The following is a 115,343-nucleotide window of genomic DNA, read 5'->3' as shown; positions in this document are numbered from 1 at the left end:
GCGATCTTGCCCGCGTGACCCTGACCCAGGTTTTCGAGAACCCGCACGGCGCGCCGATGCGGGCGGAATATCTCTTTCCACTGAACCGGCAGGCGGCGGTACATGCGATGGAGATGGAGCTCGGGGGCGAAACGATCCGGGCGCAGATCAAACGCAAGCAGGAGGCCGAAGCGGACTTCGCGGTGGCTGAGCAGGCGGGCAAGGCAGCGGCGCTTCTGACCCAGCACCGCCCCAACATGTTCACCCAGACCATCGCCAACCTTGTGCCCGGCCAGCCGGTCACCGTGCGGTTGAGCTATGTCCAGCCGGTGCCTCGCGTCGATGGCGCTTATGAATTGGTCGTGCCGCTGTTGGTCGTGCCGCGATACGAAGGTCCGCAAGGCGGAAGCACGGCGGTCACGGAGGCGGATGGCTGGGAGCTGAAGAAACTGCCAGTGGCGCAGGTTTTCGGGCTGGATCTGCCGGGTGAAATCGCGCCGGAGAGGGTCGGCCTGGATCTGTCGTTGCGCTCCGCGCTGCCGGTAATTTCGCTGACCTCCCTAACCCATCCGCTTGAGATCACGGAGACAGACGGAACCCACGAGGTCCGTTTCGCCGATGGCCGGGTGCTCGACAATCGCGACATGGTGATCCGCTACGTGCTTGGCGGCGAGGTCCCGACCGCGGGTGTGCTCGCTCATCGTGACGAGGCGGGCGGCTATCTCTCGCTGAGTGTCGAGCCGCCCCGCGCGCCCGAGACCATGCCGCCCACCGCACGCGAGATCGTTTTCGTGCTCGACAGTTCCGGCTCCATGGGCGGCGCACCGATGTCCGCCTCCAAGCGTTTCATGGCCGCCGCGCTGGACGGTCTGCGGCCGCATGACTATTTCCGCATCCTCTCCTTTTCCACCGAGATCGACCAGTTCGCGACCCGCGCTCTGCCCGCCAACCCTGCCAACCTGAAGGCCGGGCACCGGTTCCTGGGCGGGCTGGAGACCGGTGGCGGGACGGATATCTTCAGCGCTGTCCGGACCGCGCTGAGCGTGGATCAGCCGGAGAACACGCTGCGCATCGTTGTTTTCCTGACCGATGGCTATATCGGCGACGAAGCCAGCGTGCTGCGCGAGGTCCGCGGCCGGATCGGGGAGGCGCGGATCTACGCTTTCGGCGTCGGGTCCTCGGTCAATCGTTACTTGCTGGAGGGCATGGCCGAGGAGGGCCGGGGCTATGCGCGCTATGTCGACCCGACCGAGAGCAGCGCAGAGGCCGCCGAACAGTTTGCCGCCGACCTGCGCACGCCGCTCCTGACCGATATATCGGTCGACTGGGGCGGGTTGGACGTCTCCGAGGCCACGCCGGCCCGGCTGCCGGATCTCTTCGACGGCAATTCGCTCCGGCTGATGGCGCGGTTCGAGGGGGCGTTGCCGGAGGAGATCCGGGTCAATGGGCGCGTGGCGGGACAGTCCGCATCGTTGCCTGTCAGCCTGCGGGAGATCGCCGAAGAGAGCGCGGAAGTCGGGGCGGCCCTGCCGTTGAGCTGGGCGCGCAGCCGGATCGCTGATCACGAGCGCGGCCTTGCGGTGCGGGACGGAGACGCCACGGAGCGGGAGGTCGCGATCACCCGGCTGGGGCTCGATTTCGGACTTCAGAGCCGCTTCACCTCCTTCGTCGCGATCTCCGAGAGCGTGGTCAATCCGGAGGGCGGCGCGCGCCCGGCGTCGGTCCCGCTGCCGCAGGGGGGCGGTGTGCCGGTGACGGCCTATCCCGGCTTTGGCGGCGCTTCGACGCCCGAGCCGCAGGCGCTGTTCGGCCTTCTCTTGCTGGCCGCTTTCGGCGCGCTGCGGCTTCACCGTGGCACGCGGGACTGCTAAGGCGAAGGCAATGGAGGAAACGAGATGCAGGCCGCGTCGAACCAGATCCTGATCATCGATGACGACCCCGGAATCCGCGAAGTGATCGCCATCGCGCTGGAAGATGGTGGCTTGCGCTGCCGGCAGGCCAGCAACGGGCAGGCCGGGCTGGTGGAGCTTCGGCGCAGCCCCCCCGATCTCGTCATTCTCGATATCGGCATGCCGGAGATGGACGGTTTCGAGACCTGCCGGGCGATCCGCCGTCACTCCGCCGTGCCGATCCTCTTCCTCACGGCGCGGGACGAGGAGATAAACCGCATCCTCGGCTTCGAGCTTGGGGGCGATGACTACGTCACCAAACCTTTCAGCCCGCGCGAGCTGGTGCTGCGGGTCAAGGCGATCCTGGCGCGGGCCAATGGCGCGCTGCAACGGGAGGAGCGGCTGCGCCATGGGGTTCTCGAAATGGTGCCCGAGCGGCATCATTGCACGCTGGACGGCCAGTCGGTCGAGCTGACCGCGACCGAGTTCCAGCTCCTTGCCGCTCTTCTGCGGGCCGGCGAGCGGGTGCTGACCCGTGACCAGCTCATCCAGTCGGTCTATGGCGTCTCCGCACAGCATTCCGACCGGACCGTCGACAGCCATATCCGCAACCTGCGCCGCAAGGCGGCCGCGCTGGGGGTGCCGGATCTCGTGGCGACTGTGCATGGCGTCGGGCTGAAGCTGGGCACATGCCGGAGGTGAGCGTTCGGCGGAAATGGCGACCGCCGCTCTGGCTGCTGATCGCCGCGCTGGTGGCGCTGCTGACGGCGCTGCCACTGGTCGGGCTGGTGATGGCGCGGCTGGCCGATGACCAGTTCCTGCGTGAAACCGAGCGCAGCCTGATCGACCAGGCGGCCATTCTTGCCGCGTTGCATGCGGACGCGCTGGCCCGGGCCAAGGCGGAGGATCTCCCCGGTAACCCGCTTTCCGACGCTGCCCGGACGCGCCTGGCCGAGGATTTTCACCCGGTCGAGCCGCGCCTGTCGCTTGCGGACGCGGAGATCGACCCGCCGGCAGAGGCGGCTGAGGGTCCGGGGGGCGCGCTGCATCCCGATCATGAACGGCTCGCTGCCCCGTTGTCGGAGCTGGCGCAGAGTGTCCAGAAGACCACGCTGGTCGGCTACCGCTTCACCGATTCCGAGGGCCGGGTGATCGCGTCGAGCGGCGAGGGGATCGGGCGCTCGTTGGCGCATCTGCCCGAGGTCTCGGCGGCGCTTGCGGGCGAGGTCGCGACACGTCTGCGCTATCGCAAACCGCTGGAGACGCGTGATCGGATCGGTTCAATCAGTCGTGACACGCTGTTCCGGGTCCATGTCGCGCATCCGGTGATCCTCGGGGACCGGGTCGTCGGCGCGGTCCAACTCTCTCGCACGCCGGACGGGTTGATGGATTTCCTCTATCGCGAGCGCGCGCCGCTGACGGGTATGCTGGCCGGGATGGCCGTGGTGGCGCTGCTGGTCGGTTTTGTCTTCTGGCGCACGATCTCGGCGCCGATTCATGCCCTGCGCGACCAGAGCCAGGAGGTCGCGCGCGGTGCCCGCCCGGCGCCCGAGCCCTTGCGCCATTACGGCATGCGTGAGCTGGCCGAGCTGGGGGAGGGCCTGCTCTCCATGGCCGCCAGCCTGTCGGAGCGGTCCGAGGCGATTGGCACTTACACGCAACATGTCACCCACGAGCTGAAATCCCCTGTTACGACCATTGTCGGCGCCGCGGAGCTGCTGCAGATGGCGGGCGAGCGGCTCGAGCCGGAGCAACGGTCGCGCCTGCTGGCGCAGATCCATGCCGAGGGGCTGCGAATGGATGCGCTGCTGTCGCGGCTGCGCGAACTGGCGCGGGTGCGGAGCTTCTCTGGTGCAGAGAGCTGCGACCTGCAGGCGGGGGTGAAACGGATGCGGTCGGCTTTCCCGGAGCTGGAGCTGTCCGTGTCGGCCCCTGACGGGTGGCGTGTCGCGTTGTCGGAGGACGAGTTGGAGATCGTTCTGACCCAGCTTCTCCGCAATGCTGCGGAACATGGCGCCGGGAAGGTCGCGCTGGACGTCCGTCCCGAGGCACAAAGCCTGATCCTGCGCGACAACGGAGCCGGGATCTCGCCTGCCAATGCGGCGCGTCTCTTCGATCCCTTCTTCACCACCCGCCGTGAGGCGGGCGGCACGGGGATGGGGCTGGCCATCGTTGTCGCGATCCTGGAACGGCGGGGCGGGCGCATTTCGCTGGAGGACACCGCGCAAGGGGCGGCCTTCCGGCTTTATCTGCCGACAGAGCTGCGCGGCGCCTGATCCGGCGACCTTGTCTCTGCTTCCTGAGTGCCGTCGACGCGATCTCCGCGCGGCTCCGGCGGCGGTGTGAGCCACCAGCCATCAAGCGCAATGGAGCGCGGTACACCGCGCAGGACAAGCTCTCGTTTCATCGGGATCTCCTGTGACTGCCTGTCCCGGAAGGTGACCACGGGTTGCGCAATTGCCTTGCAGTGGTCGTGCAGGATTTGCGCAGATCACGCGGCATCGAGATTCTGGCGATGAAGATCGAGTTGCTTTTCGGCACGGTGTGGAAGGCTGGGCGCGGCGCGCCCAGATCCCCGATGCCGTTCACGGTTCAGTGCTATGGGCCACGAAGCCGCGCCATTGCGCAGAGATGGCCAGAGAGGGCACCCGTCGGCGTCAGACCGCGCAGGTCATGTCCTTGCCGCAGCACATCGGAGATTTGATCTTGCCCTCGCATTTCGGGCAGCGCGAGATTTGGACCTCGCTGCCATCGTCGAGTTTCAGCGTGTCGTTGACGAGCGGTTCGTTGCAATCGGCACATGTGGCGTTGACGCCCATGCCGCAGACAGCGCAGCGATAAGTTGCCATGTCTTTCCTCCAGTTGTCAGATCGCGAAGGTGCGGGAAACGCGCGCCAGCGTCAATCGTCTTGCCGGCTGGTCGCGAGGGCTGCTTTCCTGCGGCTCGAACCCTTGGAGCAAGGCGGGGGAGCCGGGTCAGGTCTCGTCCTGCCAGCGCCACCCCGGCACAAAACCCTCCAGGCAAGCGGCAACATCCCGTTCCGGCAAACCCTCCTCGCGCGTGAGAACAGCGACCATCCCGCGCCGGCTGTCCTCGACCACCTCGACAACATGCGACGCCAACCCGGCCTCGGACAGGGCCGCGTCGAAGACCCGCGCGATGGCTCGTTTGCGCAGCTCCGGCTTGAAGATCTTGCCGACCATGGTCAGCGGCATCGCTTCGACGATCTCGATATATTTCGGTGTGGCGGCGCGTTCCCAGATGTGCTCGCGCGCGAAGTCCTGCAGCTCTGTTGCCGAGATCGTGGCCCCGTCGACCAGTTCGACATAGGCGCAGGGCAACTCGCCCGAATGGATGTCCGGCTGGCCGATGGCGGCGACGAGCGCCACGCCGTGATGTGCGATCAACGCCTCTTCGATCTCGGCTGGGTCGATATTGTGCCCGCCCCGGATGATCAGGTCCTTGGCCCGTCCGGTGATCCAGAGATAGCCATCCGCGTCGAGCCGACCGAGATCGCCCGTGCGCAGCCAGGTCTCGTCGGCATAGAGGCCGGCATTGCGCGCGGCCTCGATATAGGTGCGTCCGGGCAGCACCCCGGGCGAGGAGACGCAGATCTCCCCGATCTCGTCGATCCGACACTCGGCGCGGGTCTCGTCATCGGCGCCGATATCGAGTACCCGCACCTTGCAGAACGGTACCGGAAGGCCGACCGAGCCGATCTTGCTTTCGTCGCCACCGGGGGTGATCGAGACCATGCAGGTATTCTCCGTCATCCCGTAGCCTTCGAGAATCGACAACCCCGTTGCGTCCTCGAACCGCCGGAACAGTTCCATCGGCATCGGCGCCGAGCCGGATACGGCGAACCGCAGGGTGGAGACGTCCGCATCCACGGGGCGCTGCATCAGCGCGGCGACGGCTGTCGGCACGACGACCGCAATGCTGGCCCGGTAGCGTTCGACCAGCTTCCAGTAATTGTCGAAAACGCCGTCGCCGCGATACCCCTGAGGGGTTGGCAGCACGATCTGCGCCCCGCTCTGCAACGCCAGCCCGAGCGCCACATGCCCGGCCATGACATGGAAGAGCGGCAGTGGACAGAGCAGGACATCCTCTGGCCCGCAGACCGCATCCGCGAACATCCAGCCCTGGTAGAGCACGCCCGAGACCATGTGCTGGGCCACTTTGGGAGCGCCGGTCGTTCCGCCGGTATGAAAGAGGGCCGCCATGCGGTCGTCCGGGCCGTCCTCGAAGGTCAGCCGATCCGACGGGTGTTTGGCCAGTTCGCGGGAGAACCGAAAAATCCGTGCGTGGTGCTTGTTGGGATTGCGCGGGCGGATGACATTGACGATGCCGGCCTTGAGCGGCGGCAGGTAGCCGGCGAGATCGACCTCCAGCAACGTCGTGACGTTGGGCGCGAAGGCGACGGCCTGCGCGGCCTTCTGGGCGATGTCAGTCTTGGGGATCGCGCGCAGGGTGACCACCACCTTCGCGTTCGTCTCCCGCAGGATCGCCGAGATCTGTTCGGCCTCCAGCAGCGGATTGATCGGGTTGACGATCCCGGCCGTCATCGCGCCGAGCATGGCGACGACCGTCTCGCAGCAATTCGGCATGACGAGCGCGACAACATCCCCCGGCCCGACCCCATGCGCACGGAAGAGATTGGCGCATTGGGTGACCTGTGCCAGCAGTTCGGAATAGCTCAACGTGCGGCCGGGATCCTGCGGGCTCGAGGTGAGCTGGAAGCTCAGCACCGGGCGGTTGCCGTGAGCGGCGGCGCTGTGGCTGAGCATCTCGTGGATGGTCCGAAAGGGCCGATGCGCCTCCCAGTCTGTCGTCTTCGACAGATCGCGCCGTGCCGCGAGAACCTCCTGCATGGACATGGTTTCCTCCCCTTCGCCTCTGCCCGGTCGTTCCGGGCTGTCTATCATCGCGACCTGCCGCCGCGGGCCGCTCATTTCGCGGATGACGCAACGTTGCGCGCATCATAGCAGGTTTTGCGCCCCGGACCCGTCACGCATTGGCGCCACTCCCATGCGCGCCCTGCCCGGCGACAAATCGCCCGCTCCACGGGCATTTCGGCACTGTCTTGCCCCTGTCATCTGCACCTGCTCTTTCTGATGGCCGGCACCTGCCCGCCGGTGCTTGCATCGGGCGGAAAAACGGGAAAGCATGGCACATGGAAAGACCATCTCTGAAAAGCTGGGCTGAAGCGGCCCCCCGCCTTGTCGCCGTGGCCGCCGGCCGCGATACCGCCGACCTCGTGATCCGGCAGGGGATCTGGGTCAATGTCCAGAGCCGTGAGCTGCTGCCCGGCCATGACATCGCCATTGCCGAAGGGCGGATCGCCTATGTCGGTCCGGACGCAAGCCATTGTATCGGCGACAAAACGAAGGTGATCGAAGCCGAGGGGCGTTACATGCTCCCGGGTCTCTGCGACGGCCATATGCATGTGGAATCCGGGATGCTCACCCCGGCTGAATTCGCCCGCGCCGTGATCCCGCATGGCACCACGAGCATGTTCACGGACCCCCACGAGATCGCCAATGTGCTCGGGCTGGAGGGCGTCCGCCTGATGCATGACGAGGCGTTGTTGCAACCTGTCAATATCTTCACCCAGATGCCCTCCTGCGCGCCCTCTGCGCCGGGGCTGGAGACCACCGGTTTCGAGATCACGCCCGAGGACGTGTCGCAAGCGATGCAATGGCCCGGGATCATCGGGCTGGGCGAGATGATGAATTTCCCCGGCGTGATTGGTGCGGACCCGAAGATGCTGGCTGAGATCGCCGCTACGCAGAACGCGGGCAAGACCGTGGGCGGTCACTACGCCTCCCCGGATCTCGGCCCCGCTTTCCACGCCTATGCCGCCGGGGGCCCGGCGGATGATCACGAGGGCACGCAGGAGGCCGACGCCATCGCCCGTGTCCGGCAAGGGATGCGTGCCATGCTCCGGCTCGGCTCGGCCTGGTATGATGTCGAGAGCCAGATCACGGCCGTGACCGAGAAAGGGCTCGACCCGCGCAATTTCATAATCTGCACCGATGACTGCCATTCCGGCACGCTGGTCAACGAGGGCCACATGAACCGCGCCTATCGTCATGCGGTCGCCTGTGGCTGTGATCCGCTGGTGGCGCTGCAGATGATGACCATCAACACCGCCGCCCATTTCGGCCTTGAACGCGAGCTGGGGTCAATTGCGCCGGGGCGGCGGGCCGATATCATCCTTTCTTCCGATTTCCATGCGCTTTCCGTCGAGACGGTGATCGCGCGCGGTCAGGTCGTGGCCGAGAACGGGACGATCACAGTCGATTGCCCGCATCTCGACTGGCCGGACCATGCCCGCTCCACGGTCCATCTCGGCAAGACGCTCGGCGCGGCGGATTTCGAGATTCCCGCACCGGCGGGCGCGAACGGCGTCCGAGTCCGGGTGATCGGTGTGGTCGAGAACCAGGCGCCGACGCGGGCGCTATCCGCCGATTTGCCGGTGGTGGAGGGTCTCATCGAGGCCGAGGGTGCGGTTTGCCAGATCGCGTTGGTCGAGCGGCACCGGGCAACCGGCGCGGTGACCAACGCTTTTGTCGAGGGGTTCGGTTACGAGGGCCGCATGGCCATGGCCTCCACGGTCGCCCATGACAGCCATCACATGATCGTCGTCGGCACCTCGCGGGCCGACATGGCGCTGGCAGCGAACCGGCTGGGCGAGGTGGGCGGCGGCGTGGTGTTCTTTGCCGACGGGGTCGAACAGGCGCTGGTCGAGCTTCCGATTGCTGGGCTGATGTCGGATGATAAAGCCGAGACGGTGGCCGCGAAGGCTGAAGCGCTTGGCGCGGCGATGGAGGCTGCGGGCTGCAAGCTCAACAATGCCTATATGCAACATTCCCTGCTGGCGCTTGTCGTGATCCCGGAGCTGCGGATCTCGGACAAGGGGCTGGTGGACGTGACGAAATTCGAGACGACCGAACTGGTCGAGAAAGTCCTGCAATGAACGACATGACGCCGGTTGTGACGCCGGAAATGCCCGAGCGGGCGCTCTATCGCGATCCGGAGGCGGCGGTCGACCGGCTGATCGATATCTACGAGAAATCTGTCGCGTTTCTGACGGAGAAATTCAGCGCCTGCCTGTCGGGCGAGAAGCCGCCGCATCGCTATCGCGCCTTTTATCCCGAGATCCGCCTTGTCTCGACGAGCTTCGTCGAGGCGGATTCGCGACTGGCTTTCGGTCATGTGACTGAGCCAGGAGTCTATGCGACCACTGTCACGCGGCCGGATCTCTTCCGCAACTACCTGATCCAGCAGATCGGGCTGGTGCTGAAGACGCATGGGCAGGCGGTGATGATCGGCGCCTCGGACACGCCGATCCCGGTGCATTTCGCGGTGCTGAATGATGCGCGCCTTTCCGTGCCGCAGGAAGGTGCGACGGATTTCCAGATGCGGGACGTGTTCGACGTGCCGGATCTCGCCACGACCAATGACGATATCGTCAATGGCTATGGCTTCACTTATGCCGATGGCGCCCGCCCGTTGGCGCAGTTCACCGCCCAACGTGTGGACTATTCGCTGGCGCGGCTGAGCCATTACACGGCCACCGGGCCGCATCATTTCCAGAACCACGTGCTCTTCACCAACTACCAGTTCTATGTCGAGGAGTTCGAGGCCTATGCCCGCTCGGCGCTGAACGATCCGGACAGTGGCTACACGTCTTTCGTTGCGCCGGGAAATATCGAGATCACGGATGGGGATACGCCCATTCCCGAGCCCTCCAAGATGCCGCAAATGCCGACCTACCATCTCAAGCGCAAGAATGGTGGCGGAATCACGCTGGTCAATATCGGCGTGGGGCCGTCCAACGCCAAGACAGCAACCGACCATATCGCCGTGCTGCGCCCGCATGCGTGGTTGATGGTGGGACATTGCGCGGGGCTGCGGAACAGCCAGGCGCTGGGCGATTTCGTCCTCGCCCATGCCTATCTGCGCGAGGATAAGGTGCTCGATGACGATCTGCCGGTCTGGGTGCCGATCCCGCCGCTGGCGGAGGTGCAAGTCGCGCTTGAGGACGCGGTCGAGCAGGTGACCGAGTTGGAAGGCTATGATCTCAAGCGGATCATGCGGACGGGCACCGTGGCCTCTGTCGACAACCGCAACTGGGAGTTGAGAGACCAGACCGGACCGGTGCAACGGCTGAGCCAGAGCCGGGCGATTGCACTGGACATGGAGAGCGCGACGATCGCGGCCAACGGGTTCCGTTTCCGGGTCCCCTACGGCACGCTTCTGTGCGTTTCGGACAAGCCCCTGCATGGCGAGTTGAAACTGCCGGGCATGGCGAGCGAGTTCTACAAGACGCAGGTTGCGCGCCACCTTTTGATCGGGATACGAGCGATGGAATTGCTCCGTGGGATGCCGCTGGAACGGTTGCATTCGCGGAAATTACGCAGTTTTGAGGAAACAGCCTTCCTCTGACCCTGCAAAAATTCGTAAAAACCCCTTGTTTTCCTAATCAAACAGCCACAAAACGTTGTGGGCTGAGCCAACATGGCGTAGAATCAGTCGAATAAGCCCCAATAGAATGGGCAACAAACGAGGAGACCATACATGGCCACCAAACCGATGACCAAGACGCAGCTTGTTGCCGCTATTGCGGAGGCAATGGAAGCCGACAAGAAAACCGCGACCGCAGCGCTCGATGCCGTGACCGGCATCATTACCAATGAAGTGTCCGGCGGCGGTGCCGTGACCCTGCCCGGGATTGGCAAGATCTATTGCCGCGAACGTCCTGCGCGTCAGGTCCGCAACCCGGCCACCGGCGACATGATCGACAAAGAAGCCGACAAGGTCGTGAAAATGACGATCGCCAAGGCGCTGAAGGATTCTGTCAACGCCTGAGGCAGATCGAGCTTTCACGCTTGAGTTGAGGGGGTCGCCTTGAGGCGGCCTCTTTTCTTTTGTGGCCGGGTCACATGCCAGGGAAATCCTGCATGCGCTGCCGAAGAAAGTCATTCGCAGCGTTGTGGAACCGAACGTTTCCGCCGCGGGCGGCGAAACTGGCCTGTATCGCTGCCAGATGCGCCTCGAATGGCGTCCAGGCCGGGTCCGACGTATCGCCCGGGGCGCGTTCATAGGCATCGAAGCTCGACTGTGCGCGCCGGATCGGGCTGACCATGTCATCAAGCCCGAGATGTCGCGCCCCGGCGATCATCCGGTCGAAATCGGCCGGCGTCCAATGTGCGAGCGCCCATTCGATCCCCTCGCTCTCGAAGGTTATGTCGATGAAGCCGGCCGCGTCGATCACGGTCTCGATCTGCTCAAGCTCCACGCTCCCGTCTTGGGGCCAGGCCAGCTTCAGATAGGCACCGACGCTCCCGTAGAAATCCTCCGCGTCGACCTGGTCCAGCATGGCCTTGCGGGCGGCATCGCATTTCCGCCGATGTTCCGCGCGGTCCCGCTGGCGGCTCCTGGCCACGCTCACCGTCGCATTAATGCGTGGACCGAAGGCCAGCACGGCGATAGCGCCCAGCATAAGGACCAGGATCCCCGGGTTGTCACGCAACACGTCGATCACGATATTTGCGCCGCGCATGGTCTGATCTCCATTCATTTCGCCAGGCAAAGGATGCCGTGGGTCATCGCGGGTCAAGACGGCGCGTGCAACTGGCGGCTTTCCATTCTCGACTGTGGCGCGTAGCCCTGCCGGGAGGCCGCGCGCAATAACAGGACGGAACATGGATATTCGGGCTTTGGCGATGGGGCTGGCTTTTGCCCTGATGTGGTCTTCCGCCTTCACCTCGGCACGGATCATCGTGGCACATGCCCCGCCCTTGGGGATTTCGGCCATCCGGTTCCTGATCGCCGGGCTGGTGGCGGTCGCGATTGCCCGGTTTCTGGGGCAATCCTGGCGGCTGACGACAAGCCAGGCGCGCGCGACGGTGATCTTCGGGATCTGCCAGAATGCGCTCTATCTCGGCCTGTTCTTCGTCGCCATGCAGACCATCGAGGCCTCGATGGCTGCGATCATCGCCTCGACCATGCCCTTGCTGGTTGCGCTGGCCGGGCTGGCGATCTTTGGTGAGCGGGTACGGCCGCTCGGCATTGTCGGGCTGGCTGTCGGTTTTGCCGGGGTTGCGCTCATCATGGGAAGCCGTTTGCAGGGCGGCGGGGTCGATCCCTGGGGGGTCGCCTATTGCGTGATCGGGGTTCTGGCGCTGACCTTCGCGACCCTTGCGGTGCGGGGGGCCTCCTCGGGCGGAAATGTCTTGATGATCGTCGGCTTGCAGATGCTCGTGGGGGCGGCGGTCCTGGCGCCAGCTTCGCTGCTGCTGGAGGAATGGCGGATCGACTGGTCGCCGGAGTTTGTCCTCGCCTTCGCCTATACGGTGATCGTGCCCGGGCTGGTGGCGACGCTGACATGGTTCCTGCTGGTGCAGCGGATCGGGGCTGTGAAAGCCGCGACCTTCCACTTCCTCAACCCGTTCTTTGGTGTCGCCATCGCAGCACTGCTGCTCGGGGAGCGGCTGGGGCCATGGGATGTCGTCGGTGTCGGGGTGATCATGCTGGGTATCCTCGCGGTGCAGCTCTCGCGGCAGCCTGTAACAGATCCCACGCGGAAGTGAGTCCGCGCCAGTACCTCGTGTAATGACAGCCGGGGCGGCTTCGGCCATCTCTCGGACATGGAGTATTTGCTTGGATATGGCGCGGGGCTACTGACCCTCATCAACCCCTGCGTATTGCCGATCTTGCCGATCGTTCTGGCGACCGCATTGCAGGCGAGCCGCTGGGGGCCGGTCGCACTGGCGGCGGGCATGTCGCTGTCTTTTGTTGTGCTGGGGCTCGGAGTTGCCACGTTCGGCTACGCGATCGGGTTGACCGAGGACGTGATCGGGCAAGCGGCGGCGGTGCTGATGATCGGTTTCGGTTTCGTGCTGCTGGTGCCGCGTTTTTCGGCGAGCTTCGCCACGGCGACGGCCGGGGTTGCCGGTTCGGCTGACGCGCAATTCGATTCCATCGACCGTTCCGGCCTTCCGGGGCAGTTTCTTGGCGGCATATTGCTGGGCGCGGTCTGGAGCCCCTGCGTTGGCCCGACCCTTGGCGCCGCGATCTCGCTGGCCAGTCAGGGCGAGAGCCTCGCGCGGGCCGGACTGATCATGCTCACCTTCGCCGCCGGCGTGTCCACGGTCATCCTGGCGCTCGGATATGGCGCGCGTTCGGTCATTCAGAAGCGGCAGGCCTGGATGCGCGCCGTCGCGACACGCGGCCGACCTATCCTTGGCGGTGTCTTCGTCGCGGTCGGTTTGGCGCTGCTGTTCAACGTTCACCACATGGTCGAGGCCTGGGCGCTGGAGCATATGCCCATCTGGCTGCAGGACCTGTCCGTTTCCATCTGACAAACAGGAGTTTTTTCATGGACCGTCGTTCCTTTCTCGCCCTTGCCGGGGCTCTTGCAACCCTTCCCCTCGCCGGGCGCGCCATGGCCAGCGGGATGGCCTACAAGCCGGGTCTGGTGACCGAAAAGCTCAAGGCGGGCGAGACTGTTTTCCTTGATTTCAAGGCCAGCTGGTGCACGACCTGCGCCGCGCAGGAGCGCGCGATCAAGGCGCTGAAAGCTGAGAACCCGGCCTATGAACGGGCGATCACCTTCATCGACGTCGATTGGGACCAGCACGGCAAGTCCGACCTCGCCAAGTCGCTCAAGATCCCGCGCCGCTCGACGCTGGTCGTGCTGAAAGGCGACAAGGAGTTGGGCCGGATCGTGGCCGATACGTCGAAAGGCTCGATCAAGGGGCTGATGGATACCGCGCTGTCTGCCGCCGGTGCCTGACGGTCGTCGCGGCAGGGAAACCTGTCGCGTACCCTGCCCGATGCTGTAGACCTCGGCGCGCCAGCCCTCTAGGTTGGCGCAGTCAGCGGAGCGAGGCGAAATGAGCGAGACGGGCGAGAGCGGCTACCAGGTCCTGGCGCGGAAATACCGCCCCAATACATTTGCGGACGTGGTGGGCCAGGACGCGATGGTGCGGACGCTGAAGAATGCCTTCGCCGCCGATCGCATCGCGCAGGCCTTCATCATGACCGGCATTCGCGGCACGGGGAAAACCTCGACCGCGCGGATCATTGCCAAGGGGATGAACTGTATCGGCGCGGACGGTACTGGCGGGCCGACCACGGAGCCCTGCGGAAAGTGCGAGCATTGCGTTGCCATCGCCGAAGGGCGCCATGTCGACGTGCTCGAGATGGACGCGGCCTCCAACACCGGCATCGACGATATCCGTAGCCAGGTGCTGGAATCCGTGGCCTACGCGCCCTCTTCGGCGCGGTTCAAGGTCTATATCATCGACGAGGTCCACATGCTCTCCAAGAGCGCGTTCAATGCGCTGTTGAAGACGTTGGAGGAGCCGCCGGCGCATGTAAAATTCATCTTCGCCACCACCGAGATCCGCAAGGTGCCGGTCACCGTGCTCTCCCGCTGTCAGCGTTTCGATCTGCGCCGGATCGAGCCGGAGGAGATGATCGCCATGCTGCGCCGGATCGCCGACGCCGAAGGCGGTGAGATCTCCGACGAGGCGTTGGCCCTGCTGGTGCGCGCCTCGGAGGGATCGGCGCGGGACGCGACCTCGCTCCTCGATCAGGCGATGAGCCAGGGTGTCGGCGAGACCACGGCGGAGAACGTGCGCGCCATGCTCGGGCTGGCGGATCGCGGCCGGGTGCTGGATCTCTTCGAGATGGTGCTGAAAGGCGACGCGGCCGCCGCGCTGACGGAGCTTTCCGCGCAATATGCCGATGGTGCCGACCCGATGGCCGTGCTGCGCGACCTCGCGGAGGTCTGCCACTGGGTCTCGGTGATCAAGATAACGCCCGAAGCCGCCGAGGATCCGACCGTGCCGCCCGATGAGCGCGACCGGGGGCGGGAGATGGCGGAAGCGCTGGTCATGCCGGTGCTGACCCGGATGTGGCAGATGCTGCTGAAGGCGTTGGACGAGGTCAGCCAGGCGCCCAATGCGATGATGGCCGCCGAGATGGCGATTATCCGCCTGACCCATGTCTCTGAACTGCCGACGCCGGGCGATCTTGTCCGCCAGATGAAGAACGCCCCGCCGCCTGCGCCGGTCACACCGTCCGGGCCGGGGGGCGGAGGTGCGCAGGCGCCCGGCACGTCGCCGATGGGGCATTCCGCACCACAGCCTTCCGCCCCGATGGGCTCATCCGGTGGCCCGATGGCTGCGCTACAGACATCGCCGGAGACGGCGCTTCAGCATTATGCAAGTTTCGACCACGTGATCGAACTGATCGTCGCCCATCGCGATATCGCGCTTCAGATCGAAGTTGAGCGCAATCTGCGGCTCGTGAAATACGCCCCGGGCCTGATCGAGTTCGAACCGACCCCTGACGCCCCGCCTGATTTTCCTCAACGTCTTGGTGCTGCCCTGCAGCGATGGACCGGGAACCGCTGGGCGGTGATCGTTGTAAACGAAGGCGGCGCGCCAACCATCGACGAGGCCCGCAACGCCACCGCGCAGGCTCTGGAGGCGGAAGCGATGACGCATCCTCTGGTGCAAGCCGTTCTGGAGAGCTTCCCGCAAGCCCGCATCGCCGAGATCCGGACCCAGGCCGAGATCGCGGCCGAGGCGGCGGTCGAGGCGCTGCCGGAGGTCGAGGACGAGTGGGATCCCTTCGAGGAGACGTGAGGCGAGAATGCGGATCGCCTTCGGGATCTTTGCCCATAACGAGGCGCAGGACCTGCCACGCCTGCTCGATGACATCCGCGCACAGGATATCCTGTCCGATCGGGAGATCTTTTTCGAGCTGCACCTTTTGGCCAATGGCTGCACGGATGACACCGTGGAGATCGCCCGCGAGCATCCGCTCGCGGCGCAGCTTGGCGCTTGTTTTTTCATCCATGACCTCGCGGAGGGCGGAAAGAGCCGGACCTGGAACCGGTTCGTCCATGATTTCGCGCCCGAGTGCGATATCCTCGGCTTCCTCGATGCTGATATCCGCCTGCCCGACCCTGATCACCTTTCTGGCCTGACCCACGCCCTCGCTGCCCGTCCGGAGCTTCTGGCCTTTGTCAGCCGCCCCGTCGCCGATGCAGCGGGAGCCACAACCCCGGTTGCCCGGGCGATCCTGCGCGGCGGTGGCGGTTCCGACGATTGGCGCCGCGCGATCTGCGGGCAATGCTACCTGCTGTGGGCCGAGGCGGCGCTTGAAATCCACCTCCCGATCGGGCTGCCGGTCGAGGATGGGTTCCTCCGCGCGATGCTGCTGACCAATTGCATGGAGCGTCGCGAGAATCCAACGAAGATCGACGGCGATCCCTCCTGCGCGCATCTCTTCGAGCCGGAGCGCAGCCTGTCTGGTTTCCTGAAGCACCAGGAACGGATTGTCGTTGGAAGTGCCGTGAACTCGGCGCTCTTTGCCGCCCTGCGCGATATGCCTGCGGGCGAAAGATGTCGGGCATTGTCCGCGGCAGCGGCCGAGCCAGGCTGGATCTCCGCGCGTCTGCGCGAGCGACTGCCGGACAGGCGGTGTGGCTGGGTCCCCTGGCACTTCCTGTTCAAGCGTTCGGTCCGGATGATTGGCGCGGCCCGCTCTCCGCGCGCTTTGCTGGGGTTGCTGAGGCTTCCGGCCTATTTCTTGCTCGACCTTATCGTTTTCTTAAGGGCCCAGATGCGATTAGCGAAAGGGATCGGCACGGATTTCTGGTGACCTGATCTGATCGACGTGGCGCAGAACGCGCCGGAATGCTTCGAAGGTGAGCACGTGGAGCTGTTCTACTGCAAACTGCCCAGGGGGAATTTCGGGGATGACCTGAATCTCTGGCTCTGGGACGCGATCTTGCCCGGATGGCACGGGATGGGGCAAGCAGGCGACACGCTCTTCGGCGCCGGAACCCTTCTGAGCGAGGGCAATCTGCGGCAATTCCCCAGACCCATCGTCCTTGGAAGTGGAACGGGATACGGTGCTTCGCCCATAGCGGATACGCTGTCTCGATGTGATATCCGCGCTGTGCGCGGCCCGCTCACGGCGCGGCGCCTCGGCTTGCCCGAGACGATGCCGATGCTGGATCCGGCTGTCCTCTGTCCCGATTTCCTGGACTTGCCCGACCTGCCCAGTGCCACAAATCGGGTCATTTTCGTGCCTCATCATACGACGGCTGCGCTGTCCCTGAGATGGGCCCGGCTCTGCGATGCAGCCGGGATCGAATACGTGAGCCCCGAGGGCGACTCGCAGCAGGTCATCGCGCGCATCGCACGTGCCGACCTGGTGATTGCAGAGTCGATGCATGCCGCGATTCTGGCCGATGCCTTTCGTGTTCCCTGGAGTCCGGTCCAGCTGAGTGACGCCTTCAACCCGTTCAAATGGAATGACTGGGCGCAATCGCTGGAGATGGAGGCCACCGCGCCCGACCTGTTGAGGACGTATCGCTGGATTTTCCCGCGCGGGAAGGAACCATCGGTCCGGCCAGAGCCCGAAGCACCTGCCTCGCTCGCGATGCCGGCTCGCACGGGCGCTCGGCAAAGACTCAAGCGGTTGCTGGAACGCTTGCGACCGCTGGTCGAGCGCCAGATCCGTGAGGCCTTGCGGCAAGCTAAATCGCATCCGACGCATCTGTCCGAGACGACAGTCCTTGCGGCTCGAAAAGCGCAGTTGCGGGCGGAAATCGAGCGGGTGGGCCATGACTACCTTTGAAGCGCTCCGCCGCCCGGTCTGGTTTTTCACCGAGGAAAACGGGCGTTTGCCGCGTGGCGCACCCCTCCTTCTGCTGGCGACGATTTCGGCGGGGTGGTTTATGTTCCCCGGCCTGCAAGCGCTCTTCCGCGCTTGGCAGTTGCCGGAATACAGCCATGGTCCGCTCATCCCGGTCATCTCCTGTGCGCTCTTCCTGCGGCACCTGAAGCTCTGCCCAAACGGACCGGTGGAATCGGTGCGCGCCTGGCCCGGGCTTGCCATTCTGACGTTTTCCGTTCTGCTTGGTCTCGCCGGGCGCTTGGCACGGATCGACGAGATCGTCGCTTATGCGTTGATCTTCTGGTTCGGCGGAGCGCTCCTGATTGTCTGTGGCTGGCAGCGCGGACGGCGGTTCTGGCCCTCCATTCTGCATCTTGTCTTCATGCTGCCCTTGCCGGGCCTGCTCTACTACAAGCTCTCTGCCGCCCTTCAGCTTCTCTCCTCGGAAATCGGGGTCGCGATGCTGCGCGCGGGCGGGATCTCGGTTTTTCTCGATGGCAATGTAATTGATCTGGGGCATCTTCAGCTCCATGTGGCCGAGGCCTGTTCCGGCCTGCGGTACCTGTTCCCGATCCTCAGCTTCTCCTATGTCTTTGCGCTTCTGCACCGCGGCCCGGGCTGGCAACGGGTGGTCCTGCTGCTGTCGGCCGCGCCGATCACCATCGCCCTGAACGCGCTGCGAATTGCGATTGCTGGCGCCTTTGTACAGATGCGCGGTGCCGTTCCGGCCGAAGGCTTTCTGCATTTCTTCGAAGGTTGGATCATTTTCCTGGCTTCCGTGGTGTTGCTGTTCCTGCTCTCCACATTGCTGTCTCGGGTCGCCGGACCGCCGGTGCCATTCGGTTTGAGTGGTCACGATGCGGTGTCGCAACTGGCCCGGCTGCGCGATATCCGGGCAACCCGGAGCCTCGTCCTCGCGGCCATTCTGCCATTCGTCGCGGGCCTGTCTCTTGCCAGCATGCCTCAGTCCGGAGCGCAGGAGGTCGATCGGGTTTCCTTTGCCCTGTTTCCGACCAAGATCGGTGCTTGGGAGGCTGGGACACCGGAACGGTTTCCCTCCGAGATCGAACGGACGCTTGGTGCGGATGACTACCACAAGGTGGTTCTGAACCGACCGGGCACGCGGGCGCCGGTGCGGTTCTTCAGTGCCTGGTACGCGGATCAGTCCGCCGGCGGGGTCCATTCGCCCGAGATCTGTCTGCCGGGGGCGGGCTGGGAAATCGCGGCGTTGCGGCGGATCGACATTTCGGCTCGGGTGGGATCGTCGAAACCGTTTCGGGTCAATCGGGCGGTGGTCCAGAAGGGGAGCCGGCGCCAATTGGTCTTCTACTGGTTCGATCAGAAGGGGCGAAAGCTTGCATGGGACTATGCGGCCAAGGCTTGGTTGCTTCTGGATGGCGTTCGAACTGGACGAACCGATGGCGCTCTGGTCGAGTTGACGACGCCGATCCTGCCTGGGGAGACCGAGGCGGTCGCGGAGGAACGGCTGCTCGGTGTCATCGCGGGGCTGGTCCCTGTTCTGCCGCGTTTTCTGTCGGCCGCGGAGTAGAAGCGCGTCAGCGGACGTGTGCTGAACTTGCGCGGGTTCTTATGTCGCCGAGGCCTGGCGGCACTGCTTCCGGGCCATCGATGTCAGGGCAAAAGCGTCAGAATGGCCTCTCGGTGCCATGCACAGATCGCTCCGGCGACGAGCAAGCCGAAAGTGGTCATCCCGAGATCCTGAAGTGGGTCCCAGGCCTTGTAGCGACGTGCATAGGCCACGCGAAGCGGCGCGGCGAGCAGGCAGGCGAGGCCCGGTGCGAGGATTGCGCCCGCGACACCGAAATGGCGGATGCCGAGGACGAGTAGCCCGGTCTGCAGGGCGGCTGTCAGTAATTGAGAGACCAGAACCCGCCGGGAGTCGCCCATGGCGAGCAACATCGGTCCGGCCGTGGTCAGTGTGATCAGGGGGATCAGCGAGAGTGAAAACAGGGTGATCATCGGGCCGGCGGACCTGTAGCGAGGATCGTATAGCAGATCCACCAGCCAGGGACCGAGCGCAGCGAGCATCAGGGCGGCCGCGATCATTGCGGCGGCGAGACGGCGACGGGCGTGGAAGATACGGGCGCGATTGGCAGCGCTCTCGTTGATGGGCTGGAGGCGATAGAGCGGGAAGATCACCTTTGTCTGCAAGGAGGAGGCGAAATTGCGTGGCATCATCGCCATGAAGAAGCCGATATTGTAGATCCCGAGTTCCGCCATCGGGATATGAAGCCCGAGGATGGCACGATCACTCTGGGAGACAACGAAGCCGGCAGCCGTGCTCAGGAAGATGTACTTTCCGAAATGGAAGAGGCTTGCGAGCGCTTCTGTCTCGATCCGGAAACGGTTCTGCGCTTCCGGCAGCAGTCGCCAATGCGCCACAAGTCCGGCAAGGGCACGCAGATTTGCGGCGATGACCAGCGCCCAGACCGATTGTAGTAACCACGCAAGCAGGCAGGCGGTGATTATTTGAAGGGTGAAGGTCCCGAGGTTGATCGCGGTCAGCCGACCGAGTTGCAGGTGCCGGCCCGCGGAATGGACGGCGGTCGGTGTGAAACCGTGAAGAAAGAGGCTCAGCCCCATCCAGGGCAGCATTTCGGCCAGCACCGGCGCTTGATACAGGAGCGCCACCGGGCCGGCGATGAGGAAGGTGACTGCCCAGAGAAGTGCTCCGCGCAGGATCTGGATGCTCCAGGCGGTGTCGAGAAAGGCCGGGTCGTCGCCGCGTTTGTTCTGGACAATGGCGCTCTGGATGCCGGCATCGGAGAACATCTGAAGACCGGTCAGGAAGACCTGGACGATGGCCATGAGGCCAAAGGCTTCGGGGAAAAGGAGCCGTGTCAGGAGCAGGTTGGAGGCGAGCCGCAGGATCTGGTTTCCGCCGAAGTCAAGGGCTGTCCAGAGCGAGCCGCGCCGGGTGCGGGCGGCGATATCGGAACCGATAAGTTTTCGTGTGAGCCACTTCACGTCTGGGACCTTCTGGCGACGGGCTTTCATCTGCATGCGTCACGGCGAGCGGGCTGGCAAGACGGTCGGGGTTGTGGGTGGGCAGTGTCGATCCCGGGCAACAGGCGGGATCTGGCGTGCACGCTCCGACCGATGGTAGACAGGCGATCGACCGGGGTGGTCAGCGGAAAGGCAGGCAGAGCGATGCATATCCCCGATTTCTTCATCGTCGGCGCGGCGAAAGCCGGGACGACTTCGTTGACATCACAGCTAAAGGCCTGCCCGTCGCTCTTCATGACGGTGCCGAAAGAGCCGGAATTCTTTGCCCGGGATGACCGTTTCGCGCTCGGGCCGGACTGGTATTCCGCGCTTTTTGCCGAGGCGCGGCCGAGCCAGATCACGGGCGAAAGCTCGACGATCCATTCGCTTGTGCCGCATTTCCCCAACGCGGCGCGCCGGATTGCGGAGGCCGCGCCGGATGCGCGGATTATCTACATGCTGCGCCATCCGGTGGCGCGTAGCTATTCCATGTATCAGGAGGTCCTGAAACACTATCAGAATGACAGCCGCCGGGGGCGGGTCAATCGCAGCTTCGAGGAGTGTCTGTTTCCGGAGGATTTCCCGGACAGGGCTCCACGCGACGCGGTCTTCGCGCGCTACGATGCACATTTGCCGGACACGGCCGGGCTGTTCCTGGATGGAAGCGATTATACCCTTCAAGCAACCGAATACCTCTCGCATTTCCCGCGCGAGGCGATTCGCTTTATCCTGTTCGAGGACTATGTGACGGCTCGCTCGCGATATCTGGAAGAGGTGCTGGCCTTCCTTGGTCTTGATCCGGCGGAGGCACAGCGAGGTCTCGGCCACGAAGCGCGTAACACGTCCCGGGATCATTTCGAGAAAACGGCAGAGGACCAGCAGGTTCTTGATTTCAAATCTCAATACGTGCCGCAGTGGCTGAACACTGTTGTGCCGAGCCCATTGCGGGCGAGACTCCGCCGGGGGCTCTTGTCGATCAATCGCGCCCGCGGTGTGACACCGGAGTTGCCGTCCCCGATGCTTCCGGAAACCCGTGACTGGCTGACCCGCCATTTCGCGCCGCGCTACGCGGAGATCGAGCGGCTGACGGGCCTCGACCTCTCTTCCTGGCGGGAGATCGATGCGGCGTGGTGGCACGATCGGGGCATTGCGCCCTAGAGGCCGAGCATGCGGGACGCATCTTCGGTCGCCTGGAGGAAGCCGGCTTCGAGCAGGCCTGTTGGGGTCGGATCGCTTTGCATATCCGCAACCGTCAGGCTCATCTGCGGGTTGCGGGCAAACGCTGCCAGACGCAGCTCGGTCTCGTTATGGGAGAGGCGCCGCTCCGCCTGCCGCCGGCGTTCGCGGGCAAGAAAACCGCCGGAGAACTTGTAGTGCTGAAGCAGGGCGGTGAAATCCGCCATGTGCAGGCCGGTCGTGACATGGGGGTTGGGCAGGGGGGTGACCTCCGGTCCATCCCGGAACAGGACATGTTTGCTGAGGCAGCAATCCTCCGAAAACAACGTGCGGCGCAGGCCCCCGTACAGGAAGCGAAGATCCGGATCGGAAAGGCCGTTCTGGTGCAGGAGCGGATGCAGCGGGATTTCGGGATCGTGGTAGCGATAGGCGCTGAGATTGCCGAGGCTGAAACGCCGAAATGTCCTCAGGGCGCTTTCGAAAGGGAGCGCGTCGACCGTTTCCAGGGGACCGTCGGGGACCATTTCGAGCATTTGCGCGAGGAGACCAGTCATGCCGCGCGTCTCGAGGCGGCGGCATAGCTCTCGCAGGTCGAGGCGTGCCTCTCCCGGATATCGAAGGATCTCGTCGGCGTCGATGGCGAGCCGCCAGCCGCCAACAGCATATTCGCGTGCCATATGCATCCGCATATGCCTTTGAAAATCACGAAAATTCAGTTTGTTATGAAGAGTGATCACATCGCCGTAGCGCTGCATGACCTCTATGGAACCATCATCGGAGCCGTTGTCCAGATAGACCAGATAGCGCATCCCGAGGGCACGATAATGCTCCATGAAGACCGGGATGTAATAGGCAATGTTGCGTCCCATCAGCAGGCCACAGATCTCGTCTGATGCGAGCTCGAATCGCTTCGGCCCGCTGACATGCTGCGTCCTGATTCGAGTAACGAACCGTTTCCGGCGACCGTCGAAATATCTGCCGAGGCGTGTGTCTTTCATCTCCGATTTCACGGGCGACCCATTCGCGCCACACTCTCCCAATTTGCTCTGTTTCGCAAACAGGAAGCTGCGTGGAATAAATGCGGCGCTTCGGCGCCGAGCCTGACAGGGAGGGCGCGCTGGCCTTGCAATGCGCTACTGGCAAGGTTCGCACCGGCGTAAAACTCCGCGTCTTACAGGTCATCCAGGGTGTCTTTCGGGTGACCGGGTCGACGCGACGCGGGAATGCAACGGAATGGTTGGGGGGGGGCGGTCTCATCGAAACGCTTCAGTCATGCGGTGATCCGGCCACAAGTGTATCGTATTTAGGGGCGTTGCGATCTTCGAAGACCTTGAGAGATGCGGAAGGCCCGCTCAAGAGAAGCCGGATCGTTGCGGCGGGCCGATAGAAGCGCGGCAAGGTTGGTCGCGACGTTTTCGTTGCGGGGAAATCGGCTGTAGAGCGCTTCGTATAGGGCGAGCGCGGCGTCGATATCGCCGGCGGCTTCGAGTGCGTTTGCCTCGGTATGTTGAAGTTGCACAGGGGAGCGAGCCGTGATGGTCACATCAGCGATGGTCGCCCTGCCCTGTTCTCTGCGAGACAGACGGGCGAGGGTTTCGCCGACCTGGATTGCACGGGGCAGGTCGGACAAGGCGATATAGGTCATAACGAGCTCGAACAGGAGCGGAATGTCTTCGGGACTGTGCTCGAGAGACGTTGTGAGGGTTTCCTCTGCAAGCCGGAGACGGTTTTCCGAGATCAAGACCCGTGCGAGTCGAAGCGACTCCTCGGGGCCTGCACCGGACGCCTCCACAGCTGCCGCAAGCATCTGGCGCCGCAGATCGGGCCTGTGTTCCCGATCATGCACGACCGCCATCAGTGTCAGCAATTGCGGGTCGCGGGGGGCCTCCCTCAAGGCGCTACGCAGGGTTGCAACAGCTTCATCGAGTTGATTGGCGTCGATCTGCATAGCGCCGCGCATCTTCAGGGCTGTGATATGTCCAGAATCCTCCGCGAGTACCGAATCGACCAGCGACATGGCGCCGTTCCGATCGTCCGTTCGATGTTTCATTCGCGCCAGATCAACACGAATGGCTTCTCTGGCAATCTCCTCTGTTGGCGTATCTGCGCGGCTCTGAAGCAGGTTTTCAAGTTCGGCAATTGCCTGCGCCTGCGAGCCGCTCCTGAAGAGCATGCTGGCCCGCATGGCGCGATAGGTCGTGTCATGCGGGCCGCTTTTCATGACCAATGCGCCGAGTTCGTCCAAGGCCGCCGCGACGCCTATTCGGGTTTGAAGAAAGGCTACGAGACGAAGCTGTGAAGACCGATCATCGGGCGCAGCCGCCGCTGCAGACCGCAAGAAGGTCTCGGCCGCATCAGGTCGGCCCTGATGCAGGTGCCATCCGACCAATAAATCTGGCAACGTGATCTGCTCGGGAAAGCGCGCGACCAGGTCTTCGAGCTGTCGCGTTATGGCTTGATCGCGCCCAAGCTTCTGCAAGACGAGCAACCGGACCTGACGGAATTCAAGACTGTCGGGAAACTGTACAAGAGCATGGTCGAGCCTGTCCATGGCGTCCAGCCAGGCTTGCTGGCGGATGGTCGAATCTATGGCCAAGCGGTGCAGCGCGATCTGTCGTGGCAATCGGTTGAGGAGTGTATTGGCGTCGGTGGCGATGGCAGTCCTGGTCTTGATGTCCGAGGCCTGCAGGGCTTCGCGATAGGCAAGCGCCAGTTGTACTGCCTGCGTCCGATCCGTTTCGCCCCGAAACGCGGTTGTCTTGCTGGCATAATTCCGAGCCGCGGCCCAATCGCCTTGCTCCAGGGCAATTTCTGCCAGGGCCAGGTTTCCTGTGCCGTTCTCGGGATGCGCCCCGACCAACGCCAAGTAGTCTCGTGTTGCAAGGGCAATCTCGCCATCCGCCCTGCGCGTTTCGGCCAGTATCTGGCGTGCTTGTTCGTGACTCGGCACCAGCTGCAACGCGTTGCGCAGTTCGAGACTGGCGCGTGCTGTCTTGCCTTCCTTGAGAAGAACCAGCGCCGTTTCGACGAACCGGTCGGCGCGCGCCTCGGGGCTCTTGCAGCCGGTCAGAAGCAGCATTGCACAAATGGCGACAAGGGCAGTCGAAAGACGGATCACGAAATTGTCTCGCCTGATATGCACCGGAACGATTCTCGCTCGGCGTTTTTCACGAACAGGTGTCGGATTGGCGCCCGCTACCTTCCGGAACAGCATAGGATTGGATCCGTTCGAAAAGAATTAATGCGGTTGTTAACCGAATTCTAACCACGCGGTCGCATTCATCTTCAGTGAACCGTCCGACTTTCAAAATGGAACGACAGGCGGAACGCCATGCGCAGAAGCGCAAATTCCCCTTCGCGAAGAATTACGGAGGGACGCTGGAGGCCGAAAATGTCGATGAACATGTACGAAGGGTATTTCGGACTGGAGAAACGTCCCTTCACCCTTGTTCCCGACCCGGATTTTCTCTTCTGGACACCGCAGCACCGGCGCGCATTCGCGGTGCTGGAATTCGGCGTGATGTCACAGGCGCCGATCACGTTGATCACCGGCGAAGTTGGTGCCGGCAAGACGACCCTTCTGCAGGCGCTGCTCGGGCGAATGACAGAAGAGCTGAAGGTTGGTGTGGTTTCCAATGCTCAGGGTGAGCGCGGCGAGTTGCTTCAATGGGCGCTGAATGCGCTTGGGTTGGAGCTGCATGATGGTGAAAGCCATGTGCAGAGCTTCCAACGCCTGCAGGATCAGCTTTTGGCGGATTATGCGGCCGGGCGGCGGGTCGTCCTGATATTTGACGAGGCTCAGAACCTGACAAAGCAGGCGCTCGAAGAACTGCGCATGCTGACCAATATCAATTCAAGCCAGGACATGCTCTTGCAGATCATCCTGGTTGGCCAGCCCGAGCTTCGCGACCTTGTTCGCGCGCCAGATATGAGTCAACTCGCGCAACGCGTGGCGGCCCATTATCATCTTCAGGGCCTCGACGCCGATCATACAGCCGGGTTCGTGGCGCACAGGCTCCGCCAAGCTGGTGGGACGGGCGACGAGATCACGCGTGACGCGGCCTCGCTTGTCCACCAGGCGACACAGGGGTTGCCCCGGCTGATCAATCAACTCTGCGATTTGACCATGCTTTACGCCTGGAGTGGAAATCAGACAGTGGTGACCGAAGGTACGGTCCGTGAAGTGCTGGACGATGGTGTCTTCTTCGGCGGCGGGCTCGGCGACGGCAAGGTACACTGAGATGTCCGAGCTTCGTTTCTACCTGTCGCGGTTCAGAAGGCGGTTCCACTGGTTCCTGCTGGTCGCGGCGACGATCTCTCTGGCCGCTATAGCGGTGACGCAGAGCCTGCCTTCCTCCTATCGGAGCGAGCTGCGGCTGATGATGGAATCGAAGCAGATCCCCGACGAGCTTGCCCGGTCTACTGTTGCCACATCCGCAGTGGAGCAGATGCAGATCATCGAGCAACGGCTGATGACCCGCGAGAACCTTCTGCGCATCGCGTCTTCCCATGATGCCGTTCGGGGCCAAATGGACATGAGCGCGGACGAGGTCGCGCAGGCGATGCGGGCTCAAACCCGGATCCGGCGGCATTCCGGCCGCAACCAGGCAACCATTCTGACGATCACTTTCGTTGCGCCGGAAGCGGCAGCGGCAGCGGGGGTGCTGAATGCCTACCTGTCGGTTATCCTCGAGCAGAATGCCGAGTTCCGTGCAGAGCGCGCCACGACGACCCAGGACTTCTTCGAGCAGCAGGTGAGCTGGCTGAAGCGGGATCTGGATGCGAAATCCGATGAGATCCTTGCCTACAAGATGGAGCACGCTGCTGCCTTGCCCGAGACGATGGCGTTCCGGATGTCCGAGCAATCCCGGATGCGAGAACAGTCGGCGCGGCTCGAAACCGACATCGTCAATCTGCGGAACCAGCGCGCGCAGCTCATTCGTCTCAACGCGGCATCGCGGCAGATCGGGGCCGATCCGAACAAGGCGAAGATCCAGCTCAGCCCGCGCCAATTGCGCCTGAGCCAGTTGCATCAGGACCTGTCGGAAGCGCGAACGGTCTATTCCGACCAGAGCTCCAAGGTGCGGCACCTGCAGGCGTTGATCGCGGGGCTGGAAGCGGATGAAACACAGCTGGCACCTGTCGCGGAAGGTGAAGCGCCGAAGGACATGTCAGACAGCTTGATGCTGGACATCCAGCTTGCAGATATCGACGCGCAGATTGCGGTATCGGAGACGCAGCGCGGTAACTTGGTTGCCCAGATTGGCGAGCTCGGCGACGGCATTTCCCAGACACCGGCGAATGCTATCGCGCTGGAGGCCCTGGAGCGGGATTACGCAAACATCCTGGCGCAGTACAATCAGGCCGTGGATAACCTTAGCCGCGCGGAGACCGGTGAACGAATCGAGTTCATGTCTCGCGGACAGCGCATCGCGGTGATCGAACCGCCCAGTGTTCCCAGTGAGCCAAGTGAGCCCAATCGGAGAAAACTCGTGACGGCGGGCGTCGGGCTTGGCCTGATGTCGGGGCTGGCACTGGTCTATCTACTTGAAATCATGTCCCGCAGCATGCGCCGCCCAGAAGACGTCATCGCCCGTTTCGACGTGATGCCCATCGCGACGATTCCCTACCAGCGAACCCATGGGCAGCTTCTGGCAGGACGGGTGTTTGCCGTGATGATCGGGCTGATCGTTGCCTCTGGCGTACTGGGTGCCAGCTGGGCGTTTCACGAATCCTACATGCCGTTGGACCTGGTCGCCGACAAGGCGATGAGTCGTCTGGGTATGTCCTGGTAAGGCAGAACGCAGGAGCGCCGCGAAATGGACAGGTTACAGATTGCCATCGAGAAGGCGCGAGCGCAGCGGGCCCTCGTACGCACTGCTGCGAATGAAACCGGCAGGCCGGTTCTTGTCGAGCCCGCGCCCATGCCGGTCGCTCCGACACCCGACAAGGACGACCTCTGGCGAAAGCTCGCACCGTTTGACCTTTCGGCGCGGTCTCTCCACGACACGCGCTTGATGGCGCGAGAGGGCGGTAGGGCGGCCGCACCATTCGATCTGTTGCGCACGAGGGTCTGGCACCAGGCACGTCAGAATGGTTGGCGCTACATCGGCATCGTCTCTCCGACACCCGACTGCGGCAAGACAACCGCCGCCGCCAATCTCGCCTTTTCCTTTTCGCGGCAGCCAGATCTACGGCTCATGCTGCTTGATCTCGATCTGAGACGCCCATCGCTTGCGCGGATGCTTGGGCAGCAGGTCGAGCAGGGCATGCAGGAGATCTTGCGCGGCGAGTTCGGTTTCGCCGACCATGCGCTCCGCCTCGGAGAGAATGTCGCGATTGGTCTTAACAATAAGCCGGCCGAGGCGCCGTCGGAACTTCTCCAGAGCGCCCGGACCGAAGAATGCATCGCCGGGCTCACGGAGCAATACGATCCGGATCTCGTCCTTTTCGACCTGCCGCCAATGCTGTGTACCGACGACAATTTCGGCTTTCTGAGCAAGGTCGACGCTGTCTTGCTGATGGTGGCGGCGGAAGAGACCACACATGCACAGACCGAGCTTTGCCTGCGCCAGCTGAAAGAGCTGACGACGGTCATGGGCCTTGTGCTCAACAAATGCCGCCATTCCGGCGGCCTGTACGGATATTCAAACGACCACGCGGCTGCCTGAAGTTCGGTCCGACAAGGAGGTTCCACAATGGTATTCGACTTTGGCTTCATGTCGACGCCCGGCGAAATCCGGATTCCGCTGCAAGGACAGGCAGGCACAGATGGCAAGGAACTGTCCATCCCGCTCACCCACAAGAGCTCGGTCAAGTTGCTGGACGACATAGCTCGCCGGTTGCGCCAAGGGCGTGGCTTCGCCGTCGCGACGATCAATCTTGATCACGTCGTGAAGCTCCGGGGCAGCGCCGTTTTCCGGGATGCCTATCTCCGCCACAGCCACATCGTTGCCGACGGCAACCCGATTGTCTGGCTCGCCAGGCTTGCCGGGCAGGACATCGACCTCGTTCCGGGTTCGGAACTTGTTGAACCGATTGCGCGCCAGGCCGCGCGCAACGATGTACCGGTCGGCCTTTTTGGGGCCTGCGAGGAAAGTCTCGCCGCAGCGGCCTCGGCGCTCAAGGCGCGCCATCCGGGACTGCGGATCGCGGATTGCATCTCGCCGCCGTCTTGTTTCGATCCGAGTGGCGAAATAGCGGAAGACTATATCGATGCCATAGCGCAGTCGGACGCAAGACTCTGGTTCCTGGCACTTGGCGCTCCGAAGCAGGAGCTCTTTGCCGCGCGCGCAAGCGAAAGGCTGGGCGATCGAGGCTTCTTGTCGATCGGAGCAGGGCTGGATTTCATTTCCGGTCAACAGATCCGCGCACCAAGAATCGTACGGAGGATGGCGTTGGAATGGGCCTGGCGTATGGCCGCGAACCCAATGCGCCTTGGCCCTCGCTATGCCCGCTGCTTTGCGGCATTGCCCGGGTTGTTTGGAGCAGCGCTCCGTCAGCGGCGGGAAAGCCGGCGCGCGTGACTCGGGCTTTGGACTTCCAACGCGGGGAGGTCGCGATGCCGAGAGTGATCGGCCATGCCTAATATCCTTGCCTATTTCGTGGTCCTGTCATGGCCGGTTGTTGCGTCAGTCGCCTTCCGGCGGCTGCCTCTCGCTGCTGGAATAACCGCTGCGATGCTGGGAGGCTTTCTTCTGTTGCCGACCCGCACGGCGGTAGACTTTCCCATGCTGCCGGGCTTTGACAAGAATGCGTCGGCCATTCTGGCTGCCCTGCTCCTGATCCTGCTATCACGCAACAAGCCCTCTCGTCGGCCCGGGACGGATGCGCTCAGGGGCTTGCTCCCGAGCTCATTCGGGGCGCGCCTGTGCCTCGTATCCGCCCTTGCCGGCGCTTTGGTAACCGCAGCCGCGAACCATGATCCGCTCGTGTATGGGCCGCGCACCCTGCCCGGCCTGTCCTACTATGACGGCCTCGCTGCGGACCTGTCGCTTGTGATGCTGTTTTTTCCCTACATCATTGCCCGAAAGTACCTCGCCTCGCCGCGAGCGCAGCGACAGTTCCTATTCGTTCTGGTTGCCGCAGTTGCGCTCTATACCATCCCGACTCTCTACGAAATCCGGATGTCGCCCCAACTCAATCGGACGGTCTACGGCTTCTTCCCGGCCTCCTTTTTTCAGCATATGCGCGGCGATGGCTTTCGACCGATCGTGTTTCTCAATCATGGACTCGTCCTGTCGCTTACCCTCGCCCTTGCCACCCTGGCGGCCGTGGCGGGCACGCGGTACAATCCGGAACGACGCCCGCTCTTCGTCATCCTCGCGGTGTTGCTCTTCGCGACGCTGTTCCTGAGCAAATCCCTTGGCGCATTTGCCATCACCGTTCTCTTTGCGCCGGCCATTCTCCTTGCACCCGCCAGGATGCAGCTCGTGTTTGCCGCCTTGATCTCCGCTCTTTTGCTGGCCTATCCCGCAATGCGTGCGCATGGCATTGTGCCCATCGACAGGATCGTGGAAATGGCCGAACACATTGATGCCGAGCGGGCAGGATCCCTGCAATTCCGTCTCGAACAGGAGGAAACCCTGCTCGCCAAGGCCGAAGAACGCCCATTCTTCGGTTGGGGGGGGTGGGGGCGTGCAAGACTCCATGATGAGCGCGGCAAGGACATCTCCGTGTCCGATGGTGCCTGGGTTATTCTGTTCGGCCAGGGTGGATGGGCTCTGTATCTCTCGGTTTTCGGCCTTCTCTGTCTGCCTGTCCTGCAGCTTGCGTGGCAAGCACGTCGATCGGAACCTGACGGTGTGTCCGTTGTGCTGGCCATCCTGCTCGCAGCGAATCTCATCGATCTTGTGCCAAACGCCTCGCTTACCCCGCTGACCTGGATCATCGCCGGAGCGCTGGCAGGCCGCCTTGAATGGCAGAGGCTTTCCATCGGCGAAACGAACCGGATCGAGTCCTCCGTCCAGGCCCCGCTCTTCGCACCTCTGATGCCAACTCCGGTCGTGGAAAGCCGCAGTTGCCGAACACCCTTCAGTCCCGTCCTGCGCGAGCCATCGCCCGGTCAACGGCAGCCCTGTTTCGCCCCGCAGGCCCGCGACGCATCGTCGAGGGAATAGGGGATGGAGCCGCACCCTCCAAGAGTTTCGGTCATTGTCGTGAACTATGGCACGGCCGGACTTGCACTTGAGGCTGTCGCCAGCGTGTTGGAAAGGACGGACGGCACCGTGACGCTGGACGTTCACATTCTCGATAACGGCTCGCCGACGGGGGACGCGAAGCAGCTGGCTGAGGCGATCGCCGAGCGCGGTTGGCTGGACCGGGTGCATTTGCATATTTCGTCAGACAATCTTGGGTTCGGGCGGGGCAACAATCTGGTTCTGCGCGCCTTGAGCGAACCGCATAGGAGGCCGGATTTCGTTTTCCTTCTCAATCCGGATGCACGATTGCGCGGACCGGCGCTGGATCACCTCGTCGGGTGCCTTCTGGAACATCCGAAGGCCGGCGTCGCCGGCGCCCGATTGCACGACATGGACGGCAATGCGAGCACCAGCGCCTTTCGCTTCCCGGGACTCGCCGGCGAGTTTGCCGAAGCGGCCAGCTTCGGTCCGATTACGCGGTGTCTCGGCCGGTGGAGGATCCCCCTCCCAGCGGAACTTCCGTCCGGACAGGTGGACTGGGTGACAGGCGCCGCCGCGCTGGTCCGCTTCGACGCGCTTCAGCAAGTTGATTTCTTCGAGCCCGGGTTTTTTCTCTATTATGAAGAGGTTGACCTGATGCGCCGTCTCGGGGAGGCGGGTTGGGAGTGTCGGCATGTCGCTGAAGCGGTTGTCGATCATGTTGAAGGCGCGGCAACCGGTCTGCGCGGCGTCGAGGTCGGACAGCGACGGCGCCCGGCCTATTGGTACCAGTCCCGGCGTCTCTACTTCTATCGCTCCCACGGGCGCGTTGGCGCGATCGCCTGCGCTCTGGCAGCGATCTCTGGCGCAGGGGTCAATCATGTTCACAGTCGACTGCGCGGGCGGCGGCCGTGGATCCCGGACCGGTTCATCCGCGACAGCTGGATCCACATGCTGCGTCCGCTGCTCACCGGGTGGACGCCGCCGCAGAGGCCGTAGCGGGGCTATTTATACTCGATCAGCGTGCGGCGCGCGCCCGAGAGACGTTGGCGCTGGTATTCCAGTACCCCCTGCATTTCCGCAAAACGTCCAAGGCTGAGGAAGGCCGCGCGTTCCCAGCCAACCCGTTTTGCGAGCCGTACAACCTGAAGCGGATAGAGGGCAAACCCAAGAAGCGCCCAAGGCGAGATGATGAGGGCGCCGGACAGGATGGCGATCGGGAGAAGTCCTGCCCAGACCAGAATACGCCGCATCTCGAGAGCAAAATGCCGCTCCGGCGGGCGGCCATGCAGTCGGTATCCCTCGGCAAAGGCGAAGCCTGCGCGGCGACTGCGGCGCCACCATTGCGAAAACCGGGTCATCTCGGCGTCATGCCAGCCCATCTCGTGGTCAATCCGCCAGATCTCCCCGCCGGCCGCACGCAGACGAACGCAAAGCTCCGGCTCTTCGCCGGCGATGAGGTCTTCGCGGAATCCACCGGCGTCCATGACAGAAGGAAAACGCATCAGGACGATACCGCCGCACGCCCTGGACCGCCCGGTTGGCGTGTTCCATTCCGCGTCGCACAGGCGGTTGTAGAGGCTGCGCTCCGGGTGACGTTCGCGCAGGCGACCGGAGACGGCCACCACGCTCGGGTTCTGTTGCAGAAACGTGCGTGCGGCCGTGAGCCAGCCGGACGCGAGCGTGCAGTCGCCGTCGAGGAACTGTACGAATGCCGGGGGGTCATTCCCGGCAAGCTCCGCCAGGCCGGCATTTCTTGCGCGAGCCGCCGTGAATGGCCGTGACATGTCCAGTTCCACGATATGTGCGCCTGCCTGACGTGCCGCGGCCACGGATCCGTCAGTCGAACCCGAGTCAACATAGATCAACCTGACCGGGCAGCCATCGAGCGAGGCGAGGCACGCGCGCAATCGCGCTCCTTCGTTGCGCCCGATCACGATGATGCCGATGTCGTCGGAGCCGCTCATATGTTCGTCACCTGTCTGTTCCGGGCAGTGCCGCATCCGAGGCGCGATCGTTGTCGAATGTCTCGAAAACATAGATCTCGGCCTTTCCCGGCGGAAGGGAGGAGATTTGAAGCTGTGGAAGACTCTCGTGGACCGCGCGTTGTTCCGAACGAAGCCGTACCGCGTCACCATCGAGGTCATGTCCGTTCCACGGGCCCTCAAGCCAGTAGCGTGTGACCTTTCGCGCCTCGGAAAAGGGCAACGCGACCGTGACCGAGGTCGTCCCGTCATCCTGCGGGTTGACCTGATCGGGAACGCGGCGCGAAATCAGGATCAGAGTCACCCGTCCCGGGGAACGGGTTGCGTAAGCTGCTAACAGTGGGGCGTCCGGAACGGCGATCCGGCCACGGTCGTGCGGCAGGCTGCGGCGCGGAACCGTACGGGTTTCAATGTCGAGCATTTTCCCAAGACCGACCCGGTTGAACAGGGTGAGCAACTCCCAGGAGGGCAGCGGGTCGCCGCCCTGTTGCCAGGGAAGATGCGACGCCCAATGGCTTCCCTGACCATAACTGAAATAGGTCTGCACCCCCTCTCCATGCCGTGCGCGCGCGAGGAAACTGTCGAGTGTCGCCGTTCCGGCGGCGATGCTCTTCATGGCGCGTTGCTGCAAGTCAGATTGCGCGTCGGTCATGTGCCGTCCGTTCAGCCCGTTCATCGCGTAGCCCGGGCCGGCCTCGTAGGTGCCATGCACGAGCGGAGTTCCGCGGGACCGCGCGATCCGTGTCGCCGCGTCGCGCTGGCGTTTCGCCTGCGGTATGCCGGCCTGCAGGACATGGGTGAGGACGCGGGAGAGCCCGGCCGGGTCGGGGCGAACCGGTCCTTCCCCGGATTCCCATCCGCCGATATATCCGGCATGCGTGAGTATCGCGGTCGAGGGCGAATGCTGCGCAGCGTCCTGCCCGTAGTTGAACCCGGCCCAGTCGCCAAGCCCGGCACGGCCGCCGATGACCGGCACAAGTTTGGGTGCGAGTTGCTCCCAGTTCGGGCTTTGGCGCAGAATCGAGAGCACATATTCCTGGTAGAGCCCGTAGGTCTCCCCCGGACTGTAGCGACGACCTGTTCCCGCGTCTCGCATCTTCGGAAAGGTCCAGGGGGCAAAGAGCGGGTTCCAGGTCTCGTTGCCGATCTCCAGCAGGATCTTTCCGAAAGCACCGGTTCGACGCGGTTCGGCCAGAAAATCGGCCAGACCAAGCCACTCGGCGGCGGAGAGATGTGGTTCGATCTGCAACCACGGGTCCATGCCGAGCCGGGCCATCTCGTTCAGAAGCTGCGGCAGGGTGTTCCCGCCGCCCGTTCCGTTGATGGCGCCACCCGGATTGGTGAGTTGTGTCAGATCGTAGCTTGCACGCCCGGTCTTGACGAGGGAATGGGTTCGCAGAAGGGACATTCCGGAGCCCGCGAGTCGCGCCGCATCCTCGGGTGGAAGTGAGAGATACGGCGCATCGTCAGCATAGACGCGGAAATTGTCGATATCGAACAGGCCAGGCCCGGTCAGCCGAAGCTGCATCCGCCCGGCTTCCTTGCCGGGGTGCGCGACCGGGACAGAGAAGGTACCGCTGAAGAGCTTCCAGTCTGGTGTAACGCGGAAGAGATAACGGCCGAGCGCGCCGCCTTTCAGCTTGGTGTGGAAGCCGGTCAGTTCGAATGTGACCGGCCGAAGCGCTTCGCCGCGCAGCCAGACTTCGAACCGGTACATCCGGCCCGGTTCCAGCACCGGATACCAACTCTGTGCAAGGCCGGAATGATTTCGTCGTCCTGTGCGGAACTCCTGGCCGAACCCAAGCTGCACCCGCAGATGGGTTTCGCCCGGATCGGGCAGCGGCGTGCCTCGGGGATGGCGAACGAGATGCCAGTTGCCGCCATCGGGGTCGTCGGACCAGCGTGACAAGAGCGGAGGCAGGAAGTCTCTTGCGGTTGCGCCGCCGCCCCAGACGCGATGGCTCAATAGCCGCGTCCGGTCCGCACGCAAACGGCGTGCGCGCAGAATCACAAGGTCCCCGGCGCGGATTGCCGGACCTGTCCCGGCGAGTTGCAGGAAATACCCGTCATGTTCGCTCGGCGGTCTGTCGGACCGATAGATTGCATAGCCTTGAGCGCCGGCGACGGGGGGCCAGTCGAGACGGATATTTCCATCCGAGTCCAGCCTTGCCGAGAGGGTATCGGGGGATGGCAGGAGTCCCTGTTCCGTGCCCAGCGTCTTCACATCTATCAGGTCGGCTGGCGTTACCTTGCGGTCCGGAGGTCCGGGCCATTGCACGGAAACGGCTTGAGCGGGGGCAGAGAAACCGCCGCGACTGTCCACGCTGCGGAGTGTGAAATAAACAGGCACGTCGCTTCGAAACCAGGCGGGCAGGGAGACCGTGATGCCGGACCGGTCTGGCGCCACCACCTTGTCGCCAAACATGCGCACCCAGCCGGAAGCGTGATGTCCGCCTTGCGCGACCCGGTCCAGTCGCACGGAGCGGAATGAGCCGTTCTCGATCCGCAGGATTTCGACCTCCGCGCCGTCCAGCATGCCGGGGCGCCAGCTGTCGTAATTCGTCAGCCGATGCGGCGGGGCGATGACGCGGTCGGGCGCGTCTTCGGTCGCCATGAACATGTCGCGCAGGATCATTGGCTCGAACCCGCCATTCGGCATGAGCGCCGCGCCATTGCCAATGGCGCCGATCGTCGTGGCAAAAGGCTGGAGCGGGGGTGTGACTGCGCGGTCATGGACGACGAAATGGGCTTCGACCGGTTCGGCTGCGGCAAGTGCCGGCAGAAGCCAGGCAAGGGCGAGGCCAGCGAGCCATCGCGATATCTGTCTTGTTCGAACCATTCTGGCTCCCTGTGGATCTTTCGACCCAGTGTGCATCGGCCCGCGCGACGCTTGCGCGTGACCCTGACGGCTGAAAGTTTACAGAGCGTTGAAATCGCGTCGCAACGCCGGGGAATCCGGCATTCGAGCCATGACAAAGCGTCCCGGCTGAGGCAAGAGTACAGGCAGAGTGCCGGCGCGATCAGTGCGGGTTTGTTCAGGAGGTTTCCGATGATTCATCCCGTCATCCTTTGCGGCGGATCCGGGACGAGGCTCTGGCCCTCGTCGCGCCAGGCCTATCCGAAGCAATTCGTCGGCCTGCTCGGCAAGGAAAGCCTCTACCAGAGCACGTTGCGGCGGCTGAGCGGCGGGTTGTTCACCCAGCCCCTTGTGATGACAAACGAGGAGTTCCGCTTCCTGGCCTCGGAACAGGCCGCGGCCATCGGGCTGTCGGATGCGCAGGTCGTGGTCGAGCCTTGCCTGCGCGACACCGGCCCGGCGATCCTGACCGCGGCGTTGTTGCTGGCGCGTGATGCCGGGGACGATGCGTTGATGCTGATTGCCCCTTCGGACCATGTCATTGCGGATATCCCGGCCTTTCTTGCCACGGTGGAACGTGGGGTTGAAGCGGCGCAGGCAGGGGCGCTGGTAACGTTCGGCGTCACCCCGGACCGGCCCGAGACGGGCTACGGATATCTGGAGCTGGCGGAAAAGCCGGACGGATCCGGTATTGCCGTGCCGCTGGCGAGCTTCCGCGAAAAGCCTGACGCCGAGACCGCGGCGGCCTTCCTTTCCGCCGGGACATATCTCTGGAATGGTGGAATTTTCCTGTTCCGGGCCGGCGATGTCGTGGCCGCCTTCGAGGCCCACGCGCCGCAGCTTCTCGTCCCTTGCCGGGCGGCGCTGGAGGCGGGCGCGCAGGATCTCAACCTGTTCCGGCTGGATGCCGACGCCTATGGCGAGGCCGAGTCAATTTCCTTCGACTACGCTGTGATGGAGAAGGCGGAGAAGGTCTCGGCCGTTCCGTTGGCCTGCACCTGGTCCGACCTCGGGTCCTGGGAAGCGCTTTGGCAGGAAGAGGGGCCCGATGAGCATGGCGTCGCGACCCATGGGCCCGTGACGGTTCTTGATTGCGCCAACACCTATCTGCGCTCGGAAGAGGAGAATATGCATCTCGTCGGGCTGGGGTTGAAGGATGTCGTGGTCGTTGCGATGCGCGATGCGGTGCTGGTGGCCGACAAGGGGCGCTCGCAGGAGGTCAAGACGATCGTCAAGACGCTCCGCGAGGCACAGGTGCCGCAGGCCGATGACTATCCACGCTTTCACCGGCCCTGGGGCTGGTACGAGACGCTCTGCATCGACAACCGATTTCAGGTGAAACGGATCATGGTCCATCCGGGCGGCGTGTTGAGCCTGCAGAGCCATCATCACCGCTCCGAACACTGGATCGTCGTCTCCGGAACGGCGGAGGTGACGGTGGACGGGGAGATCAGGCTCGTGACCGAGAACCAGTCGGTTTATATCCCGCTTGGCGCGGTGCACCGGATGGCAAATCCCGGAAAGCTGCCGATGTATCTCATCGAAGTGCAGACCGGCGCCTATCTCGGCGAGGATGACATCCTGCGCTACGAGGATGTTTACGGGCGCGGCTGAGGCACGAGACGGAAGGCTGCTATGGCCGATTTCGATGCGGTTGTGATTGGCGCGGGGGCTGTCGGGTTGGCCTGTGCGGCGCGGTTGGCCCGCGGCGGGCGCGCGGTTCTGGTCCTCGAAGCCGCCATGCGTCCCGGCGAGGGGATCTCCTCACGCAACAGCGAAGTGATTCATGCGGGTCTCTATTATCAGACCGGGAGCCTGAAACACCGGCTCTGTGTCACGGGGCGGCGATTGCTCTACGACTACCTGTCCGAACGCGGGATCGCGCATCGGCGCTGCGGCAAGATCGTCGTGGCAACCAGCGCAGAGGAACTGGCCGGGATCGAGGCGCTCAAGGCGCGGGGGGAGGCCAATGGTGTGGAGGGGCTGCGGTGGCTTACGGCCGGGCAGATCGCAGAGATGGAGCCGGAAATCGCCTGTCAGGGCGGGCTGCTCTCGCCCGAGACCGGGATTTTCGACAGCCACCAATATCTGCTCGCTTTGAGCGCCGAGATCGAGAGCGCCGCTGGGCATGTCGCGCTCGGCAGCCCATTTCTGGCCGCCGAGCCGGTGGGCAACGGATTCGAGATCCAGACCGGTGGTGAAGAGCCAACCCGGTTTTGGGCGCCGTGTCTGGTCAATTCGGCCGGGCTGTCAGCTCCCCGTGTCGCCGGGGCGATTGCCGGGCTGGCTGACAATGACATCCCGCGCTACCGGCTGGCCAAGGGGAATTACTTCCGTTTCACCGGCCGGTCTTCGTTTTCACGGCTGGTCTATCCGGCGCCGGTGGATGGCGGATTGGGAGTCCATGCGACGCTGGACATGGCCGGTAATCTCCGCTTCGGGCCGGATGTTGAGTGGCAGTCGCCCGGTCTCGAAGCGGATTCCATCGATTACGGCGTCGACCCGACACGTGCGCCCGGGTTCGCGACGGCGATCCGGCGATATTGGCCGGGCCTGCCCGAGCGTGCGTTGGTCCCGGATTATGCGGGGCTTCGCCCGAAGCTCTCCGGGCCGGGAGACCCTCCGGCGGATTTCGACATTCGCGGCGGGGAACTGTCAGGTCTGGTCAATCTTTACGGAATCGAGAGCCCGGGGCTGACGGCCTCGCTTGCAATCGCCGACCATGTCGTTCGGCTGCTTGAGATCTAGAACAGGGCGGCGGCGAAGGCGAAGCAGAGGATGACGACGAAGCAGGTCCGGCTCGTTCCGTCGCGGACGGCGAAGATGACCGGATCGTCATGCATCTGTCCGCGATGGGCAATCATCACCGTGCGGCTGATCCAGTACAGCAGGATGAAGCAGATCCCCCAAAGCATGGCCGGGGCGGAATAGAGTTCGGCCATGTTCACCGAGTTGACGTAGAGTGCCATGACCAGCACGGCGACATAGCCCGAACTGATCGCCATCATTGCGATGATGGGGAGATCCTCGACCGAATAGCCGCGCCCGGAGACATCGAGCTTGCCCCGTTTGACATTGTCGACCAGTTCGGCCTGTCGCTTCACGGCGGCGAGCGACAGGAAGAAGAAGATCGAGAAAGCGAGCAGCCAGACCGAGAGCGGAATGGCCGTGGCGGCGCCGCCGGCAACGATGCGCAGCGTGTAGAGCAGGGCCAGGGTGCAGATATCAACCACGGCGCGGCGTTTCAGGACAAGCGAATAGGCCAGGGTGGTGATGTAGTAGACGGCCATCACCATCAGGAAGGCGGGGCCGAGGAAGGCGGCAATGAACGCGCCGCCGCCCAGTAACCCGGCGGCGAGGCTGGTCCCCTGCGCGATAGGGATATCGCCGGCAGCGAAGGGGCGCTTGCATTTGCGCGGGTGGGCGCGGTCGACCGAGAGGTCGAGCAGGTCGTTGAGCACGTAGACCGAGGAGGCGACGAGGGAGAAGGCGATGAAAGCCATCAGGCTCTGCAGCAGGGTCAGGGCGGTGAATTGCTGCGCTGCGAGCGCGGGCAGGAAGACCAGCAGGTTCTTCATCCACTGATGCGGGCGCAGCGCCTTGATATAGGCTCTGTGATTGCTGTCGGGGGTGCCGATATGCTCGACCTCCGGTTCCAGTCGCGAGGCCGCGTCGCGCAGCTTCGGCGGCGCATTGACGGTGATCGCCTTGGCGGAGGCTTCCCAGACCGGCAGGTCGGCCTCGGAATCGCCCATATAGGTGAACGCCCGTTCGCCGAAATGTTCGGTCAGGAAGCGGGCCTTCTCTGCGCCCTTGAGATTGGTGTGGCCATCGGAGCCATGAACCTCGTCGAAAATGCCGAGATGGGCGGCGATGCGATCGGCGAGCGCCTGGTCGGTGGCGGTGACCAGCGCGGTTCGGCCGCCAGAGGCCCGCCAGGCCTTCACCCGTTCGATGACCTCTTCGTTGTAGGGCAACAGGGTGATGTCGACATCGGAAGCGGCGACGAGCTGGCTCTTGAGTTTTGCCCGACCGCCGGACAGCGTTGTGATGGTGGCGAGGCCCGATTTCCAGTCACGCCCCAGGGCAGACCAGAAGCTCTCGAAGAGCATGTCGGAGCGCAGCAGCGTTCCGTCCAGATCCACCGCGAGGGTGTCGGGTGTAACATCTTGCTGCATCTGTGGGTTTTTCCTCTACTCGTACCTCGGGGCGGAGCCTAGCAAAGCCCGCGCCGAAACTCGAACCGAAAAGGCGGGTCGAGGAGGGGAGTTGCGGTCGACCTGTTGCAGGGAGGGCAGCCCTCGCGACGAAGGGGCCTGCCGCCGAACGGGGTTCGAGCGGCGATGGCGCCGCTGGCGCGGCGTGGACCTGCGGCGCGGTGGAGCGTTGCCATCTGCGTGCATCGCCCGTTAGCTGTCTCGGGACATGCCGGCGGGTGGTGCGGGCGGGCAGGATGAGCCGATGACGCTAGCCTATCTGATGAATACCTATCCGATGACGAGTTCGACCTTTGTGCGCGAAGAGATCCGGGCACATGAGGCGGCGGGGCTGACGCCTGTGGATCGCTATGCGATTCGGCCCTGGGATGCGGACCTGGTCGAGCCGCGCGACATCGATGAGCGAGATTGGACGGAGTACTTGCTGGCAGCCGGTCTGCCGACGCTGCTTGGAGGGGCGCTCGCCGAAATGCTCACCAACCCTAGGGGGTTTGCGTGCGCGGTCGCAGACACGGCCCGGCTCTCGCGCGCGGCGGGCGGGCGGCTGGTGTATCACGCCGCCTATCTGCTGGAGGCGGTGCGATTCAAGCGGCGGGCGGTGGCCGCGGGGCATTCCCATGTCCATGTTCATTTTTCGACCAATTCCGCGGCGGTGGCGATGTTGGCGCAGCGAATGGGCGGTCCGGCCTACAGTTTTACCGTGCACGGGCCGGACGAGCTGGTGGATCCGGGCGCCAATGCGCTGGCGCTGAAGGCGCGACACGCAAGCGCGGTGATCGCGATCACGGAGTATTGCCGAGGTGTCATCCTCGACAATTGCGGCGATTGGGTTGCGCCAAAGTTGCATATTGTTGGGTGCGGGATCGACCCGGAGGCGTTGGAGCTACGCGGGGCACCGGTAACCGCGCCCCGACTCGTTTGCGTCGGCCGGCTCTGCGCGGCCAAGCAGCAGGTCGTGCTGCCGGAGCTGGCGCGACGGCTCTGCGGCGATTTTCCTGCGCTGAAGATCGTGCTGATCGGCGACGGTGAGGACCGGGAGGAGATCGAGCGGCGGATCGCAGAGCTCGGCGTGGAGGCGCATGTCGAGCTGGCGGGCTGGGGCAGTAAGGAAGCGGTGCGCGCGGCGGTCTCCGGGGCGCGGGCGATGCTGCTGCCGAGCCTTGCCGAGGGGTTGCCGGTGGTGATCATGGAGGCGCTGGCGCTGGGCTGTCCGGTGATCTCGACCCGGATTGCCGGAATCCCGGAACTGTTGGATTCGGGCTGCGGCTGGATCGTAGCACCGGGGGAGGCCGATGCGTTGGAGGCGGCCGCGCGGGACTGCCTTGAGGCAACACCCGAACGCCTGGCCGCGATGGGGCAGGAGGGTCGAGACCGAGTTGTGGAGCGCCACGATCAGGCGCGGAACGCGGCGCGGCTTCGGGAGGTCCTCGGCGTGGAAGCCGCGCATTAACGGCCGCGGGCCCAACCGACACGGTCCCGCGCGCCAAGACGGCTCGCCAGGGCGACTGCGCTGTAGACTGCGTAGCTCGCCGGCTGGCCAAGCATGAGACGCAGGTGGTCGCGTGGCGTCATCGGCACTTTCGCCTCATTGGCGGTCAGTTCGGGGAAACGCTCTCGCAATTGCCGGTTCCCCATGTCCCAGCGTCGGCGCACACGGACCAGCGCGGCGAAACCCTCCGCGAGTACCCAGGAGAACTCCGCTTCGGCGCGGAAACGCTCCTCGGGTGTGAAGCTGTGCCGGGCGTAGAGGTCATCTGCGATGACATCGGGAAAGATGTCCCAACGTGCCCGCCCGGACGGGTTCATCGCGAAGAGCCCGCAGCCCGGGACGCCGCTCGTCATGAAGGGCAGCTTGAGCCAGAGGCGGGCATAGAGCCGGCTGACCCGGCTTGCGGGCGGTGCGATGGTGAAGATGCCGGAGGCATAGCGCGGTTCTGGGCTGTCAAGGATCTCGGCAAGCTTGCCCAGAAGTGTCGGCGAACAGATGACATCCGCGTCGAGATAGGCGCGCGGGCCGGGCGCGGTCTCGGCATCGGCGAGGTTCAGTGCGGCGGGTTTGTTGCCAATGGGCGTTTCGATCACCCGCAACTCCCAGCCGCGCGCTGTGAAACGTTCGATGAATCCACGGGCCGTTTTGGCGGTTGCGTCGCGGCAGCCATTGGCAACGACGATCGCGCGCAGCCCGGACGGAGCGCAGTCATCTTGCGCCAACAGCCCGGAGAGGGTGGGGCCGATATAAGCTTGCTCGTTATGGGCCGGGACGATGATGTTGAACATGAGGGCCTTTAGGTGTCTCGCCGGCAAAGCGTAGGGCCTTGGCCGAACGCGCGAAAGCGGGAATGGAATGAACCTGTGACATCAGTCGTCCAGTGTGCGCGCAATGGCGTCGAGCAGCGCGGCGCGGCCAACCGGCTTCATCAGCCGGAGATCCGTGGGACGAATCCCGTGCTCCGGAATGCTGGCCTCGTTGGTATAGCCCGACATGAAAATGACCGGCAGCTGCGGTTGATGCGCCCGCAGCGCCAAGGCAAGCGATGTTCCCTGCAATTTACCGGGCATCACGATATCGGTCAGGAGCAGGTCGAACGGTGGGTGGGGGGCTGCCTCGTACAGCGCCAGCGCGGCGTCACCTGTCGGCGCCTCGGTGACCCGGTAGCCGGCGCGCCGCAGCATCGTCATGAGGACGGCGCGGACATCGTTTTCGTCCTCTGCCAGCAGGACATGCCGTCCGGATGGTCGGGCCGAGTCTGGATTGATGTCTTCAGCCGTATCGCGCGGGGCGGGGCGCGTAAGCTTCGTGGCACGGAAATAGAGTGTGACATGCGTCCCATTGCCGGGCTCCGATCGGACAAGAACCGTCCCGCCTGACTGTTGCATGAAGCCCAGCACCATCGACAAGCCGAGGCCCGACCCCGCGCTGGGTGGCTTGGTCGAGAAGAAGGGCTCGAAGACCCTGGACAGGTTTTCGGTCGGGATTCCGTGTCCGGTGTCGGAGACCGTGAGTGTCACGTATCGGCCCGGCGAAAGATCGACCTCCTGCCGGTCTAGAAAGTCCTGATCTATCATGGCATTCGCTGTCTCGATGGTCAGGGTGCCGCCGTTCGGCATGGCGTCGCGGGCATTGACGATCAGGTTGAGCAGCGCCGCTTCGGTAGAGGTCTCATCGGCCTCGATTGTCCAGAGACCGGCATGGTTGGTGGTCTCAATGACGATCGTTTTCGGAAGGGTGCGTCCGGCCCAGTTCTGCGTGTTGCGCACAAGTCCGTCGAGATCGAGCTGGCGCGGTTGCAGGCGCGCCTTGCGGGCAAAGGCCAGCATGCTCCGCGTCAACTCGGCCCCGCGCCGGGTCGCACCGATGCTCGCATCGATCATCTCGACCTGTTCGGGCACCTCTATCTCGTCGCGCAGCAGCTCCAGGTTGCCCATGATGACGGCCAGTAGATTGTTGAAGTCATGGGCGACGCCGCCCGTGAGCTGGCCGATGCTTTCGTTTTTCTGTGCCTTGAGAGCCAGTTCCCGCTGTTCCTCCAGTTCCCGGTCGCGGTCGATCTGTTCGGTCGCGTCAACGAAGAGACAGACCCATTGTACGGAGCCGTCCTCCAGCCGGGTCGGGTGACCCCGGCCGTCGATCATCTTGCGCTGGCCCGCCGGCGTTCGAATTGCCCAGATGGCATGCCAGGGTCGCATCTGCCGCGCGGACTCGCGGAATTCTCCGGCCAGCCGTTCGACCTCCTCCGGGTCTGCCAGCAGCGCCCAGAATGGCGCGGCATTGGCTTCGGGCAAGGATGTCTCAATACCGCAGATTTCGAGATTGGTCGTGGGATTGAAGAACAGCAGCCTGTCGTCCGGACCGGGCGTATCCTGCCCGGGCGACATTGTGTAGGTGAAGGCTGCGCCGGGCAGGTTGACCAGCAGGCCGCCGAGGCGGGTTTCGGCGAAGCTGCGGGCCTGTTGCGCCTCGTGCCGCTTTCGGGAGAGCGTGTTGGCTAGATAGGTCAGGCCGACGATCAGCAAGCTGATCCCGAGGATGCCGGACCACAACCCCAGTGAAGAGGCGGTCAGGGCGTTCCAGCCGGCTTTGGGCACGGCGAGGAGGGTGAACCCACCGCCGGGAAGAGCGATCTGCGCAAAGACCGGGGCTTCGGAGGAGATTTCCGCGCGCCCGAAGACGATCTCTTCGAGGCCTCCGCTCCCGCCGCCGGTCGAAATCGCGATCTCGATATGCGATTGCGGCATCGTCGCGCCGGAACGGTCGAGGATCTTGCCCAGAGGGACACCGACCGAGAGGATGCCGAGCAGTTCCTCGCTGTAGCCACGTCGCGTCTCGACCGGAAAGTAGAAGATGAGGTCGGCCTTGTTGTCGCTGGTCTGGCGAGGGCCCTCGGTTACCCCCCCTCGGCGGAGGGTAATCGCGGCAAGCCGCGTGTCGTGTATCGACTGTCTCGCAGCGTCCTGACCGATGAGGCGCGGGCAGTTTTCCGAAGGATAGGCCGCGGTGAAGGTCACGCCCGGTGCCCATCCGACGCAGAAGGGAGCGTCTTCCGGTGCGAAAATCTCCCGGGCAAGCGCTTCGAAGGCTGCTTCATCGACCTCTCCACGAACAGCCATGCTCCTGGAGAGGTCCATACCCGTCTCGCGCGCCCGATTTATCTGGCGTTCAAAATGACCTCGAACGGTGTCGAGTTCGAAGCTCACAAGGTCGCGCTGCCGTTGGTAGCGCAATTGTCGGCTCACCCGGTCGAAGGCAAATGCCGCACTGGCGACAAGCAGCGCGACAAGAAGCGTTGGCCAGTATTGGCGCAGAAGCTGTTTCACCATGTTTTGGGGGGCGGGTCAGGGACGCGCAGGATCAGGGCCGGGATGCAAGACACGGAGCCATTCGTTCCTTTCACGCTGGAATTTGGAAATGTCCGCCCAAACCCTGCGGAAGAACTTGTCACGATTTACATTTTCCTCGACCACTTCTCCCCAGACTGTCCTGAAAGCGTCCAGCATCTCCGGCGACCAGCTCCGAAACCGGGCCTCCTTGCTGTCCACGACCGACCGATAGGCCAACTGGTTTTCCAGCGCGCCATGGGAAAGCGCCTCAAGGATGTTTGCAAAACAGGCCGTTTCAATGGATTGCTGCACAGGTTGTTCAAGCCCGTCCCAGACATGCCTGTTCACCAGAAGCTCCATCAGCGTCGACGGTTGGTGCCAGCCCGGGAAATAGGCGAAATCCGTATGTTCCTGCAGGCCGAGATAGACATCGGCCGCGATCACGGAAAACTCAGCTGCATCCAACGCGTCATTCCGGAGGGCAAATGCGATGCCGTCTGCGAAAAGGAGTTCCGTCTCGACGCCGAGCCGGGCAAAGACCTCTCCTGCGAATCCGAAGGTCCGCATGCGGAGCCCGTCGAGATCTTCGGGACGGTTGATCTCCTTCTTGAACCAGCCAGAGGTTTCGGCGGAGAGCATACCACAAGGAACGACCTTCACCTCGTAGCCGCCGCGGTCATACATCTCCTGGTAGAGCGCCAGCCCATTGCTTTCATAGGTCCAGGCGATCCGTTCCAGCGGGCCAAAACCAAAGGGAAAGGCCGAGAACAGCGCGGCGGACGGAAGGCGATCCTGCCAGTAACCCGAGATGGAATAGGCGGCGTCGACATAGCCGTTGGAGACGGATTCCAGCGACTGCGAGACCGGGGTCAGCGATCCGGGAGGGTGGAATCGAAACTGGACCTCATCGGAGATGGCATTGAAGATCTCGACGAAACGGGCGCTCTGCTCGCCCACGATGGGGAGGTCGCCCTGAAAGGAGGAGACAAGATCGAGATGCGTCGTTTCGGCGGCGGCGCAAGAGACAAACAAACAGGAAAACGAGACGGCAAGGGCAGAGTTGATCACGGCAATACGGTTCTCGGGTATGCGCTCGGTACACGGGCAACAACTCGTCCAGACACACTTGAAATGTTAGCGGAGACCGCAGGTTACGCATAGGAGACGTTCAGCCGCGCTCCCGCTGGTCTTTCTGACAGGGGCAATCGTTTCCATTGTCTTAACCAAGTTGAAACCTTGGACGGCGCAGAACGGACCCGGCGGCCTTTGTTGCAGGAAGGCGCTTTCGAGAAGACCGGACAGAACGTTGGTATCCTATCGCCCCGATATCGATGGCTTGCGCGCCGTCGCCATCCTGCCCGTGGTGCTCTACCACGCGGAGATTCCCGGGTTTTCCGGCGGGTTTGTTGGCGTGGACGTGTTTTTTGTCATCTCCAGCTTCCTGATAACCTCGATCCTGCTGGTCGAACTCGAGCAGGGCGATTTCTCTCTTCTGCGTTTCTACGAACGCCGCGCACGGCGAATCCTGCCGGCGCTGACAGCGGTTATCGTGACGACATTCCTTGTCGGGACGTTGGTGCTATTACCGGACGAGATGGATGCGCTTGGCAAATCCGCCGTCGCCACAACCTTTTTTGCTTCGAATATCCACTTCGCCCGGACCCTGGATTACTTCGGTCCGGTCTCTGAGATCGTTCCATTGCTGCATAGCTGGTCGCTCGCGGTCGAAGAGCAATTCTACCTGCTCTTCCCGCTGCTCCTTTTGGTGTTTCATCCTGCGGGGCGTCGCGCGAGCTTTGGTGTCCTTGCCATCCTCTCTGGCCTCTCGCTTCTTGCGGCGATCGCGATGCTTCCGCAGGCACCGAACGGCGTCTTTTACCTGTCGCCCTTCCGCGCCTGGGAACTGGGGATCGGCGCCCTCCTCGCGTTTCTGCCAGCCAGGGCCCGTCCGGCGCCTCGTCTCGCCACGCTGCTGTCTCTGACCGGTCTGGCCGCGATCATCGCCTCCGTCGTTTTCTACGATCACGCAACCGCCTTTCCGGGCTTTGCCGCCCTGCCGCCAGTGCTCGGCGCTGTGGCCATCCTCCATGCGGGAAACAGCCCGGTGCCGCCGGTGGTCACGCGCCTGCTTTCCAGACGTCTGCCGGTCTGGATCGGTCTTGTCTCCTATTCGCTCTATCTCTGGCACTGGCCGCTCATGGCGCTCCTGCGCAGTGCGCGCGGGTCCGTCACCTTGCCGCTCTGGCTTGGTATTCTTGCAGTTCTGCTGTCCTTCCTGCTGGCGGGCGGCTCCTACCGCTTTATCGAACAGCCTTTTCGGCGCCGTCCGCCGCGCGGGCTGTCCCGACCCGTGATCTTCTCGTTCTCGGCGGCGTCGCTCGGTTTGACGGCCGGGCTTGGCGTGCTTTTTGCGCTCAGCGACGGCGCGCCGGGGCGTCTGCCGGACGAGGTCCGGGCCATCGCCGCAGCGGCGCGCGACACGGCCCCGCGTCGAGCAGCCTGTTTCGACCGGATGCCGGACGCAGGCCTGTGCAGCCTTGGCGAACCCGGACAGGGGCGGGCCGATTTCCTGCTCTGGGGCGACAGCCACGCATTGTCGCTCATGCCGGGGCTGGATGTCGCCGCACGACGGGCCGGTTTGTCCGGGCTGTTTGTCGGACAGAGTGCGTGCCTGCCGGTTCCGGGGTTGCGCCGCGTTCCGGAGGATCCGAAATGTACGGCGCTCAACCGCGCCGTGCTCGCGTTCCTGGAAGGCCGGGACGACCTGCCGCTGGTTATCCTCGCCGGGCGCTGGACACTTTCGGTCGAGGGAACGCGGTTTGGAGAAGAAGCCGGGACGGATGTCCGACTCGCGCGCCTTGCCGACAGGACCCGAGCCGCCCCGCTCGGGAATGCGGACCTTGTGGAAACAGCGCTCGGGGAGACAATTGCCGACTTGCGGGACGAAAGCCGACGCGTCCTGATCCTCGGACCGGTGCCCGAACCGGGCTGGAACGTGCCGTTGCGGCTGGCAAAAAGTGCGCTGGCCCTGGGGCCGTTGCCTCCGGCACCGCTGAACTGGCAGGACTACCTTGCTCGGGCGGGCCGTACAGAGCGGATGCTCGATCGATTGGCGCAGGTGGATAATCAGGTCACACATGCACCGCTGAGTGTGCTGCTCTGCGGCGCGACCTGTCGTGTGTCCGATGCGCAGGGCATTCCGATCTATTCCGACGACGATCACCTCACCCGCAGCGCCTCCGAGACCCTGCTGGGCCGACCGTTGGCACGGATCCTTGCCGACGCGGCCGGCTGAACGGCGAGGCTTGCCCCGCGCGCCGCTTTGAGTCAAAGGCAGGGGAGACCCGGAAGGGTGCAAGGGCAAGCGAAGCGAGGTGTCGTCAATGGTCGAATGGATCACCAGTTCCGAGCTGGTCCCCTACCCGGACGCCGTGGCCGAGATGGAGCGCCGTGCCATTGCAATCCATGCCGGCGAGGAAGACGAGGCGATCTGGCTGCTCGAACATCCGCCGCTCTACACCGCCGGAACCTCCGCAGAGGTCAAGGATCTGCGCGATCCCGACCGTTTCCCGGTCTATGATGTCCGCCGCGGTGGGCAGTATACCTATCACGGTCCCGGCCAGCGTGTCGTCTATGTCATGCTTGACCTTTCCCGGCGTGGCCGCGACATCCGGGTCTTTGTCGAAGCGCTGGAGAACTGGGTCATCGCCACGCTGGACACTTTCAACGTCAAGGGCGAGATCCGGCCGGGGCGCGTCGGCGTGTGGGTGACGCGACCGGAAATGGCGCCGCTGCCTGATGGCTCCCCGCGCGAGGACAAGATCGCTGCCATCGGCATCCGCCTGCGCAAATGGGTCAGCCTCCACGGGCTCTCGATCAATGTCGAGCCGGAGCTGGAGCATTTCGATGGGATCGTCCCCTGTGGGATTTCGGGCTACGGGGTCACGAGCCTTGTGGATCTCGGCCTGCCCGTGACGATGAACGATCTCGACGTTGCCCTGCGCGCAACGTTCGAGGATCACCTGCCGACACCAGATTAGGTCGGGGCCGCAGATGCTGCCGATCTTCATTGCCATCGCGCCGGTCTTCCTGATGATCATCCTCGGCTACCTGTTGCGCCGGGGCGGAATCCCGTCGACCGAGTTCTGGAACCTCAATGACAAGCTCGTCTACTGGGTTTTGATGCCGGCGCTGTTCTTCGCCAAGATCTCTGCGGCCGACCTCACCAGCCCGGAGATCTGGTCGCTTGCCGCGATCCTCTATTCCGGCTTTTTCGCTGCCATCGCCTGCGGGTTACTGCTCGGCCGCGCCTGGGCCCCGGCGGAGGCCAGTTCGATCCTGCAGGGCAGCGCGCGGTTCAACACCTTCATCGCGCTGGCACTCGCAGAGGCGCTCTTTGGCGCGGCGGGGTTGCAGGTGGCGGTGCTCGGCTCGGCGTTGCTGATCCCAGTGGTGAATGTGACCATCGTCTCGCTGCTCTCGCTTCAGCTCGGCGCCGGGCGCGGCGGGCTGCTCGGGCAGCTCATCCGCAATCCGTTGATCCTGTCGATCCTCGCGGGCGTGGCCGTCAACCTGATGGGCTGGCAGGAAATCCCGGTGCTGCACGAGATGGCGCGCATTCTCGGCTCGGCCGCGCTGCCAATCATGTTGATGTGCGTTGGCGCCAATCTCAAGCTACGCGGGCTTCAAGCCTCCGCCGTCGCCATTGGCGCGGCCACCTTTGGCAAACTGGTCGTCTTCCCCGCTGGCGTGATGCTTGCGTTGCTGGTGTTGCAGCCCGCACAGCTGACCTCCGAGGTCGCAATCATCTTCGCTGCCCTGCCGACTGGCGTCGCTGCCTATACATTGGCGCGGCAGATGGGCGGCAATGCGTTGCTGATGGCGGCGATCATCACCTCGCAAACGCTTCTGAGCTTCCTCACCCTGCCCGCGACACTGACGTTGCTGCGCTGGGTCATCGGCTGAGCCGAGGATCAGCCGAGAAAGACCTCGTAGAGCAGTTTCAGCGAGACCACGGCAAGGGCGACCTCGATCAGCAGGAAGAAGACCTTCGGCGGCAGGATCCGCGCGATCAACGCCCCGCTCCAGGCCCCGGCAAGGGCAGCGGGGGCAAGCCAGAGGGCTTGCAGGAAGCTGTCCCAGGTGACCTGTCCGGCGAGGATGAAGGGCGGGAACTTCATCAGGTTGACGGCGGCAAAGAAGATCGTGGTCGTGCCGAGATAGACCATCTTGTCGAGCTTCTGCGGCAGCACATAGGCTTGGAAGGGCGGCCCACCGGCATGGGAGATATAGCTCGTCAGTCCGGCCAGCGCGCCCCAGAAGAGGCCGCGCGGGACATCGGCCTCGCGGGCCGCCGGCTCGGCGCTGGCAAAGCGGGCGCGCAAGGAGTTGAAGAGATAGGAGAGGCCGATCCCGGCCACCAGCAGCTTGACGAAATCGCCCGGGACATGGGCCACGGCAACATATCCGGTCAGGACGCCGATGACGGCGCCGGGCAGCATGATCTTCAGGTTGCGGACAGAAAACGCCTTGCGGAACAGGTAGATCGCGTACCAGTCGGCGACGATGTAGATGGGCAGAAGCAAGCCCGCGGCATGAGCGGGATCCATGAAGAGCGTCATCAGCGGGACGGCCAGCATCGAGATCATCGGGACGCCGCCTTTCGACAGCCCCATCAGATAGGCCGCAAGCCCGGCCACGAGCCAGAATTCCATTATCAGGACCTCCTCTCGCCGGAGCGGCGCGTGTCAGGCCCAGCCCGGAAGTGCGTTCGCCCTAAGAGCCTGCCTTGCCGGAGGCAAGCGGAAAGCGATGGACGGCGGCGGGCCTTTCTGTCGCAAGTGGGGTCTAGGGGGCGGAGTATTGTATCGGGATGACGGTAGATCATGTCTGGCGCAGGGACCCGCCGTCGCGCCATCCCGGAGGCAGGCGGAAATACGGGTTTCGTAGCTCTTCGTTGCTTCCGAAACGGACAGCCGCAATCCTGCCGTTCGTCAGGCCATCTTGAGCTCAGCCAGCACTTCGGCGAGTGCAGCCTTCCAGTCTGGCTGGGCAATGCCATGGGTCTGCTCCAACCGCGAGCAATCGAGCCGCGAATTCAGCGGACGGGTGGCGGGCGTCGGGTAGGCGCTGGTTGGAATGCCCTCGACCTCGCAGGAAAGCCCCGCCTGCGTGAAGATCTCGCGGGCGAAATCGGCCCAGCTCGCATCCGGGCTGCCCGCGAAGTGGAACAGACCGCCCTCGGCTTCCGGGCCGGCCTTGGCGATGGTCAGCAACGCTTCGGCGATATCGGCGGCGGCGGTCGGCCCGCCAATCTGATCGGCGACGATTGTCAGCTTGTCGCGTTCGGCACCGAGCCGCAGCATTGTCTTGACGAAATTGCCGCCATGGGCAGAGAAGACCCAGCTTGTCCTCAGGATCGCGTGCCAGCCGCCGGCCTCGGCCACCTGCCGCTCGCCATCGAGCTTGGTGGCGCCATAGACGCCCAACGGACCGGTTGGATCTTCTGTGGTGAACCGTCCCTCACCAGACCCGTCGAAGACGTAATCGGTCGAGATATGCAGGAAGGGGATGCTCTTTTCGGCGGCCACGCGCGCCACGGCACCGGGGCCGTCGGCATTGATCAGCTGCGCGAGTTTCTCGTCGCTCTCGGCCTTGTCCACTGCCGTGTAGGCGGCAGCATTGACGATAACGTCACAGTCCTTGCCTCGGACAAGCGCCGCCGCGCCCGCAGGGTCGGTGAAATCCAGCTCGGGCACTTCCAGCGCCTCGACCTCGATGCCGTAGGCCGGTGCGCGGCGGAGGAACTCGGTTGCGACCTGGCCGTCCCGGCCCAGCAGGAGCGCCTTCATTTCGATACCCCCAGACGTTCGCCGACACCGGCGCGGGCCTGCAGCGCCTTCCACCAGTCCTCATTGTCGAGATACCACTGCACGGTCTGTTCCAACCCGGTTTCCGGCGTGTGCGAGGGGCGCCAGTTCAGCTCTTCGCGGATGCGGGTCGGGTCGATCGCATAGCGGGCGTCATGGCCCGGGCGGTCGGTGACGAAAGTGATCAGGTCCGCATAGGGCGCCTCGCCGGGCTTGAGCCGGTCGAGGACGGCGCAGAGCATCCTGACGAGATCCAGGTTGGTCATCTCGTTTTCGCCGCCGATATTGTAGGAGCGGCCCAGTTCGCCCTTCTCCAGCACGAGGAGCAGCGCCTCGGCATGGTCCTCCACGTGGAGCCAGTCGCGGATATTGTCGCCCTTGCCATAGATCGGGATCGGTTGGCCTGAGAGCGCTTTCAGGATCACAACAGGTATGAGCTTCTCGGGGAACTGGAAAGGGCCGTAATTGTTCGAGCAATTGGTCAGCACGATGGGCAAACCATAGGTCTCGGCCCAGGCGCGCACGAGATGGTCGGAGCCGGCCTTGGAGGCGGAATAGGGCGAGTTCGGCTGGTAGGGGCTGTCCTCGGTGAAGAAGCCCGTCGCGCCAAGCGAGCCAAAGACCTCATCGGTCGAGATGTGATGGAAGCGGAAGCCCTCGGGCTTGCCTTGCGCCATCCAATAAGCGCGGGCGGCTTCCAGCAGGACATAGGTGCCGGTGATATTGGTGTCGATGAAGGCGGCGGGGCCGTCGATGGAGCGGTCGACATGGCTCTCGGCCGCGAGATGCATGATCGTGTCCGGCTGGTGCTTTGCGAGCACGGCGGCCATGGCCTCGGCGTCCCGGATGTCAGCCTGCTCGAAGGCATAGCCAGGCGCGTCCGACACGCTGGCGATATTGTCGAGGCAGGCGGCATAGGTCAGCACGTCGACATTGACGACTTTATGGCCGTCCGCGATGGCGCGGCGAATGACGGCGGAGCCGATGAACCCGGCACCGCCGGTCACGAGAATTTTCATGGTCAGGCCTCGAAGGTGAAGGGGCTGTCAATATCGGCGAGGACGGGGGCGACGGCATCCTTGCCCGAAAGCTGTGGCGCGCCATCGAAATCCGGCCAACCGATGCCGATGCCGGGATCATCCCAGCGGAGCGCGCCCTCGGTTTCGGGGGCATAGGTGTCCGAGCATTTGTAGACGATCTCGGTGGCGGGCTCGAGCGTGAGGAAACCATGCGCGAACCCGGCCGGCACCAGCAGCATCCGCCCGTTCGCGAAGCTCAGCTCTTCACCGACCCATTTTCCGTAGGTTGGCGAGCCGGTGCGAATATCCACGGCGACATCGAAGAGCCGGCCGCGCCCGCAGCGCACAAGCTTGTCCTGGGCGCGAGGTGGTGCCTGGAAATGCAGGCCGCGGATCGTGCCCGCTTCGGCGGAGAGTGAGTGGTTGTCCTGTACGAAATCCAGGCTGATGCCTTCGACCGCGAAGCTGTCGCGATTATACGTCTCTTCGAAAAAGCCACGGTGATCGCCGAAGCGTTGCGGCGTAATCAGTTTTACCTCGGGAATTGCGAGGGGTTTGACATCAATGCCCATCGAAAAGTCTTTCAGCTATCGGTCTGTTTAAAGCCGTTCATATCGACCCGAACGGACTTGGCAGCAAGAGCAGGCGCCTGTCAACACCGATAGGCTTACTCAGCGTGATGACCGGCGCGCTCCTCGGCGTAATGCCTGCTCGCACCGCCGAAAACGCCACGAAGCTGGCCATTTGCAAGGCCAAGCTTGAACACCGCCTTGACCACGCCCCGTCGCCCCAATGCCGGGCTGGCGAGCAGCAATGCGAGCGCTTCGAGCCATTGCGTGAGCACTTCGCGCAGGGTCCGTATGGTCGATTTCCGGTTCAGCCGGACGGTGTTGATCGCCTGGTCGCGGGCGCGGGAGTAGTGATAGCGCAGGCTCAGGCGGCGGAGCGGAATCCGATCTACGACCCCGGCCTCCGGAACCCAGCCGAGGCGCGCCCCGGCAGCCGACATTTCCCGGCTGAAACGAGTGTCAGAGCCGCCAGTGTCGCGAAGGCGCTCGTCGAAACGAATGCCGTGCTCCCTTTGAGCAGAGAGGCGTAGACACCAGTTATTGGTGTAGATGTTGAGCCCGTCATCAGTGCCGGCCTCGGTGGCGTGGCGGCGGGTTCGGTTGCGCCGCTGGGCGCGATCTTGCAGATGCTCCAGCACCGCGCGGTTCCAGCCGGTCAACGCGCTGCTGTCGGCCACGGGCTCCACCGGCCCGCCGGCGAGATCGAGCCTGCGCGCCTCCATGGCGGCGACAAGCGTGGTGAGCCAGTCTTCCGCGACCGTCTCGTCATCATCCACGAAAGTCAGGAAATCGGCCTCCTGCTCAAACGCCATCGAAAGCACGCGGTTGCGCGCGAAGGGAATTCCCGGTTCAGGCTCCAGCGCGAACAGAACCGGCTCGGGAATGCTCGCGCGAAATGCCTCGACGGCCTTGGCGGCTTGATGCTCGGAATCGTTCTCTGCGAAGACAAACAGCAATTCGATCCCATCGGGCCGGGTCACCCGCGCGAGGCTGTCGAGCAAGGTTTCGAACATGACCGGCCGACGCCGGGTGATTGCCCCAACGGCTATTCGCATTGCTTGATCCCCCGAAGCAGCATCGGAATTTACACGTCCGACTAGCTTGTTTGACGGCCCATTCCAAGAGATTGCATGTGATGAACAGCCCGCCCCGCGATCGGCGCTGGCGGGCACCAACCCGCCCAAATCGTCCCGCTGACCGGCTCGATCTCTTGACATTGCGCCCCCGCGCGGGCGAATGAGCATCAATCTTCGACGGGCCGTCGTCTTCCGTGCAGATGCGCGGTTCAGGATGCGGCCTCGCAGCAAGCTCGGACACTCTACACAGATGAACGACAAGACCTCCGACATCGACAGCTTCCAGATCGCCAAACGGCTTATCCTCGAATCGATTCCGCCGCGATGGAAGCTTTACGTGTTCTCGATCTTTCTCATGACCGGCGTCGCCACCTTCACTGCGGCGCTGGCCTGGTCGACGAAACTGATCGTTAACGAGGTCTTCGTCGAAGGCAGCCTCATGCGCGCCTGGTCCGTGGCGGCATTGGTCGTCGGGGTCTCGGCGGCGCTCAGCATCTGCGAATATGGCAATGCCGTTGTCGGCAAGGTGATGAACCGCCAGATCTCGTCAAGTTACCAACGCAAGCTCTTCAATTCGCTGATCGACAAGGATCTCACCTTTTTCTCCAGAGGGCATCCGGCCGCGACGATGCAGCAGGTGTTCATCTCCGGAAAGATGGCTGCGAGCGTGGTCGTCCGGCTCTGTAACAACATGCTGACGGATATGCTCACACTGGTCGCCCTTATCGGTGTGATGGTCGTCCAGGACCCGTTCATGTCGCTCACGGCGTTGGTGCTCTTCCCGCTGATCTTCTATCTGATCACTGCCCTGTCGGGGCGGATCAAAGGCATTGCCAAGGCCGAGGCCTCGTTGCTCGGAAAGGTTCACTCGGTCGGCGTCGAGACCTTCCAGGGCATGAAAACGGTCAAGAGCTACCAACTCGAGGAGCGCACCAAATCCCGCTTCTCCGACGCGGTCCAGGCACTTGAGGATCGCATCCTCTCCATTGCCCGTATCACCGCCGCGACCATGCCGTTCATGCAGCTTCTGGGTGGGCTCGTGCTCGGGCTCTACGTGATCTATGCCTCCTGGCAGACTGTTTCAAACGGCAAGACGCCGGGCGAGTTCACAGCCTTTATTTCCGCCTTTCTGCTAGCCTATCAACCGGCCGAGCGGGTCTCCAAGACGATGGTCGACATCACGAATGCCATCGTGCTGTCGAACAACATGTTCACGATGATGGAGGTTCCGGTACGGCTCAAGGCGACAGGCGATACAACGCTTGAAGGCCGTCCGGCCTCTCTGCAATTCGACGATGTTTCCTTCAGCTACGAAGGCCGTGTTCCGGCACTCAACAATGTCAGTTTCGCGCTGGATGTAGGCGAGAACATCGCCATTGTCGGCCGCTCCGGCGCGGGCAAGACAACCCTGATCGACCTTGTTCAGCGTTTCTACGATCCGGTGAAGGGCGCGGTCCGGATCGGCGATGTCGATTTGCGCGAGCTTTCCCATGACGCGTTGCGCAATTCGACGGCGCTGATCTCGCAGGAGGTTTTCCTGTTCGAAGGCACGATCCGCGAGAACATCCTCCACGGTCGCGTCGATGCGAGCGAGGAGGAGGTCTTGGAAGTCGTGCGCGAGGCGAAGTTGGCCGAGGTGGTCGCCGGGATGCCCCAAGGACTCGACACCCAGGTTGGGGCCAATGGCGGCGCGCTTTCGGGTGGACAAAAACAACGTGTCGGCATCGCGCGGGCGCTGCTCAAACAATCCAAGATCGTCATCTTTGACGAGGCGACCTCTGCACTGGACGGTGAAAGCGAACGCGAGATCCTGAGCCGCGTGATCAAGTCCAACCCGGACAAGACGATGCTCTTTGTCTCCCACCGGCCGGCCATCCTGCAATGGGTCGACAAGGTGATGCTCATGGAAGGCGGCCAGATCATCGCGATGGACAGCCATGAGAACCTGATGGCGGGTTACCCGATCTACCGAAGCCTGTTCAACCTGGAGGCTGAGGAGGTCGAGTCCGAGGAAGCTGGGCACGCTGAGGGGACTGTTGGCTGAGGTGCCGACGGCACTCATACTTGCCTGAGGCGCAGGTGGAGTAACCGTTCGTTGCGACTGTAACCTGTGTCCGCAGGAGCGGATGATCCAGATTTGTCACGACCCGAGGCCGATGCCGTATCAAAGTGGCGGGGGAGCCGTCCTTCTGGCGCGCTGGGTTCGGCAGGCTTCCCCCTGGCGTTACCGCCCGAGCAGCCCGCGCAGCCGCGCCCCGAACCCATCCGAAGCCGACCGTTTCTTTGGTGCCCGTCCGGCGGACTTGTCGAGACCGGCACAGAATGCGTCGAAATCCCCATCCCGCGCGGCCAGCAGGAGCCCGCTCGTGCGCTTGCCGATCCGTGCGCGCAACTCGGGGGACGCCAGATCCTCGGCGTCATGCAGGGCAACGACCTCCCGAATCGCCGTGAACAGGTCCTCGCGCAGCTCTTCGGGGCATTTTCGTCCGATCCATGACAGTTGCCGTGCAGCCCAGCTCAGAAGGTCGAGCCGGAAGGCTGAATCGTGACCATGCTCCTCCAACCAGCGCTTGATGATCGCGTGATGCTGGAACATGCGCAGCAGCTTGGCATCGACATTGGCCGTGGTCTGGCCGATCCGGTTGACCCGGTGGAGGCAGAGGCGCTCGTCAACAAAGGCGAGGCGATCCGCCGACAGCAGGGCGAACCAGTGAAACGGGTTGTCTTCGTAGAAGAAATCGCCGACCGGGAAGCGCAGCCCGTGTTTCCTGACTAACTCGGCGTCGTAGAGCTTGCGCCAGGGGACGGCATTGAGCGAAAGCGCGCGGCGTCGGTTTGCTTCGTCCAGTACCAGCACGCCCTCCGGAGCGATTTCGCGCCACCGTGCCGCGTCGGGCGGCTCTGCGGTCTCACCGGTCTCGGTGTCCATGTTGAGATAGGAGCATATGGCAAGATCGGCATTGCTGGCGCTGGCCGCGGCGTGGAGCTTGCCGAACATGGTTGGATCGTAGCGGTCATCGCCGTCCGCAAAGCCGATGTAGCGGCCAGTCGCGCGCGCAATTCCGGCATTGGCGGCGGTGGCCACGCCGCCCACGGAATTCGTCTCCAGCAGCAGTGGCACGATGCGCGCGTCCCGTTCGGCGGCGGCTCGGATGCGCTCGGGCGTGCCATCGCGCGAGCCGTCATCGACGACGATGACCTCCAGATCCTCGAAATCCTGCGCAAGGATGTCATCAAGGCACTCGTCGATATAGGCCGCTATATCGTAGGCGGTCACGATTACCGAAATTTCCGGCATGTTCCGCGTCTCCCCTGCTGTTTCGGCGGCCTTCGTAGTAATCTATGCCAGTTTCAGACGCGCTGCCATCGCGCCTTTGGTTCCGGCCGGGAAACGATGTCCACTCGCCGGTTCCTGGGCCCAACGGCTGAATTGTGCCACAGTCAAAGGCGACAATTTTCATTGTTTCCGAACGAGCGGAAATGCCTTGCAGGGAGATTTTCGTTTCCCTGCGCAGGGTTGCGCGCCCAACACCGCGTTAGATGAAAAACCCTATAAATTTATAGATTTATTGCGTCCAGTCTCGGATTTTCTTGCCCCTTTCTTGACACATTTGACTCCAGAATATGGTGGCCGCGATGCCAAGGAGACGGCACGTGCGAATCTCAACCGTCGGAAGAGGGAATGAACCCGATGACCGCGACACTGCATGTTCAAGGTGCCCCGCCCGACAGCCTGCCGCCGGGGACGCCTCTGCTTCAAGGCCAATTCATAATCGATTCCTTTCTCAATGCCGGTGGGTTCGGCATCACATATCTTGCCCGCAACAGCCTGGAACGCCGGGTTGTCCTCAAAGAATGCTATCCATCGACCATGTGCTGCCGGTCGCAGGCGCAGGTGCGAGCACGCACGCGTGGACACCAGACGGAATTCGATGTCGTCGTGCGGCTTTTCGGCGAGGAGGCGCGACGGCTGGCCAAGCTGAACCATCCCAACATCGTCGGGGTGCATGATGTCTTCGAAGACAATGGCACGGCTTACATGGCGCTGGATTATGTTGAGGGGCGGGACCTGTTCGACGTGATCGAGACAGAGCCGCAGCGACTCGATCCATCCTCGATCCGGACGATGACGCAAAGGCTGTTGGAAGCGGTCGCGCATGTGCACAGCCACGATGTGCTGCACCGGGACATTTCCCCGGACAACATCCTGCTCGATGCGGGAAATGACCCGATCCTGATTGATTTTGGTGCCGCACGGGACACCGCACGGCGCGCCAGCCGGGTGCTCTCGGCGTTGCAAGTGGTCAAGGATGGCTACTCTCCGCAGGAGTTTTACCTCGCCGGCGCGGCTCAGAGCCCAGCGGGCGATCTGTATTCTTTGGCAGCGACGCTCTATCATGTTCTGACGGGTGATCCGCCGATCTACAGCCATATGCGCCTGGCCGCGCTCGCTGAACGAAAGCCGGACCCCTATGTTCCGCTGGTCGGACGGTTGCCGGACTATGACAACGCCTTTCTCTCAGCGATTGACAGGGCGTTGAAGGTCTTTGCCAAGGACCGGTTGCAGAGCGCCGAGGAATGGCTCGAGTTCATCGATGTGAGGGCGCGCCGGCGCGCGATGACCGCGCAGGTGTCGGAAGACCCGGCCGTCGCGGACCGGATCCGGAAACTGGTCGAGGACACCAATGCTGCGGTCCGGGTTGAGCAGGAGCGCGCGGCGCGGGAGACAGCCGAGACAGCGCGCCGCGAGGCAGAGGCTGCACGCGTCCGAGAGGAGGCGCGCGAGCGTCGACGGGCACAAGCTATCCGCGAGGCGGAGGAGGCAGAGCAGGCTTTGCGCTTCGCGGCGGAAGCCGAGGAAATCGCGCGCCGTGAAGCCGCAGAAGCCGAGGATCGGGCGCGTCGCGAAGCAGAGACCGCGCAAGACGACGAGGCTGAGACGCTTCAGGGCGTAGGCACTTCATCACAGGTGCAAAGGGCTGCCGGTCAAGCGGGACGCAAGTCCGCGACGCCAGGTTGGTTTTCGCGCGTGTGGCGGGGTCGGCGTTCAGCACAGACTGCCGAGAAGGTTGGCCAGATGGAGGGCTATGGGGCATGAATTTCTTTCGCAAGCGGCCCGGTGCATTGGATCGAGACGTGGGGAGCGGGCTCCGTGCCGAGGACGCGCCACACGATGAGAGCCTTGGGGAGGATTTCCTGATCGATCCCGTTGAGTTTGGCGCGGAACTTCAGACCGAACCAGCCGAACCCGTCCTTGTCCCCTATCCCAACCGTCCGGTTGCCGCGGCTGCGAAGCCGGACCCGACTGTCTCGGAGGCAGCCGAACAGCAGGGGGCAGATCCGTTCGTGGCCCGTACCCGGATGGCCGGACGGGAGGATTCCGCACCGGCGCGTCGGCGGATCTGGGATATCGAGGCCGAGACTGAGGCCCTGCCCCCAGCGGACCCGCAAGTTGCGTCCGCACCAGTGCAGGACCCGCGGGAAGAGGATCTGAATGACGAGGTCGCCCTCGCCCGAGCCCAGATCGCGCAATTCTCCAAGGCAGGACTATCCCCTGAAACGCCCACCACCGGGCAGGGCCGGGCGAAGACCCGGCTGCTTGGTTTCCAATCTGCCACACTCGCGGCGCAGGACCCCTTTGCCGTTGAGGATTCGCAAGAGGCACAACCGGTGGCGCGATTCCCCGTCGGTTGGATCGTGGTGACGGAGGGGCCTGGGCGTGGGGCCAGTTTCACTCTGGGTAATGGCGTTTCCAGCATTGGTCGCGGAGAGGATCAGGCGATCAGTCTTGACTATGGTGACGGCGCGATCTCGCGCAGAAACCACGCATCGATCGCCTTTGATGATCAGGCGAGTGCCTTCTTTCTCGGTCAGGGTGGGAAGTCCAATATCGTGCGCTTGAACGGTCGGCCGGTGCTGTCGACGGAAGATCTCAAGGATGGTGACACGATTCGGATCGGCGAGACCTGCCTGCGCTTCATCGCCCTTTGTGGTGATGAGTTCACCTGGGCCGAGAGAAAGGGAAGCGCCGATGACGCCACGCAGTGAGTTTAGCCTGGACGTTGCCACGGGGCTGAGCCTCGGGCGGAGGCAGTCGCAGGAGGATGCCGTGCTCTGCGACGTACCGCAAGTCGGGGCGGCGGGGATCGCGGTTCTGGCCGACGGGTTGGGCGGACATGTCGCCGGCGCAGTGGCCAGCCAACTTGCGGTGACGTCAGTGCGCGAGGAACTGGCAGGGCAGCGTGATGCCGCCGGCCAGATCTCCGGCGACATCCCTGTTCTTCTGGGCATGGCAGCACAGGCCGCCAACCACGCGATCATGGCCCATACCGACGCCAACCCGGACACTGCGGGAATGGGCGCAACGCTGCTTGCGACCGTGGTCCAGGACGGGCGGCTCTATTGGTTGTCCATCGGTGACAGCCCGCTTTTTCTTCTGCGCGACGGCGACCTGCGTCAACTGAACGAGGTGCATTCTCTGGCGCCACAATTCGACTTTCTGGCTCGCATGGGGGAGATGGATGCGGCTGTTGCGGCCCATCACCCGGATCGCAGTTGTCTGACTTCCGCGCTTGGGATCGAACCTTTGCGGCAGGTCGATTGTCCGGCGCGTGGGGTGGAGCTGTTGGCAGGGGATCTGATCCTTGCCGCCAGTGACGGGGTCTTGACGTTGTCGCAAGAGGACATTTCCCAATCCCTGACTGTCCTCCCGGAAAGTTCCGCAACGGATCTGGCTGAACGGTTGCTGGCACGAGTCGAGTTGGCGGGCGATGCGGAGCAGGACAATCTGTCTGTGGCCGTACTGCGCGCACTTCCGATGCCAGCACCGGTGTCGCAGGCAGGTGGATTGAAACGGCTGCTTGCGCGGCTTCTTGCCTTGGGCCGGCCGAGCCGGTCGCGTCCGCCGCTGGCTGGGCAGGGGATTGGCGCGCTGGCGTCCTTGAAGTCGGCACGGGTCGAGGTTGCGGAGCCGAGCAAGTGATGCGGACGGCAGGCGAGCCCCGCGCGTTGGCGCAGCTGACGGCCGCATTGGCTGGTGGCAGCTTGCCGCGAACAGCGCAACAGATGGGCGAACGTGTGCTGGAACGGCTGACGAGCCCGGTCCGGATCGCCGTACTCGGACGTCCAGAGGCCGCGCCGGCTGCGCTGGTCAATGCGCTCCTTGGGCGCAAGGTGCTGTTGGAAAGCTTGAATATGCCGCCGATGGAGCTGCGCTTCGGCACGGGTATGGAAGTTGAAATTGTCTCCGGAAGCGGACGGGAGCAGAGCGTTGCCCAGGCCGAGTTCGAGCGTATTGATCCCCTGACCCTGGCTCTGGCCCGGCTGTCAGCACCGCTGCCCATGCTGGAAAAGGTCTCTTTTTTAGTTGTCGAGCTGGAGGGTGAGACGTCAGAACTCGACTCTGCGATTGGCTGGGCCGCGCGGCGCGCGGATATGGCGATCTGGGTCGCAGAGGTGTTGCAGGAGCGCGAACGCGCCTGGTGGCGCCGGCTGCCGGAAGGCCTTCTGGATCATGCATTCCTCGTTGCCACGGCGCAGGCAAAACCGATGGAGGCGGTCGGGGGCACGTCCTTCGGAGGTCGTTTCCGGGGCGCGCATCTAACAGGGCCGGGTCCGGGTTGGGCGGCGCGGATGGATGGCTTCCGCAGCGAGCTACTGGACCATGTCAGCAACGCGCGGCGCGAGGACCTCGAAGGGGCGCTGGCCCTTCTTGAGCGGTACCACGAAGTCCAGCAGACTCCTGATGAAGCGTTGCCCGAGGAGGCGCCCGACTTTTCCGACCTGTTGGATCCGGTTCCATCGGAGCGAGGTGCCGACGGTGCTACCCGTTCCGGCCCGACAGCCGAAATCGTCACCTTTCTTGCGGCCCAGGCCTGCGAGCTGTCCGCCCTCTGCGACAGTCCCAATGCAGAGGCGATGGAACGGGCCGCACCGGCTATTCTGGAGCTCTGTTCGGAATCGATCGAGGCCTGTGGCGAGATGGCTGCATCTGTCGGCGGCCCCGTAGCGGAGGTGCTTGAGGAAGCCTGCAACCTGATCTTGCTGATGCAGATCGAGGCAACCCCTGAGGCCATGGGGGATGCGGTGTCGCTCATGACCCAGATCCGGCATGAATGCGAGGCCCTGCTGTGCGCGTGAGAACAGACTGTTTCGGATTGCAGATACAAGCCATCGTTTCGCCACTTTCCAGCCGTTTCCGAGGCGCGGCATCGCAGCATCGTGGGACGGACAATCTCGATTGGAGGGACCATGCCGGGTGAGGGAGCATTTGCCTATGACGGGCCGGGCACGACCCCGGTGACGTCCATTGCCGAGAACGCGGATGAGCCGATTGGTGATCTTCCAGCCGATCTCGCGGTTGAATGCGATGCGGCCGCGTCGCTCTTTCGGATGTGCCTGGAGGGGCTTTCTCCTGCTTTGGCACAGCGGACCGAGGTTCTCGAGATCCTCGACGAGCTGATCGCGCAGGCCGACTCCGAGACCGCCGTGTCAGCGCAGCGCCTGCGAAAGGATCTCTGCGGGCTCGAACCGGCGGTGACGATGATCGGTCAGGTCAAGGCAGGCAAAACGAGCCTCGTCAATGCCATGATCGGTGCGCCGGGCCTGCTGCCGGCGGACGTCAATCCCTGGACATCTGTTGTAACGTCGCTCCATGTCTGCCCAGAGGCAACCGCATTGCCATATGCGGCGCGGTTCAGCTTCTTCGAACCGGAGGATTGGGACCGCCTGACACGTAAGGGCGGTCGGATCGGCGAATTGGCCGGACGGTCGGGGGCCGAGGAGGAGGCGGAGAAGATCCGAGCCCAGATCGAGGCGATGCGAGATAAGACCCGACGTCGACTGGGGCGCAAGTTCGAGCTTCTGTTGGGCACGAGCCATGAATATGGAAAACTCAGCAAGGATTTGATCGAACGTTATGTCTGCCTCGGAGATGATTTCGAGGATGAGGAGGCCGGGCCGGAGAGCCAGGGCCGTTTCGCCGACATCACGAAGGCGGCCGAGCTGAACATCGCTCGGCCGGACTGGCCGATGGGTTTGTGTCTGCGCGACACTCCCGGCGTGAACGACACGTTCATGATGCGCGAGCAGATCACAATCGGAGCGATTCGCGACAGCCGTCTCAGCGTTGTCGTGCTCTCGGCGCATCAGGCGTTGAGCGCGGTTGACATGGCGTTGATCCGGCTGATTTCCAACGTGCGCTCCCGCGAAGTCATCATCTTCGTAAATCGCATCGACGAGTTGTCAGATCCGGTGCGTCAGATCGAGGAGATTCGCGAGAGTATCCGTGAGACATTGCGGGCACATCACGGGCCGCATGAAGCACAAATCGTTTTCGGATCAGCACATTGGGCGAATCTAGCGCTGAAGGGCGATCTGAGCGTGCTTGATGACGAGGCAAGCGAGGTGTTGCTCGGCTACGCGGAGCATGTTGCGCACCAGATGGAACGGGAGTTTGGAGCATTGGAGCTGATCTGGTGGCTGTCCGGCGTGCCGGCGCTCTACGGTGCAATCTGGAACCGCGTAACGGAAGGGGCGGCGCGCGAGCGGCTGCAAAGCGTCTCCCGGGCGGCGATGAACCTGGCGACAGGCCTGTCGGCCGCTGCGGCGGCCAGTCCCGGCGAGGCCGCCGCCGCACATGTCGGTGATATCGATGTTCCTACTATGGAACAGGCGCTTGGGGCGCTTGAAGGGCAGGCGATATCAGAGTTGGACCGTGCACTTCAGGCGGCGCTGGAGGCTGCGGGCCAACGGCTGGAGCGAGCTCACCAGAGTTTCCTGGAGCGGGCAACGGCAGCGTTGCTCAAGCACCTCGACAGCTATGGCGAGATGTCACCATGGAGTTACGACCCGGCTGGACTGAGGCTTCTTTTGCGCTCCGGGTTCCAGGTCTTTGCGCGCCAGTTGCGCGGATCGGCAACCGCTTCGAGCGCGGCGGCTGCGGAGCAGATCGCAGGCATCTATGCCCGTGCGCTTGGTCGTTCCGTGGTAGATTTCAACATCCAGCCACCGGTGTTACCGCGCCTTGCGCCGCCGGTTCTGATCGGCCAGACCATCGCGTTGGATCTCAAGGGAAACTGGTGGCGCCGTTGGTGGAGCCGTCGGCGCGGCTATGAACGCTTTGCTCCGGAGTTCCACGCCATGATCGAGGCGGAGACGCGCCCAATTGTGACGGCGCTGAAGGCAGCGCATTGCGAGGCGGCGGCGCTGGAAATTCGGCAGTGTCTTCAAGGATTTTTTGACGATCAGCGGGCAATACTCGCCAATATTGGGCTACGCGCGACTGGCGGCGGACATGCCGCCGCGCAACCCGGCCCCTCTTCTGAAGCGTTGGCCGAGGCTGTGGCCCGGCTGAGCCGTTTCGCGGCCTGAGACAGGAAGGATCGTGCCATGTTCTACAATCCCGAACTAAAGGTCGAGACGCCGACGATGCCAAACGCCCCGACCCCCGCGCCCGCCTGTGCGGAGGCGAAGATTGGACGGCGCCCGCGAATCGCCATCATGGGCGAGTTTTCCGCCGGCAAAAGCACACTGACCAATATGTTGATCGGTTCCAGTGCGCTTCCGGTGAAGGTCACGGCAACGCAATTGCCGCCAGTCTGGTTGAGCTTCGGCACAGGTGCGCCGCGAGGAGTAGGACTCGATGGAAAGCGTTTCTCCGTCGATTTCGACCGCATTGGAGACATCCCGCTTGCCAGGACGGAGTTCCTCGAGGTGGAGCGGCAGGCGAGTGTGCTGGAATTGTGCGACATCATCGATTTTCCAGGTATTTCAGATCCGAATATGCCTGCGGAGGTCTGGCGTCGCGTAATCTCTCGTGCCGATGCGGTGATCTGGTGCTCTCATGCCGTGCAGGCCTGGCGGCAGAGCGAAGCGGCCGTTTGGGATGAGATGCCGCTGGAACTGCAGGAACGTAGCTTCTTGCTGCTGACGCGGATGGACAAGCTGACCGAGGAGCGGGATCGTCGGCGGGTGCTGGCGCGGGTTCGGCAAGAGACCGAGGGGCTCTTTGCCGAGGTATTTCCGATTTCCCTTACGCGCGCACTGGCTGCAGGCGAGGACAGTGCCGCTTGGGAGGCCAGCGGTGCGGAGGCATTCATGTCGGCATTGCTCGATCTCGTCATGACCATGTCCAAGCAGCTCGGGCAGGAGATTCCGACGGTTCCAGCGATGACCGAAGCGGATAATGCGCTTTGGGAAGCCGAGGAAGCTGCAACGCGACCGGCCGAAGCTGCACAAGCGCTGAATCCGGAAGCCATCGAGAAGGATGCAGGCGAGTCGTCCGGCGGACCGGCGCGGGTCATTCCACGTCGTGTCAGCCCGTCTGGAAGTCGCCGGCGTCACCTTCGCCCGGAACCGGGTGAGGACCGGCTTGCGGAGATCTTCCGATAGGGGCGAAACCGTCAAGGGTAGGAAAGGCGAAAGGTTTTTGCGGCATACCGGAAGGGTGATCTACCCGACTCTCTGACTGGAAGGCCGCAATCGATGTCTCTTGTCGAAAAAATGAGCCGTTTGCACCGGGACCTTCCCGGTTGCCGCTCTGTGCTGTTCGGCGATACTGGGACCGGCATTGTGCTGCGCGCCTGTGCGGATGCGGATCTGCGTCAGGAAGACCATGATTCCTGCATGGACGATGCGGCGGACTGGCTTGGTCCGAACGCGGAGCAGTTAGGCGCTCTCGTTTTTGGAACGGATTCCGGGGACGCCCGAGTTTCAGAGGCGATCCTTCTGGACGGCTCGGAGTTGCGTGTTTTCCGGCGCTACGGTGAGAATTCCTGTGATGTGATCTGTGTTCGATCCGGGGAAACGGCCGGAGCGGTGCAGGTTTCCAACGCCTTGCGGCTGCTTGTGAATTCCGATGGGTAGCCCGTCGCGCATCGATCCGTCCGGTGGGGGGGGTGTTGATGGTCATGCTGACCTGCAGCGGATGATCGAACGTCTTGGCGCGTCCAGCGCGTGTTTCCGAAATGGGGCGCGGGCAGTGACCTCCAGCGGGGACGATACGTGCCTTTGCATTCTCGATGAGTTCGATGAAGTGGTGATGGCGCGTCGATTGGAGTTCAGGAATGGTTGCGGCGAACAGCTGTTGGTCGAAATGCGCAATCGGCGGTTGCACCGGGCGGATTTCGCCTCCGCTCGAGAGGACTCGGTTGCGGTCGGCGAGTTCGATGCCGTATCTCTGAGTTATGCAGGGGCGGAGACGCTGCACGCCTTTTTGTCCGCTCTGCGCGCCTTCTGCGCGCCCGAGGGGCTCTGGGTCCGTTCCATGTGCGCCGTCAGTCCGGCCGATCCGGATGAAACCGGTGTATCTATCGGCACGCTTCGATACTTGCTTGCGCAGGCACCGGAGACTTCGTGCCAGGAAGTGACGGAGCGCGCGCCATTCAATACTGGTGTGAGCCGAGTTGGACTTGCGGACTTCCTTGCGGATGAATCGTCCTGGCTTGAGGCCGGGCTGCTGGTCTCCAATGGGCAGGAGTGTCCGGTGCGCGGGGTCAGCGATCAGCTGGTCGGGTTGTCCAAGGCGCTGGAAACTGCTGGTGCGCGGCTTGCGTCCCGCGCTGTGCAGCCTGCGGCTGTTTTCCTGGAAGCCGCTGGCGAGAGGGGAGAGCATCTCGCTTTTCTTGCCTATGGGTCGGAGCGGCTTGCCCTTCTTGTCAGCCCCTCTGGAAAAGACGCGTTCTTGTCGCGTTGGTCGGAATGGCTGGCAGCTTGCGATATTGCAAAGAAGGCTTTCTTGGCCACGTGAGGCCAAGTTCGGGCATGTCTCGGCGGCTCCAGAGATGTGACTCCACAAAAGAACAAAACAGGAATATCCTTCGCGAAATCGGTGTTGTCTACGCATGCCGTCCGTGTGGCGCCGTTCAGGCGGCTCTTGTCAGACGGTGTTCAGTGGAGGGAGCAAATGGGCTTCGCGGAACTTTCGGCGCTATCGAATTTCAGCTTTCTGTCGGGCGCGTCGCATCCGGAGGAATATATGGAGCGCGCGGCGCTGATCGGCTTGTCCGGGTTGGTCATTGCCGACGAGAATTCGGTTGCCGGAATCGTGCGCGCGCATGTCAAGGCGCGCGACATTGCCCGACTTGTGACCGAACGCAAGGAATCCGAGGCGCGCGTCGGCCGGATTGGACCTCCGGCACCGCCCGACTGCCCCTCGGTGCCGGAGGTGGATATCTATAACGCGCCCCGCCTGATTCCGGGCGCGCGGATCGTCACCGAGGAGGGGTTCCAGTGCACGGCGCTTCCCCGGGACCGGGCAGGCTGGGGACGGCTCTGCCGGCTGACTTCTCTTGGCCGCTTGCGCGCGGAGAAGGGGGAATGCCGCCTCGGGTTGCCGGATCTGCTGGATTGGGGCGCCGGGATGGAATTGTTGCTGCACCCGCCGGACTTGCCCGTCTTGCCACCAAAAACCACGTCGGAGTGCGGCGCGGGCGATTGGCAGCAACAGGCGAAACGGTTGACGCGCCGCTTCGGGAGCGCCGTGCATCTTCTGTTGGCGCCGCAATATGACGGCCGTGACCCGGAGCGGTTCGAGCTGCAGACGCGGCTCGCCGATGAGCTCGATATCGCCACCGTCGCCTCCGCCGCGCCGCGCATGCATGTCGGTCGCCGTCGCAAGCTTGCCGATGTGCTCACGGCCATTCGCACCGGCTGCCGCATCGAAGACCTCGGTCGCACGGCCCTTTCCAATGGCGAACAGCGCCTGCGCGGCGAGGCGGAGCTGCGTGAGATCTTTGGCTCCCATACCGCCGCGCTTGACCGCGCGGCCATGGTCGTCGACCGCTGCCGTTTCTCCCTCGACGAGCTGCGTTATGAATACCCCTCCGAAGTTGCTGCCGGAGAGAGTGCGGCCGAGCGCCTCTTCCGCCTCGCCCATGCCGGCCTGCGCTGGCGCTACCCCGCCGGAGCTCCGGATAAGGTTCGCAAACAACTCGCCCATGAACTCGATCTCATCGCCCGCCTGCAGTACGAGCCCTATTTCCTTACCGTCCATGACATCGTCGACTTTGCCCGCTCCCGCGACATCCTTTGCCAGGGCCGCGGCTCGGCGGCCAATTCGGTGGTCTGCTACTGCCTCGGCGTCACCTCGGTCTCGCCCGAAATCGGCACCATGGTCTTTGAGCGATTCGTCTCCGAGGCGCGCGGCGAGCCGCCCGATATCGACGTGGATTTCGAGCACGAGCGCCGCGAGGAGGTGATCCAGCATATTTACGAGCGCTATGGCCGCCACCGTGCCGGGCTCTGCGCCACCGTGATCCATTATCGCGGCAAACGCGCCGTGCGCGAGGTCGGCCGGGCCATGGGACTCTCCGAGGACACGGTCTCGGCGCTGGCCAGCCAGATCTGGGGATGGGGCTCGCTCAAGGGCACCGAGGCCGAGCGCATGCGTGAGATCGGGCTGGATCCGCGTGACCGCCGTCTTGCGCAGACCATGGCGCTGATTCAGGAGATTCAGGGCTTCCCGCGTCACCTGTCGCAACATGTCGGTGGGTTTATCGTCACCAAGGGACGACTCGACGAGCTCTGCCCGGTGGAAAACGCCACGATGGAGGACCGCACGGTCATCCCCTGGGACAAGGACGATATCGACGCGCTCGGCATCCTCAAGGTCGATGTGCTCGCCCTCGGCATGCTCACCGTCATCCGCAAGGCCTTTGACCTGATCGGCCACCATCACGGCACCGGCTACACGCTGGCCACGCTGCCGCCCGAGGATCCGACCGTCTATGACATGCTGTGCAAGGCGGACAGCCTTGGCGTCTTTCAGGTCGAAAGCCGGGCGCAGATGAACTTCCTGCCCCGGATGAAGCCGCGCAGCTTCTATGATCTCGTCATTGAGGTCGCCATCATCCGCCCTGGCCCGATCCAGGGCGACATGGTCCACCCCTATCTGCGCCGTCGCAATGGCGAGGAGGCGGTCGTCTTTCCCTCGGACGAACTCGGTGCGGTGCTGGCGAAAACCCTCGGCGTTCCGCTCTTCCAGGAACAGGCGATGCAGATCGCAATTGTGGGGGCCGGTTTCTCCGCCGAAGAAGCAGATCGACTGCGTCGCTCGCTGGCGACCTTCAAGAAGCATGGCAATGTCAGCGAGTTCCGCGATCGTTTCATGTCTGGCATGCGCCGCAACGGCTACGAAGAGGATTTCGCCGCCCGTTGCTTCAGCCAGATCGAAGGGTTCGGATCCTATGGCTTCCCCGAAAGCCACGCCGCGAGCTTCGCGTTGCTCGTCTATGCCTCCGCCTGGCTCAAGCGCCACCATCCGGGCGTCTTTGCCTGCGCGTTGCTGAATTCCCAGCCGATGGGGTTCTATGCCCCGGCCCAGATCGTTCGCGATGCCCGCGAACATGGCGTCGAGATCCGCCCCGTCGATATCAATCTTTCCTATTGGGACAATGTGATGGAGCCGGACGGGCGCGGTGGTTTGGCGCTTCGTCTCGGGTTGCGGCAGATCCGCAAGATGCGGGAGGAGGAAGCACATTGGGTGGTGGCCGCGCGTGGCAATGGGTATCGCAGCGTCGAGGATGTCTGGCGGCGCGCCGGGGTGCCGCCTGCCCTGCTAGACGCGCTCGCCGAGGCCGATGCTTTCGCGCCGCTTGGCGTGTCCCGTCGCGAAGCACTCTGGGCCGCGCGAGCGCTCCGGGCCGCGCGGCCCCTGCCACTCTTTGCCGGCGATCTGGAAGGTGAAGGGGGGCAGGATCCCGCGCCCAGGCTTCCTGAGATGACATTGGGGGAGGACGTCGTTGAGGATTATGTGTCGATGCGCCTGACCCTTCGGACACATCCGCTTGCCCTTCTGCGCGGACGATTGACGCCGGGTGGGTCCACGGCACGAAAAAAGGGCAATCGTCCCGCCCGAACGATTGCCCCATAAGGCCCGGAGGAAGGGCCGCTACGCCTTGGTCAGGGAGACCAGGGACGTCATCCTGTAATTCCCGTCGGTCGATATCGAGACAGCTTGCGCTTCGATATCCTCGGCAAAGCTCCGATCGGCAGAGGCCGAGCCGAAACTGTCACCGTAATTGGTCCATTCGGTCCGCTCGTCCAAGCCGATCCAATCGACATTCTGGCTCGCCGGATTGATGGAGGTTGCGACGCCGAGCACAAGCCCATCCGCGAACACGTCGATGGCATTGTCTGTCCCAAGTCCACTGGCGGCCACGGCCGAGGCGGGGGCGACATTGCCCAGGACCCATACATGGATGCCCAGTCGAGATTGCACACTGCCATGAGTGACAACCACATCCTGCGCCCCGGCTGGCGCATTGGTGACATAGCCAAAGCGGATATAGTTGCTATAGGCCTTGTTCAGTTCGAGCAGGGTCGCGGTCTGGCCGCCGATGGTCATCTCGCTCAAGGCGTCTGCCGAGGTATCGCCCCGGCATGCTGCAGCAATGAAGACCGTACCGCCGTCGCCCATGTCGATATCGCTGAAGGAATGCGAGGTGCCATCATCTGTCGTGCAGGCGAAATTCGTCGACAGGATGGTAGCCGCGCCGGCATCCGGCATCGCGCTCGCGGTGGCTGAGGCGATGCCGGTTCCAACCGCATTGATCGCACTGACCCGGTAGAAATAGGTCGTGCCGTTGGTCAGGCCGCTATCGGTATGGTTCGGCACAGCCGACACCGCGTCGCTCAGCGTGTTCCAGTTGGCGCCGTCCAGCGACCGCTCGATGTGATAATCGGTGATTGGCGACAATCCGGTCATCGGAGCAGACCAGGCAAGAGCAACCTGTTGGTTTTCCGCCATCGCAGAGAGATCGGTGACGATACCTGGCACTGTCGGTTTATTTGCGCGCGCCACCGGCAGGGCGTCGAAGTAGCGAGAACCGATCAGGCGCAGGGAGGCCGCGTCGAAATGAAGCCCGTCACCGATACTCGCAAGGCGCGTCGGTTCGGTCGTGTCGACAGTGGCGGTATACATCATCCGGTTCGGAACATCCTGGATGGTTGTGTTCACCGCTGCGTTCTCGGCGCTGGCATCGGAGAAGTCGGGGAGAAGTTCGCCGAGAATGAAAGGGGTCGCGGACGAGGCGACCGCGATTTCCTCACGAAGCCCGACGATCGTCGCCTCGAGTTCGTCGCGATAGCTGGCCAGACCCGAGTCGCGCTCGCCCTGGTGCCAGAGAATGGCGCCAAGCTGGAAGCTTGGATTGTCCGCGAAAAGCGCGTTGGCGCGGGTGACGAGATCGGCATAGAGCGGCTCACCGACGCCCCATTGGCCATCCGAGAAGCCGGTGCCGCCTTGGGCCGCCGGAAGAAAGACCAGGTCGACATTGGGATAGGCAGCCTTGAAGTCGATGGCGAATTGCAGGTCGAGACCCATATCGCCGGCAATCGCGTCATGATGATCGAGCGGAGCAGACGCAGCCACGATCTGGCCGTTGCGGTCATATTGAGCGACGCCATCGGGATAGGAGGCGCCCCCGTCGAAACTGGCCCGCCCCACCATGTTGCTTTGCCCGGCAAGGATGATGACCTGCGTCGTGGTCTGGGAGCCTGTGATCGGCCGCACCATGCCTGAAACAAGCGGTCGCACAATGGAACTGGCAGTGGTCATGAAGGAGCCTCCTTTTACAGGCGATTGTCGCCAAAGCGGTTAACGAAGGGACAACAGACCGGGCGGTGCAGAGAGACAGGGGATGAAATGCAGCATGGGATGCATCTGCGAATCAGCCCGAACCACACTGTTTTCAGGTTGCGTAAATTAAAGGCATTCGAATTGGGTCCCAGAAATCTGTAATATTTCGAGAAAAAGTATCCGTTTGGAAAATTTGGGTCAGGAAGTCTGACAAAAATTCCCGGACCCGCCCATGCTACCGTCGGCGACAACAAGGAGATGCACGATGATCAAGACGCCCTACCTGCTCTTTCTCGGCGATGCGCCGGATCAACTCACCGCAAAAGTTGCTCAGGGAATCAAGGACTGGCGCCCGGATTTTGCCGTTGGTCAGTTCCGCATGGACGGCTGCAAGGCGGATATGGGCTTGGCCGACATGACTTTGGACGAGGCTTGGGCAGCCGGCGCGAAGACGCTTGTCATCGGTGTGGCCAATCGCGGCGGCGTGATCTCGCCGGAATGGCGCCATGTGCTGGCGGAGGCTCTTCTCAAGGGATTTGACCTCGCTTCGGGCCTGCACAATCTGCTCTCCGATGAGCCCGAACTGGTCGAGATTGCCAAGGCTGAGGAGCGCGCGATGCATGATGTACGCGTGCCGGAGATCGACTACCCGATCGCCAATGGCAAGAAGCGGACGGGCAAGCGTTGCCTCGCCGTCGGCACCGACTGTTCGGTCGGAAAGATGTATACTGCGCTGGCGATGGATGCGGAGATGCAGGCGCGCGGCATGAAAGCCACCTTCCGCGCCACGGGTCAGACCGGCATCCTGATCACCGGCGACGGTGTTCCGCTCGACGCGGTGATCGCCGATTTCATGGCCGGCGCCGTCGAATGGTTGACGCCGGACAATGATCCCGACCACTGGGATCTGATCGAAGGGCAGGGGTCGCTCTTCCACGCCTCCTATTCCGGTGTGACCATGGCGCTGGTCCATGGCGGGCAGCCCGACGCGCTGATCCTCTGCCACGAGCCGACACGCGAACATATGCGCGGCCTGCCCGACTTCACCCTGCCGAGCCTGCAGGAACTGCGCGATCTCGCGATGACGCTGGCCTCCCGGGTCAACCCGGAGGTCAAGGCGGTCGGCATTTCGGTGAACACACAGCATCTCCCGGAAGAGGAGGCCAACAGCTATCTCGCCGAACTTGAAGCCGAAATGGGCCTGCCGGCCGTCGATCCTTTCCGCCACGGGGCAGGCAAGCTCGTGGACGCGCTGGCTGCGCTCGACTGAACCCGGTTCAACCGGGTATAGGGCGGGAAGAGACAAGGATGGAGGCCGGCGATGCGGGTTGAAGTAACGGCAGACGTGTTCAAGCTGGCGCAGGCCTTCACGATCTCGCGGGGATCACGGACGGAGGCAAAAGTGCTGACGGTCCGGATCGAAAAAGATGGCATCTGCGGGCAGGGCGAATGTGTTCCCTATGCGCGCTATGGCGAGAGCCTCGAGAGCGTGACAGCCCAGATCGAAGCGTTGCCCGAAAGGTTCGACCGCGCTGCCCTGCAGGATCTGCTCGCACCCGGCGCGGCCCGCAATGCCGTCGATTGCGCGCTCTGGGATCTGGAGGCCAAGCAAGCCGGTCGGCCCGTCTGGGACCTGGCCGGGTTGATCGCGCCGGGGCCGCTCGAGACCGCCTACACGCTGTCGCTGGACAGCCCCGAGGCGATGCAGGCCTCCGCCGCCGAGAACGCGCATCGCCCGCTCCTGAAGATCAAGCTCGGGACGCCCGATGATATGCCGCGCCTTGAGGCCGTCCGCGCCGGGGCGCCGAAACCGCGGATCATCGTCGATGCCAATGAGGGTTGGTCGGCAGAGGTTTATGCCGATCTCGCGCCGCATCTGCAGCGCCTCGGCGTGGCGATGGTCGAGCAGCCGTTGCCGGCGGGCGAGGATGACGGGCTTCTTGGGCTCGAGCGCCCGGTGCCGCTTTGCGCTGACGAATCCGTGCATGACCGCGCATCGCTGGGCAAGCTCAAGGGCAAGTACGACCTGATCAACATCAAGCTCGACAAGACCGGTGGGCTGACCGAAGCGCTGAAACTGCGCGCGGAGGCTGAGGCGGCAGGCTTCGGCATCATGGTCGGTTGTATGGTTGGTTCGTCGCTGGCCATGGCGCCGGCGGTGCTGCTCGCGCAGGGCGCGGCCGTGGTCGATCTCGACGGCCCGCTGCTGCTGGCCGAGGATCGGGATGTCCCGTTGCTCTATGATGCGGCGGGTGTGCATCCGCCTGTTGCCGCACTCTGGGGCTGAGAAGCGAAGCCGCTTGACCGGGCGCGCGCAAGCGCTCAAGACGCGGGTAAGGATCATGAGGAGAAGACAGTGAGCCGCATCGTTTACGTGAACGGGGAGTATCTGCCCGAGGAAGAAGCCAAGGTTTCAGTGTTCGACAGGGGCTTTCTCTTTGCCGATGGCGTCTATGAAGTGACCTCGGTGCTCGGCGGCAAGCTGATCGATTTCGAGGGCCACAAGATCCGTCTGCAGCGATCGCTGAACGAGCTGGACATGCCCGCCCCCGAGGCGATGGATGACCTGCTGGAAATCCACCGCGAACTGGTGACGAAGAACGAGATCGAGGACGGTCTCGTCTATCTCCAGATCACGCGCGGCGCCCCGTCGGATCGCGATTTCGCCTTCCCGGGCCCCGACGTGAAGCCGACACTGGTGCTCTTCACCCAGAACAAACCCGGGCTGGCAACCGCGCCTCTGGCGAAGGTCGGCATCAAGGTGATCTCGGTCGAGGACATTCGTTGGGGCCGCCGCGACATCAAGACGGTCCAGCTTCTCTACCCCTCCATGGGCAAGATGATGGCCAAGAAAGCCGGCGCGGACGATGCTTGGATGATCGAGGATGGGTTTGTCACCGAAGGCACCTCGAACAACGCCTATATCGTCAAGGGCAACAAGATCATTACGCGCGCACTGTCCAACGACATTCTGCACGGGATCACCCGTGCCGCGGTGCTCCGCTTCGCCCGTGAGGCGCAGATGGAGGTTGAGGAGCGCAATTTCACCATCGAGGAAGCCAAGGAGGCCGACGAGGCCTTCATCACCTCCGCCTCGATGTTCGTCATGCCGGTCGTGTCCGTCGATGGCGTGACCCTGGGCGATGGTACGCCCGGCAATGTCGCCCCGCGCCTGCGCGAGATCTATCTCGACGAGAGCCTGAAAACCGCAATCTGATCCCGGATCAAGCAGCAGCAGGAAGAGATCGAGCGGCCTCCGGGCCGCTCTTTTCATTTCCGGACAGCGCGTCAATCGGCCCGCGCTGTGGATCGAAACCGTTCTTGCCTTCGCGGCAGATCCCCCGCAAGAAACCGTGAGCAGCGCCATGGGCATGCCGATCCGACCGGGAGGAGGGATGGCCGACAGGTCTCGACCCGCCGATCGCGCATTCGACTGCCCGCTCAGACAACTTCGCACCCAAGGAGACGCCATGTCCGCCACGATTGTCATCGGTCCCTATAGTGAGGCCGACCAAACCGCCCTTCGCGACGCTTTCTCTCCGATCTTCATCGACGCTCCGGCGGCCTTGTCCGACCTTGATGCGGCAGTGCGCGAGGCCACGACCGCCGTTGCATTCAAGGGGCACAACGCCTTTGACGGCGCTGCGATGGACCTGCTTCCCAATCTTGGCCTGATCGCCAATTTCGGTGTCGGTTACGATGCCATTGACGTCGCCGCCGCCGATGCGCGCGGGATCAAGGTCACCAACACGCCAGACGTGCTCAATGACGACGTGGCGGATCTTGCCGTCGCCATGCTGCTGATGCGCGGCCGCGAGATGGAACATGCCTCGAAATGGGCGCGGTCTGGCGAATGGAAGAAAAAGGGCGAGTACAGGCTCAACCGCAAGGTCAGCGGCGGCAAGGCCGGGATCGTCGGGCTTGGCCGGATCGGGCGCGAGATCGCGGATCGCCTCGCCGCCTTCAAGATGGATATCCATTATTTCGCCCGCTCCGAGAAGGAGACGCCCGGCTGGACCTTCCATGCCGATCCGGTCTCGCTGGCGAGAGAGGTCGATTACCTGATAGTGGCGCTGGTCGGTGGCCCGGATACGGCGAATTTCGTTTCCGCCGAGGTGATCGAAGCGCTCGGCCCGCGCGGCATTGTCGTCAATATTTCCCGTGGCAGCACCGTCGATGAAAGCGCCCTTCTCGATGCGCTGGAACAAGATCGGATCTATGGCGCTGCGCTCGATGTCTTTGTCGGCGAGCCCGATATCGACCAGCGTTTCTACGCATTGGAGAATACCGTGATCCAGCCGCATCAGGGCTCCGGCACGGTCGAGACTCGTGCGGCGATGTCAAAGCTCCAGCGGGATAATGTGTCCGCCTTCCATGCCAGCGAAGCACTGCTGACGCCGGTGAACTGAACCGTTTGGGGGCGGGCCTTCCGCCCCCAAACGCCTTTCCTCAGGCAAGCCAGGCCAGGGACAGAAGCGACAGGACAGAGGTCCAGATGATCACCGGCGCGATCTGGTCGGTGCGCACGCCATGCAGCATAGCCAGCGCGAAAGCCATCGCCCCGGAGGGACCCGCGGCGCAGAGCAGCAGGAGCGTGTTCCATTCCTCTGGCCTCTCCCCGAGATGCAGCATCACCCAGGCCAGCGCCGGGAAGCCTATGAGCTTCAACGCGGAGATGGCTGTGACGGTGGGCGTCGGCAGGAGGCTTTGGCCGGAGAGAATCACCCCGAGCGCGAAGAGCGTCATCGGCGCGGCCGCGGCACCGGCGAAATCTAGGGCTGTCATCACCGGTGCAGGCACTGTCAGGGCGACGATGTTGCAGAGCAAGCCAAGCAGGACGGCAATGAGAACCGGATTTCCGGCGATCCGCTTCAGCGTCTTCCCGGTCGACCCGCCGCGATTGACCAACAGATCGGTTGTGATGATGAAGAAGGGAAAGCTGACCGCTGAATCCCACGCCACGACCGCCCGGATCGGGATGCCTGCCTCCCCGTCATGCATCAGCTGCGCGATCGGCAATATGTAGAGCACCGAGTTGACGAAGACGACGGCCATCGCCAGCAGCCAGGCTTCGATCACGTCCCGTCGCAACAGGAGATGCGCCACCGCGAAGGCAAGGGCAAAGAGCACGACCTGACAGCCGACATAGATCGCCATCGCATCGACGCGGAATTCCGAAAAATCCAGACCACTCACCAGCGGAAAGAGCAGGGCGGGCTGCAGCACGAGGAAGCCGACGCGATTGATCGCGGCCGCCTCCTCCCGGCTTATCTTGTTGGCGCGACCGAGCAGGAAACCCAGGGCCAGCATCGAGAAGACCGGGAGGATCTGGTGGGTCAGGACATGAAGCATGCGTCGGGACCTGTCAGAGCAGTCCTCGCCCGGCCAGGTTGCGCATCAGGGCGGCGATGCCGAAGCGCCATTCCGGGCACTCGGTCGAGAGTCCGACCCTGTTGCGAAGCTCGCCAAGCGCGGGTTCGGAGATCGTGACCAGGTCGCCTTCGTGATGGGTGAAGCCCTGTCCCGGGGCATCGCGATCCTGCACCGGGGCAAAAAGCGTGCCGAGGAACAGGAAGAAGCCGTCGGGATACTGGTGGTGTCGACCGATGGTCTGCGCGACGAGATCGGCCGGGTCGCGGCTGATCTGGGACATCGAGGAATGACCGTCGAGCATGAACCCGTCCGCGCCTTCGACCTTCAGCGTCAGCTCGGCCTTGCGGATATTGTCGAGGGTGAATGTCTCGTCGAAGAGCCGCAGGAACGGGCCGATCGCGCAGGAAGCGTTGTTGTCCTTGGCCTTGCCGAGCAGCAGCGCCGAGCGGCCCTCGACATCGCGCAGGTTCACGTCGTTGCCCAGCGTCGCGCCGCAGATTTCGCCGCGCCCGTTCACAGCCAGCACGATCTCCGGCTCTGGATTGTTCCATTTCGACATCGGGTGCAGGCCAACCTGAGCGCCCCAGCCGAGCGAGGACATTGGTTGCCCCTTGGTGAAGACCTCGGCATCCGGCCCGATCCCGACCTCGAGATATTGCGACCAGAGCCCTTCGGTCTGCAGAAGCGCCTTGACCTCCGCTGCCTTCTCCGAGCCGGGTTCGATCCCCGATAGGCTGTCGCCGATCAGTGCGCCGACCTTCTCGCGGATCGCCGCCGCGCTGTCCGGATCGCCCGCAGCCTGTTCCTCGATGACCCGTTCGACCATGCTTGCAGCAAATGTCACGCCGCAGGCCTTGATCGCTTGCAGATCCGGCGGGGCCAGCAAGTGCAGCGCGTCCTCGCCAGCGTCTGGTGTGGAGCCTGTGACCAGGTCGGAGAGCGAGCAGATCACCTCGCCGGCAACGGAGCGCGCGGTTTCGGTCGGGTTGGCGGTGTCCAGCAGCGCCTGCATGGTCGACAAGTCGCGGCTGGTGATGTCGATCACGGATGCGCCGTCGAGCCGGACAAGCGCAGGACCGATGCCGGGGCGCCAGACACGGCCGACAAGCGTGGCCTCGGGGGTTGGGTTGGAAAGCGGCAGCATGGGTTTCTCCTGTCTTACTTGCCCCAACGGAGCACGATCGGATCGAGCGGGCGCAGCAATTCGAGCAGCATCGCGGCGGTGTCCGGATGGAGCGGTGGGATCGGGTGGCGGCAGAAAGCCGAGCCGATCACGCCCCCTTCGACCATCGCCACCTTGGCAGAGCGGAAGCCGCATTGCCGGTTCTCGTGATTGATCGCCGGGAGCACGCGGGAATAGCCCGCGATGGCTGCTGCGCGGTTGCCGGAGAGGAAGTCGCGGATCACCGGGCCAATCAGGTCGGGGATCATTGCGGAGGTCATGCCGCCGGTCGCGCCGGCATCGAGATCGGCCAACAGCGTGATCGCCTCCTCGCCGTCGAACGGGCCCTCGATGGCGTCGCCGCCCTCGGCAATGAGGGCGCGGAGCTTGGCTGCGGCTTGCGGGCATTCGATCTTGAAGAGCTTCATCATCTCGATCTCGTGCGCCATGCGCACCAGCAGCGGCACCGGCACGTCGACGCCTGAGAGCGGAGCGTCCTGCAGCATGATCGGGATGCCGACCTCGCCCACAGCGCGGAATTGTTCGAAGGTCTGCTCTGCCGTGCCTTTCAGCGACGCGCCATGATAGGGCGGCATCATCATCACGATGGCGGCACCGAGATCCTTCGCAAAGCGTGCCCGTTCGACCACGATCGGCGTGGCGAAATGGCTGATGGTGACAATCACCGGAACCCGACCGGCGACATGTTCGAGCGACAGCCGGGTCAGGGTTTCCCGTTCGGCATCCGAGATGAGGAACTGTTCGGAGAAATTCGCCAGGATACAGATGCCGTCGACACCCATGTCGATCATGCAGTCGAGCACACGTTTCATACCCTCCAGGTCGACGCTGCCATCGTCATGAAAGGGTGTGGGGGCGACCGGCCATATGCCGGAATAGGGTCGCTTGGTCATGGAGCCTCCAGGGTTGGAGCGGGTCGGGAAATTGAAGCGCGGATCATGGCGTGCCATTCGCGGCGGACCACATGGCCAGCGCCACCACACCCAGCATGGAGAGTGCCATGGCGATGTTGATCCGGTGTTGCGTGCGTTCGGAAAGGTCGAGTCGGTGTAACGATGCGCCGGCCCAGAGCCAGATCAGGTGGATCGGAATCCAGATCGCATTGAGGATCAGCACCTTGCTCGCAATCTCGAAGACCGGAGCATCGGGGGCGTAGCCGAAGCCGGTCATCAGCGAAGTGTTGACGGCATAGGCCTTGGGATTGATCGCCTGCAGCATCATACCGCCGGGGATACCGGGCGGTTCTCGGGCCTCGATGAAAGCAATCTTTGCGCCGGCAAGCGCGATCCGGGCCGCCAGGAAGACGAGGTAACCAACCGAGGCCAGCATCAACACGGTGCGCAACCACGGGATCGAGAGCAGGATCGCCGCGAGGCCGGAAACCACGGCAAACAGGACCATGTTGGAGCCGAGAAACAGCCCCAGCACGTAGCGCAGGGAGGGGCGGAACCCGTAGGCGGCGCCGAAGCCGGCCGTGGTCATCACGCCCGGGCCCGGGGTAAGGATCAGCAGGATTACCGCTGCTGCGAAAGTCAGCATGTTCGCGCTCCCCGTGATCGCATCACTGAGCGCCTGCCCGTGTCTGGGCTGTCATCATCTGGATGTTCCTCCTCCGAGCCCGGGAACCCTCTCCCTCGGGCCGGTATACCACCGCGATCCAGACCCGATTGCCCCGGCTTGTCAACCGGGGGCGACAAAAAGGCAGAGGCAATACAGCTTATGCACTCAGGGGCGCGGGCTGCTGTCAGATCGCGGCCGCGCAGCGTGCCAGAATGTCTAGATAGCCTTCGACATTCCAGGCAGAGCGACCGATGAAAAGCCCGTCGATATGGGGGCAGTTGATCAGTTCCTCGCAATTTCCCGGATTGACCGAACCGCCATAGAGGCAAGGTATGCGGCGCCCAAGCACGTCCTGCGCGACCGCCGAGATCTCGGCCTGCCGCGCATCTGCATAGTCCGAGCTCGCCGGAATGCCGTTGGCGCCGATGGCCCAGACAGGCTCATAGGCCAGCAATACTGGCGCATTCAATGCGTCGCCTTCGAGCCCGGCAAGCGCGCCGCGCACCTCGGCTTCCAGCACTTCCTGTGCCCGGCCGGCTTCGCGCTCTTCAAGCGTTTCACCAATGCAGAGAAGCGGGATCATCCCATGACGCACCGCAGCCGCGACCTTGAGCCCGGTGGTTCCGATGGTTTCGCCGAAATTGTGCCGGCGTTCGGAATGGCCGATCTCGACGAGGTCAAGATTGCAGTCCTTGAGCATCAGGGGAGAGATTTCGCCCGTCCAGGCACCGTCATCTTCCCAATGCATATTTTGCGCGCCGACACGAACCGAGGTCTCACTCAGGATGTCCTTGACCTGCCGGACAGCCGTGAAGGGCGGCACGACGAAACGCTGGATCCGGCTGTCCCGCCCGCCATCTGCGGCCGCGAGAGCCTCGGCGAAGTGGCAGGCCTCGGCCAGCGTCTTGTTCATCTTCCAGCTTGTTCCGACCCAGATTGAAGGCAGCTCGGTCATTCCTCTTGATCCTTTGCGATATTGAGGGTGATGCCGGCGTCGCGGAGTTCCTCAAGCGAAGGCGCCTTCGGCGGGGCATCGGTCACGATTGCGTCGAAGTCACGCAGATCCGCCATGGCGTGCAGGGCGGAATGGCCGAAGCGCTGATGTCCGACCAGGAGGCATTTGCGCTCCGAGACCTTCATCATTGCCTGCTTGGCGCGCACGACGGTGTCGTCCATGTGATAGCTCGTGGTCTTCGATACGGCAGGGGCCGAGATAAAGGCGATATCAGCCCGCAGCCGGAACAGGCTCTCTTCGGTCACCAGTCCGAAGAAGCCATTATATTTGGGCGAGTAGGTCCCGCCGAGGCCGATCAGGGTCACGCCGCGCTCGTTGCGCAGCGCTTCCATGACAGCGAAATTGTTGGTGATCACGGTGATCGGGCGCGCCTCGACCAGCATCGCGCCGAGCACCGCCGCCATCGAGCCGTCATTGACGATCACGGTGGAGCCCGGTTCGACCAGCTCCAGCGCAGCGCGGGCGATGCGGCGTTTCACCTCGCTGCCTTGACGCTCCCGGAACCGGAAGTCGCTCTCGAACTGGGTGCCGGGCTCGATCGTCGCACCACCGCGCATCTTGCGGAGAATTCCGGCCTGCTCAAGATCGTCGAGATCCCTGTGAATCGTCATCTTGGAGACGGAAAAACGCTCCGCAAGCGCTTCGAGCACGACAGATCCGTCGCGCACAAGCATGTCCATGATCTCCTGTCGGCGGGCGTCTCTTTTCACGATTGTCACATCCTTTTGTGAAATTGTAGCATGAGAAATCACAAAAACAACATTTCATAACGTAGATTTGTTGATTTTGCTCAGGTTGGAGCCTATGGTTTCCGCCAAATCGGGTCCTGCCCATGTCGCGATTCCCGGTCGTCCGGGCTGGCGGATGAGAGGGCAGGCCCGTCGTGACAGACTGCCGGCCAAGGGTGCGGCGGCAACATGCAGGAGGAGCAAGACCTTGGACGCAATGGATCATCCCACCAAGAAGCTGATGAACGCCCCGGAAGACATCATTCCGGAGATGGTCGAGGGCATGCTCGCTGCGCATCCCGACATGCTGAAGCTCGAAGGCGAAACCGGTCGTGCCGTCGTTGCCGTGGACGGGCCGCGCGACGGCAAGGTCGGCATCGTGATTGGCGGCGGCTCGGGCCATGAACCCGCCTTTGCCGGCTATGTCGGTCGCGGGCTGGCCGATGCCGCAGCGGTTGGCAATGTCTTCGCCTCGCCTTCGCCGCAGCAGGTCAAGGAAGCCGCGATGGCGGCGGATGGCGGAGCCGGCGTGATGCTGCTCTATGGCAACTACACCGGCGACGTTCTGAATTTCGACATGGCCGCCGAGGAATGTGCCGATCTGGGCATCGAGGCGCGTTCGGTCCAGGTGATCGACGATGTTGCCTCCGCGCCGAAAGAACGCGCCCATGAGCGCCGCGGGATCGCCGGCGATTTCTTCGTGTTCAAAATCGCAGGTGCGGCAGCTGATCTCGGCCGCTCGTTGGACGAGGTTGAAGCCGCTGCGAAGCAAGCCAATGCCGCGACGCTGTCGATGGGTGTCGCCCTGTCGGCCTGCTCGATGCCGCAGACCCTGAAGCCGAATTTCGAGATCGGTCCGGACGAGATGGAAATCGGCATGGGCATCCATGGCGAGCCGGGCATGCGCCGCGCCAAGGTCGGTACGGCCGACAAAGTCACAGACGAGTTGATGAGCCTGATTCTCGGCGAGATGGAACTCGGTGCTGGCAGCGAGGTTGCTGTGCTGGTCAACGGTCTCGGCTCGACCGGGCTGATGGAACTTTATCTCATCAACCGCCGGGTGGCGCAGATCCTTGGCGACAAGGGTGTGAAGATCCATAACACCTGGGTCGGGGAATACTGCACGTCAATGGAGATGGCCGGCGCCTCGGTCACGCTTCTGAAGCTCGACGCGGATCTCAAGACCCTCCTTGACCATCCCTGCCGCACACCCGCGTTGACGGTGGGCTCCGCACCCAAGCCGGTCAAGGGCGCTGTTCGGACGAAGCGGAGCTACGACGATGCGGCGCGTGCCGATGCCGTCGACAGCGCATCTCTGGCGACGGATGGTTCCCTGACACCGGAAGCCTTCCGTACGATGATGTATGCGGCAGGCGCCGCGATTGCGCGAGATCGGGACATGCTCAGCGAGTTGGACGGCGTGATCGGCGATGGAGATCACGGTGTGACGATGGATATCGGCTGGACCGCCGTAATCAAGGCGCTGGATGCGGCGCCAGCGGAAGACACGATCAGCCAGACCTGCACCAAGATGGCCAAGGCTTTCCTTGATGCGGTCGGTGCGTCCTCCGGGCCTCTCTATGCTGGTGCCTTCAACACTGGCGGCAAGGCGGTCAGCGACCGGTTGAATCTCGATGCAACCGCAGCGGCGGCCTGGGTCGAGGGGATGCTGAAGGGCATCCTTGGGCGCGGTGGTGCAAATCCGGGCGACAAGACGATGATCGATGCCTGGATGCCGGCTGCGGAGGCTGCGAAACAGGCTGCCGAGGCCGGCGCTGATACGCTTGATGTGATGCAGGCGGCAACGGATGGTGCTCGCGATGGTGCCCAGGCGACGAAAGACATGGAGAGCCGCCGCGGACGTTCGAAGAAGCTCGGTGCCCGGTCCGTCGGCCATATCGATCCCGGTGCAGCCTCGGCCCATGTCATGCTCGAAGCCATGACCGAAGCTCTGCGGAACGCGCTCTGAGCGCAGTAATCCTCCGGGACGTGTGCGCGCCGTGCGTCCCGGGAGAAAAATCTGAAATGATGAGGCGGCCGCTGACCCGGACGTTTCGAGAGCCGGTCCTTTACGGGGCCGGCTGTTCAGTTTCTCTGCGCAGGATCTCCTGGTTGGCCTTTGCCTTCAGGAGGTGCCAGGTCAGCGCGGCGGCCGAGCGCTCCGCATCCCGAGCGCAGAGGGCTTCGAGGATTTCCTTGTGTTCGGCCATGACCACATCCCGCCAGCGGGTCTGACGCGAGGAGTTGAAGCGGGCACGAAACAGGGCCGCGTTATATTGCCGATGCGTGTCTGCCAGCGCGGAGTTTCCGGCGCCGCTGACGATGGCGGAGTGGAACTGCATATCCGTTCGGAAAAATTCCAACGGGTCGCCACTATCCGCGATCTGTCCAAGCCGGGTTTGAATGGCGGTCACTTCTGCGAGTTGTTCCGCGCTTGCCCGCTCGACGAACAACCTGCCTGCCAATGATTCCAGAACCGCCTGAACGTCAAAGAGATCGTCGATATAATCAGGCGAGGGGTCGGCGACCTGTGGACGGCGATTTGGAAGCACGTCGATGAGTCGCTCTGCGGCCAGCTTGCGGATCGCTTCCCGCAGCGGCGTGCGGGAGATCCGCAACCGTTCGGACAATTCGCGCTCGGATAGGGTCTGGCCCGGCGGCAGGCGGCCGACGAGAATCAATTCCCTGAGTCGTTCTGCGGCAATTTCGGCCAGCGAAACGCGCTCGACGCCAAGATCATCGTCCAGATCGGCAAGCCCAGTCTTCTTCATCGGCTTTTCCTCTTCCTTGCCCGCATTTTAGGATGCTGTGCCGAAATGGGAATGGACTGAGCCAAAGATTATGAATTTTTTTGAAAGGTGTTTGGTATACAATTTTACCATTGCGTGACGTGAAGTATGGTGCAATGGTCTCGGGGACGGTTGAGACACGGCTTCTGCATGGACCGATTCCATGCACAGACGGCAACCGTCAGAGAGAGGAGACTTTGGCGGGGAGGACCGGTCGGGAGGACCAGGGTTCGGCATCCGCTGCGCGCACTGGCAGTTCGCAGAGTGCGCAGGCCAATGCCGATACATGACACCGAGACCTGGGATGATGTGAGTCCGGGCAGGCAATTCCTGCGGGACCGTCAATCCAAGGCCCGATGACCTCCGACACATCCCGCTCGCCAGATTCGCCGCCTTCACAAAGGTCATGACGCCCGAGGGCGCCGAAAGGAGACGACAGATGAAAGTATTGATCATCGGCGCGGCCGGCATGGTCGGACGGAAGATCGTGGACCGTATCGCCAAGGAGCCTGAGGTTCTCGGTGGACCGATCGAGAGCATGGCGCTTGTCGACGTGTTCTTGCCGGAAGCTCCGGCCGCGCTGGCTGACGTCGCCAAATGCGGCACTGTCGACCTCGCCAAACCGGGCGTGGCGGAGACGCTTGTCGCCGACCGTCCCGACCTGATCATCCATCTGGCTGCAATCGTTTCCGGTCAGGCCGAAGCGGATTTCGACCTCGGTTACGCCGTAAATCTCGACGGCACACGTTGGCTCTTTGATGCGATCCGGGCCGAGGGCCTGAAGGAACCCTATTGCCCGCGCATGGTTTTCGCCTCTTCCATCGCTGTCTTTGGCGCGCCTTTCCCGGAGAGTATCCCGGACGATTTCTTCACCACGCCCCTCACCAGCTACGGAACGCAGAAGGCGATCTCCGAATTGCTGCTCGCGGACTATACCCGCCGCGGTATCTTCGACGGTGTTGGCATCCGCCTGCCGACGATCTGCATCCGCCCGGGCAAGCCCAATGCGGCGGCGTCCGGCTTCTTTTCCAACATCCTGCGTGAGCCGCTTTCCGGACAGGAAGCCGTGCTGCCGGTGGATGAAGATGTCCGTCACTGGTTCGCTTCCCCGCGCGCCGCGGTCGGTTTCTTCACCCATGCCGCCACGATGGATACATCGCTGATCGGTCCGCGCCGCAACCTGATGATGCCGGGCATCTCGGCCACGGTTGGCGAAGAGATCGCCGCCCTGGAGCGGGTTGCCGGTCCGAAGGTGACCGCTCTCATCAAGCGTGAGGCGGATCCGACGATCCAGGGCATTGTTGCCGGCTGGGCCCGTCGCTTCGATGCGACCCGCGCCACCGAGCTTGGTTTCACTGCGGAAAAAGAGTTCGACGAAATCATCCGCATCCACATCGAAGACGAACTTGACGGAAAGATCGGAGCCTGAGGCCATGTCGAAATACAGATGGACCCGCGAAAACTGGCCGATTGCCTGCGCGATGATCCCCTTCCCGGGGGTGGCTGCCGATGGCACGGTCGTACAGGACGCGCCGGCCGAGCACTGGGCCGAGACGCTTGCTTTGATCACCAATGAGGGCTTCACAGAGCTGGATCCGACAGATTCCTGGCTCCGTGTTGCGGACCTTGAAGCGTCGCGCCGCAACGAGTTCATGGCCGTGGTGAAAGAGGCCGGGCTGACCATCCCGGCGATCTCCACCTCGCGAAAGAGCCCGATCGACCCCGAGAGGGGCGATGACAACCTCGCCTATTGCCACAAGGTGATCGAAACGGCAGCGGAAATCGGAGCCGAGTCGGTGACCTTCGGCCTCTTCGGAGACCTGACCGACGCGCAGAAGAAGGCGCTCTGGTTCTGGACGGTCGATGGAGTGAAGAATCCGGACGATCCTGCGATCTACAACAAGGCCGTCGAGCGCATCCGGGAGCTTGGCAAGCACGCGGCCGAGATGAATATCGAAGTCTCGCTGGAGATGTATGAAGACACCTATATTGGCACGGCCGACGGCGCGGTGAAATTCACCCAGGATGTCGATCTGCCGAATGTCGGAATCAATGCCGATATCGGCAACCTGATCCGGTTGCACCGCGATGTCGAGCATTGGCAGGACATGATGGCCAAGATCGCGCCGTTCCTCAAATACTGGCATGTGAAGAATTACATGCGTGTCGAGGACCCGATTTCCGGCGCCTTCGCTACCCACCCTGCGCCGCTCGATTCGGGCATCATCAACTACCGCGCAGCCATCGCGCTGGCGCTGAGCTACGGCTTCAAGAGCGCATTCCTGTGCGAGCATTACGGCGGCGACGGCCTCTCCGTCTGTGGTGCGAACAGGCGCAGCCTGAGGCGGATTCTTCCGGCAGCTTGATCTCATTCCTCCCAAGCTGACAGGCCGGCGCATCGGGTTTCCCGCTGCGCCGGCTTCGTTTTGTGGGGCCTTGAAACATTGGGGAAACCACGCTCCGAGCAGCGGTTTTCATCCTCCAGAAGTGGCTGCGGGCAGGAAACAAGGTGGCGACTGCGCCTTGCCTTGCCCAGCTTTGGTCGTTGTGTGAAGGCCAACCGTTTGTTCCAAAGATCAACACTTTGGGCAAGGACGCAGCCAATGGTGACCGGTGATGACGGGCAGTGATTCGATTGATTCGTTGCTGCGAAAACAAACCTGTCCGGCCCGTCCTTGTTTTGCACAAAAAATAGGCATTTTCGCGAAGCCCTTCGTTGAATTGTCGAAGGCGAAACCTTCCGAAACCGGTATCAGCACCAGATTAGACTGCGCGAAACGTCGCGCTCACTTTTGGACAGTTCGTGTCCCGAAGCGGCCTAAAGCGCTGAATCCTATATTCCTGCAATGTTATTTCAGCCAATTCGGTGCATCTTGCCCAGTGTTGGCCCTGAAATGTGCGGAGCACTCTTGAATTTTGAGTCAACGCACCCGTTGATCAAAGAAACACGCTTAGCTAGCATAACGGTGGATGGTATACCATTCACTGTCTGGCTGAGATCAGGCGAACATAATCAGGCGAAAGAGGATCGCCTGGGAGGAGAAAGAGACTATGAACTACAAATCCGCAATCGTTACCGGCATTGCCGGTGCGCTTCTGGCCACCACTGCAATGGCCGACCCGGTAAATCTTCGGATTCAGACGCACTACGCCTCCGAGCACCCGACCGGCAAGTTCTACGCCCAATTCAAGGACGACGTGGAAACGATGTCCGGCGGCGACATCACCTTCGAAATCTTCTACTCGTCTTCGGTTGTTGCCACGACCGAGACCTTCGACGCCGCAATCAACGGCATCGTCGACTGTGACGGAACCGGCGGCGCCTACCAGACCGGCAAGAACCCGGCCTTCCAGTTCGTCGGCGACATGATGGGCGGCTACCAGACGCCTTGGCAGCGTTACATGTGGCTCTACTACGGCGACGGCAAAGCGACCGCCAACGAACTCTATAACGAGCATGGCATGGAGCTGATCGGCTGGCAGATCTACGGCCAGGAATCGCTTTCCTCCTCGAAGCCGATTTCCGGCGTTGCCGATCTCGAAGGCTGGAAATTCCGTTCGCCCCCGGGCATGGAGACCGAGATCTTCCAGAAGCTCGGCGCCTCGCCGATCGTGATGGACTTCACCGAGATCTTCACAGCGCTTGAAACCGGCATCATTGACGGCGCCGACGCCTCCGGCCTCAACAACAACGTCGGCCTCGGCCTCTACGAGATCGTGAAGCACGCGAACTATCCGGGGTTCCACTCGATGCCGGCTGACCACTTCGCCTGTAACAAGGACGTCTGGGACGGCCTGACCGAGCAGCAGCAGCGCATCATCGACACCGCTTGGCAGAAGCTCGCCTTCCAGCTGTCGCTGTTCAACGACAAGGCCAATGCCGAAGCCGCGACCAAGCTCGCTGCCGAAGGCGTGACCCTCTACGAATGGTCTGCAGAAGACATCGCGGCCTACAACGCCGCTGCTGTCGAGGCCTGGGACGACTGGGGCACACGTACGCCGGAAGCCGGCGCGATCCTGGAAGCCAACAAGACCTTCCTGCGCGAACTCGGCCTGATCGAGTAATCTGATCTGACAAACTGTCCGCTTCTACGGACAGAACCAGAGTGAGCCCCTTGACGGGGCTCACCACTTCAAAAATCCCTTAACAATCAACCGTCCTGGAGGAGGAGCATGGAATCCGAAAGTCTCTGGCTCGGACCAATGCGCAAGCCTGTCCGGCTCATAATGCTGGCCTTCGTCGGGGTTACGGCCCTGATTTATGCCTGGCTGGTATTCAACAAGATCTTCGTGACCGACGCGATCGGAATGCACGAGATGATCCGACCGGCTGAAGGCGGTCCGATTGTAACCATCATGCTATACGCGATCCTGGGATCGCTTCTTTTCGCCGGGCTTTACCTGTCGGATTTCAAAGGTGACATCGAACCGGAGCCGGATGGCTTCTTCGACATCTTCTCGCTGGTCACGTCCAGGATCTGCATGATCATGGTCGCCCTGATCGTGCTGGTGATGTTCTACGAGGTTATCTCGCGCTACGTCTTCTCGCGCCCGACCCTCTGGGCCAACGAGCTCTCGCTCTGGATCGCCTCGTTCGTGTTCCTGCTTGCAGGGCTCTACGCGATGCAGCAGCGCAGTCATATCCGGATCTACGTGATCTACGACATGATGCCCCGCTGGATGCAGAAGGCCTCGGACGCATTGTCGACGTTCCTGATCGTCTTCTTCACCTTCTCGCTGGTGTGGGGCGGTTACAATGACGCCAAGACCCGGGCCCTCCGGATGGAAACCTTCGGCACCGCCTGGGATCCACCGCTTCCGGGTACGGTCAAGGCTGCAATCCTGATAGTCATCATTCTCGTTACCATCCAGGCGATCTCGAACCTGATTGCTGACTGGAACAAGCTTCCCGAACACCACAGCGGAGCCGAGGTCGACGAGACCGAAATCGCGCATCTCCGCGAAACTCTGGAGAAGTGAGTTGGAATTCCTAGAACTACTCGCGTGGATGAAGGTCGATAGTATCGCCACGCTTTCAATTATCCTGCTGGCAGGCATGTTCTTCCTGCTTGCCATCGGGATGCCGCTGGGCTTCGCCTCGGCCTTCCTTGCGGTCGCTGTCCTGATCATGAAGTTCGGTCCCGAACTGCTTTACGGCAGTTTCGGCAGGGGACCACTCTCGGTTCTCGGGCAGGCAATCTACCGACAGATGACAAACTATGTCCTCATATCGGTGCCACTCTTCATATTCATGGCCTCGCTGCTGGAACGCTCCGGCATTGCCAAGGATATGTACAACTCCCTGAGCATGTGGCTCAGCCGTACCCGTGGCGGCATCGCCATCGTGACCTCGCTCATGGCCGTCCTCATGGCCGCCATGTCCGGGATCATCGGTGGGGAAGTTGTTCTGCTTGGTCTGATCGCCCTGCCGCAGATGTTGCGCCTAGGCTATAACCAGAACCTCGCCATCGGTACGATCTGTGCTTCCGGTTCGCTGGGGACCATGATCCCGCCCTCGATCGTCCTGATCATGTACGGCCTCGTCACCGAGACCTCGATCAAGTCGCTCTTCACGGCGGCCTTCCTGCCGGGCTTCATGCTGGCGTCGTTCTTCATCATCTACATCATCGCCACCACGCAGATCGACAAGACCAAGGCCCCGCTGCCGCCGGATGATCCGGATGCGCCGAGGGGGACGGAAAAGACCCTGATGTTCGTCGGCTTCCTATCGAAGTTCTTCATCTGGGCCGGCGGTGCGCTGATCGTGCGCAACCTGTTCCTGACCGTCACCAATCAGAACGCGGTTGAAGAAGGCGTCGACCCGATCGCCCTCGGGATGGTCTCGGACCTGCCCTACCTGATCGGCCTCGTGGTCATCTCCGCGGCTCTCATGTTCTTTGTCGTCGGCAAGGAGCGCTCGAAAGCTGGTTGGGAAATGGGCAAGGGCCTCGTCGCTCCTATCGTCGTCATCGGCGTTGTTCTCGGCTCCATCTACATGGGCATCACCGGGATCACCGAAGCTGCTGGCATGGGCGCAATCGCGGTCTTCGTCATCGGTACGATCCGGCGCGAGATGAGCTTCGAGATCGTCTGGGACAGCCTGATGCGGACGCTGAAATCCACCGGTACCATCCTCTGGGTGACCATCGGTGCCTCGGCGCTCGCAGCCGCTTACACGCTTGCTGGTGGCCCGACCTATGTCGCCAACATGATCGTGGCGGCGGACATGCCGACCATGAGCATCATCCTGGTCATGATGCTGATCTTCCTGATCATGGGCATGTTCATGGACTGGATCGGCATCGTGCTGCTGATCATGCCGGTCTTCCTGCCGATCGTGTCCAAGCTTCCGGTCGAGGAACTCGGCTTCCTCGGTCATCTGGATCCGCAACATGTGGCGATCTGGTTTGGCGTGCTGTTCTGTATGAACATGCAGGTGAGCTTCCTGTCGCCGCCCTTCGGTCCGGCTGCCTTCTACCTGAAGTCGGTTGCCCCGTCGCATATCACGCTGATCGACATCTTCCGCGGCTTCCTGCCCTTCATCTTGCTGCAGCTGCTTGCGCTGACCGTGATGTTGACCTGGCCGCAGATCGTGACAGTGTTCCTGTAGCGGGACGCAAATTCAAAAGGCCGGGGCGGATCTTCCGCCCCGGCCGCCTTGTCGCTTTCGGCTGCGACCGGCCAGTACGGCCCAGCCAGCAGAATGGGACCCAAAACACAGTGACATTCCCAAGACACCGCAACGACCTCGTCGTTGGTCTCACAACGCTGCCGCATCGACGGCAGCTTTGGCATGCGAGCGACAGGTGAGTTCCGTCCGTCCCAGGGAGGAGCGCACCGCCGCAGGAATTGCGGCCATGGCGTTTGCGGTGGCCTTCTACACCTGTATCGACAGTTCGGCGAAGTGGCTCAACCTCATCGGCATGCCGGTGATGCAGATCGTCTTCTTCCGCTATGCCGGCCATTTTGTCTATTCGCTGCTGCTCTACGTTCCGCAGGACGGACGTGACGCTTTCCGCTCCAACGCACCGCGACTCCAGCTCTTCCGCTCCTTCTTCCTGCTCGCCTCGACGATGCTCAACTTCATCGCGCTGAAATACCTGCCGTTGACGATCACCACGGCGGTCGCATTCGCCTCGCCGATCGTGGTGACGCTTCTGGGCATACCGCTCCTCGGCGAAAAGGTTGGTATCCGCCGGATCATTGCCGTCTTCGTCGGGTTCTCAGGCGTGCTGGTCGTGGTCCAGCCCTGGGGCGAAAGCTTCAACCCGGCGATCTTCTTCAGCCTGGCCTCGCTGCTCTCGGTCGCGCTCTATTTCATCATGACCCGGATGCTCGCCGGCGTGGAAACCAACGCCGTCCAGCAGATCTGGTCGAGCGGGCTCGCGACGCTCGTGTTGTTGCCCATCGTTCTCCGGGTCTGGGCGTGGCCGGACAGCCCGACGGTCTGGGCTGTCTGCATTGCCATTGGCGGTTTCGGCATGTTCGGCCATTCGATCACCGCGGTCGCCCATCGCTGGGCAGACGCCTCGGTGCTCGCGCCGATGATGTACCTGCAGATCTTCTATGCCAGCTTCGCCGGAATCATGCTCTTCAACACCTGGCCGACGGTCTGGACCCTGGTCGGCGGCGTGATCATCGCCGCCTCCGGTCTCTATATCTGGCACAGGACGAAGGCCGAAGCCCGCGAAGCCGCCCTGAGGGCTAGCCTCGGCCAATAAAGGGCATGGCCGTTGCCATCACGGTCATGAACTGGACATTCGCTTCCAGCGGCAACGACGCCATGTGCAGGACCGAGTTTGCCACGTTCTCGACGCCCATCATCGGTTCCGTCGCGATGGAGCCATCCGCTTGCGGCACGCCGCCCGCAGCGGTGCTGCCCATGTCGGTCGTGGCATTGCCGATGTCGATCTGGCCACAGGCGATGTTGAAAGGTCTGCCATCGAGGCTGATTGTCCGGGTCAGCCCGGTGATCGCGTGTTTCGAGGTGGTATAGGGCGTCGATCCCCAGCGGGGCACATAGGCGGAGATCGAGCCGTTATTGATGATCCGGCCGCCCTGCGGGTCCTGGTTGCGCATGATCCGGAAGGCCGCGCGGGCGACGAGGAAGGCGCCGGTCACGTTGATCTCGATGAGGTTCCGCCAGTCGGCGACGGAAAGCTCGTCGATAAGTGCCCCCTTCATGGCGACGCCGGCATTGTTGAAGACCGTGTCGAGCCGTCCCCAGCTCTTCGCGGCTGTGTCGAAACAGGCATCGACCGCCGCTTCGTCGGTCACGTCGCAGGGCAGGACCAGCGCATTTGCATGCGCGGCGGCCGTTTCCTCCAGCGGTGCGGCCCGGCGACCGACCAGCCCGACAGACCAGCCCGCATCCAGGAAGGCTTCCGCCGTGCTGCGACCGATTCCCGAGCCGGCGCCAGTGATGATGATGCTGTTCATGATGCGTCTCCTCCAGACTGTTGCACGGAGCGCTTCGGGCGCCGCGATCCGGTCGCGGTCATCTCCCGAAGGGTGCAAGAAAACTCTCTCCCGATAGAGGCATGACAGGCATGCCGGCCCAACGGCTCTTGAGCTACTCTCCCATGTGGTATACCAAATGCAAGTCTAAACTGCGACCGAGGGAGGCGACGTCGTGGGAGGGATTTCTCGCGCGGCTGCGCGCCGGCCCGACATCACGCAATGGCAGGCTTTCTGGCGCGGCTATCTCGATGCCGCACCCTTCATTCTGATCATCATTCCCTATTCCATGCTCTTCGGCGTCGTGGCGCGCGATGCCGGTCTCGACATACTGCAGACCGTCTCGATGAGCGTGGTGGTGATCGCCGGGGCGTCGCAATTTACCGCGCTGGCCCTGTTGCAGGACAACGCCCCGGTTCTGATTGCGTTGCTGGTCTCGCTGGCGGTCAACCTCCGAATGGCACTTTATTCGGCAGCGCTCGTGCCCCATCTCGGACATGCGCGGCTCGGGCTGCGCGCGCTGATGGCCTATCTCATGGTCGACCAGGCCTTCGCTGTCGCGCTGCGCACCTATGAGGACAACCCGCAAATGTCGAAGCCGGCCAAGGTGGCCTATTACTTCGGCTGCATGATGCTGGTCTGCCCTTTCTGGTATGGCGCAACCATAGCCGGTGCTGTGCTGGGCAAGGCGGTGCCGGCCTCCTGGTCCTTCGATTTCGCGGTGCCCGTCGCCTTCATCGCCATGCTTGCGCCGCTGCTGCGCTCGGGGCCGCATGTCATCGCCGCGCTGGTCTCGGGAGTCTCCGCGCTCGTGTTCGCGTGGGTTCCGTGGTCGCTCGGGCTGCTCATCGCGGCCATTCTCGGCATCCTTGCCGGCGCGCAGGCCGAACTCCATTTGCGCCGCAGGGTTGAGAGGGGGCTGGCATGATCTCAGATGCAACCTTCTGGGCCCTGACAATTGCTCTCGGAATCGGCACCTTCCTGATCCGCTTCTCCTTTCTTGGCTTCCTGGGCAGGCGCACACTGCCCGATTGGGCGATGTTGCATCTCAAATATGTTGGCGTCGCCGTTTTCCCCGCGCTCATCACCCCGCTGGCCGTCTGGCCCGCCGCGACCGGCGGCGCCACTGATCCGCTGCGCATCATCGCGGCGCTTGTGGCGCTGGCCGCCGGCCTGCGATTTGGCGTCATCTGGGCGATCATCGCCGGCATGGGTGCGCTCTACCTACTGCAGTTTCTCAACCACCTGATCTGAATCGGAACACCGCCATGATCGAATCCCCTCCAATCCTGACCATTCGCCGCAAGTTCCCGCGCCCGACGGCGGCCCAGATAGATGCCTTCCGAGGCGTGCCCACCGGCTTTGTCTGCGATGCCATGGGCGGGCAGGGGGCCATGTCTTCTTCGATCTGCGCCATTGGTGGCGGGCGTGATATCACCTGCCGGGCGGTCGGCACCGCAGTGGTGGCGGATAACGGCCCTGGCGATATCATCGCCTCGCTGGGCGCGCTGGAGATCGTCGAGCCCGGTGATATCGTCGTCGCCGCGATGCACGGCCACACCAATGCCGCCGCCGCCGGAGACCTCTTTTGCGGCATGATCAAGAACAAGGGCGCGATCGGCCTCGTGACCGACGGTGCGATGCGCGACTATGATGCGCTTGTCGAGCTTGGCCTGCCGATCTGGTGTTCTGGTCTCAACCCCAACTCGCCCAATGGGACCGGCCCAGGACGGGTTGGATTCGAAGCGGCCGTCGGCGACCGGACCGTCGCAAGCGGCGACCTTATCGTCGCCGATGAAAACGGTGTCGTTGTCGTGCCCTTTGCGCAGATCGATGTCGTGATCGCGGCTGTCGCTCACGTGAAGGAGTTGGAAGACGATCTCGAGGAGAAGATCAAGGAGGGCTTTGACAGCTTCCTGAATCTCGACGAGATGATCGCTGACGGAACCGCCGTCGTCGTCGACTGACCCGCCCATACACACAGAAAAAGCCCTCGGCGAAAGCGTCGAGGGCTTTTTTGTTTCCGCCGGAAGGACTGTGTCAGGCCTTGTTGTATTTCGCGTCGAGCTTGTTGATTGCTTCGACATTGGTCGCGGAGCGACCGGCTTCGTCGAAGGTCTCGACAAGGAATGTGTCGACGATCTTCTTGGCAAGCTCGAGGCCGATGCAGCGCGCGCCGAGCGTGATGACCTGCGCGTTGTTGGACAGCGCGGCGCGCTCGGCGGAGTAGCAGTCATGCAGATGCGCTGCTCGGATGCCCGGTACCTTGTTGGCCGAAATGCAGACTCCGATGCCGGTGCCGCAGACGAGGATCGCCTTGTCGAAGGTGCCGCTCGCAACGCCGCTGGCGACACGGTCCGCCATGTCGGCGTAGAAGGCCTCGGCGCCTTCGGGCGTCTCGGAGGCCTCGGTCACGTCGTAGCGATCCTTGAGATATTCGGCGAGATCGTGGGCCATGCCCTTGCCTGCGGAATCGCCGGCCACTGCGAGTTTCATCTCTTTTCCTTTCATCCTGCGCTCCAGGGTCTGGAGTTGCCGGAGTCGTAACATGTGAGGCCCAGTTTCTCAACAAATATCACATGAAGTGTGATATATTGCCCTTCGGTCGTGTTACATTCTTGAGAAGACAAACCGGCCCGCATTCGGGAATGCGGGCCGGTTCGACGAGGTAATTTCGAGTGATTTGGCTCAATCCGCTGTGCGGAAGAAGCGCGCCATTTCGATGAACTGGTAGTCGAGCATGGAGCCGCCCTGAAGCGTGCGGTGGCCACGAGCCTCGGCTTCCATCAGCAGTTTTGTCACCGGCGGCATCTGAACGACTTCGGCCACGACCGTGTCGCCTTCGAGCAGGGTCGGGTCGATGGGCATGGGGTCGTTCTCATGCATGCCCAGAGGCGTCGCATTGACCACGACGTCATAACCGGCCGGGTTGGGGCCCGCGCCCTCGACGGCAATCGGCAGATCCGGCACGGCGCCGCGCAGCCGCTCGGCCAGGGCCTCAGCGCGCACGGTGTCGAGATCGGAGATGGTCAAGCGGCTGATGCCCGATTGAGCCAGCGTCGCGGCGATGGCCGAGCCCGCGCCGCCGGTGCCGACGACGAGGAAGGACTTGCCTTCGGGCGAAAAGATCTGATCGGCAAGGCCGTTGACGAAGCCCATGCCGTCAAGGTTGGTGCCGGTCCAGCTTCCGTCTTCCTCGGGACGGATGATGTTGGTGGCGCCCGCCAGCGCGGCGGTCGGCATCACCTCGTCGACGAGATCCATGAAGGAGACCTTGTGCGGGATGGTGATGACCATGCCGCCGAAATTCGACAGCGCCTTGAAACCTTCCATCGCCTTGGCAGCGTTGTCCGGTTTCACATGGACGGGGATGAAGACCGCGTCCATCTCTTCCTTTTCGAAGTATTCGTTGAAGAGGAACTGAACGCGCACGTGGTCGATGGGGTGGGCCACGACACCGAAGACTTTCGTCGTGCCGCTGATGACGGGTTTCATTGCGATTGTCCTGGGTTTGGGATGTGTGTTGATCGCGTCCGCCGGCCCGGGCCACCCTTTAGCGGGAGAACTTGGGGCAGGAGAGACCGGCGGACGCGGCTCCGCTTACTTGCGGATTTCGACCTTTGCGAGCTTCTCGTAATGCTTCGCCACGGCGCAGTGGTCGGAGTCGCCATCGCCGTCGAGCTTCAGCGCCTGCATGACTTCCATGATGCCGGCAGTCAGCGGGACGGAGACGTTCAGCTCATGCGCGGTGTCCAGCGCATTCTGAAGGTCCTTGATATGCAGCTCGATGCGGAAGCCGGGGTTGAAGTTGCCCTCGAGGATCATCGGGATCTTGGCATTCATCACGGTCGAGCCGGCCAGCCCGCCCTTGATCGCGTCGAACACGGCTTCGGGGTTCACACCGGCTTTGGTCGAGAGCGTGAAGGCCTCCGAGACGGCGGCGATGTTGAGCGCGACGATGATCTGGTTGGCGAGCTTGGTGACGTTGCCGGCGCCAATATCGCCGACGCGGACGACGGAGCCTGCCATCACGTCCAGCACATCCTTGACCTTGTCAAAGGCCGCTTCGTCGCCGCCAACCATCACCGCGAGCGTGCCGTCGATGGCCTTGGGCTCGCCGCCGGAGACCGGGGCGTCGAGCATGATCACGCCTTTCGCCTTGGCGGCTTCGCAAAGCTCCTGTGAGGCGGCCGGTGCGATGGAGCTCATGTCCACGAGGATAGTGCCGGGCTTGGCGCCGTCGAGCACGCAGTCTTCGCCCATGACGACTTCGCGCACATGCGGCGAGTTGGGCAGCATGGTGATGATGAGTTCGACCTTGGAGGCCACGTCCTTGCTCGAGCTGCCAGCTTCGGCGCCAAGCGCGACGAGATCGTCCATCGGGGCGAACTTGTCGAAGACGACCAGCGAGTACCCGGCTGCGATGAGGTTCTTGGCCATGGGGCGGCCCATGATGCCGAGGCCGATAAATCCGATTTTCATTTTTGTCTCCAGTGATTTGATGGGCGGGACGCCGTGCTTCCCGCCCCAAGTCCAATGTCAGCCGTTGAAGCGTTCCATCCAGCCGAAGCCCTCTTGGGGCACATATTCGCAGCCGACCCAGCCGTCGTAGCCAAGCGCGTCGATAAAGGGCAGCAGGTAGTCATAGTTGATCTCGCCCGTGCCCGGCTCGTGGCGGCCCGGGTTGTCGGCAAGCTGGATATGCCCGATGCGATCGAAATTGGCCTTCATGGTGTTGGCCAACTCGCCTTCCATTCGCTGCATGTGGTAGATGTCGTACTGGAACAGCAGGTTATCGGAGCCGACCTTGTCCAGAACCGCGAGCGTCTGCGCGGTGTTTTGCAGGAAGAAGCCGGGGATATCGAAGGTGTTGATCGCCTCGGCGACGAGGAGGATGCCCTCCTTCTTCAGCGCGGCAGCCGCGAAGCGCAGGTTCTCGACCAGCACTTCTTCGGCCTTCTCCGGGGCCACGCCCTCTGGCAGCTTGCCGGAGAGGCAGTTGATCTTCGGGCAGTTGAGCGCCTTCGCCATAGCAATGCCGCGCCCAACACTGTCCTGGAACTCGCCAACGCGGTCCGGGAGGCAGGCAATGCCCCGCTCCCCGCCGGCCCAGTCGCCGGCGGGGAGGTTGTGGAGCGCCTGTTGCAGGCCGGCCGCCTGAAGTTCCTCGGCCAGCTGCTCAGGCTCGAATCCCTCGGGGAAGAGGTTCTCGACCGCCTTGAACCCGGCATCCGCCGCGGCCTTGTACTTGTCGAGGAAATCCAGCTCGGGGAAGAGCATGGAGATATTTGCAGCAAGTTTTACCATCTTTATGGGACCTTACGCTTTGGCTTCCGCCAACCGCGCTTCAACAGCAGCGGCAACGGCTTTGGGTGTGATTCCGAAATGCTCCATCAGCTCGTCCGGCATGCCGGCAGCGCCGAAGCCGTCGAGTCCGATGGCGAGCCCGTCGGGACCGATATATTTGTGCCAGCCAAACTTGGTCGCCGCTTCCACGGAGACACGAAGCGAGTCCGTGCCGAGGATCTCGGCCTTGTAGGCTGCGTCCTGAGCGTCGAAGAGTTCGAGGCAGGGCATGGAGACCACGCGGGTCGGCACGCCCTTGGCTTCGAGCAGTTCCTTGGCGCCGAGGGCGACAGAGACTTCCGAGCCGGTGGCGAGCATCGTGACGGCGGCTTTCGAGGAGGCTTCCGCGAAGACATAGGCGCCGCGGCGGCAGAGGTTTTCCTCGGTGTAGCCGGAGCGCACGGCGGGGACCTTCTCGCGGGTCAGGATCATGGCGACCGGCATGTCTTCGGCTTCAAGCGCCAGCTCCCAGCATTCGGCCACCTCGGCGGCATCGGCGGGGCGCAGGGAGAGCATGTTCGGCGTCGCCCGGAAGGTCACGAAATGCTCGACCGGTTGGTGGGTCGGGCCGTCGGGGCCTTGGGTGATCGTGTCATGCGTCATGATATAGAGTACTTTCTGCTCCATCAGCGCCGAGAGACGGATCGCGGGGCGGCAGTAGTCCGAGAAGCACATGAAGGTGGCGCAATAGGGCAGGAAGCCCTTGTGCAGCGCGATCCCATTGGTGATCGCGGCCATGCCATGTTCGCGGATGCCGAAATGGATGTAGCGCCCGGCGAAATTCCCCTTGGAGATCGAGTCCACGGCGTCGGGACGGCTGAGATTGGACGGCGTGAGGTCCGCCGAGCCACCGATCATGGCCGGGATGGCCGGGATCAGCTTGCTCATCATCTTCTGCGAGGATTGCCGCGTCGGCTCATCCCTGGGCTCGGCCGCGATATCACGCTTGGTTGCGTCGATGATGTCGTGCCAGCCCTCGGGCAGGTCGCCGGCGATGGCCGAGAGCAGTTCCTCGCCCTTGTCCGAAGCGTCCATCCGCGCCTTCCAGGCGGCGTAATCGGTGGCGCCGCGCGCGCCGGCGTTGCGCCAATCGGTCAGGATGTCTTCGGGGATTTCGAAGGGCGCGTAATCCCACTCGTAGGAGGCGCGGGCCGCAGAAGCCTCGTCATCGGTGGGCGGCTGGCCATGTGCGGCGGCGGTGCCTTCCTTGACCGGCATGCCGAGACCGATGGTGGTCTTGCAAGCGATAATCGACGGCGTATCAGTCGTCTTCGCCCTGGCGATGGCGGCGGCAACGGCCTCCGGGTCGTGACCATCCACGGCCTGCCAGTCCCAGCCGGCGGCTTCGAAGCGGGCCTTCTGGTTCTCGGAGGTGGCGAGGCTTGTCGGTCCGTCAATGGAGATGCCATTGTCGTCGAAGAGGACGATCAGTTTGCCAAGTCCCCAATGGCCGGCCAGCGCCGTGGTCTCGTAGGAGATGCCTTCCATCAGGCAGCCATCGCCAACCAGCGCATATGTGTAGTGATCGACGAGATCAGCACCGTAGCGTTCTTGCTGAATGCGCTCGGCCAGCGCCATGCCGACAGCCATGCCGAGACCTTGTCCGAGCGGGCCGGTGGTCGCCTCGACGGCGATGTCCAGATCGACTTCCGGGTGACCCATCGCGCGGCTCCCAAGCCGGCGGAAGGTCTTGATGTCTTCCAACGTCATCGCGTCGTAACCGGTCAGGTAGCCCAACGAATACATCAGCATCGAGCCGTGGCCGGCGGAGAGCACGAAACGGTCGCGGTCGGCCCAGCCGGGGTTCTTCGGGTCGTATTTCAGGAACTGGGTGAACAGGACCGTGGCCATGTCGGCCGCGCCGAGCGGCAGGCCCGGATGGCCCGTCTGGATCTTGTTGATCGCATCGACCGAGAGGGCGCGAATCGCATTTGCCATGCGCTTGAAACGCGGCCCGGTAAAGGATTGGGGGGAAGATGAAACGTTCATCACAGCCTCGCTTTCCATCTCTTCAGAGACGGGTTTCTGGGGAGAGGGGCTGGAGCCGGTCTCCCGAATCGTCAGGGTTTCGCGGCCGATACGTGGAGGCGACAGGAGCGGTGCAGAAAGATGCCCAGACGCCGTCTCTTCCCGCCGCGCCGATCTCGGCTGCCGCTGAAAAAGCGTTTCTTGTCATGACCTTCCTCCCAAGGAACCGGCAGGGCCGGCCCGATCCGTCGGCGCTCCGGGGAGGGCCAACATGTCGCCGCAAGCCTCCATTGCAATGCGGTCCGAATGTAAGGTACGGTGAAGAAGCTGGACGGCCGACGCAATGCGACAAAGAGCGGCGGCTTGGTGGATTCACCTGGTTTCGAGAGACGCTGACCCGGCCGTCTTGCAGGAGGATTGAAGCGGTCCTGCTGCGGTTGATATGCAGGCGACGGAGGTAGTGTCGCCGGTTGCGCTGCTTCGAAGAAACTGGAGACCACGTTGCTCAATCTGTCCCTGACCCGACCGAACACCCTTGTTCACACCGTGACAGAGCGTTTGCGCGAAGCGATCGTGACTGCGGAGGTCAAGCTTGGGGAGCCGGTCTCGGAGGAGAAGTTGGCGGCGGCTTTCGGGGTGAGTCGCACACCGGTCCGCGAAGCGTTGAACCTGCTGCAATTGCAGGGTTTGGTCGAGATAGCGCCACAGCGGGGGAGTTTCGTCTTCCGTCCGACGCAGGAGGATATTGCGGATCTCTGCGAATACCGCATCTCGATGGAGATGACGGTGATCCCGCTCTGCGCAAAAACGGACCATGCCGGAACACTCGCTGCGCTGGAAGAGTGCCTTGCGAAGATGGAGCGCGCGCTGGAAGAGGATGACGGCCTCGCCTATGCAAAGCTCGACGACGAGTTGCACCAGCTTTTCTTTCGTCATTGCGGCAATAAGTATTTCCAAGACGCCTATGCCCTGATCGCCGGCCGGATTTCCGCGCTGCGCAACAACCTGACGAAGGATGCCCGCGCCGACAACACCGTCTCCATGCAGGAGCACCGGGTGATCGTGAAGCTCTTCGCGGAGCAGGATTTTGAAGGGATCGGGCAGGTCCTGCATGGCCATATCGGCCGAACGGGCGAGAACTTCCTGCGAGCCCTGGAGAACGGCGTCTTCTGACCCCGACAGGCTGTCTCGTTGACAAGATGGACCCGAGAGAATACCCGGCTCTGAGGGCCTGGTATACAGGATTCCGACTCGTGAGGCGGCGCCGGCAAGAGAACGCGCCCCAGTCACGGGCAAGTATCCGACAGGCAGGATTTTTCAGGCGGTTCCGGAGGGGAGCCGCTTCAGCTCCCAAAAGGATCTCACATGCTCAAAGGTAAGCACCTGATCGCTGGCGAATGGGTTGGCGGCGTCACGTCTTTTGAAAACATGCCCACCGAAGGCACTCCGGACAGCTTCGCCAAGGGAGAGCCAGAGCATGTCGATGCTGCGGCCCGCGCGGCCGAAGAGGCCTTCTGGTCCTATGGTTTCAGCACGCGCAGCGCCCGTGCGGCCTTCTTGCGCAAGATTGCCGAGGAGATTGACGCACGCGGCGAGGCGATCACGGCGATGGGGATGAAAGAGACCGGCCTGCCCGAGGCGCGGCTCAATGGCGAGCGCGGCCGCACGGTCGGCCAGCTCCGTCTTTTCGCCGATCATATCGAGGCTGGCGACTATCTTGACCGGCGTCATGACGAAGCGCTTCCTGACCGCGCGCCCCTGCCGCGTCCGGATCTCAAGATGGTGCAGCGCCCGATCGGCCCGGTTGCCGTCTTCGGTGCCTCCAACTTCCCGCTGGCCTTCTCGACCGCCGGCGGCGACACTGCGGCCGCGCTCGCGGCTGGCTGTCCTGTCGTGGTCAAGGGCCACTCGGCCCATCCCGGCACCTCCGATCTCGTCGCTCAGGCGGTGGATGCGGCGGTGAAGGCCTGCGATCTGCATCCCGGCGTTTTCAGCCAGATCCAGGGGGGTAACCGCGCCGTCGGCACCGCGCTGGTCCAGCATCCCTTCATCAAGGCCGTCGGCTTTACCGGCTCCCTGGCCGGGGGACGGGCGATGTTCGACCTCTGCGCCGCAAGGTCCGAACCAATTCCCTTCTTCGGCGAGCTTGGCTCGGTGAACCCGATGTTCATACTCGACACCGCGCTCGCCGCGCGCGGCACTGAGATCGCCGCCGGTTGGGCCGGGTCGCTCACCATGGGCGCGGGTCAGTTCTGCACCAATCCCGGTGTTGCCGTCCTGCTCGCGGGGCCGGAGGCCGAGGCGTTCGAAGCCGCAGCCAAGGAGGCACTCGCCGCCATTGGCGGCCAGACCATGCTGACCGACGGCATTGCCAGCGCCTATCACGAGGGCGCGGATCGGATCGGCTCCGGCAGCGTACGTGCGGTGCTTTCCACCGAATGCACTGGCCGGACAGCGACCCCCTTCCTCTTCTCGACCACGGCAGAGGATTTCCTCGACAATCATGACCTCGCCGAAGAGGTCTTCGGCCCGCTCGGCCTGATCGTCATCGCCAAGGACGCGGAAGAGCGGCTCGAAGTCGCCCGCTCCATTGTTGGCCAGCTCACCTGCACGCTGCATATGGACGACGCCGACCTTCCGACCGCCCAGAGCCTGATGCCGGTGCTCGAACGCAAGGCTGGCCGGTTGTTGATCAATGGCTTCCCGACCGGCGTCGAGGTGTCCGACACGATGGTCCATGGCGGACCCTACCCGGCCTCGACCAATTTCGGCGCGACCTCGGTGGGGACCTTGTCGATCCGTCGCTTCCTGCGCCCGGTCTGCTACCAGAACTTCCCGGACGGGCTCCTGCCCGCCGATCTGGCCTGATCCGACTGCGCCGCGCCTCATCCGGGGCGCGGCCTTCCCTTAAGTGGTCTGCCCGAGAATGAGGCGCGGCTGCATTGGGGGCGCAGCCAAGATTTCGCCCTCCTGTGTTGCGACGAACTCCGCTGCGGCCAGCCCCATCTCGTAGCGCGGCGTCTGTGTCGTGGTGATGTGCAGCGGGAGGGTTTCGAGAAAGGGCAATGCGTTGAAGCCGGCCAATGCGACATCTTCCGGAACCGAGATTCCGTTGCGCAGGCAATACATGAGCCCACCGGCGGCGATATCGTCATTAGAGGTGTAGATCGCATCCGGCCGAGTCTGACCCGACAGCATCTCGCAGGTCAGTTTTGTGCCGAGCATCATCGAGGAATCCTCCTCCGACACCCGGCAGTCGACAATTTGCGCCCCAGCCTCCCGCACGACCTCGGAGAACGCCTCGAACCTTTTGCACGCGCGCAGGTCTCGCCCGCCCTGGCCCGCGAGATAGCCGAACCGACGATAGCCACGCTCGATCATGTGCCGCGCCATCTCCGCACCGGCTGCGCGATGGGAAATGCCGAAACAGGCCGAGATTGGCGCGCCATCCGTATCCATCACCTCGGCCACCCGCACCCCCGTCTGCGTCGCGATCTTGCGCACGGCCTCCGAATGCTCCAGCCCGGTCAGGATCAATCCGAGCGGACGCCAGGAGAGCAGATCATAGACAATCTCCTCCTCTGTCTCGACGGAATAGTCGCTGACGCCGAAGACTGGCCGCAGCCCCTTCTCCCCCAGCCGGTCATTGATCCCGGACAACACTTCGGTGAAGACCCGGTTCTGCAGGTTCGGCACGATCACCCCGACAAGCGGATTGCCATAGCCGGCCATGCCGCCCTTGAAGCGGTTATGCACATAGCCGATCTGCCGCGCCGCCTGGTTTACCCGCTTGCGCACATCCTCCGAGATATAGCCCGTACCCCGCATGACGCGAGACACGGTCATCTGGCTGACACCGGCCAGTGTCGCGACATCCTTCATAGTGGGCAGGGGCATCTGAGTTTCGTCGCTCCTCGTCCGGGCATTTGTCGCGCCTTCCGCTTCTGCGACCCGGAGCAGCGCGCGAAAATCCTGCTTGACATGTTAATGTAAACACGTAGTTTCAGGCAAGACATGTTTACATAAACACGTCACTGAGTCCCGGCGCCTTCAAGGCGCGGGCGGGGTGGAGGAGAATACCCCTCAGAATGCGAGTCATCTGCCGAAGCCGACCGGGCTCCGACAGGCAGAACCGGAGAGACAAAGATGTCTGACAAACTGAACACCTGTGTAATCGGCCTTGGATCCATCGGCTGGGGGGCTGGCGTTTCCCTGTTGCGGGAGGGTTTCCCGACCATTGCCGTGGATGTCCGCGCCGAGGCGTTGGAGCGGTTCGAGGCCGAAGGCGGTGCGAGTGCGACCAGCCCGGCAGAGGGGGCAGCAGCGGCCGACCTGGTCCTGATCTTCGTCGTCAATGCCGAGCAGACCGAAACCGTGCTTTTCGGCGAGAATGGCGCAGTTGCGGCCGCGAAACCCGGCACGACCTTCATGATCGGCGTGACCATGCCGCCCTCCGCAATGGCCGATATCTGCGCCCGGCTGGAAGCGGCGGGCATGGTTGCCATCGACGCCCCGACATCCGGTGGATCGCTCAAGGCAGCCGATGGCGAGACCACGCTGATGGCCTCCGGACCAGATGCGGCCTTCGAGGGCGTTATGCCGGCGCTCGAAGCCTTCACCGGCCGGATCTATCGGCTTGGCGACACTTGCGGGCAGGGCAGCCGGGTGAAGATGATCAACCAGCTCCTCGCCGGCGTCCATATTGCCGCGATGGCCGAAGCGATGACGCTCGGCGCCAAGGTCGGCGTGGATCTCGGGACGCTCTACGAGGTGATCACCGGCTCGGCCGGAAATTCCTGGATGTTCGAGAACCGTGGGACGCATGTTGTCAATGGCGACTACACTGCGCATTCGGCTGTGGATATCTTCGTCAAGGATCTCGGGATCGTCGCCTCGGAAGCCGGCGATGGCTGTCCGACACCGCTCGCATCCACCGCGTTGGCGCTCTTCAAGGAAGCCAGCGCTGCCGGGCTGGGTCGACAGGACGACGCCGCCGTGGCCAAGATTCTCGCCGAGAAGGCGGGCGTGAAACTGCCGGGCGTCGAAGCCTGAGCTAATACTTCCCGGTCAGCCAGTTGCTGGCCGGGACAGTCCGAACTGTTCGAAGGGATGAGGAAAATGGGCGTCGTTCTTGGATGCATCGCAGATGATTTCACCGGGGCAACGGACCTTGCCGGGTTGCTGGCGCGCTCCGGGGTGAAGGTCTCGCTCAGGATGGGGGTGCCGGACGAGGCGCCCGAGGAGGCGGATGTTGCCGCCTTCGAGGTGATCGCACTGAAATGCCGGACCGCACCGGTTGCCGAGGCCGTGGCCGAGACCCGCGCCGCGCTGGATTGGCTCAAGCGCGCGGGCGCGGAGCGGTTCTTTTGGAAATACTGCTCGACCTTCGACAGCACTGCGGAGGGCAATATCGGCCCGGTCGCCGAGGCGCTGATGGCCGATCTTGGCACCAACCAGACGATTTACTGCCCGGCCTTCCCCGAGAATGGCCGCTCTATCTTCATGGGCAATCTCTTCGTCGGCGAGCAGCCGATTGCCGAGAGCCCGATGAAGGATCACCCGCTGACCCCGATGCGAGACAGCAACCTGATGCGGCTGCTGGACCCGCAGGTGACGGGCAAGACGGGTTTGGCAAACCGCCTGACCGTGGCGCGTGGCCCCGAGGCGCTCAAGGCCCGTATGAGCGAACTGGCCGAGCAGGGCGTGAACCATGTCGTGGTCGATGCCGTGGCAGATGACGACCTGCGCATCATCGCCGAGGCCTGCCACGAGATGCCGCTGCTGACGGGCGGCAGCGCCGTCGCCATGCCGCTGCCAGAGCTGTATCTCAAGCAAGGCACGATCACCGAAGACGCCAAGCGCGCTGCCGCACCCGAGTTCGGCGCGGGCGCGATCATCCTCTCCGGTTCCTGCTCGGCGCGGACCCGCGAACAGGTTGCCGACTTCCTGCCCAAGGCGGCTTCCTACCGGCTGGATCCGCTGGACCTGGCTGCCAATGGTCCGCAGGCCGCGCGAGACTGGCTCGCGGCGCAGAATCTTGAGAAACCCTGCATCCTGTATGCGACGGCCGAGCCTGAAGATGTTGCCCGAGTACAGGCGGAACTTGGTGTTGCCGAGGCTGGTGAACTCGTGGAAGCCGCACTGGCGCAACTCGCCACCGATGCGCTGGCACAGGGCGTCCGCCGCTTCGTGATCGCCGGCGGCGAGACCTCGGGCGCGGTGACCAAGGCGCTTGGCGTCACGGCGATGGAGATCGGCGAAGAGATCGCGCCGGGCGTTCCCTGGACCTGGTGCGAGAGCAATGGCGAACGCATCGCCATGACGCTGAAATCGGGTAATTTCGGCGGGGTGAGCTTCTTCTCCGAGGCGCTGGACAAGCTGGACGCGATGTCATGAGCGCCGAAGCACGCCTGCGCGAGCAGGTCTGCCTGCTCGCCAAGTCGCTCTATGACCGGGGGCTGACCCCCGGCGCGAGCGGCAATATCTCGGCTCGGCTGGAGGATGGCCGGCTCCTCGTGACACCGACGGGAAGCTGCTTTGGCCGGCTGGATCCGGCGCGGCTCGCCGTGCTGGATGCAGAGGGTCACGCCCATGTCGAGGGCGACAAGCCGACCAAGGAGGTGGCGCTCCACGCCGCTTTCTACGAGACCCGCCCTGCCCAGACCGGCGCGGTTGTGCACCTGCATTCCACGCATTCGGTCGCACTTTCCCTGCTGCCCGAGACCGATCCGGACGACATGCTGCCGCCACTCACGGCCTATGGCATCATGAAGCTCGGCAAGGTGAAGCTGCTGCCCTATTTCATGCCGGGCGATCCGGCGATGGGCGATGCGATCCGGGGCCTCGCGGGCAAGCGCAGCGCCGTGGTGCTGGCAAATCACGGGCCGGTTGTCGCCGGAAAGGATCTCGAAGCGGCCTGCTATGCGATGGAAGACCTCGAAGAGACCGCCAAGCTCGCCATGCTGACGCGCGGCCTCAACCCGCAAATGCTGAACGCGGCCCAGATCCAGGGCCTTGTGACCAAGTTCAACGTCGAATGGGACGACTGATATGACTCGATTTTCCGCCAATCTCGGCTTCCTCTGGAACGAATTCTCGCTGCCGGACGCTGTCCGCGCGGCGAAAAAGGCCGGTTTCGACGCCGTCGAATGCCACTGGCCCTACGAGACCCCTGCCGCCGATGTCGCCGCAGCGCTGAAAGAGACCGGGCTGACCATGCTGGGCCTCAACACGACGCGTGGCAATCCGGGCGAGAACGGGCTCTCGGCGCTGCCGGGCCGCGAGGTCGAAGCCCACGCCGCGATAGATCAGGCGCTTGCCTATGCGAAGGAGATCGGCACGCCGAATATCCATGTCATGGCCGGGTTTGCGTCCGGGCCGGAGGCCCACGCCACCTTCGTGGAGAACCTCCGCTATGCCTGCGATACGGCCGGCGAGGCCGGGATCACCATCCTGATCGAACCGTTGAATCGGTATGATGCGCCGGGCTACTTCCTCGAAACCAGCGCCCAGGCATCAGTGATTATCGAAGAGGTCGACCGGCCCAATCTCAAGCTGATGTTCGACTGCTACCACCTGCAGATCATGGAAGGTGACCTGACCCGGCTGATCATCGAACGCCTGCCGATCACCGGCCATGTGCAGTTCGCCTCCGTGCCGGAGCGGACCGAGCCCGATTGCGGCGAGATCAACTACGCGCATATCTTCGCCCATCTCGAAAGCCTTGGCTATGACGCGCCGCTTGGCGCCGAATACAAGCCGAAGGGAACGACCGACGAAGGGCTTGGCTGGATGTCCACTCTCTGACGCGCTGGGAGACAGGGGCCGTGCGGGTCTCCGCGCGCCCCGCGTTGGCTTACTTGATGCCGGCCCGCAGGAGAACCATGACCGAGCTGTCGAAATGCTCCGACATGGCCCTTTCTGCCTCGTTCTGGTCTTGCGCCACCACGGCTTGCGCAACGCGTTCATGGCATTTGATATTGTCGCGCCAGGCGTCGAGATTGCCCCGCGCACGCCAGCCGATCGCCCATGTTTGCCGCGTGATGATGCGGAAACTGTCGATGAAGATCGAGTAGAGCGGATTTCCCGAGGCGCGGGCGATGATCTCGTGAAACAGGATGTCCAGCTCCATCACGCGCTCGGATTCGTCGGCCTCGACCGCCGCATACATGCCCTCGATTGTCTTCAAAAGTTGCTGCGCGTCGGCTTCGCTGCGGTGGAGCGCGGCAAGGCTCACCGCGCGCATTTCGATGGTTCGTCGCGCATCCGCAATCTGCATGACCGAGACCTGCTCGGTATGGACGATATGATCGATGATCGTGCTCAGCGCCTCGGCCGTCGGCCCCGCCACGCGCGCGCGTCGACCATTGCCAACCTCGATGATTCGAAGTGCGGCCAAGCCGCGCAGCGCTTCGCGGGCCACTGTCCGGGACACACCGAACTCGGTCGACAGCGCCGTTTCTGCCGGGATCACATCGCCGGGCTTCAAACCATTGTCACGTATCATTTTTCGGATACTCAACATGGTCTGCTCTACCAGACCGGTCGGCTTTCTGGCATCGAAGAGTCCATATTGTATGATAGGTTTCGTCATTTGGTGTTACTATAGGCCCTCTGTCGTACTTCACAACTGTCCATGGCTGTCATAACAATCCCAACAGCGAAAATAGGTCGAGTCGTTGCCTCCGAGCCGGGGGGCTTGTGGGTATCTCCGGTTTGCCTGTCTTTCTCAGGTTCCCTGATCCTTGCGACCGGGACCGATTTTACACCGAAGCGAATAGGAAGAAGCCAAGATGAGCGCCAAACTCTTCGATCTCTCCGGCAAGACCGCCCTGATCACAGGTTCGTCGCGCGGCCTCGGTCGGGCCATGGCCGAAGGAATGGCCGAGGCTGGCGCGCGGATCGTGCTGAACGGGGTCAATGCGACGCGGCTTGAAGACGCTGCCGCAGAGATGCGCGTGCAGGGTCATGACGTCCTGACCGCAGGCTTCGACGTGTCCGACGAGGCGGCCGTTGTCGCGACTTTCGAGCGGTTCGATGCCGACGGAATTGCCATCGACATCTTGGTCAACAATGCCGGCATCCAGTTCCGCAAGCCGATGCTGGAGCTTGAGACCGCAGACTTCCAGCGCGTGCTCGACGTCAATCTCACCGCCGCATTCGTGGTTGCGCGAGAGGCTGCCAAGCGCATGGCCAAACGCGGCCACGGCAAGGTCATCAATATCGCCTCCCTGCTCTCCGAGCTTGGCCGCGCAACGGTTGCGCCCTATGCCTCCTCCAAGGGCGGCATCCGGATGCTGACCCGCAATATGGCCGCCGAATGGTCCGAGCTTGGTATCCAGGCCAATGCGATCGGGCCGGGTTACATGGCGACCGAGATGAACGAAGCGCTGATGTCCAATCCCGACTTCGACGCCTGGGTGAAGGCGCGCACGCCGATGCGCCGCTGGGGCCTGCCCGAGGAGATGGCCGGCACGGCGATCTATCTCGCGTCGAACGCGTCCAATTTCGTCACCGGACAGCTGATCTATGTCGATGGCGGCATCGTCTCGGTGCTCTGAGATGAACGCTGTCTACACCCCGCCCATTCCGCTCCGGCACGTCCCGGACCTACCCACCACACATGGAGAATGACATGAAACTTCGTTCGCAGGCCTGGTTTGACGATCCCGAGGATCCCGGTTCGACAGCGATTTACGTCGAGCGCTACCTGAATTACGGCCTCACCCGCGAGGAGTTGCAATCGGGCAAGCCGATCATCGGCATCGCACAGACCGGCAATGACCTCTCGCCCTGCAACCGCCACCATATCGAGCTGGCCAAGCGGGTCCGTGAAGGCATCCGTTCGGCGGGCGGTATCTGCTTCGAGTTCCCGGTGCACCCGATCCAGGAAACCGGAAAGCGGCCCACCGCGGCGCTCGACCGCAACCTCGCCTATCTCGGCCTTGTCGAGACGCTCTACGGCTACCCGATCGATGGTGTCGTGCTGACCATCGGCTGCGACAAGACCACCCCGGCGCTGCTCATGGCGGCGGCCACGGTCAACATCCCGTCCATTGCGCTCTCCGTCGGCCCGATGCTGAATGGCTGGCACAAGGGCAAGCGCGCCGGCTCCGGCGTCGTGATCTGGGACGGCCGCGAGATGCTCGCGCGTGGTGAGATCGACCACGAGGAATTCATGGAGATGGCGGCCAACAGCGCGCCCTCTGTCGGCTATTGCAACACGATGGGCACGGCCAGCACCATGAACAGCCTCGCCGAAGCGCTCGGCATGCAGCTTCCCGGCGGCGCATCCATCCCCGCGCCCTATCGCGAACGTGGCCAGATCTCCTATCGCACCGGCGAACGGATCGTGGAGATGGTGAAGGAAGACCTGAAACCGTCCGACGTGATGACGCGCGAAGCCTTCGAGAACGCCATCGTTGTCAACTCGGCCATTGGCGGCTCGACCAACGCGCCGATCCACCTGACCGCCATCGCCAGCCATCTCGGCCTCGAGCTGTGCAACGACGACTGGCAGACATTGGGTCACAAGATCCCGCTCCTGGCAAATGTGCAGCCCGCAGGCGAGTATCTGTCCGAGGATTTCCACCTTGCTGGCGGCATTCCCGGTGTCGTCTCCGAGCTGATGGGTGCGAACGCCCTGCCGCATCCGGGCGCGGTGACCGTGAGCGGCAAATCCTTCTCCGAGATCTATGCCGATGCCGAGGTGACCAATACCGAGGTCATTCGTCCTTTCGGCGATCCGCTGAAGGACGCGGCTGGTTTCGTCAATCTCAAGGGCAATCTCTTTGACAGCGCGATCATGAAGACCTCTGTGATCTCCGAGGACTTCCGGGCTCGTTACCTGTCCGAGGATGGCGATCTCGATGCCTTCGAAGGCCGTGCGGTCGTGTTCGAGGGCCCCGAGCAATACCACGCCACCATTGAGGACCCGGCGCTGGAGATCGACGAGCATTGCATCCTCGTCATTCGCGGCACCGGCCCGATCGGCTATCCCGGTGGCGCCGAGGTGGTGAACATGCAGCCTCCCGCCGCGTTGCTCAAGCGCGGTATCGACGCGCTGCCCTGCATCGGCGACGGTCGGCAATCCGGCACCTCCGGCTCGCCCTCGATCCTGAACGCGGCGCCGGAAGCGGCGGCGATGGGCGGGCTCGCCCTGGTGAAATCCGGCGACAAGCTCCGGATCGATCTCAAGGACGGTTCGGCCAATATCCTGATCTCCGACGAAGAACTGGCCGAGCGCCGCAGCGCACTCGAGGCTGCGGGAGGCTTCGCCTATGCGCCGCATCAGACTCCGTGGCAGGAGATCCAGCGTTCCATGGTCGACCAGTTCGACAAGGGCATGGTTCTGAAACCGGCGGTCAAGTATCAGAAGATCGCCCAAACTAAGGGGCTACCGCGCAATAGCCACTGAGACTCGCGCGGTCAGGAGGCGGCCTCCGGCCGTCTCCGTACGTCTCGAACCACAAGGCCGCGCCCCGACCGGCTAAGCATTCCGCCATAGGGGACATAGCTTGGGTAGGAAAGAGTTCGCGGCCCGTTTGGGCCGCAACCGCCGTTTTCGCTCAATCCAAGTGCCCTGGAGGACCGAGACCGGGGGCCACTCGATGTCAGTCAGGCGCCGGGCAGGATTACCGGACGACGCCTTTTGGCACGGATACGCCCCGGCTGCGCACGACATCAGAGCAGCAGTATTGCGATCGCAAGCTTCGACCGCGGAGCTGAGCCGGGAGCTTGGGATCAATCCGAAGACGGTCGCGAAGTGATGGAAACGGAAGACTTTCGGAGACCTGAAGACTGAGCCGAAGGCGCCCCACTCAACCGTTCATGGCGCTGAGGAAGAGGCTGCCATCCTTGCGTTCCGGCGGCATACGCTCTTTCCGATCGATGATTGCTTCAATGCATTTCCACCGACGGTTCCCAATCTCACGCGCTCTTCATTGCATCGCTGAGCTGAGAACCGCAAAAGAGAAGCCCTATTTCCTCGTACCCATTAACCGAACCAGCAAGTTCGCGGTGGCGCAACTGGCGGAGAAGGTAAAACAGAACGACAGCTTGGGAGGTCCTGGAGCTTCTCCTAGAAGCCGTGCCTTTTCGGATCCACACGATCCTGACCGATCGAGCCATTGGAACGCCATTGGTCCGAGAGACAATGGACCTGTCGGGGTATGATGCCGCCCGAGTCTGCCTTCGGACCATCCAAAAGCCCGCCAGCATGAATCAAAGCAGACGTACAGTAGAGCGCGCTGCTGGCGCAGACGGTAGATTCCTGTTTGACGTGAACGGCCAAATCCGGTCGCTCAGACGCGACGCAAAGAATGCCCGGACGGAACAGCATTGGTTCGGTCTGCCTGTTCTTTTCGCTTCCACTCGCGTGACCGGCCAGTTTCCGGGGGCAGAAACGTTTGGCGACAAGATCCCGTGCATATTGTCGTAGCGAAACATCACGTTTTCACGATCCAATGGAACCGGGTTCGGCCGTAGACAGACCCGGTGCGCCGGGCGGGTTTTGACGCTGGCTTGGTCAGTGCGCGGTCGAGCAACGTCGGCGTGCCAACTTGACTGCGGGCCAGGGCGATCACTCCGCGAGGTGGCTTTCGAGAGGCGTTCGCAGGCGAAAGGCGGTATGCTTCTGGTTGCGTGTTTTCAGAACAGAATCGGGCCGCCAGATCGCTCCGGCGGCCCGATTGTCCTGCTCGATCAGTTCTTGTCGACGAGGCGATAGAACACGAAATCCGAGGTCGCGCCGTTCACGTATCCCGTCACGCCGCTGTCCATGGCAACCTGGTAGGAAGCCTGGAACATGATGACGATGGGTGAACTCTCCTGCACCTTCTGTTGCAGGTCTTGGTACATCGTGAGGCGCTTGTCCGGGTCCGCTTCGGTCAGCGCGGATTTGGTCAGCTCGTTGAGCTCATCGGGCACGGCCCAGGCATTCCGCCAGGTCGTGGTGGCCGCGTAATTGCCGTCCGAATTGTCGGAGTTATAGGCAAAAGCCTTGGCGTTGGAATGCGGGTCCATGAAGTCCGGGCCCCAGTAGAGCAGCATCGCCTGATGGGTCCGGTCGCGGTACTTGGTGATGACCTGTGCGCCGGTGCCCGGCAGGATTTCGAAATTGATCCCCGCATCGGCGAAGCTTGCCTGCAGCGATTGGGCCATATCTGTGAAGGGCGCTGCGTTGATCACATCCAGCGTCACCGTGATCGGCGTCTCGATCCCGGCGTCGGCCAGAATGCTCTTGGCCTTCTCGGGGTCATAGCCAAACGGCGTTTCGTCATAGGAGCCCGGGAAGCCCTTGGGCCAGAACGCCTGATGCACGTCCATCTGACCGGCGATGATGGTGCTGGTCATGCCCTCGTAATCGACGAGGTAGCGCGAAGCTTCCCAGACGGCGGGCGGAGTCAGGCTCTCGGTCTTCTGGTTGAAGGACAGGAAATGCACGGCAGCTTGCGGGAATGTCTCGACCTTGAGTGCATCGCCACTCATCCCGGCGACCTGGTCGGGCGTCAGGTTCTTGGCCATGTCGACATCGCCGGATTCCAGCAGGAGCTGCTGGGTCGCGGCTTCGGCAACGTGCTGCACGATCACGCTTTTGACCTTGGGGGCGCCCTTGAAGTAGTCCGGGTTCGCCTTCAGCCGCACCAGTTCTGCCGGCCGATAGGATTGCAGCGAAAACGGGCCGGTGCCGGCGGAATTCTCGTTCAGCCAGGCGTTGCCCATGTCCCCGTCGACTTCGTTTTCCATCACCGTCTTCATGTCGACGATGGAGGCGGGGCGCGACGCCAGCACGTTCAGCACAAAGGCCGACGAGAAGTCGCCGTCATATTTGATCGTCACGCTCTTGTCGTCGGCGGTGACCATCTGCTCGACATTCTCCGGGGTCCAGCCGAGTTGCACCAGAATGAATGCCGGGGTCAGGTTGAGCTTGATCACCCGCGCAAGCGATCCGACAACATCTGCCGTGGTGACCGGATTGCCGGAATGGAACGTGGCGCCTTCGCGCAGCGTGAAGGTGATGGTCTTGGCCTCGGCATCGACGGCCCATTCGGTGGCAAGGCCAGCCGCCATCACGGTGGGGTCTTCGGCGTCGTATTGCACCAGCCGGTCGTAGATATTGGTGACCAGCTCGCCGGATGTGAACTCATAGGCCTGCGCCGGGTCGATCGCGACGATGTCGTCGATGTTCTGGGCAACCACAAGAACGCCATCTGGCGTTTCGGCCCAGACAGCCGGGGCAGCAAGTGGCAGCACCAAGGCGGTGGCCAGCAGGGTAGATCGCAACAAGGACATGGGTAATGTCTCCTTCAGGTATCTCAGGGATCTGTATTGGCCCGGGGAACAGGCATGATCGTCGGAAGACGCCGTTGGCCGGCGCTCTGCAGGACCGTCAGGGTGCCGACCCACAGGATGCGGGCGGGTGTGTCGGTCAGGTTTTTCCAGGAATGCGGAGTGGCGCCGCTGTAGTGCAGGCTGTCTCCCTGGCGCATGGTGAAGACCTCGCCGCCCAGCATCTGTTCGATTTCGCCGTCGAGGATATAAATGATTTCCTCGCCTTCGTGTTGCGACAGTTCCGAGACGAAGCCCGGCGGCGTGTGGAGGATATAGGAAGACAGCTCGACATCCGGAAACTCTGCCCCAAGCGCCTCATAGGCCATCCCGTTCTCGGTGATCGCAAATTGCGGTCGCCGCTCAGCGCGGGTCAGGCTGTCGGCCGGTCTTGGCGTCGCGACGAAGTATTCCAGCCCGACATCGAGCGCCTGGGCGATCTGGGCCAGCGTGCCCAGGGACGGCGTCGCATTGTCCCGCTCAACCTGAGACAGGTATCCCACTGAAACACCCGCCAGATCTCCGGCCGCCTGCAGCGTCAGGCCCAGCCTCTTGCGCCGGTTACGGATCAACGGACCCAGTTTGCGGTCCTGTTTCAGCCCGGGTCTTGCCATGCGTGGCCGGTCTCCTTGTCGAGGGAAATGAGAAAAACTTTTTTGATTAAGGCAAAAACTTTTGCCTTATCCAAGAAAAAAATTTACCCGTTATGCAATCATCCACGGTGAACAGG

General features: G+C 63.1%; 95 protein-coding genes (1 of these 95 running past the window's edge). 58 read left to right on the top strand and 37 right to left on the bottom strand.

Features of this window, described 5'->3' with window-relative positions; genetic code table 11:
* The 3 genes in view from R3X27_RS00740 to R3X27_RS00730 are tightly spaced (at most 24 nt apart) and all read left to right on the top strand, a layout consistent with a single transcriptional unit that may run on beyond the window.
* On the top strand, positions 1-1,850 hold the 3' portion of the coding sequence (locus tag R3X27_RS00740) for a VIT and VWA domain-containing protein (protein WP_317706896.1). The gene continues 163 nt to the left of window position 1, outside the view; the window shows 1,850 of its 2,013 coding nt (coding positions 164-2,013); its start codon lies beyond the left edge, outside the window; it ends in the stop codon at positions 1,848-1,850.
* Between the two features lie 24 nt (positions 1,851-1,874).
* On the top strand, positions 1,875-2,570 hold the full coding sequence (locus R3X27_RS00735) for a response regulator transcription factor (RefSeq protein WP_317706895.1): 696 nt from the start codon (positions 1,875-1,877) through the stop codon (positions 2,568-2,570).
* Positions 2,558-4,144, top strand: coding sequence for an ATP-binding protein (locus tag R3X27_RS00730; protein WP_317706894.1), 1,587 nt, complete (start codon positions 2,558-2,560; stop codon positions 4,142-4,144). Before R3X27_RS00735 ends, R3X27_RS00730 begins: the two co-directional genes overlap by 13 nt.
* Here the strand turns inward: R3X27_RS00730 and R3X27_RS00725 are convergent.
* From R3X27_RS00725 to R3X27_RS00715, 3 genes are all read right to left on the bottom strand, one after another.
* The gene (locus R3X27_RS00725) at positions 4,114-4,275 is read right to left on the bottom strand and encodes a hypothetical protein (protein WP_317706893.1); all 162 of its coding nucleotides are present in this window, start codon (positions 4,273-4,275) and stop codon (positions 4,114-4,116) included. The genes R3X27_RS00730 and R3X27_RS00725 overlap by 31 nt on opposite strands.
* Before the next feature lie 250 nt (positions 4,276-4,525).
* Positions 4,526-4,717 (bottom strand): hypothetical protein, encoded by a 192-nt coding sequence (locus R3X27_RS00720; RefSeq protein WP_317706892.1) that lies wholly within the window; start codon positions 4,715-4,717, stop codon positions 4,526-4,528.
* 127 nt (positions 4,718-4,844) lie between these two features.
* Entirely contained in the window at positions 4,845-6,746 is a 1,902-nt protein-coding gene (locus tag R3X27_RS00715) for an acyl-CoA synthetase (protein ID WP_411572441.1), read from the bottom strand.
* 296 nt (positions 6,747-7,042) lie between these two features.
* Here R3X27_RS00715 and ade point away from each other — a divergent pair, with 296 nt between their 5' ends.
* The 3 genes from ade to R3X27_RS00700 all read left to right on the top strand — a co-directional run bounded on the left by ade (position 7,043) and on the right by R3X27_RS00700 (position 10,743).
* The gene (ade, locus tag R3X27_RS00710) at positions 7,043-8,848 is read left to right on the top strand and encodes an adenine deaminase (protein ID WP_317706890.1); all 1,806 of its coding nucleotides are present in this window, start codon (positions 7,043-7,045) and stop codon (positions 8,846-8,848) included.
* Between the two features lie 5 nt (positions 8,849-8,853).
* Positions 8,854-10,320 (top strand): AMP nucleosidase, encoded by a 1,467-nt coding sequence (locus R3X27_RS00705; RefSeq protein WP_411572449.1) that lies wholly within the window; start codon positions 8,854-8,856, stop codon positions 10,318-10,320.
* A gap of 132 nt (positions 10,321-10,452) precedes the next feature.
* Positions 10,453-10,743: an HU family DNA-binding protein gene (locus R3X27_RS00700; RefSeq protein WP_317706888.1), complete on the top strand. Its 291-nt coding sequence runs from the start codon at positions 10,453-10,455 to the stop codon at positions 10,741-10,743.
* 70 nt (positions 10,744-10,813) lie between these two features.
* On the opposite strand, the gene R3X27_RS00695 is transcribed toward R3X27_RS00700, so the two are convergent.
* Positions 10,814-11,437, bottom strand: a complete 624-nt coding sequence (locus tag R3X27_RS00695) for a hypothetical protein (RefSeq protein WP_317706887.1) — start codon at positions 11,435-11,437, stop codon at positions 10,814-10,816.
* A 142-nt stretch (positions 11,438-11,579) separates the two neighbouring features.
* Between R3X27_RS00695 and R3X27_RS00690 the strand changes: the two genes are divergently transcribed.
* The 7 genes from R3X27_RS00690 (at position 11,580) to xrtD (ending at position 19,126) form a co-directional block, all read left to right on the top strand.
* Complete coding sequence (locus R3X27_RS00690; RefSeq protein ID WP_317706886.1) at positions 11,580-12,467, top strand: DMT family transporter; 888 nt, start codon at positions 11,580-11,582, stop codon at positions 12,465-12,467.
* A gap of 57 nt (positions 12,468-12,524) precedes the next feature.
* Positions 12,525-13,238: a cytochrome c biogenesis CcdA family protein gene (locus tag R3X27_RS00685; protein ID WP_317706885.1), complete on the top strand. Its 714-nt coding sequence runs from the start codon at positions 12,525-12,527 to the stop codon at positions 13,236-13,238.
* A 17-nt stretch (positions 13,239-13,255) separates the two neighbouring features.
* Positions 13,256-13,672 carry a thioredoxin family protein gene (locus R3X27_RS00680; RefSeq protein WP_317706884.1) on the top strand — a complete coding sequence of 139 codons (417 nt, stop codon included), beginning with the start codon at positions 13,256-13,258 and terminating at the stop codon, positions 13,670-13,672.
* Positions 13,673-13,745: 73 nt separating this feature from the next.
* Positions 13,746-15,533, top strand: coding sequence for a DNA polymerase III subunit gamma/tau (locus R3X27_RS00675; RefSeq protein ID WP_317706883.1), 1,788 nt, complete (start codon positions 13,746-13,748; stop codon positions 15,531-15,533).
* A gap of 7 nt (positions 15,534-15,540) precedes the next feature.
* Positions 15,541-16,554 (top strand): glycosyltransferase, encoded by a 1,014-nt coding sequence (locus R3X27_RS00670; protein WP_317706882.1) that lies wholly within the window; start codon positions 15,541-15,543, stop codon positions 16,552-16,554.
* Positions 16,555-16,608: 54 nt separating this feature from the next.
* Complete coding sequence (locus R3X27_RS00665) at positions 16,609-17,538, top strand: polysaccharide pyruvyl transferase family protein (RefSeq protein ID WP_317706881.1); 930 nt, start codon at positions 16,609-16,611, stop codon at positions 17,536-17,538.
* On the top strand, positions 17,525-19,126 hold the full coding sequence (xrtD, locus tag R3X27_RS00660; RefSeq protein WP_317706880.1) for a VPLPA-CTERM-specific exosortase XrtD: 1,602 nt from the start codon (positions 17,525-17,527) through the stop codon (positions 19,124-19,126). Before R3X27_RS00665 ends, xrtD begins: the two co-directional genes overlap by 14 nt.
* An 83-nt stretch (positions 19,127-19,209) precedes the next feature.
* Here xrtD and R3X27_RS00655 read toward each other — a convergent pair whose 3' ends face one another.
* Positions 19,210-20,565: an oligosaccharide flippase family protein gene (locus tag R3X27_RS00655; protein WP_317706879.1), complete on the bottom strand. Its 1,356-nt coding sequence runs from the start codon at positions 20,563-20,565 to the stop codon at positions 19,210-19,212.
* A gap of 183 nt (positions 20,566-20,748) precedes the next feature.
* On the opposite strand from R3X27_RS00655, the gene R3X27_RS00650 reads away from it, so the two are divergent.
* Positions 20,749-21,741, top strand: coding sequence for a sulfotransferase domain-containing protein (locus R3X27_RS00650; RefSeq protein ID WP_317706878.1), 993 nt, complete (start codon positions 20,749-20,751; stop codon positions 21,739-21,741).
* Here R3X27_RS00650 and R3X27_RS00645 read toward each other — a convergent pair.
* Positions 21,738-22,628, bottom strand: a complete 891-nt coding sequence (locus R3X27_RS00645) for a glycosyltransferase family 2 protein (protein WP_317706877.1) — start codon at positions 22,626-22,628, stop codon at positions 21,738-21,740. The genes R3X27_RS00650 and R3X27_RS00645 overlap by 4 nt on opposite strands.
* Positions 22,629-23,062: 434 nt before the next feature.
* Positions 23,063-24,709, bottom strand: coding sequence for a tetratricopeptide repeat protein (locus tag R3X27_RS00640; protein WP_317707169.1), 1,647 nt, complete (start codon positions 24,707-24,709; stop codon positions 23,063-23,065).
* Positions 24,710-25,150: 441 nt separating this feature from the next.
* On the opposite strand from R3X27_RS00640, the gene R3X27_RS00635 reads away from it, so the two are divergent.
* From R3X27_RS00635 to R3X27_RS00610, 6 genes are read left to right on the top strand one after another with little or no spacing between them, the layout of a single operon-like run.
* The gene (locus tag R3X27_RS00635) at positions 25,151-25,999 is read left to right on the top strand and encodes an ExeA family protein (protein ID WP_317706876.1); all 849 of its coding nucleotides are present in this window, start codon (positions 25,151-25,153) and stop codon (positions 25,997-25,999) included.
* A 1-nt stretch (position 26,000) separates the two neighbouring features.
* A complete protein-coding gene (locus R3X27_RS00630) occupies positions 26,001-27,554 on the top strand; it encodes a hypothetical protein (RefSeq protein ID WP_317706875.1) in 1,554 nt (517 codons plus the stop codon).
* A 24-nt stretch (positions 27,555-27,578) separates the two neighbouring features.
* On the top strand, positions 27,579-28,430 hold the full coding sequence (locus R3X27_RS00625; RefSeq protein WP_317706874.1) for an exopolysaccharide biosynthesis protein: 852 nt from the start codon (positions 27,579-27,581) through the stop codon (positions 28,428-28,430).
* 27 nt (positions 28,431-28,457) lie between these two features.
* A complete protein-coding gene (locus R3X27_RS00620; RefSeq protein ID WP_317706873.1) occupies positions 28,458-29,285 on the top strand; it encodes a WecB/TagA/CpsF family glycosyltransferase in 828 nt (275 codons plus the stop codon).
* Between the two features lie 54 nt (positions 29,286-29,339).
* Positions 29,340-30,878: an O-antigen ligase family protein gene (locus tag R3X27_RS00615; protein WP_317706872.1), complete on the top strand. Its 1,539-nt coding sequence runs from the start codon at positions 29,340-29,342 to the stop codon at positions 30,876-30,878.
* 3 nt (positions 30,879-30,881) lie between these two features.
* Positions 30,882-31,877: a glycosyltransferase family 2 protein gene (locus R3X27_RS00610; RefSeq protein WP_317706871.1), complete on the top strand. Its 996-nt coding sequence runs from the start codon at positions 30,882-30,884 to the stop codon at positions 31,875-31,877.
* A 5-nt stretch (positions 31,878-31,882) separates the two neighbouring features.
* On the opposite strand, the gene R3X27_RS00605 is transcribed toward R3X27_RS00610, so the two are convergent.
* Positions 31,883-32,845: a glycosyltransferase family A protein gene (locus R3X27_RS00605; protein WP_317706870.1), complete on the bottom strand. Its 963-nt coding sequence runs from the start codon at positions 32,843-32,845 to the stop codon at positions 31,883-31,885.
* Between the two features lie 7 nt (positions 32,846-32,852).
* Positions 32,853-35,702 carry a hypothetical protein gene (locus R3X27_RS00600; protein ID WP_317706869.1) on the bottom strand — a complete coding sequence of 950 codons (2,850 nt, stop codon included), beginning with the start codon at positions 35,700-35,702 and terminating at the stop codon, positions 32,853-32,855.
* A 210-nt stretch (positions 35,703-35,912) separates the two neighbouring features.
* Between R3X27_RS00600 and R3X27_RS00595 the strand changes: the two genes are divergently transcribed.
* On the top strand, positions 35,913-37,334 hold the full coding sequence (locus R3X27_RS00595) for a mannose-1-phosphate guanylyltransferase/mannose-6-phosphate isomerase (RefSeq protein WP_317706868.1): 1,422 nt from the start codon (positions 35,913-35,915) through the stop codon (positions 37,332-37,334).
* A gap of 21 nt (positions 37,335-37,355) precedes the next feature.
* Positions 37,356-38,468: an NAD(P)/FAD-dependent oxidoreductase gene (locus R3X27_RS00590; protein ID WP_317706867.1), complete on the top strand. Its 1,113-nt coding sequence runs from the start codon at positions 37,356-37,358 to the stop codon at positions 38,466-38,468.
* Here the strand turns inward: R3X27_RS00590 and R3X27_RS00585 are convergent.
* Positions 38,465-39,898, bottom strand: coding sequence for a UbiA family prenyltransferase (locus tag R3X27_RS00585; protein ID WP_317706866.1), 1,434 nt, complete (start codon positions 39,896-39,898; stop codon positions 38,465-38,467). The two genes, R3X27_RS00590 and R3X27_RS00585, sit on opposite strands and share 4 nt — an antisense overlap.
* Positions 39,899-40,181: 283 nt before the next feature.
* Here R3X27_RS00585 and R3X27_RS00580 point away from each other — a divergent pair, with 283 nt between their 5' ends.
* Positions 40,182-41,387, top strand: a complete 1,206-nt coding sequence (locus tag R3X27_RS00580) for a glycosyltransferase family 4 protein (protein WP_317706865.1) — start codon at positions 40,182-40,184, stop codon at positions 41,385-41,387.
* Here R3X27_RS00580 and R3X27_RS00575 read toward each other — a convergent pair.
* From R3X27_RS00575 to R3X27_RS00565, 3 genes are all read right to left on the bottom strand, one after another.
* A complete protein-coding gene (locus tag R3X27_RS00575; protein WP_317706864.1) occupies positions 41,384-42,214 on the bottom strand; it encodes a glycosyltransferase in 831 nt (276 codons plus the stop codon). The genes R3X27_RS00580 and R3X27_RS00575 overlap by 4 nt on opposite strands.
* Positions 42,215-42,295: 81 nt before the next feature.
* Complete coding sequence (locus tag R3X27_RS00570) at positions 42,296-44,752, bottom strand: ATP-binding protein (protein ID WP_317706863.1); 2,457 nt, start codon at positions 44,750-44,752, stop codon at positions 42,296-42,298.
* A gap of 18 nt (positions 44,753-44,770) precedes the next feature.
* Complete coding sequence (locus R3X27_RS00565; protein WP_317706862.1) at positions 44,771-45,823, bottom strand: C4-dicarboxylate ABC transporter; 1,053 nt, start codon at positions 45,821-45,823, stop codon at positions 44,771-44,773.
* A 238-nt stretch (positions 45,824-46,061) separates the two neighbouring features.
* On the opposite strand from R3X27_RS00565, the gene R3X27_RS00560 reads away from it, so the two are divergent.
* The 3 genes from R3X27_RS00560 to R3X27_RS00550 all read left to right on the top strand — a co-directional run bounded on the left by R3X27_RS00560 (position 46,062) and on the right by R3X27_RS00550 (position 49,720).
* Complete coding sequence (locus R3X27_RS00560) at positions 46,062-48,050, top strand: acyltransferase family protein (RefSeq protein ID WP_317706861.1); 1,989 nt, start codon at positions 46,062-46,064, stop codon at positions 48,048-48,050.
* 79 nt (positions 48,051-48,129) lie between these two features.
* Entirely contained in the window at positions 48,130-48,795 is a 666-nt protein-coding gene (gene lipB / locus R3X27_RS00555; RefSeq protein ID WP_317706860.1) for a lipoyl(octanoyl) transferase LipB, read from the top strand.
* A gap of 13 nt (positions 48,796-48,808) precedes the next feature.
* Complete coding sequence (locus R3X27_RS00550) at positions 48,809-49,720, top strand: AEC family transporter (RefSeq protein WP_317706859.1); 912 nt, start codon at positions 48,809-48,811, stop codon at positions 49,718-49,720.
* Positions 49,721-49,728: 8 nt separating this feature from the next.
* Here R3X27_RS00550 and R3X27_RS00545 read toward each other — a convergent pair whose 3' ends face one another.
* The 5 genes from R3X27_RS00545 to R3X27_RS00525 form a co-directional block, all read right to left on the bottom strand.
* A complete protein-coding gene (locus R3X27_RS00545) occupies positions 49,729-50,469 on the bottom strand; it encodes a sulfite exporter TauE/SafE family protein (protein ID WP_317706858.1) in 741 nt (246 codons plus the stop codon).
* A gap of 279 nt (positions 50,470-50,748) precedes the next feature.
* A complete protein-coding gene (gene rfbD / locus R3X27_RS00540; RefSeq protein WP_317706857.1) occupies positions 50,749-51,606 on the bottom strand; it encodes a dTDP-4-dehydrorhamnose reductase in 858 nt (285 codons plus the stop codon).
* Entirely contained in the window at positions 51,603-52,643 is a 1,041-nt protein-coding gene (gene rfbB / locus R3X27_RS00535) for a dTDP-glucose 4,6-dehydratase (RefSeq protein WP_317706856.1), read from the bottom strand. The genes rfbD and rfbB overlap by 4 nt, the downstream gene beginning before the upstream one ends.
* A gap of 2 nt (positions 52,644-52,645) precedes the next feature.
* The gene (gene rfbC / locus R3X27_RS00530; RefSeq protein ID WP_317706855.1) at positions 52,646-53,215 is read right to left on the bottom strand and encodes a dTDP-4-dehydrorhamnose 3,5-epimerase; all 570 of its coding nucleotides are present in this window, start codon (positions 53,213-53,215) and stop codon (positions 52,646-52,648) included.
* Positions 53,216-53,310: 95 nt separating this feature from the next.
* Positions 53,311-54,267: a glycosyltransferase gene (locus R3X27_RS00525; protein WP_317706854.1), complete on the bottom strand. Its 957-nt coding sequence runs from the start codon at positions 54,265-54,267 to the stop codon at positions 53,311-53,313.
* 271 nt (positions 54,268-54,538) lie between these two features.
* Here R3X27_RS00525 and R3X27_RS00520 point away from each other — a divergent pair, with 271 nt between their 5' ends.
* The gene (locus tag R3X27_RS00520; RefSeq protein WP_317706853.1) at positions 54,539-56,332 is read left to right on the top strand and encodes an ABC transporter ATP-binding protein; all 1,794 of its coding nucleotides are present in this window, start codon (positions 54,539-54,541) and stop codon (positions 56,330-56,332) included.
* Positions 56,333-56,512: 180 nt separating this feature from the next.
* On the opposite strand, the gene R3X27_RS00515 is transcribed toward R3X27_RS00520, so the two are convergent.
* The gene (locus tag R3X27_RS00515; RefSeq protein WP_317706852.1) at positions 56,513-57,586 is read right to left on the bottom strand and encodes a glycosyltransferase family 2 protein; all 1,074 of its coding nucleotides are present in this window, start codon (positions 57,584-57,586) and stop codon (positions 56,513-56,515) included.
* Positions 57,587-57,970: 384 nt separating this feature from the next.
* On the opposite strand from R3X27_RS00515, the gene R3X27_RS00510 reads away from it, so the two are divergent.
* The 9 genes from R3X27_RS00510 (at position 57,971) to R3X27_RS00470 (ending at position 70,159) form a co-directional block, all read left to right on the top strand.
* Positions 57,971-59,386, top strand: a complete 1,416-nt coding sequence (locus tag R3X27_RS00510; protein ID WP_317706851.1) for a serine/threonine-protein kinase — start codon at positions 57,971-57,973, stop codon at positions 59,384-59,386.
* Positions 59,383-60,336 carry an FHA domain-containing protein gene (locus tag R3X27_RS00505; protein ID WP_317706850.1) on the top strand — a complete coding sequence of 318 codons (954 nt, stop codon included), beginning with the start codon at positions 59,383-59,385 and terminating at the stop codon, positions 60,334-60,336. The genes R3X27_RS00510 and R3X27_RS00505 overlap by 4 nt, the downstream gene beginning before the upstream one ends.
* Positions 60,320-61,270 carry a PP2C family protein-serine/threonine phosphatase gene (locus R3X27_RS00500; RefSeq protein ID WP_317706849.1) on the top strand — a complete coding sequence of 317 codons (951 nt, stop codon included), beginning with the start codon at positions 60,320-60,322 and terminating at the stop codon, positions 61,268-61,270. Before R3X27_RS00505 ends, R3X27_RS00500 begins: the two co-directional genes overlap by 17 nt.
* Positions 61,267-62,427, top strand: coding sequence for a hypothetical protein (locus R3X27_RS00495; RefSeq protein WP_317706848.1), 1,161 nt, complete (start codon positions 61,267-61,269; stop codon positions 62,425-62,427). Before R3X27_RS00500 ends, R3X27_RS00495 begins: the two co-directional genes overlap by 4 nt.
* A 111-nt stretch (positions 62,428-62,538) precedes the next feature.
* A complete protein-coding gene (locus R3X27_RS00490; RefSeq protein ID WP_317706847.1) occupies positions 62,539-64,659 on the top strand; it encodes a dynamin family protein in 2,121 nt (706 codons plus the stop codon).
* An 18-nt stretch (positions 64,660-64,677) separates the two neighbouring features.
* Positions 64,678-65,679: a dynamin family protein gene (locus R3X27_RS00485; protein ID WP_317706846.1), complete on the top strand. Its 1,002-nt coding sequence runs from the start codon at positions 64,678-64,680 to the stop codon at positions 65,677-65,679.
* 111 nt (positions 65,680-65,790) lie between these two features.
* Positions 65,791-66,153: a hypothetical protein gene (locus R3X27_RS00480; protein WP_317706845.1), complete on the top strand. Its 363-nt coding sequence runs from the start codon at positions 65,791-65,793 to the stop codon at positions 66,151-66,153.
* Between the two features lie 175 nt (positions 66,154-66,328).
* A complete protein-coding gene (locus tag R3X27_RS00475) occupies positions 66,329-67,036 on the top strand; it encodes a hypothetical protein (protein WP_317706844.1) in 708 nt (235 codons plus the stop codon).
* A 156-nt stretch (positions 67,037-67,192) separates the two neighbouring features.
* The gene (locus tag R3X27_RS00470; RefSeq protein WP_317706843.1) at positions 67,193-70,159 is read left to right on the top strand and encodes an error-prone DNA polymerase; all 2,967 of its coding nucleotides are present in this window, start codon (positions 67,193-67,195) and stop codon (positions 70,157-70,159) included.
* An 18-nt stretch (positions 70,160-70,177) separates the two neighbouring features.
* Here the strand turns inward: R3X27_RS00470 and R3X27_RS00465 are convergent, their stop codons facing one another.
* Entirely contained in the window at positions 70,178-71,845 is a 1,668-nt protein-coding gene (locus tag R3X27_RS00465; protein ID WP_317706842.1) for a sialate O-acetylesterase, read from the bottom strand.
* Positions 71,846-72,131: 286 nt separating this feature from the next.
* Between R3X27_RS00465 and dgcN the strand changes: the two genes are divergently transcribed.
* From dgcN to R3X27_RS00445, 4 genes are all read left to right on the top strand, one after another.
* A complete protein-coding gene (gene dgcN / locus R3X27_RS00460) occupies positions 72,132-73,136 on the top strand; it encodes an N-acetyltransferase DgcN (RefSeq protein ID WP_317706841.1) in 1,005 nt (334 codons plus the stop codon).
* Positions 73,137-73,187: 51 nt separating this feature from the next.
* Positions 73,188-74,153 carry an N-acetyl-D-Glu racemase DgcA gene (gene dgcA / locus R3X27_RS00455; RefSeq protein ID WP_317706840.1) on the top strand — a complete coding sequence of 322 codons (966 nt, stop codon included), beginning with the start codon at positions 73,188-73,190 and terminating at the stop codon, positions 74,151-74,153.
* Between the two features lie 69 nt (positions 74,154-74,222).
* Positions 74,223-75,083, top strand: coding sequence for a D-amino-acid transaminase (locus R3X27_RS00450; protein ID WP_317706839.1), 861 nt, complete (start codon positions 74,223-74,225; stop codon positions 75,081-75,083).
* Positions 75,084-75,336: 253 nt separating this feature from the next.
* On the top strand, positions 75,337-76,275 hold the full coding sequence (locus tag R3X27_RS00445) for a 2-hydroxyacid dehydrogenase (RefSeq protein WP_317706838.1): 939 nt from the start codon (positions 75,337-75,339) through the stop codon (positions 76,273-76,275).
* A 40-nt stretch (positions 76,276-76,315) separates the two neighbouring features.
* On the opposite strand, the gene R3X27_RS00440 is transcribed toward R3X27_RS00445, so the two are convergent.
* From R3X27_RS00440 to R3X27_RS00415, 6 genes are all read right to left on the bottom strand, one after another.
* The gene (locus R3X27_RS00440; RefSeq protein ID WP_317706837.1) at positions 76,316-77,218 is read right to left on the bottom strand and encodes an AEC family transporter; all 903 of its coding nucleotides are present in this window, start codon (positions 77,216-77,218) and stop codon (positions 76,316-76,318) included.
* 13 nt (positions 77,219-77,231) lie between these two features.
* A complete protein-coding gene (locus tag R3X27_RS00435) occupies positions 77,232-78,383 on the bottom strand; it encodes a fumarylacetoacetate hydrolase family protein (protein WP_317706836.1) in 1,152 nt (383 codons plus the stop codon).
* 14 nt (positions 78,384-78,397) lie between these two features.
* On the bottom strand, positions 78,398-79,315 hold the full coding sequence (locus tag R3X27_RS00430) for a dihydrodipicolinate synthase family protein (protein WP_317706835.1): 918 nt from the start codon (positions 79,313-79,315) through the stop codon (positions 78,398-78,400).
* Between the two features lie 43 nt (positions 79,316-79,358).
* Positions 79,359-79,961, bottom strand: a complete 603-nt coding sequence (locus R3X27_RS00425) for a LysE family translocator (protein ID WP_317706834.1) — start codon at positions 79,959-79,961, stop codon at positions 79,359-79,361.
* A 205-nt stretch (positions 79,962-80,166) separates the two neighbouring features.
* Positions 80,167-80,937 carry a triose-phosphate isomerase gene (locus R3X27_RS00420; protein WP_317706833.1) on the bottom strand — a complete coding sequence of 257 codons (771 nt, stop codon included), beginning with the start codon at positions 80,935-80,937 and terminating at the stop codon, positions 80,167-80,169.
* On the bottom strand, positions 80,934-81,707 hold the full coding sequence (locus tag R3X27_RS00415; protein ID WP_317706832.1) for a DeoR/GlpR family DNA-binding transcription regulator: 774 nt from the start codon (positions 81,705-81,707) through the stop codon (positions 80,934-80,936). The genes R3X27_RS00420 and R3X27_RS00415 overlap by 4 nt, the downstream gene beginning before the upstream one ends.
* A 235-nt stretch (positions 81,708-81,942) precedes the next feature.
* Here R3X27_RS00415 and dhaL point away from each other — a divergent pair, with 235 nt between their 5' ends.
* The gene (dhaL, locus tag R3X27_RS00410; RefSeq protein ID WP_317706831.1) at positions 81,943-83,694 is read left to right on the top strand and encodes a dihydroxyacetone kinase subunit DhaL; all 1,752 of its coding nucleotides are present in this window, start codon (positions 81,943-81,945) and stop codon (positions 83,692-83,694) included.
* A gap of 100 nt (positions 83,695-83,794) precedes the next feature.
* On the opposite strand, the gene R3X27_RS00405 is transcribed toward dhaL, so the two are convergent.
* Positions 83,795-84,496, bottom strand: a complete 702-nt coding sequence (locus tag R3X27_RS00405) for a GntR family transcriptional regulator (protein ID WP_317706830.1) — start codon at positions 84,494-84,496, stop codon at positions 83,795-83,797.
* A 457-nt stretch (positions 84,497-84,953) separates the two neighbouring features.
* On the opposite strand from R3X27_RS00405, the gene denD reads away from it, so the two are divergent.
* From denD to R3X27_RS00375, 6 genes are all read left to right on the top strand, one after another.
* Positions 84,954-85,943: a D-erythronate dehydrogenase gene (denD, locus tag R3X27_RS00400; RefSeq protein WP_317706829.1), complete on the top strand. Its 990-nt coding sequence runs from the start codon at positions 84,954-84,956 to the stop codon at positions 85,941-85,943.
* Positions 85,944-85,947: 4 nt separating this feature from the next.
* Positions 85,948-86,880, top strand: coding sequence for a sugar phosphate isomerase/epimerase family protein (locus R3X27_RS00395; RefSeq protein WP_317706828.1), 933 nt, complete (start codon positions 85,948-85,950; stop codon positions 86,878-86,880).
* A gap of 685 nt (positions 86,881-87,565) precedes the next feature.
* Positions 87,566-88,579, top strand: a complete 1,014-nt coding sequence (locus R3X27_RS00390; RefSeq protein ID WP_317706827.1) for a TRAP transporter substrate-binding protein — start codon at positions 87,566-87,568, stop codon at positions 88,577-88,579.
* A 108-nt stretch (positions 88,580-88,687) separates the two neighbouring features.
* The gene (locus R3X27_RS00385; protein ID WP_317706826.1) at positions 88,688-89,494 is read left to right on the top strand and encodes a TRAP transporter small permease; all 807 of its coding nucleotides are present in this window, start codon (positions 88,688-88,690) and stop codon (positions 89,492-89,494) included.
* A gap of 28 nt (positions 89,495-89,522) precedes the next feature.
* Positions 89,523-91,124 (top strand): TRAP transporter large permease subunit, encoded by a 1,602-nt coding sequence (locus R3X27_RS00380; protein WP_317707168.1) that lies wholly within the window; start codon positions 89,523-89,525, stop codon positions 91,122-91,124.
* 247 nt (positions 91,125-91,371) lie between these two features.
* Entirely contained in the window at positions 91,372-92,235 is an 864-nt protein-coding gene (locus R3X27_RS00375) for a DMT family transporter (RefSeq protein WP_317706825.1), read from the top strand.
* Here the strand turns inward: R3X27_RS00375 and R3X27_RS00370 are convergent.
* Complete coding sequence (locus tag R3X27_RS00370; RefSeq protein WP_317706824.1) at positions 92,219-92,953, bottom strand: SDR family oxidoreductase; 735 nt, start codon at positions 92,951-92,953, stop codon at positions 92,219-92,221. The genes R3X27_RS00375 and R3X27_RS00370 overlap by 17 nt on opposite strands.
* A 193-nt stretch (positions 92,954-93,146) precedes the next feature.
* Between R3X27_RS00370 and R3X27_RS00365 the strand changes: the two genes are divergently transcribed.
* The 3 genes from R3X27_RS00365 to R3X27_RS00355 are packed head-to-tail and all read left to right on the top strand — an operon-like array spanning position 93,147 to position 94,938.
* Positions 93,147-93,899, top strand: coding sequence for an AzlC family ABC transporter permease (locus tag R3X27_RS00365; RefSeq protein ID WP_317706823.1), 753 nt, complete (start codon positions 93,147-93,149; stop codon positions 93,897-93,899).
* The gene (locus R3X27_RS00360) at positions 93,896-94,225 is read left to right on the top strand and encodes an AzlD domain-containing protein (RefSeq protein WP_317706822.1); all 330 of its coding nucleotides are present in this window, start codon (positions 93,896-93,898) and stop codon (positions 94,223-94,225) included. Before R3X27_RS00365 ends, R3X27_RS00360 begins: the two co-directional genes overlap by 4 nt.
* A 14-nt stretch (positions 94,226-94,239) precedes the next feature.
* On the top strand, positions 94,240-94,938 hold the full coding sequence (locus R3X27_RS00355; RefSeq protein WP_317706821.1) for an RraA family protein: 699 nt from the start codon (positions 94,240-94,242) through the stop codon (positions 94,936-94,938).
* Positions 94,939-95,011: 73 nt separating this feature from the next.
* On the opposite strand, the gene R3X27_RS00350 is transcribed toward R3X27_RS00355, so the two are convergent.
* The 5 genes from R3X27_RS00350 to tkt all read right to left on the bottom strand — a co-directional run bounded on the left by R3X27_RS00350 (position 95,012) and on the right by tkt (position 100,306).
* Positions 95,012-95,467 (bottom strand): RpiB/LacA/LacB family sugar-phosphate isomerase, encoded by a 456-nt coding sequence (locus R3X27_RS00350; RefSeq protein ID WP_317706820.1) that lies wholly within the window; start codon positions 95,465-95,467, stop codon positions 95,012-95,014.
* A gap of 192 nt (positions 95,468-95,659) precedes the next feature.
* Entirely contained in the window at positions 95,660-96,466 is an 807-nt protein-coding gene (locus R3X27_RS00345) for a shikimate dehydrogenase (protein ID WP_317706819.1), read from the bottom strand.
* A gap of 105 nt (positions 96,467-96,571) precedes the next feature.
* The gene (garR, locus tag R3X27_RS00340) at positions 96,572-97,453 is read right to left on the bottom strand and encodes a 2-hydroxy-3-oxopropionate reductase (protein WP_317706818.1); all 882 of its coding nucleotides are present in this window, start codon (positions 97,451-97,453) and stop codon (positions 96,572-96,574) included.
* 57 nt (positions 97,454-97,510) lie between these two features.
* Complete coding sequence (gene hyi / locus R3X27_RS00335; protein WP_317706817.1) at positions 97,511-98,278, bottom strand: hydroxypyruvate isomerase; 768 nt, start codon at positions 98,276-98,278, stop codon at positions 97,511-97,513.
* A gap of 12 nt (positions 98,279-98,290) precedes the next feature.
* Positions 98,291-100,306, bottom strand: a complete 2,016-nt coding sequence (tkt, locus tag R3X27_RS00330) for a transketolase (protein WP_317706816.1) — start codon at positions 100,304-100,306, stop codon at positions 98,291-98,293.
* A 480-nt stretch (positions 100,307-100,786) separates the two neighbouring features.
* Here tkt and R3X27_RS00325 point away from each other — a divergent pair, with 480 nt between their 5' ends.
* Complete coding sequence (locus R3X27_RS00325) at positions 100,787-101,458, top strand: GntR family transcriptional regulator (RefSeq protein ID WP_317706815.1); 672 nt, start codon at positions 100,787-100,789, stop codon at positions 101,456-101,458.
* Between the two features lie 192 nt (positions 101,459-101,650).
* Positions 101,651-103,153 (top strand): aldehyde dehydrogenase (NADP(+)), encoded by a 1,503-nt coding sequence (locus tag R3X27_RS00320; RefSeq protein ID WP_317706814.1) that lies wholly within the window; start codon positions 101,651-101,653, stop codon positions 103,151-103,153.
* Between the two features lie 39 nt (positions 103,154-103,192).
* On the opposite strand, the gene R3X27_RS00315 is transcribed toward R3X27_RS00320, so the two are convergent.
* The gene (locus tag R3X27_RS00315; RefSeq protein ID WP_317706813.1) at positions 103,193-104,182 is read right to left on the bottom strand and encodes a LacI family DNA-binding transcriptional regulator; all 990 of its coding nucleotides are present in this window, start codon (positions 104,180-104,182) and stop codon (positions 103,193-103,195) included.
* A 249-nt stretch (positions 104,183-104,431) separates the two neighbouring features.
* Here R3X27_RS00315 and ltnD point away from each other — a divergent pair, with 249 nt between their 5' ends.
* The 4 genes from ltnD (at position 104,432) to R3X27_RS00295 (ending at position 108,091) form a co-directional block, all read left to right on the top strand.
* Positions 104,432-105,337, top strand: a complete 906-nt coding sequence (ltnD, locus tag R3X27_RS00310; RefSeq protein WP_317706812.1) for an L-threonate dehydrogenase — start codon at positions 104,432-104,434, stop codon at positions 105,335-105,337.
* A 66-nt stretch (positions 105,338-105,403) separates the two neighbouring features.
* Complete coding sequence (gene otnK, locus R3X27_RS00305) at positions 105,404-106,681, top strand: 3-oxo-tetronate kinase (RefSeq protein ID WP_317706811.1); 1,278 nt, start codon at positions 105,404-105,406, stop codon at positions 106,679-106,681.
* Complete coding sequence (locus R3X27_RS00300) at positions 106,678-107,334, top strand: aldolase (RefSeq protein WP_317706810.1); 657 nt, start codon at positions 106,678-106,680, stop codon at positions 107,332-107,334. Before otnK ends, R3X27_RS00300 begins: the two co-directional genes overlap by 4 nt.
* 1 nt (position 107,335) lies before the next feature.
* Positions 107,336-108,091, top strand: coding sequence for a hydroxypyruvate isomerase family protein (locus tag R3X27_RS00295; protein ID WP_317706809.1), 756 nt, complete (start codon positions 107,336-107,338; stop codon positions 108,089-108,091).
* Between the two features lie 49 nt (positions 108,092-108,140).
* On the opposite strand, the gene R3X27_RS00290 is transcribed toward R3X27_RS00295, so the two are convergent.
* Positions 108,141-108,809: a FadR/GntR family transcriptional regulator gene (locus tag R3X27_RS00290; RefSeq protein ID WP_317706808.1), complete on the bottom strand. Its 669-nt coding sequence runs from the start codon at positions 108,807-108,809 to the stop codon at positions 108,141-108,143.
* A gap of 268 nt (positions 108,810-109,077) precedes the next feature.
* Between R3X27_RS00290 and R3X27_RS00285 the strand changes: the two genes are divergently transcribed.
* Complete coding sequence (locus R3X27_RS00285; RefSeq protein ID WP_317706807.1) at positions 109,078-109,845, top strand: glucose 1-dehydrogenase; 768 nt, start codon at positions 109,078-109,080, stop codon at positions 109,843-109,845.
* 74 nt (positions 109,846-109,919) lie between these two features.
* Entirely contained in the window at positions 109,920-111,701 is a 1,782-nt protein-coding gene (locus R3X27_RS00280; RefSeq protein WP_317706806.1) for an IlvD/Edd family dehydratase, read from the top strand.
* A gap of 1,286 nt (positions 111,702-112,987) precedes the next feature.
* Here R3X27_RS00280 and R3X27_RS00275 read toward each other — a convergent pair.
* Positions 112,988-114,577 (bottom strand): ABC transporter substrate-binding protein, encoded by a 1,590-nt coding sequence (locus tag R3X27_RS00275; protein ID WP_317706805.1) that lies wholly within the window; start codon positions 114,575-114,577, stop codon positions 112,988-112,990.
* 23 nt (positions 114,578-114,600) lie between these two features.
* A complete protein-coding gene (locus R3X27_RS00270) occupies positions 114,601-115,227 on the bottom strand; it encodes an XRE family transcriptional regulator (protein WP_317706804.1) in 627 nt (208 codons plus the stop codon).
* Positions 115,228-115,343 lie beyond the last annotated feature (116 nt).

Origin of the sequence: Tropicimonas sp. TH_r6 (assembly GCF_033101155.1) — a bacterium.
Classification (GTDB): Bacteria; Pseudomonadota; Alphaproteobacteria; order Rhodobacterales; family Rhodobacteraceae; genus Tropicimonas.
Note: the sequence above shows the minus strand (reverse complement) of the source record. Positions and strands in the feature narration are given on the sequence as shown.

What these genes read in the sequence shown, in the direction of transcription:
- R3X27_RS00580 (WP_317706865.1), top strand. Translation starts at nt 40,182, where the DNA reads ATGACGCTAGCCTATCTGATGAATACCTATCCGATGACGAGTTCGACC.
- R3X27_RS00700 (WP_317706888.1), top strand. Translation starts at nt 10,453, where the DNA reads ATGGCCACCAAACCGATGACCAAGACGCAGCTTGTTGCCGCTATTGCG.
- R3X27_RS00695 (WP_317706887.1), bottom strand. Translation starts at nt 11,437, where the DNA reads ATGCGCGGCGCAAATATCGTGATCGACGTGTTGCGTGACAACCCGGGG.
- dgcA (WP_317706840.1), top strand. Translation starts at nt 73,188, where the DNA reads ATGCGGGTTGAAGTAACGGCAGACGTGTTCAAGCTGGCGCAGGCCTTC.
- R3X27_RS00620 (WP_317706873.1), top strand. Translation starts at nt 28,458, where the DNA reads ATGGTATTCGACTTTGGCTTCATGTCGACGCCCGGCGAAATCCGGATT.
- R3X27_RS00615 (WP_317706872.1), top strand. Translation starts at nt 29,340, where the DNA reads ATGCCTAATATCCTTGCCTATTTCGTGGTCCTGTCATGGCCGGTTGTT.
- R3X27_RS00360 (WP_317706822.1), top strand. Translation starts at nt 93,896, where the DNA reads ATGATCTCAGATGCAACCTTCTGGGCCCTGACAATTGCTCTCGGAATC.
- R3X27_RS00380 (WP_317707168.1), top strand. Translation starts at nt 89,523, where the DNA reads ATGAAGGTCGATAGTATCGCCACGCTTTCAATTATCCTGCTGGCAGGC.
- garR (WP_317706818.1), bottom strand. Translation starts at nt 97,453, where the DNA reads ATGAAAATCGGATTTATCGGCCTCGGCATCATGGGCCGCCCCATGGCC.
- R3X27_RS00735 (WP_317706895.1), top strand. Translation starts at nt 1,875, where the DNA reads ATGCAGGCCGCGTCGAACCAGATCCTGATCATCGATGACGACCCCGGA.
- R3X27_RS00645 (WP_317706877.1), bottom strand. Translation starts at nt 22,628, where the DNA reads ATGGGACGCAACATTGCCTATTACATCCCGGTCTTCATGGAGCATTAT.
- R3X27_RS00320 (WP_317706814.1), top strand. Translation starts at nt 101,651, where the DNA reads ATGCTCAAAGGTAAGCACCTGATCGCTGGCGAATGGGTTGGCGGCGTC.
- dhaL (WP_317706831.1), top strand. Translation starts at nt 81,943, where the DNA reads ATGGATCATCCCACCAAGAAGCTGATGAACGCCCCGGAAGACATCATT.
- R3X27_RS00705 (WP_411572449.1), top strand. Translation starts at nt 8,854, where the DNA reads ATGACGCCGGTTGTGACGCCGGAAATGCCCGAGCGGGCGCTCTATCGC.
- R3X27_RS00385 (WP_317706826.1), top strand. Translation starts at nt 88,688, where the DNA reads ATGGAATCCGAAAGTCTCTGGCTCGGACCAATGCGCAAGCCTGTCCGG.
- R3X27_RS00475 (WP_317706844.1), top strand. Translation starts at nt 66,329, where the DNA reads ATGGCGCGTCGATTGGAGTTCAGGAATGGTTGCGGCGAACAGCTGTTG.
- tkt (WP_317706816.1), bottom strand. Translation starts at nt 100,306, where the DNA reads ATGAACGTTTCATCTTCCCCCCAATCCTTTACCGGGCCGCGTTTCAAG.
- R3X27_RS00505 (WP_317706850.1), top strand. Translation starts at nt 59,383, where the DNA reads ATGAATTTCTTTCGCAAGCGGCCCGGTGCATTGGATCGAGACGTGGGG.
- R3X27_RS00425 (WP_317706834.1), bottom strand. Translation starts at nt 79,961, where the DNA reads ATGCTGACTTTCGCAGCAGCGGTAATCCTGCTGATCCTTACCCCGGGC.
- R3X27_RS00690 (WP_317706886.1), top strand. Translation starts at nt 11,580, where the DNA reads ATGGATATTCGGGCTTTGGCGATGGGGCTGGCTTTTGCCCTGATGTGG.
- R3X27_RS00370 (WP_317706824.1), bottom strand. Translation starts at nt 92,953, where the DNA reads ATGAACAGCATCATCATCACTGGCGCCGGCTCGGGAATCGGTCGCAGC.
- R3X27_RS00590 (WP_317706867.1), top strand. Translation starts at nt 37,356, where the DNA reads ATGGCCGATTTCGATGCGGTTGTGATTGGCGCGGGGGCTGTCGGGTTG.
- R3X27_RS00440 (WP_317706837.1), bottom strand. Translation starts at nt 77,218, where the DNA reads ATGCTTCATGTCCTGACCCACCAGATCCTCCCGGTCTTCTCGATGCTG.
- ade (WP_317706890.1), top strand. Translation starts at nt 7,043, where the DNA reads ATGGAAAGACCATCTCTGAAAAGCTGGGCTGAAGCGGCCCCCCGCCTT.
- R3X27_RS00545 (WP_317706858.1), bottom strand. Translation starts at nt 50,469, where the DNA reads ATGGAATTCTGGCTCGTGGCCGGGCTTGCGGCCTATCTGATGGGGCTG.
- R3X27_RS00485 (WP_317706846.1), top strand. Translation starts at nt 64,678, where the DNA reads ATGTTCTACAATCCCGAACTAAAGGTCGAGACGCCGACGATGCCAAAC.
- R3X27_RS00680 (WP_317706884.1), top strand. Translation starts at nt 13,256, where the DNA reads ATGGACCGTCGTTCCTTTCTCGCCCTTGCCGGGGCTCTTGCAACCCTT.
- R3X27_RS00585 (WP_317706866.1), bottom strand. Translation starts at nt 39,898, where the DNA reads ATGCAGCAAGATGTTACACCCGACACCCTCGCGGTGGATCTGGACGGA.
- ltnD (WP_317706812.1), top strand. Translation starts at nt 104,432, where the DNA reads ATGTCTGACAAACTGAACACCTGTGTAATCGGCCTTGGATCCATCGGC.
- R3X27_RS00550 (WP_317706859.1), top strand. Translation starts at nt 48,809, where the DNA reads ATGCTGCCGATCTTCATTGCCATCGCGCCGGTCTTCCTGATGATCATC.
- R3X27_RS00605 (WP_317706870.1), bottom strand. Translation starts at nt 32,845, where the DNA reads ATGAGCGGCTCCGACGACATCGGCATCATCGTGATCGGGCGCAACGAA.
- R3X27_RS00405 (WP_317706830.1), bottom strand. Translation starts at nt 84,496, where the DNA reads ATGAAGAAGACTGGGCTTGCCGATCTGGACGATGATCTTGGCGTCGAG.
- R3X27_RS00270 (WP_317706804.1), bottom strand. Translation starts at nt 115,227, where the DNA reads ATGGCAAGACCCGGGCTGAAACAGGACCGCAAACTGGGTCCGTTGATC.
- R3X27_RS00490 (WP_317706847.1), top strand. Translation starts at nt 62,539, where the DNA reads ATGCCGGGTGAGGGAGCATTTGCCTATGACGGGCCGGGCACGACCCCG.
- R3X27_RS00420 (WP_317706833.1), bottom strand. Translation starts at nt 80,937, where the DNA reads ATGACCGAGCTGCCTTCAATCTGGGTCGGAACAAGCTGGAAGATGAAC.
- R3X27_RS00650 (WP_317706878.1), top strand. Translation starts at nt 20,749, where the DNA reads ATGCATATCCCCGATTTCTTCATCGTCGGCGCGGCGAAAGCCGGGACG.
- R3X27_RS00300 (WP_317706810.1), top strand. Translation starts at nt 106,678, where the DNA reads ATGAGCGCCGAAGCACGCCTGCGCGAGCAGGTCTGCCTGCTCGCCAAG.
- R3X27_RS00525 (WP_317706854.1), bottom strand. Translation starts at nt 54,267, where the DNA reads ATGCGAATAGCCGTTGGGGCAATCACCCGGCGTCGGCCGGTCATGTTC.
- rfbC (WP_317706855.1), bottom strand. Translation starts at nt 53,215, where the DNA reads ATGGGCATTGATGTCAAACCCCTCGCAATTCCCGAGGTAAAACTGATT.
- R3X27_RS00290 (WP_317706808.1), bottom strand. Translation starts at nt 108,809, where the DNA reads ATGTTGAGTATCCGAAAAATGATACGTGACAATGGTTTGAAGCCCGGC.
- R3X27_RS00350 (WP_317706820.1), bottom strand. Translation starts at nt 95,467, where the DNA reads ATGAAACTCGCAGTGGCCGGCGATTCCGCAGGCAAGGGCATGGCCCAC.
- R3X27_RS00635 (WP_317706876.1), top strand. Translation starts at nt 25,151, where the DNA reads ATGTCGATGAACATGTACGAAGGGTATTTCGGACTGGAGAAACGTCCC.
- dgcN (WP_317706841.1), top strand. Translation starts at nt 72,132, where the DNA reads ATGATCAAGACGCCCTACCTGCTCTTTCTCGGCGATGCGCCGGATCAA.
- R3X27_RS00430 (WP_317706835.1), bottom strand. Translation starts at nt 79,315, where the DNA reads ATGACCAAGCGACCCTATTCCGGCATATGGCCGGTCGCCCCCACACCC.
- R3X27_RS00285 (WP_317706807.1), top strand. Translation starts at nt 109,078, where the DNA reads ATGAGCGCCAAACTCTTCGATCTCTCCGGCAAGACCGCCCTGATCACA.
- xrtD (WP_317706880.1), top strand. Translation starts at nt 17,525, where the DNA reads ATGACTACCTTTGAAGCGCTCCGCCGCCCGGTCTGGTTTTTCACCGAG.
- R3X27_RS00480 (WP_317706845.1), top strand. Translation starts at nt 65,791, where the DNA reads ATGAGCCGTTTGCACCGGGACCTTCCCGGTTGCCGCTCTGTGCTGTTC.
- R3X27_RS00715 (WP_411572441.1), bottom strand. Translation starts at nt 6,746, where the DNA reads ATGTCCATGCAGGAGGTTCTCGCGGCACGGCGCGATCTGTCGAAGACG.
- R3X27_RS00725 (WP_317706893.1), bottom strand. Translation starts at nt 4,275, where the DNA reads ATGAAACGAGAGCTTGTCCTGCGCGGTGTACCGCGCTCCATTGCGCTT.
- R3X27_RS00435 (WP_317706836.1), bottom strand. Translation starts at nt 78,383, where the DNA reads ATGCTGCCGCTTTCCAACCCAACCCCCGAGGCCACGCTTGTCGGCCGT.
- R3X27_RS00390 (WP_317706827.1), top strand. Translation starts at nt 87,566, where the DNA reads ATGAACTACAAATCCGCAATCGTTACCGGCATTGCCGGTGCGCTTCTG.
- rfbB (WP_317706856.1), bottom strand. Translation starts at nt 52,643, where the DNA reads ATGAAAATTCTCGTGACCGGCGGTGCCGGGTTCATCGGCTCCGCCGTC.
- R3X27_RS00630 (WP_317706875.1), top strand. Translation starts at nt 26,001, where the DNA reads ATGTCCGAGCTTCGTTTCTACCTGTCGCGGTTCAGAAGGCGGTTCCAC.
- R3X27_RS00395 (WP_317706828.1), top strand. Translation starts at nt 85,948, where the DNA reads ATGTCGAAATACAGATGGACCCGCGAAAACTGGCCGATTGCCTGCGCG.
- R3X27_RS00470 (WP_317706843.1), top strand. Translation starts at nt 67,193, where the DNA reads ATGGGCTTCGCGGAACTTTCGGCGCTATCGAATTTCAGCTTTCTGTCG.
- R3X27_RS00575 (WP_317706864.1), bottom strand. Translation starts at nt 42,214, where the DNA reads ATGTTCAACATCATCGTCCCGGCCCATAACGAGCAAGCTTATATCGGC.
- R3X27_RS00315 (WP_317706813.1), bottom strand. Translation starts at nt 104,182, where the DNA reads ATGCCCCTGCCCACTATGAAGGATGTCGCGACACTGGCCGGTGTCAGC.
- R3X27_RS00355 (WP_317706821.1), top strand. Translation starts at nt 94,240, where the DNA reads ATGATCGAATCCCCTCCAATCCTGACCATTCGCCGCAAGTTCCCGCGC.
- R3X27_RS00610 (WP_317706871.1), top strand. Translation starts at nt 30,882, where the DNA reads ATGGAGCCGCACCCTCCAAGAGTTTCGGTCATTGTCGTGAACTATGGC.
- R3X27_RS00595 (WP_317706868.1), top strand. Translation starts at nt 35,913, where the DNA reads ATGATTCATCCCGTCATCCTTTGCGGCGGATCCGGGACGAGGCTCTGG.
- R3X27_RS00465 (WP_317706842.1), bottom strand. Translation starts at nt 71,845, where the DNA reads ATGACCACTGCCAGTTCCATTGTGCGACCGCTTGTTTCAGGCATGGTG.
- R3X27_RS00730 (WP_317706894.1), top strand. Translation starts at nt 2,558, where the DNA reads ATGCCGGAGGTGAGCGTTCGGCGGAAATGGCGACCGCCGCTCTGGCTG.
- R3X27_RS00280 (WP_317706806.1), top strand. Translation starts at nt 109,920, where the DNA reads ATGAAACTTCGTTCGCAGGCCTGGTTTGACGATCCCGAGGATCCCGGT.
- R3X27_RS00720 (WP_317706892.1), bottom strand. Translation starts at nt 4,717, where the DNA reads ATGGCAACTTATCGCTGCGCTGTCTGCGGCATGGGCGTCAACGCCACA.
- R3X27_RS00600 (WP_317706869.1), bottom strand. Translation starts at nt 35,702, where the DNA reads ATGGTTCGAACAAGACAGATATCGCGATGGCTCGCTGGCCTCGCCCTT.
- R3X27_RS00520 (WP_317706853.1), top strand. Translation starts at nt 54,539, where the DNA reads ATGAACGACAAGACCTCCGACATCGACAGCTTCCAGATCGCCAAACGG.
- R3X27_RS00295 (WP_317706809.1), top strand. Translation starts at nt 107,336, where the DNA reads ATGACTCGATTTTCCGCCAATCTCGGCTTCCTCTGGAACGAATTCTCG.
- otnK (WP_317706811.1), top strand. Translation starts at nt 105,404, where the DNA reads ATGGGCGTCGTTCTTGGATGCATCGCAGATGATTTCACCGGGGCAACG.
- R3X27_RS00275 (WP_317706805.1), bottom strand. Translation starts at nt 114,577, where the DNA reads ATGTCCTTGTTGCGATCTACCCTGCTGGCCACCGCCTTGGTGCTGCCA.
- R3X27_RS00510 (WP_317706851.1), top strand. Translation starts at nt 57,971, where the DNA reads ATGAACCCGATGACCGCGACACTGCATGTTCAAGGTGCCCCGCCCGAC.
- denD (WP_317706829.1), top strand. Translation starts at nt 84,954, where the DNA reads ATGAAAGTATTGATCATCGGCGCGGCCGGCATGGTCGGACGGAAGATC.
- R3X27_RS00625 (WP_317706874.1), top strand. Translation starts at nt 27,579, where the DNA reads ATGGACAGGTTACAGATTGCCATCGAGAAGGCGCGAGCGCAGCGGGCC.
- hyi (WP_317706817.1), bottom strand. Translation starts at nt 98,278, where the DNA reads ATGGTAAAACTTGCTGCAAATATCTCCATGCTCTTCCCCGAGCTGGAT.
- R3X27_RS00515 (WP_317706852.1), bottom strand. Translation starts at nt 57,586, where the DNA reads ATGCCGGAAATTTCGGTAATCGTGACCGCCTACGATATAGCGGCCTAT.
- R3X27_RS00500 (WP_317706849.1), top strand. Translation starts at nt 60,320, where the DNA reads ATGACGCCACGCAGTGAGTTTAGCCTGGACGTTGCCACGGGGCTGAGC.
- R3X27_RS00375 (WP_317706825.1), top strand. Translation starts at nt 91,372, where the DNA reads ATGGCGTTTGCGGTGGCCTTCTACACCTGTATCGACAGTTCGGCGAAG.
- R3X27_RS00445 (WP_317706838.1), top strand. Translation starts at nt 75,337, where the DNA reads ATGTCCGCCACGATTGTCATCGGTCCCTATAGTGAGGCCGACCAAACC.
- R3X27_RS00685 (WP_317706885.1), top strand. Translation starts at nt 12,525, where the DNA reads ATGGAGTATTTGCTTGGATATGGCGCGGGGCTACTGACCCTCATCAAC.
- R3X27_RS00345 (WP_317706819.1), bottom strand. Translation starts at nt 96,466, where the DNA reads ATGAAACCCGTCATCAGCGGCACGACGAAAGTCTTCGGTGTCGTGGCC.
- rfbD (WP_317706857.1), bottom strand. Translation starts at nt 51,606, where the DNA reads ATGAAGGCGCTCCTGCTGGGCCGGGACGGCCAGGTCGCAACCGAGTTC.
- R3X27_RS00670 (WP_317706882.1), top strand. Translation starts at nt 15,541, where the DNA reads ATGCGGATCGCCTTCGGGATCTTTGCCCATAACGAGGCGCAGGACCTG.